The sequence below is a fragment of the Rothia sp. HMSC069C04 genome (assembly GCF_001812895.1).
Lineage (GTDB): Bacteria > Actinomycetota > Actinomycetes > Actinomycetales > Micrococcaceae > Rothia.
The window spans coordinates 1-101,476 of record NZ_KV810707.1 but is presented as its reverse complement, the minus strand read 5'-3'; the positions used below and the strand labels follow the sequence as shown (position 1 = coordinate 101,476).

Sequence of the window (101,476 nt, the reverse complement as noted above, 5' to 3'; positions counted from 1 at the left end):
GCCCTGCAGGAGGCCGTATAGGGGTTACTATTTAATGCGTCCAAGTTTCGGGGCGCAGTTCATACAGGTGCCTTCCGGGGGCTTTTCCATGCCAGGTGCACACGCGGTGCACATGACCAGGCGGGGCGTGTGCCGTATGCTGGAAAGAGCGCCCACACACGTGGCACCAAAGCGTTCAGAGGAGAAAAACGATGTCCTATATCACCGGAGCTATCTACCCGAGCTCGGACCGCCCTCAGCTGGGTGCCACCGAGGAAGAAACCCTCCGCGCCTACGCGGACGAGAACACCGCCGTAGCCCTCGGATACGCCAACCCCGACATCCACGAACTACACGCCCTGCAAAAAACCTTCAACCTGCACGAACTCGCCATCGAAGACGCCGGACGAGGCCACCAGCGCGCCAAACTAGAACGATACGGCGACTCCCTCTTCACCGTCATCCGCCCCGCCATCTACCTCGACAAAGAAGAAGAAGTGCGCCTCAGCGAACTGCACCTCTTCACCGGCCCCCGCTACACCCTCGCACTCGTTCGCGACGAACAGCGCATCAACGACAAGTTCAACCTGCTCTACGCCACCCCCGATGCATCCCCCGCCCGACTGCTGCACCGCATCCTCGACAGCACCGTCGACAGGTACGCCCCCGTGCTCGAGGGACTCGAGAACGACAACGACGAGATTGAAGACATCCTGTTCTCCGCGCACGACCGCCAAGACGCCAACTCCCTGGCGCAGCGCATATACGAGCTACTCAACCAGGTGATTGACTTTCAGCGAGCCTGCCGACCCCTCGAACCGATGATGGGTCGCATCATTGAAGGCCTACGCACCGGCGCGCTCGACCCGTCCCCCTACCCGGGCGCGAGCCAGGGCGAGGTTGAAGACGAGGCCGTGGAACTTGCCCGCCAGTTCCGTAATGTGCTCGACCACGTGGTGCACACGAAGGAACGCCTTGAGGATCTTCGTAGCTCCCTCGAAAACGCCCTGCGCGTGCACGACACCCTGCTCGGTCAGCAACAGAACGACGACACCAAGAAAATTTCCGCCTATGCGGCGCTACTCATGGTGCCCACCATTGTTGGCTCGGTGTACGGCATGAACTTTGAGGTCATGCCCGAGCTCAAGTGGGAGTTCGGCTACCCGGCGGCCCTGCTGCTGATGCTGGTCTCCTGTCTGCTCCTCTACTGGTTCTTCAAGAAGAATAAGTGGCTCTAACAGTCTACAAAACGCCACTGGCTAGGCCTTTAAACGCGTATGCCGCGTAGGGCATACACACATGCCTTACGCGGCGCGGTCGTACTGTGCGCGCATTGCGCGGTGGCAATCGCGACGCTCACGCTTGAACTTCTTACATACAGCCTCCGAATCAGCAAACATGTAGAAGTCCTCCGGCTCAGCCGACAGACCCAAAGTCGACAAGTGAACCAGCGACAGCATCGCGTAGAACATCTCGCGGCGCAGCTCAAAATTGCAGGCACCCGGAGCGGACTCCACCGCAAACACGCCGCCGGTGCACTCCAGCGCGCGCATCGCCCAGTGCTGAGTCCACAGGTCACCATTGACCGGGCTCACGCCCAGGCGAGTCAACGCCAGGCCGGTACCCTGCACACGCTCAAAGCGCAGGCACATCTCCAGGTCCTTCTCCAGGGGGAACACGAACAGCAGAGCGTTCTGCGCCGCCGCACGCAGCTCAGCCAGGTTCGCCTCGTAACCGGAAGCACCCTGAGTCAGGTGACGCATCACGCGGCCCATGGTCGAGGACGCTGGCGCGGTGCGGAAGCACGCACCGTCAGCCACCAGCTGCTCCAGAACGCCGCGGAGCTCCTCCACGTTGAAGCGCTCCATGCGGACGATGGTGCCCGCCTGCATCAGCAGGTTGAACTCTGCATCACGGCACAGCTGCTCATCGGCGGTGCAGGAAATCTCTGCGTTTGCGTACTGGCTCTCGTGAGTGGTGTTGTCCATGACCGTTCCTTCCGTAGATGCTGAATCAACCTAGCGGCAACACCGCAGGAGACGGCGTGCCCGGTCGGAAGGATCGTCCCTTCCAACACCTACACTCTATGAGCGACCCCTGACACGATAAGCAGTTTTTAATCTACCCCGGGGTAAAACTGGGAAAATTCCGAAAAATTCTGAAACCACCCGTGAAACCCGGTGAAACCGCCCGTGAAACCTAGCGAACCCCAGTGAACTCCGTGAAACACAGAAAACCGGGTGCCCCCACAGTCGGGAACACCCGGTCACTCATACGGAATAGACGGCGCAACTAGCGCTGACGGTACAGCAACCACAGCATATACACGCCACCCAACGCGCCCGTCACCAGGCCCACCGGAATCTGGAACGGCGCCAACGCACGAGCCGACACAAAATCAGCCAGCACCAAAATTACCGAACCCAGCAACGCCGAATGCCACATCGCCATACCCGGAGTGTTCCACAGGCGGCGCGCAATCTGCGGGGCAACCAGCGCCAAGAAACCAATCGGGCCGGCAACAGAAATCGCCACAGCCACCAGGAGCACGGCAGCCGCCACCAGCATGTTTACGGTCCTCTTCACCGGCAAACCCAAACCTGCCGCCAAATCGTCGCCGAGCTCCAAGACGCGCAGGCGATGCGTCAGCATCAGCACCAGCGGAATCGCCACCAGCAGCAGCACCGCCTGCACCGACATCTGGTTCCACGAGAGGGCATTTAGCGAACCGTGTTGCCAGGTCTTTGCCGCCTCCGCCTTCTCCAAATCACCGCGCGTAATCAGGTAATCATTCACGGAACTGAGCATCGCACTCACCGCAATACCAATCAGCACCATTTTCTGACCCATCGTTGCACCACCGCGCACACCCGCCAGAAGCATCACCACAGCCGCCGTCGCAAAACCGCCAATAATAGCGCCCAGGCCCATACCCACGCCGGTAGAACTCAACGACCCAATCAGCACCACAGACAGGGCACCGGTCGCCGAACCGACCGTGAAACCGATAATATCCGGCGAACCCAGAGCATTACGCGAAACTGACTGAAAAATAGCGCCCGACAAGCCCAAAGCCGCACCCACCACCACTGCGGCAAGCATACGCGGCAGACGCTGATTCAACACCAGCTGACGCTCAATCTCCGTGCCCTCACCCTGAAAAATCAGGCGAAACACCTGATCAGGGCTCATCTGATAACTACCAAACACCAGGGAGGCGACCGCCGCCACCACAAGCACCGCCACCACCAGCAGGGTACGCGGAATAGGGGTGCGGTAACGCCCAGGGATACGCACAGACCCGGCAACAGCAGACCCGGCTACAGAACGAGACACAACGCTCACAATAAAACCTCTCAGAAACCGGGGCCTACAAACCAGATACGCCAGATGAGCTAGACGAACCAGTCGAACCAGACGAACCACCCACAACAGGGCGCTGAGCACGATGCGGACCGTGCTCCGACACGTGAGCCGGACCCGACTCATCGTGCGCCTGCGCCTTCGAACCCATGCGGCCCTTCTTCGCACCGCGCGCACCGGTGCTCAAACGCAGCACCAGAACCATCAGCACCGGGGCACCAATAAAGGCGGTCACAATACCCACCTCAAGCTCACTCGGCATCACCAGAACGCGACCCAGAATATCGGAGGCAAGTACCAACACCGGGCCGTACACCAGCGACAGCGGCAGCACGCGCGCAATGTCGGAACCCACCAGCAGACGCACCACATGCGGCACGACCAGACCCACAAAACCAATCGGGCCCGCAACCGCAGTCGCTGCACCGCACAGCGCCATAATCGCAATAATCGTCGCGCCACGCACCATCGTCACCGGCACGCCCAAGCCGGCTGCCGCATCCTCACCGAGTGCCAGGGCACGCAGAGGACCGATCAGCATGAACGACAGCACCAAACCCAACGCAACAAAGGGCAGCGCAGACAGCACCTGCTCAAAGGTGCGGTTCTCCAGCGAACCCACCACCCAGAAACGGTGCGAATCAAAAGCCTTCGAATTAAACATTGTGATAATGCCGGTAATCGTGCCCAGGCAGGCGTTCACCGCCACACCCGTCAGCACCAGACGCGCCGTCGAATCCAGGTTCGGTTTAGAATCCACCAGGCCCATGACGAACACCAGCGCCGCCGCCAGACCCGAACCGGCCAGCGCCAGCCAGAGCTGAACGAACGGGGACGACACCCCAAAAACGCCCACACCGACCACCACGGAGGCGGCAGCACCCGAGTTCACACCCAGCAGACCCGGCTCAGCCAGCGGGTTACGGCTCAACGCCTGCATGAGCACACCCGACACCGCCAACGCGGCACCCACCAGCAACGCCGCGGCGGTACGCGGGGCACGCTTCGCCCAAATCAGCTTCGACTCGATGGTGTTCGCCTCCGGGTGGAGGAAACCGTCAATCGAGCGGTCCAGGGTGAACAGGCGCGAACCCACCGTAAACGACAGGGCGCAAAGCAGCACTAGCAGAACGCCGCCGATAATGAGCGCAACCGCCAGACGCGAGATAGACTTGCCACCCTGACCGCCAGAGGAGGCGCCAGATACGGCGTCCGAAGAAGCGGAGAGGGCACGAATTTTCGCCAGGGAAGCAGCGCTAACGGCGGGTCCGGAAGAGGGGGAGGTCTGTGGTGTCATAGGCTTTGGAGGTGGTGGGGGAGCGGTGTGCTTCCGTGCGGACGGAGGATGCTTAACGTATCAATAGATAAGTATTAAGTATCGCATATGCATATATGAGGTTATCCTAATAATATGGCAAATATGACGAACAAGATCACCCGCCGCTCCTTCGGCGCACTCGCACTCGGTTCTTTCGGCGCCCTCGCCCTGGCGGCATGCGGCTCCTCCAACACTTCCGGCTCTTCCTCCTCCGCGTCTGCTTCTGCGACCGGTAAGAAGGTGGCACCCTCCGCCCTGCCCTCCGGCATGGGCACCACCACCGTTGACGGCGAATTCCCCCGCACCGTCAAGCACTTCCGCGGTGAAACCACCATCAAATCCGCACCCTCCAAGGTCGTGATTCTCTCCACCGGTCAGCTCGACGGTGTGCTCTCCCTGGGCGTCGTGCCGGTCGGCGCGGCAACCGCAGGCGACGCCGACCTGGTCCCCACCTACCTGAAGACCAAGTTCTCCAATAAGTCCGCAGAGCTCGACAAGATTGCCAAGGTCGGCAAGCGCACCGACCCGGACGTTGAGGCCATCGCAAACCTCAAGCCCGACCTGATCCTCATCAACAACACCAACAAGAAGGACGAGCTGTACGAGTCCCTCGCCAAGATCGCGCCGACCGTGGTCACCGAGGGCACCGGCATCAACTGGAAGCAGGACTTCCTGCTGATTGCCGCCGCGCTGGGCACCACCGAGAAGGCTGAGAAGCTCATGGAGGAGTACAACACCAAGGCGAAGTCGGTCGGTCAGAAGGCTGGCAGCGAGAAGACCTTCTCCTTCCTGTACACTTCCGCTGACCGCACCCGCATCTTCGCGAAGTCCTCGTTCGTGGGCTCCATCTGCGTGGATGCATCCCTGGCACGCCCCGCGGCTGCGCAGGTTGAGAAGACCTCCGTGGACCTGAGCGCCGAGCAGCTCGACCAGGCTGACGCAGACTACCTGTTCTACGGCGTGCAGGGTGGCGACGAGTCCAAGCTGACCAAGGAAGCCCTGTGGAGCACCCTCAAGGCTGTCACCGAGAAGCACGCACACAGCGTGGATCCCGACATGTTCTTCCTGAACGCTGGCCCGGCTGCTGCGCTCGGTGTTCTGGAGACCATCGAGAAGGCGCTCTAAGCCTTTCTCGTCTCGTGTAGAGATTCGTTTTCGCTGGAAGCCCCGCATCTGTATCTTTCACGTCCTGCGCGTGAGGGTGAGGAGGCGGGGCTTTCTGCACGCTCGGCACCTGCTTTCGCACCTGCTTGCTGCCGCCGGATGCACTCGTGACCAGAATTGGTGCCCGCCCGCCCGAAATAGGGTCTAATGGGGGTAGAAGGCGCAGCGGTACCGTTGCCCGCGCCTGACACACCGAACCTTACACACCGATTAATTCACCGACGAAACGAGCACACAATGCCGAAGAACAAGCCCTCCGAAGAGACCCTGGCGCAGGCACGCCGCGTCATCGACGCACTCAACGAGCGTGGCGCCCGCAAGCAGGCAATCCGCCTGAAGGTAACCCTCCCCGACGCCCCGCTGCCGCAGACCGCATCCAAGTTTGGTGGCCGACCGTACCTGCCCGCTGGCGAGTCCGCGCCGACCAATGAGAAGGGTGAGCCGCTGGACATGATTGCGCAGATTAACTGCGCCGACCTGCCCGAAAAAGACATTTACCCGGCGACCGGTATGTTGCAGTTCTGGATCAACCCCAACGATGAAGAGTGCATGTGGGGTTACGACTACGAGAACCCGCTCTCGCAGAAGAATCACCGCGTCGTCTACTACGAGACGCTGGATGAACCGAACCCGGATGCCCCGTTCCCGACCGTGAACTGGGATGACTATGGTTGGCCCTTTGGTCGTGACGGCAAGGGTACCGCTGAGGAGGTTGTTGAGTACGCACTTGCCTTCGAGCCCTGGGAGCAGGGATTCCTGGATGGCGGCTTCGAAATCTACGACCAGTTCGCTGACGCCTGGGATGAAATGTACCCGGACCAGAAGCTGCCCGAGGAACCGAACGCACGCGGTGACGCCTCCTACAACCTGCTGGAGCCCTTCGAATCGGAGGAGAGGGATTACTCACATATTGGCGGCTACCCCTCGTTCGTGCAGGAGGACCCGCGCGATGAGTTCGAGGAGCTGCGCGGCCACACGGTGAACCTGCTGACCATCGAATCGGAGTGGGGTGAGGACGCCGAGGAGGGCGTGTACGTGATGTGGGGTGATGCCGGTGCGGCGAACTGGCTGATTACCCCGGAGGCGCTTGCCGCCCGCGACTTCTCGCAGGTCGTCTTTGAGTGGGCCTGCGGCTAAACGTGGTTTTGGCTGAATAGTCGAAGGGGGAGGGAAATAGAGAATAACCGCTCTATTTCCCTCCCCTTTTTGTGTACCTTTTATCGGGTACGTCTAAGCAGCGCGATACTTACGGTTCTTACTACGCGGCGGAGCCGTAGGAACAATCAGCTTCGCCTCCACAAGACGGCGCAGATCATTCGTGATGGAGGTACGTGAAGCACCCCGACCCCAATGCTCTTGGATATATGTCGTGGAAACAGCCTCGCCCTGTGCACGCAGGCCACGCACAATACCAGCCTGGCGTTCGCTGAGGCCGTCAAGCGACGCATCGGCGCCCGCCGGTTCGACGGCGTCGGCTGAATGTTTGCTCGTGGAATGGGTTGCTTGCTGAGTCTTATCCTCAGGCGCGGTCTTCTGTTCCGTAGAAGACGCACCCTGCGGGGGCTGCATCAGAGTGACCTGCACATAGAGTAGACGGTCAGCAAACTGGGGAGCGGGCAGACCCGCCTCCTTCAGCGCGCGCAGAACCGTGGGAATACCGGAAGCCCTATTCTCTGCAATCAAACGCCCCGTACCCGGGTCGGGCAGATCAGTCAGAATGCTTGCCAAGTAGCTGTTGCGGGTTGAAGAAACACCGGGCTGACCGAAATCTCGGATAGTCACAGCACCGTAGATACCGCCCGGGCTACGCACCACCAGGCGGTTGGTGTAGAGCTCAACCTGCACCTGCGAGCCGCGCGCACCCGGCGAGTAGTCGCGGTGCATGAGGGCGTTAACCAAGAGCTCGCGGATAGCCTCCAGCGGATACTCGTAGCGCTCAACCCGCCCGATACCGCTACTGTTGAGGCCCTCCATCGTGGACGTTTTGCGCATATTGCGAACCAAAACGCCCATAGCTTCATCCAACATGGAGGGGATAGGCCCGGTACAGCTGTGATTGTCCAGAAAACGTCGACCGTCCTCAGTGACCTCACCAAGCTCTTCACCGGGAAGAACAACAACGCTCATCATCAGCTGCGGGAAGAACGCCTGCGGGTAGGATCCCATGGCGAGAAGCGCCCCAAGAGTGGGCACTTCTCGGCCCTCAGAATCGATGCGTAGAATGCGTGCCTGCAGAAGAACCTCACGGTCAGAAAGCGCCGCAAAAACGCGAGGTTGCTCCTCGCGCAGGCGAGCGACATAGGCACTCACAAGGGTGGGAGAGAGGTCCTTGAAGCTTGCCTCGCTGACCAGCTCCTCGTCGTAGCGGGGCTGACTGCGGTTCTCTAGGAAGCGGTCAATCTCGTACTTGGTGAGGCGAATATCGGCCTCGCCGACGCGCTGGTAGGAGCCGTTATACATGCCGTGTGCTTCGATGTAGTAGGGCTTCTGCGTCGGGTCGCCGGGGAGCACATCGATGCGCACGATACGGTGCTGCTCGTCTGTCGCCTCAATCTGAATATCTACCGGGGGTCGAGGCGTGATCTTGGAACGGATTGCCTCAACGGATGCGTCGTGGACTGCCTGTGCGTTGAAACCTTCAACTGGCTGTAGACCTTCTGCCGGGTCGGTGAGGCCAAGAAGAATGGTGCCACCGTCTCCATTGGCGAAGGCACTAACGGTTTCAAGAACGGACTTGGGGAACCCGCCAGCTGCAGCTTTGACTTCTACTCGCCCGTTTTCAGCCTGGCTACGGCGTAGGTTTTCGATGAGTTCGGTGGTGTTTGTTTCCATGCATGCTCCCGATGGCTACTTCTTGGTGAACGTCATAGCAACGTCATAACAGCATCATAACAATTTCTGCGATGATGTTGTTATGATCCTGCGATGATGTTGATATGATTCGCTGTCTTCATCATTCTTAGAATCTTAAAAACCCCGAAATTGCAGGCTAAAACTGGGCATTCCTGTCGGTCTCATTGACCGCGCATCATATCAGCCGTCATAACAACTTCTGTTATGACGGCTGATATGATGCCCCGCTAAGACCCGTACGGCAGTCCCCGCTCGCCAAAAATAGCCCGTCATAATCCGCAATAAACGACATATAGGTACCCGCACTTGGTGCACCCCGCCGCCGGTGGCACAGTATAAAGTCGAGCCACTATCGACTCCCCGCACACAGGCGGGCAGATACACCAGGAGCAAACCAATGGCTGAACACACTTTCGGCTTCCGCACCCGCGCACTACACGCGGGCGGCACCCCCGACGCTGAACACGGTGCCCGCGCGGTCCCTATCTACCAGACTTCCTCCTTCGTCTTCAAAGACGCTGACGACGCCGCGAACCTCTTCTCCCTGCAGAAGTACGGCAATATCTACTCGCGCCTGTCCAACCCGACCGTCGCCGCGCTGGAGGAGCGCATCGCCTCCCTCGAAGGCGGCATCGGTGCGGTAGCGACCGCCTCCGGCATGGCTGCCGAGTTCATTACCTTCGCGGCTCTGTGCCAGCAGGGCGACCACATTGTGGCATCTTCCCAGCTGTACGGCGGCACCGTCACCCAGCTGGACGTGTCCCTGCGCCGCTTCGGCATTGAGACCACCTTCGTGCCCGGCACCGACCCCGCCGACTACAAGGCGGCACTGACCGAGAACACCAAGGCAATCTACACCGAGATCGTGGCGAACCCCTCCGGTGAGGTTGCCGACCTGGAAGGCCTCGCAGAGGTCGCACACGAGGCGGGTATCCCCCTGGTCGTGGACGCAACCCTGTCCACCCCCTACCTGATCCGCCCCATCGAGCACGGCGCGGACATCGTCATTCACTCGGTCACCAAGTTCCTGGGCGGTCACGGCACCACCCTCGGCGGTATCGTCGTCGAGTCCGGTCGTTTCAACTGGGGTAACGGCAACTTCCCGTCCATGACCGAGCCGGTTCCCTCCTACAACGGCGTGTCCTGGTGGGGTAACTTTGGTGAGTTCGGTTTCCTGACTAAGCTGCGTTCTGAGCAGCTGCGTGACTTCGGTCCGTCGCTGAGCCCGCAGGCTGCGTTCAACCTGCTGCAGGGCGTTGAGACCCTGCCGCAGCGTATGGACGCGCACCTGGCGAACGCTAAGCAGGTTGTCTCCTGGCTGGTTGAGGATCAGCGTATCGCCTACGTGAACTACGCCGGCCTGGAAGACCACCCGCACCACGAGCGTGCGAAGAAGCTGCTGCCGCTGGGTGTCGGTTCCGTGTTCTCCTTCGGTGTCAAGGGCACCGAGAAGGCATCCGGCCGCCTGGTCGGCGGCGAGTTCATCGGTGCCTTGCAGCTGGCAAGCCACCTGGCGAACATTGGTGACGCCCGCACCTTGGTGCTGCACCCGGGTTCGACCACACACCAGCAGCTGACCGCTGAGCAGCTGGCTGCTGGCGGTGTCGGTGAGGACCTGATCCGCATTTCCGTGGGTCTGGAAGACGTTGAAGATATCATTTGGGACCTGGATCAGGCGCTGACCTACGCGACCGGCCTGAACCACGCCGGTGAGCGTGTGGGCGAGTCCAGCGCTGACAAGGTTGTGGAGGCTGAGGAGGCGGTTGCCGCCGCTAAGGCCGCCGAGGACGCTGCCGCCGCTGAGGCTGCTGCTGGCGCATCCTGCTCCCTGCCTACTACCACTCAGGAGGAAAAGTAATGACTGAGAAGCGTACCTGGGTGGGTCCTTCCGCCCCTGAGCGTCTGAACATTCTGCGTAATACCCGCACGATTGCGATTGTGGGTATGAGCGATAAGATTTCGCGTGCCTCGTACTTTGTGGCAACGTACCTGCAGTCGGCGTCGCCGTACAAGCTGTATTTTGTGAACCCGATTCTGGCTGCGAAGGGCAAACTTGTGCTGGGTCAGCCGGTGTACCCGTCGCTGCAGGACCTGCCGGAGGTCCCGGATCTGGTGGAGATTTTCCGCCGTAATGAGGACCTGCCGGGTGTGGTTCAGGAGGCTGTGGATCTGGGCGCGAAGACCGTGTGGATGCAGCTGGGCTCCTGGAGTGAGGAGGCTGCCGCGATTGGTGAGGCTGCCGGCCTGAACGTGGTGATGGATAAGTGCGTGAAGATTGAGCATGCGCGTTTCCACGGTGGCCTGCACTTGGCCGGTTTCAACACGGGCGTGATTTCTTCGAAGCGTCAGGTGCTGTCGAAGTAAGTTGTGCTGTATAAGCCGCGGCTACCGTAGCTTGTAATTACAAAAATCAGGCGCTTGTCAGCGTTTGAATGGAGGGGCGTACCCGGGGCGATTCCCGGGTGCGCCCCTCCTTCATTAAGGACGATGTAGCGATATAAGCAACCAGAAGATAACCAGGGAAAACGCCCAGATTCCTTGAGAGCGTGTAGCTTCAATGTTATGGTTGTACTAACAGTCCCCCCTCCGCCTCTGATTCAAGCGCATCTCGAGGGGGTCCTTTTTTATGTTCGGTTCTACGGCGAACCGAGTAAGGAGAGCAGTGGTTTTGCCCAAGGAATCGTGCGTATTTCTGCCTTCAATAGAGGACCAGAAGGAATACCTTGTTGCTAAGAGGTATTTTCCTCAGGGAACGACCCTGAGCGATGATGACCGAGACATGCTTGCATGCTCTAATTTCCACTACCTTCTGGGATACTTTCGTAATTACAACAAATACAAGAGCGAGGGATTTCTGCCTGAGAAGCCAGACATCTCAGATATTTTAGATATTGTGCGTATGGATGTGGAGGTCTCTTCCCTCCTGTACGGATACATGAGGCAGAGCGAACAGGCGATTCGAGCTGCATGGGTGGAAGCATTCTGTACTTATCGTAGTCCCCATGAGTACCTCAACCCGGATGTATATATCTGCATAAATCAGGACAGGCCAGTAGATGCGCTTATCAAAGATATGATGCGGCATATCCTGCGATACCGTGAACCGTATGTTCGTGAGCGTATTGAGGAGTGGTGGAAATCTTGCGCTAAAAGTTCCTCTAAAAATCCCTCTGAAAGCTTGGAAGACTGGGAAGATGTTGAGGCGCTTCGAGAGATGATGCAAAAAGAGCTTCCCCTGTGGTCTATTGTTGATTCGTTTTCTTTGGGACTTCTCTCCCACGCAGTGGTCCAAAGTTATGCTTCAGAAACCTCCACTGAGTCTGGAGGTTCTGAAAAGTTGCTGCTCTACAAAAAGACCGCAGGGTATATGGGGGTGAACCATAAGCACTTTGAGGGCCGTCTTAAGTCTCTGACCACTCTGAGAAACCGTGTAGCTCATGGTTCTCGCCTCTGGATGATGCCAACGACTGATACCTCTGCAAAGCCTAAAATTTTTGCTAAGGACCTCCGCGAAGCGGACCCGAAAGGTATGTTGGTCAGCTTCGCCAATGTTGCTCTTTTGCAGGGAAACACCTGTCGTCAGAGGGAGGCCTGGAAAGCGATAAAAGCTTTAGTGAAGCAGAATGAGAGCTACTACATTGGCGTAGGTTCGCAGAAAATCTTCTGAAAACAGCGACAGTCCCGCAGGCACCTCGCATTATGACGCTGGCGTTCTCATTGGACTAAGAGAGGGGGCGTACCCGGGGTGATTCCCGGGGCGCCCCTAATCTGTGCCCGGTGGAGCATTCGGCGCGTTGTGGGCGAGATTGAGGGCGTAGCATCGCCCCTTGTCGAGAGCAGTTCAGCTTTAAGGTAAACCTGACCCCTATGTTCTGGGGTGCTAAGCCGGTATCCTAGTGTGGAGCCCGGCGGCCGGTACACAGCACACACGCGTACCGACCGCCGGGTTTTCCTCTCTCACAGATTGTGACGGAATATTACGTTGAATTCTCTCGGGTCTGGAATAACTGTAGGATAGCCAGCGTTGCACCCGCAGAGAGGGGCACACCGCACGATGCCCCCGGGTTACCGCAGGGTGACAACCCGCAACTACAAGAGCATCAACCACCACACGAAAGAAGAACACTATGTCCGCAATGATTAACCGCCGTACCGTCCTCGCAGGCTCCGCATTCACCGGCCTGGCTGCACTGCTCGCAGCGTGCGGCTCCAACGGCAGCAGCACCGCATCCAGCACCAACAAGCTGGAGGCTATCAAGTCTGCCGGCAAGATTCGTGTGGGCCTGGAGGGCACCTACCGCCCCTTCTCCTTCCACGACTCGAACGGCGCCCTGGTCGGTTTCGAGAAGGAAATCATCGACCTGGTCGCTAAGGACCTGGGCGTGACTGCAGAGTTCACCGAAACCCCCTGGGATTCGCTGATCGCCGGCGTGGACGCTGACCGCTACGACATCGTCATCAACAACGTTTCTGCAACCGACGAGCGTAAGCAGAAGTACGACTTCTCCGTACCCTACCTGTACTCCGAGCCGAAGGTCGCCGTGAAGAAGGATTCTTCCCTGCAGAACGTGAGCGAGATTTCCGGTCACTCCTCGGCGCAGTCTGAGACCTCGAACTTCCGCAAGATGGTGGAGGCGAAGGGCGCCTCGATCGTGGTTGTTTCCGGTTTCGACGAGGCTATCGAGCAGGTCCTCTCGGGCCGTGCAGAGATGACCGCGAACGACTCCGTGTCCTTCGCCGAGTACTTGAAGGAGCACCCGGACGCTAACCTGCGCCTGCTCTCCGGTGACCTGGGCACCGGCAGCAACTCCTCCATCCTGCTGCCTAAGGGCCAGGATGCTCTGCGTAACGCTATCGACGAGTCGCTGAAGAAGCACCTGGGCAACGGTGACATCAAGGCGATTTACGAGAAGTACGTGGGCGAAGACCTCTCCCCGAAGAACTAACACTCTCATAAGGAGCTGAGTTCCGCGCATGGAACGCTACCTCAACCTCTGGGCAGAATCACTGCCGCAGCTGCTGGGCTCGACCCTGGCAGTGACCATTCCGCTATCGCTCATCTCCTTCGCGCTGGCGCTGCTGGTGGGCATCATCTCCGCCGGCGCGCGCACGAGCCGCTTCGCCCCGGTGAACTGGCTGGCCTGGCTGTATATCTGGGTTTTCCGCGGCACCCCGCTGCTGGTGCAGCTGTTCATCGTCTTTTACGGCCTGCCGAAGGTCGGTATTGCCCTGGACGTGTGGAGTGCCGCGATCATCACGATGAGCCTGCACACCGGCGCGTACGTGGCGGAGACGTTCCGTTCCGCGGTGGCGGCTATTCCGCGCGGCCAGTTTGAGGCGGCGGCAACCCTGAACTTCACCCGCATGCAGACCCTGCGCCACGTGGTCATTCCGCAGGCGGTGCGTATTGCTCTGCCGAACCTGGGCAACAACTTTATCGACCTGATTAAGGGCACTTCGCTGGTGTCGGTTATTTCGATGGTTGACCTGTTCCAGACCGGTAAGCAGATCGCGTCGCGTACTTTCGAGCCGCTGGCAATGTACTCCGAGGTCGCCATCATTTACCTGGTGATTTTCACTCTGCTGACCGCCGCGCAGTCGGCCCTGGAGAAGTACAGTAACCGTTACGTAAGGAGCAACAATGCTTAGCGTTGATTCCCTGTCGAAGAGCTTTGGCGACACGCAGGTGCTCAAGAACATCAGCCTGGACATCCCCGACGGTGAGACCACGGTGATTCTGGGCCCGTCTGGTAGCGGCAAGTCGACTCTGTTGCGTTGCCTGAACCTGCTGGAAACCCCGCAGTCCGGCACGCTCACCATTGACGACGCGCAGGTGGACTACAGTCAGAAGCTCACCGACGCGCAGGTGCGTGATATTCGTTCCCGTTCGGCGATGGTGTTCCAGCAGTTTAACCTGTTCCCGAACTACACGGCGTTGAAGAACGTGGCGCTCGCCCCGACCCTCAACGGCACCCTGAATGCTCAGCAGGCGCAGGAGCGTGCCCGTGAGCTGCTGGCTAAGGTGGGTCTTGCCGACAAGGTTGATTCCTACCCGGACGCTCTCTCTGGTGGCCAGCAGCAGCGTGTGGCGATTGCCCGCGCCTTGGCGTTGGAACCCTCCTACCTGCTCTTTGATGAGCCGACGAGTGCGCTGGATCCCGAGCTGGAGGCGGAGGTGATCCGCGTGCTGATGCAGCTGGCGAAGGAGGGGCGCTCCCTGGTCATCGTGACGCACAATATGGCGTTTGCGAAGAAGGTTGCGGATCGTATCGTGTTCCTGGAGAACGGTACCCTGCGCTATAACGGTGAGCCGACCGGTTTCTTTGCTTCGGATGATGAGCGTATCCGTAAGTTCTTGACGGTGTACGACAGCACCGAGTACACGATTTAGCCGTACTGCACATAGTAAATATGGGCTGGTTTCTGCCGGTCAGATAATCATCTGACGAGCGGAAACCATCCCATATTCTATATTCAGCATATATTGGTTTTTACTCTGAAAGACCCTTAGAGCGGCGGTACTCCTCCAGTTGCTCAGCATTAATCACCTCAAGCTGTTCAGTGAGCGGAGCACCAGGGGCCCAGCCCTCATTAGCAACGGCACGGTCCTCCTGCTTACCAAAAGTGAAGAGACGCGGGCGAGGCACACGCAGCTCAGCCGGGGTAGTCGGCAGCTGCCAATTCTTCATATGGGAGAGCACACCAAACACCAGGCACAGGAGAATAGACAGACCCATCGCCAGGTTCGGGCGGTGGAAGAAACCAGACACAATCGCCGTCTCGGTCGCACCCACAAACGCGACCGTCGCGTACAGCGAGTTACCGCCAAAAATCGCCGGAATGCGGTTGACCATAATGTCACGGATAACGCCGCCACCAACCGCGGTGGTCACACCCAGTGCAATAGCGGGCAGCCAGTGCAGGCCCAAGTTCAGGGACTTAATGGTGCCGGTTGCCGCCCACGCACCCATACCGATGAAGTCAATGATGAGCATGGTTCGGGTCGCCCAGCGGGCACTCAAGTCGATGCTGTACGCCAGAATCGAGGAGCCGATAGCACCCACCCAGTAGCCGCCGTCAGTGAGTGCCACGGGCAGTCCGGAGTTCAGTAGGATGTCACGGATCATACCGCCGCCCATGCCGCAGGCGACCGCGAGCAGCAGGAAGCCCACAATGTCGAATCGGAAGGCGCGCGCCACAGCACCGCCGAGCAGGCCGTTAGCGACAACGGCGGCAATGTCGACGATGCGGAATACCTGATCTGGGTCAAAGAGCTCGTGCATGGGCGTTCTCCTGCGTACGTGATGCGTGTGCCGGTAGGGGAAGTGCGCGCAACGGGGGGTCGGGTGACGACGTTATCACCGCATCCGGCTCTGTTTGCCTGTGCGCGTACCTGAATTGGCACCGATTTATTGTAGACCCGCCGCCGCCTCTGCTCCTAGTTGAAAGGTGCTCATGACGAGCTCTGAGACGTAACGGAGAAGCTTGTGGGCGCGCTAAAAGATGGGCGTAGAATGAGTGAATCTCCACCCCCAATGCTCTGTCATGATTGTTTTTGTGCTGGGGTCCTTCCAGGACGGTAGTGGCATCATTTCTTCGCTACTGTTGGCATTGAGCCCCCTGAATGCGGTGGAGTCTATGGCGATCATGATGTTTGCCGGTGCGGCGCTGTCGGCGCTCATGGTGTGGCTACCCTCCCGTAAGCGGAGCGCTCGCTAAGCTGGGTCTAGACGAATACTGAAGGCATGTGGCCCGGTCGTTTGATAGACCGGGCCACATCGCAAATCGTTATCTGCGTAAGGTGAAAGGAGCCGCCGTGACGGTATCGCGTGACGAAGTTTTCGAAATCCTGCGGGGCGTGGTGCCCCGCCTGGAGGAGGCGCTTCCCGGCTGGTCGGTGCGTCCCAACATCACGGGTACCGGCGCGGTGGGGCTCTATCTGGACGGCCCCGCAATCTACCGGGACGGCGAGCCCCTGACCGGCGTGAACGCCGAAGGTGAGCCGGTCGTTCGGCACCTGTGCGGCACGATTCAGACCGCTGACCGCGGCCTGCCGCAGGAGCTCGGGCAGGTGCGCTACCAGTACATCCTGGGCGTGAGCGTGGCGGAGCACGAGAGCGAGTATCCCGAACTGGCCGACCTGGCGAGCGTGGGGGAGCCGAGCTGGGTTCCTGCGCTGAGGGCCCTGGAGGCGCTGGTGGAGTTCGAGGGCCGCGAGACGCTGTTCATCAGCCGCGGCGGGTACGTGCCCGGTCGCCGCGCCCTGGGTAAGCGCCGCGTGGCGCTGCGGCGCGAGTTCTTCCCCGGTAAGCCCTGGCTGGGTTTGGGCACGATTGACTGGTGTGCGGGCGTGCGCTCGACCCCGGTGTACGCCGAGGATCTGGTGGCTCTGGTGGCCGCGGCGACGCGCCTGGCGAGTAGCTGGGATGCAGCCCTGCGCATTGGCGCTGCGGACAGCCAAAAGTAGTTAAAACAAAGCGGCGCATCCGACCCGTGATGGGGTGGATGCGCCGCTTCTGTGTAAGCTCTGACGCTTAGTGGGTTTAGCCCAGCGTCTCAGCCAGCTTGAACGAGTCAATCCGTATCAAGCCGCATGCGATATTGCCTTATCGATAGTATGCAAGGGTGATGCATCCTGCCGCCTCTACGGGGGCGTAACCGTAGCGTTTGTAGAGCGCAATGGCGTGTTCACTCGCAACGTCGGTGGTAATGAGTCGCTGTCGAATGTCTTCTCGGTCAAAGTCATCAATGACACGCTTTAGAAGCGCAGAACCAACGCCCTGACGCTGGGCGTGCGGATGCACTAGGAGGTCCTGAATGTAGGCGATAGAGTGACCGTCCCCGACGGCGCGTACTAGCCCGACGAGTCGTCCTGTTTCTTCTGCGGTCGCCTCTCGTGCGGTGTAGAGATACCGCGACCCTTCCAACATCGGGAGGAGGCGTTCGGGCGTTTTGGTATAGGCGCTCCAGCCGACAGAATCGTAAAGCTCAGTAAGTTCTTCCACGCTGGGATAGGGGCTGGTGGAGTCCAAAATACAGTACCGCATACAGGCATTGTATAGCGCCAAATCGGGGGAATTTAGAAACTGCTACCCAACACGTTGCTGGGCTTGAGGACATAAAGGAAGCGGCGCATCCGACCCGTAAAGGGGTGGATGCGCCGCTTCTGTGTAAGCTCTAACGCTTAGTGGGTTTAGCCCAGTGCCTCAGCCAGCTGAATGCCCTGTGCCACGCCACCGAGGGTTGCAGCAATACGGATCAGGTCGTTGACCTGCTCCTTGGTTGCGCCCTCTTCACGCAGGGTGTGCTCGTGAGCCTCAACGCAGTGGGAGCAGCCGTTGACTGCGGACACTGCCAGAGCGAACATCTCGAAGTCCAGCTTCTCAATGCCACCGTTCTTACCGATAATCTGCATGCGCAGGTTTGCACGCTGGTCATCGTATGCACCGTGCAGGAAGCCACGGGTGCGGTAGAAGATGTTGTTCATGCCCATGATGGTCGCAGCACCCAGAGCAGCCTCGTAAGCGGTGTCGCTCAGGTGCTCCTTAGCCTCTGCAGCAATCTCAACAACAACAGAGTCAACCTTGGTTGCTGCTGCGGTTGCGAGGATTGCGCCCCAAAGCTGCTGCTCGGTGAGAGAGCTAATGCGGGGCAGGGAGGACAGGTTGAGGTTCATGTCCTTCGCGTAGGAAGGCAGAGCCGAACGCAGGTTATCGATGCTCATGGATTACTTCATCTCCTTGAATGCGTCGATGGTTGCTGCACCCTTCTTCCAGTTGCATGCGCACAGCTCGTCGGACTGCAGCGCGTCCAGCTGGCGGAGTACCTCGTCGGTGTTACGGCCGACGGAGTCAGCGGTAATGGAGACCGACTGGATGGTGTTGTGGGGGTCGATGATGAAGGTTGCGCGGTCTGCAACGCCGTCTTTGTTCAGGATGCCCAGTGCGCTGACCAGCTCACGCTTGAGGTCGGATGCCATGACGATGGGCAGGTCCAGGAGCTCTTCGTGGGAGCGGCGCCATGCGTAGTGGGTGTACTCGTTGTCAACGGAAACACCAATCACCTGGGTGTCGCGTGCCTCGAACTCGTCAGCGAGCTTGCCGAATGCTGCAATCTCGGTGGGGCAAACGAAGGTGAAGTCCTTCGGCCAGAAGAAGACGACGCGCCAGGTGTCTTCGTCCAGACCCTCGGAGGAGACGGTGGTGAAGTAGTCTTCGGGCTTGGTTGCTTCGATGTCAGCCAGCTTACCGGGGACAACGCCGGTGAGCTCGTATGCGGGGAACTGGTCGCCGATGGTCAGAACTGCCATAGTGTTCTTCTTTCTGCTTTGTGCCGCGCGGATTCGTTGCGCGGCGCTTATTCTTACTGCCCAGTGGGCGGGCTCGATAACTATTTTATTATGAATAATTCATAATAATCAAGTGATGTTGGATTAAAACCCGAAGGTTTAACTATGATTTGCATCACCGAGTATCCTGGGATGCTCACAAAAGCTTTTCCGGCGTACAAACCTGAGGGTTTAAGCTCGAATCATGACCCCCGAACACAGTAACTTCTCAGAACACAGCGAATATGTAGAGCCCAACCAGCCCGAACTCATTACCGAGCGCCTCACCCTCCGCCACCTGTGCGAGGCGGACATCCCCGACATCGTGGAATCCTGCCGCGACGAAGAAACCCTCCGCTACACCCGCCTCCCGTTGAACTACACGCGCGCCGACGCCGAAGACTACCTGCTCACCACCGCCCGCCAGATTGCCGCCGGGCAGATTCAACGCTGGGCGATTGACGCCTCCGGCGTGTTTGCCGGGACCATTGAACTGCGCCTGCCCGAGGGCACCCCCGAAAGCCCCGGAACCCGCGCCGAACTGGGCTATTATGCCGCCCCGAAAGTGCGCGGCAAGGGCTACATGACCGAGGCGCTGCGTGCCGTCCTCGGCTACGCTTTCGACCCGCTTGGCTTGGGTCTTGAGAGTGTGCGCTGGACCGCCCTGGCGGGTAACGAGCCCTCGGAACGGGTGGCGGTTAAGGCGGGTTTCACCGGCATCTACGACGATATTGACCCGAGCTCCGGCCGCCCCGACGAGAACGGCCACCCGGTGCAGCATCGGGTGCGCCGCGCCGATATGACCCGCGCCCAGTTCGCGGCGCTCTGGTCTGACTAGCTCTGGGCTAGCTAAACCGCGCTACTTTAGTCCGCGCTACCTGATGCCGAAGCCGCGGAACGAGCCGGACGGCTCCTCCCACTCGACGAGCACCTCATCCACGCGGCCCGCGGTGTCGCCGCCGCGCAGAATATCTACCAGGCGAGCGCAGGAGACGGCGGTACCTTCCGCAACGACTTTCACGCGCCCGTCGTCGAGGTTTTCGGCGTAGCCGGTCAGCCCCATGGGCTTGGCGGTTCCGGCGCACCACCAGCGGAAGCCCACGCCCTGCACTTTGCCGCTGACGAAAGCGACGAGGCGGATTTCGGCGGGCTCTGCCGGGGTGCGGTCGGTGAAGAAATCAAAGAAACCCATGGGTCCTCCCGTGGTCGTCTCGTTGAGGGTGGTTTGATGGGGGTGAGCGCCGGTGGTGGCGCTCTGATAGCTTCTATAGCTTCAGTCTAGAGGGTGCGGGGGTGCATCCGCCTGGTTGCCGCGCGCACGTGCCGTGAAGAGCTGAATAAGGGTAGAGCAACCGGAGCCGCGCCCACAAGGGGAGTAAGATGGGGTGATATTTATCAGCGGCAACGCTGAACACACAGACTGTACCCGCAACACTCATCCGCTGGAGGATCATTGAGTTCACGCCCTAAGAAAGCGCCCCTCGTCGGTAACCCGGCGAAGGCACCGTACAAGCCCTGGCCTGCTCTCTGGTCCCTGGTTGTTGGCTTCTTCATGATCCTGGTGGACGGCAATATTGTCACCATCGCCCTACCGCACATGCTGCAGGATCTGGAGGCGTCCCTGTCGGCGGGCATGTGGGTGACGAGCGCCTACCTGCTTGCGTATGCGGTGCCGCTGCTCATTACCGGTCGTATGGGTGATCGCTTCGGTCAGAAGAACCTGTACATGATCGGTATGGGTATTTTTACGCTCGCCTCCCTGTGGTGTGGTCTGGCGCCGAATGTTGAGTCGCTGATTACTGCCCGCGTGGTGCAGGGTTTGGGCGCGTCGCTGATGACCCCGCAGACCATGTCTCTGATTACGCTGATGTTCCCGCCGAATGCGCGCGGTGTTGCCATGAGCATTTGGGGTGCGACTGCGGGTGTCGCCTCGCTGGTCGGCCCGATTCTGGGCGGCGTGCTGGTGGATACTCTCGGCTGGGGCTGGATTTTCTTCATCAACATTCCGGTTGGCCTGGTCGGCCTGTTCTTGGCGTGGCGTAATGTGCCGGTGTTCGAGCAGAAGAAGCACAGCTTCGACTGGTTGGGTGTGGTGCTTTCGGCGGTCGGTCTGTTCCTGCTGGTTTTCGGTATTCAGGAAGGTGCCACCTACGACTGGGGCATCATGACCGATTCGTTCCTGGGTACCGGTATTGCGGTGAGCGTGTGGGGCCTGATTATTGCCGGCATTCTGGTGCTGGGCCTGTTTATTGGTTGGCAGGCGGTGAACCGCAAGGAGCCGCTGGTGCCGTTGAGCCTGTTCAGCGACCGTAACTTCTCGGTGTCGAATGTGGCCATCGCGGCAATGGGTGTGGTCGCTATCAGCATGGCATTCCCGCTGACCCTGTACCTGCAGCAGGTGGAGGGCCTGGACCCGACCCAGGCTGCGCTGATGACCGCCCCGATGGCGTTGTTCTCGGGCGCGTTGGCGCCGGTGGTGGGTGCGCGTCTGAACCGTAACGACCCGAAGTGGATTGCCGTGATTGGCTTTACGTTGCTGGTTATTGGTTTTGCTCTGCTCCGCCCGACGATGGTTGCGGACGGCAACCTGTGGCTGATGGTTGGTCCGATGATTATTCTGGGTGCGGCGAACGCCTGCATTTGGGGTCCGCTGTCGGTGTCTGCGACCCGTAACCTGCCGCCGCAGCGTGCCGGTGCGGGTTCGGGCGTGTACAACGAGACCCGCCAGATGGCGTCGGTGCTGGGTTCGGCTGCGATTACGACGATTATGGCTTCTGCGATTACCTCGCACCTGTCCGCGTTGGGTCCGGCTGCCGCAGCGGGCGGTAGCTCTCACGGCAGCGCTGCTGGAGGCGTGCTTCCGCAGGTCCTGCGTGAACCCTACGCGGCGGCAATGGCTGATTCCATGATGCTGCCCCTGGTTGCCGCGGCGGTGGGCGCGGTCGTGTGCCTGTTCTATGCCTCCAAGAAGACCTCCGAGGCAAAAGCCGCCGCACAGAACGCTGAGGCAGAGCCTGAGTCAGAAAACACTAAATAGAAGGCTTATCAGAGCGCTTTTACGGCATAAGCGGTGCATAACCTGAGATGCGGTGCTATACCGGAGAAAATCTATATGCACTCTGTGTATGATGAAGCGGGTTATTGTTGCCCTGAGGTGTTGAAACCTCGTGAGAGCGCAATAACCCGCTGTAGAAGGACATCTTCGTGGAGATGGATTACATGGCAGGCCTGCTCGCCAGCGAAGAAGAGCTCGACCGCATCACCGAATCCTTCGCCCAGCTTCCCCTCCGCAACCCCAACGGCACCACCGGCATCAACATCCACCTGGAGAAAGAGAGATGGCTAAAATCCCCACCTTGAGTTTGGTATTTTTGCCATTGTCTTCCTTGATTTGTTCAAGATCTTGAGCCAAAATCCTCACTTCCTCTTTCTAAAATCTAGTTTTTAAAAAAATAGGCTATCTACCAGAAGTAGATAGCCTATTTTTTATGAGATGCTTGGGTGCTTACGCTTCCAATTTGTCAAACTTTGCTTTGACATTCGCCTTGAATTCTTCACGCTTAGCCTTGCGTTCGGCTTTACGTTCAGCCTTCATCTGTGCACGCGCCTGGTTGTAGAGGTCTTCTTGGACTTGCAGAGCTGCTTCGATTTCGGCTACGACGGTTGCTACATCCCAACGCATGATTTGGGTGTCGTACTTGGTGAAGTAAGCATCGATGACTGCTTCGTTGTCTTCTTGCACCAAGGCAACAACGGCTGTTTCACCGTTAGTCAATTTCTGAGAAACAACGTCAATCAGGCCAGCTTCTGCCGTATCAACGGTAGCACCAGCAGCCAAACCATAGAGGCTACCCATACCATAACCAAACAAGACGCCGATAGGACCACCCAAAAGCCCGATAACTGCACCGAGCAAGCCACCTTTTAGGGTTGCATCCGTCGTTGAATCTTCAAAATCATAGCGTTCTTTTTCAACGATATGACCGTTTTCATTTTTGACCAGGGCGATTTGAGCAACCTTGGTCGTCTGAGTTTGGCGGAAAGCCTTCAAATCCGCAAAGGACTGATAAGCTTCGCTTTCGGTGTTAAAGACTGAAATTACTAGGTTTTCCATAGTTGGTACCTCGTTCCTAAAGACTATATATACATTGTAATACAGTTCTCTTTTTTTGGGAACTACTTTTTGCGACAATTTACCTCGGCGGCAGCCGGTAGGCTGAGTCCTAAAGCAGAGGGGCCCGGCATCCAGTATGGATGCCGGGCCCCTCTCTGCTTGCTGTGGCGTTAGCGGCTGATGGTTGCCGAAGCGCGCAAACCAGCCAGGTCCTGGAAGGTGTACTCGCCACCCTCGGTCAGCTGCATTGCGACGCTACCGCTGGTGATCTGAGCGGTGGTGGTCAGGGTGTAGCTGGAGGTCACCTTGGTAAAGTACACCGGAACCAGCGAAGCCAGCACCTGCGCGTAGCTCACGCCGTCCTTCGCGGTGGCTTCCAGGTAGTCGGAGGTGCGGATATCCAGCACGCCGGTCCAGACGTTGTCCTCGATGACCGGCTCGTAGAACTTCGCAGTGTATGCGATGCCGTTGAACGCCGCCACGGCGGGGTTGTTGGTCTTTGCGCCGCCCTCGCTCTTGGCGAGTGCCGGGATTTCAACGTCGTTATCGACGTCCCACAGCAGCGGGTCGGTGACATCCTCGGCGGTGGGGAAAGTGAACTCGAAGGTCACCTGCAGATGCGCCTGAGGGTACAGCCAGGAGCTGCCCTGGAACTCGCCCTTGGAGTTGATGGGTGCGGAAATCCACAGACCCGCGCCACCGTACAGGCCGGCACCGACGCTACCTCCGGGGGTGAAGGTGCCGCCGCCGCGGCTCTGCGGGGTGGTGGAGGTTGCGGTGATGTTGGGAACCTGCACGGTGTAGGAGTCCAGACCGTAGCGGGTATCAAAGTCGTTGGAGGGGTTCGAGTTGAACGCCTGGGTGAAGACACCGAACTTCAGGGTCGGGGTTTCCTGCGCGTCGGTGGATGCCGCGTAGGCGGGTACCGCTGCGGCGGTTGCGATGACGGGGGTGCTCCATGCGGCACCCTTGATGAGTGCGCGGCGGTTCAGACCGTTAGTGGTGTTCGAGGAAGAAGTCATGGGATCTCTCTTGTTGTGAAAAATGTGGTGATGCATGTGATTTGAATTACTGATACTCTAATGTAATTCAGCTCATCTTCAAAATTATCTCAACTTTTACTTCAATGTATGAACATTGCGGCACCCAGCTCACCTAATACGTGAAACGGGAGCATCATGGAAACCGTGGAGAACGCCCTCCCGGAAAACTCCACAGAAACACCACCGGTCACCACACACTGAAGGAACACAACATGGCATTTATGAAGAGCGCACGCGTCACGCTTGCCTCCCTCGCAGTGCTCTGCCTGGGCACTATCGCAGCCCCCGCAGCAAACGCCTACAGCCCCGATATTGACGGCGACGGCATCCCCAACACCTGGGAAATGAAGGGCTACGACGCTGACGGCGACGGCAAAATCGACGTCGACTTCCCCGCAATGGGCGCAGACCCCAACCACAAGGACATCTTCGTTGAGATGGACTACATGGCAGGTCTGCTGCCCAGCGAAGACGAACTGGACCGCATCACCAAGATTTATGCCGACCTGCCCCTGCGCAACCCCGACGGCACTACCGGCGTGAACATCCACCTGGACGCCGGTAGCGCCCGCAGCGCCAAGTACAACCTGGGCGGCGGCAACGAAATCAGCTACCAGGCACTCGACAGCGAATTCAAGGCGCTCCACCGAATCAAGGCAACCGAAGGTAAGTTCAACCCCGCCCGCGAAGGCACCTTCCACTACATGATCTGGGGCGACTACTACGACAACAGCTACTCCTCCGGTATCGCTAACTTTGGCGGTCGTAACTTTATGGTCACCGTCGGCCCGACCTTCTGGGGCGAGGCAAGCAGCAACATCCGCGTGGCAGTGTTCGTGCACGAGCTCGGCCACAACCTCGCGCTGAGCCACGGCGGCTGGGACGAAATCAACTACAAGCCCAACTACTACAGCGTCATGAACTACCAGTACACCCTCACCGGTGTGCCCATGGCTGACGGTAGCCGCTACTTCGGCTACTCCACCGCCGAGTACCGCATGCTCAACGAGGCGAAGCTGTACGAGGCGCGCGGCTTCGGCCCCCGCGCGGCTGGCTTCCTGTACAAGGGTAAGCCCGCCAACCAGCCGATTGACTTCAACGGCAACGGCAAGATTGACACCGAGCCGGTGTCCGTGGACCTCAACGGTGACGGCATGATCACGAACCTGGGCGCGGCAAGCGATGTGAAGATGATCCGCTTCCAGGCGACCGAGCACCCCGAGAAGGACAAGGGCCCCGAGCACATTGAACCGAGCGGTATTACTGCTGAACACGCTCGTTCGCTGGGCCTGATTTAAGCGGCGCAACGCCAACAAAGAGCCCTGTCAGCTCAGTAAAATGGCATAGCAAAAGGTGCGGATACCGAATCATCATTCGGTATCCGCACCTTTACTCTATACAGCTTTTAGCTTAGCGCAGCGTGCAGCTCGGCACAGTGCTCAGCTCAGCAGCAGAGCCTAGACAGCCTCGCTCACGCGGCCGGTATCCACCAGCACCTGCGCAATGTGGCCCAGCGCCTCCTCATTCTGCAGCGAAGAAACATCGCCCAGCGAACGGCCCTGGTACAGCTCACCGAGCAGACGGCGAGTAATCTTACCCGAACGGGTCTTCGGGATATCGGCAACCGCCACAACGTCCTTCGGCTTAGCAATCGGGCCAATGTGCTCACGCACGTGCGCGGTCAGCGCCGCCTTCAGCTCATCCTCAGTCAGGTCCTTACCCTCATCGGTGAGCGTCACGTAGGCGACCGCCTGGTGACCGGTCAGCTCATCCTCCACGGGGCAGACACCAGCCTCAACCACAGCCGGGTGAGTCACCAGAGCCGACTCAATCTCAATCGTGGACAGGCGGTGACCCGAAATGTTAATCACGTCATCAATACGGCCGAGGATGTACACGTTACCCTCTTCGTCTTCCTTCGCGCCGTCGCCAGCGAGGAACCAGCCGCGCTCGCCGTAGTGACGCCAATAGGAATCCAGGAAACGCTGCGGGTTCTGCCACACGGTACGAGCCATCGAGGGGCCAATCTTATCGACCACGATGAAGCCCTGCTTGCCGGGTTCGACCGGGTCGCCGTGCTCATCCACCACGCGGGTGGACACGCCGGGAACGGCGCGGGTAGCGCAACCGGGCAGGGGAGTGCAGTGCGGGGTGCCCTCCGGGTAGGTGCCCTCGGGCGCGAATGCCGGGTCGTGCGGGCGCGGGGAGCATACGGTCGAACCGGTCTCGGACTGCCACCAGGTGTCGATGAACGCCGCGGTGCCGCCGCCCACGTGCTGACGCAGCCAACGCCACGCCTCCGGGTTAATGGATTCACCCACCGAACCGAGCAGACGCACGGTCGAGAAGTCGTACTTGCCGGGCTCCGGGCCATTCGGGAACGCACCCATGAGCGAACGAATCAGGGTCGGGGCGGTGTAGTAGTTGGTCACACCGTAGCGTTCAATAACCTCAAAGTGGCGGCCGTAATGCGGAGTGTTCGGGGTACCCTCGTAGATCACTTCGGACACGCCGTTAACCAGCGGGCCGTAAATTTCGTAGGTGTGTGCGGTCACCCACGCCAGGTCGGCGGTGCACCAGTGAACGGTGGACTCAACCTTCTGCGGGTCGTTGACCGCGGACAGCTCGTCGGGGCGCAACACGCCGTTCTCGTCCACGTAATCCGGCAGCAGATCGTAGAGCAGCGCGTGAGTGTACGCGGTCTGCACCAGGTAGCCGCCCATCGTGTGCACCAGGCCCTTGGGCTTACCGGTCGTGCCGGAGGTGTAAATAATGAACAGCGGATCTTCTGCGTCGTGCAGTTCGTAGGCGTGAGTATCCGGCTGGTCGTCCACCAGATCGTGGTACCAGACGTCGCGGCCCTCAGTCCACGGCACAGCGGCGTGCGCTACCGGGTCGGAGGCGCTGGTGCGGTCCACCACGATAACGTGCTCGATATTGTTCTCACCGGAGCATGCCTCGTCGGCGTTGACCTTCACGGGAACGACCTTGCCGCGGCGGTTCTGGCCGTCGGTGGTGATGAGAACCTTCGCGCCGGTGTCTTCCACACGGAACTTCAGCGCCTCGGCGGAGAAACCACCGAAAACGAGGGAGTGGATCGCGCCAATACGCGCGCAGGCGAGGGTGAAAATAATGGTTTCGGGGATGACAGGCAGATAGATGACCACACGGTCACCCTTGCGCACGCCCAGAGACAGCAGGCCGTTTGCTGCCTTCGCAATACGACGCTGCAGTTCGGAGTAGGTGATGGCCTCACGGTCGCCGGGCTCACCCTCGAAGTAGAGGGCTACCTTGTCGCCGCGGCCTGCCTCCACGTGGCGGTCCACGCAGTTGTAGGCGACGTTGAGCTTACCGCCCTCGAACCACTTAATTTTGGGGATGCTGAACTGTTCGATGCCGTCCTCGTCGAAGCCGAGGGACTTCGGTTTCTCGAAACGGTGCGCGGTGTGCCAGGGCTCAGCCCAGGTGAGTCGCTGCGCCTGCTTCTCCCAGAACGCAACGCGCGCCTCGTCAGATTCGAGGGCGGGGTTCGGGGTGGGGTTTAGCGGGTCGGTGAACGAGTAGGGGGTGGGCAGTCCCATTATTCTCCCATCGGTTGCTGGCATTAGCACCCTTGCTTGCCGTGCCGCTGTCTGTGTGACCGTGGGGTCTGTGTGTGCGTTGGCGAGGGGGTTGCTGCGACGTCACGGAGCCAGGTCTCTCGGTCGCTCTGGATGGTTTGCCTTCTTAGTAAAGCGCGCCGGAGGGGGTGGACGCAAAGGGGACCGTCATATTCGGTGTGCTGTGTATCGGTTCGTAATATAACGACATATTTAAAGACCCCGCCCCGCGCTCACTGCTGTGGGGCGCGGGGCGGGGCACATCATCATCATTCAGTAGGCGACAGGTTTCCCCGCCGACTTCTTTCTCCGGCGCGTAGCGATGATTAGCTCACCTTCGGGGAGCAGCCACGCGGCGGACATCTCTCCTAAAACTCAGCGCGTGCTGAGCGTTGCGTTTAGCTGTGGTGCTAATTGCTGGTGGCGTTAGTTGCTGGGGTACTTCGCCTTCACCCGGCGCTCGAAAACACCCACCAGGGCGTCGGTAATCTTACCGAGCACCGCCAGCGCCACAATAGCCAGCAGCAGGCGGTCGGTGCGGCCGTTGTTCTGCGAGTCGGTCAGCAGGTAACCCAGACCCATGGATGCACCCAGCAGCTCAGCGGCGACCAGGAACAGCCACGCCTGAGCCAGCGCCAGACGCAGACCCGAAACAACCGACGGCAGAACCGCGGGAAGCTGAACCGTGGTGAACAGGCGCAGACCCTTCAGGCCGAAGGCGCGTGCCGCCTCCACAAGCTTGGGGTCAACGTGCGCCAGAGCCGCAGAAACCGTGGTGTATACCGGGAAGAACGCACCAATAGCAACCAGGGTCACCTTGGAATTCTCGCCGATACCGATCCACAGCAGAAGCAGCGGAACCCACGCCAGGGACGGCACGGCACGCAGCGCACCAATGGTCGGTGCGGCAATCAGACGCACCGGCGCAGACAGGCCAATCAGCGCACCCAGCACCAGGCCGAGCACGGCACCAATACCGAAACCAATCAGCACACGCTGAGTAGAAATCGCCACGTGGCGGCCCAACTCGCCGCGCTGCGCCAGCTCAACACCGGCGCTGACCACACGGTCGGGGGAGGGCAGCTGAACCTGGGTGAACACGCCGTTCGTGCTCAGAATGTACCAGAGGGCAATCAGCGCCAGGGGAAGAATCAGGCCCAGGTACTGCTTACCGGCGAACGGGTTCGACGGCAGCTTCACGGAAGAGACACGCTTCTCGGCACGCTCAGCGCGAGCGCTGGAGGCGGCGGTGATCGTTGCGGCGGTCATTACTTCTCAACCACCTTTGCGATCTTCTCAACGGCTGCGCTGTCAGCCTTCTTTGCGAACTGGTCGTCCACAATGCTGTTTAGTGCCTTGTCCACGTCGGACTGGGAGGGAACGTCGCCGGACTCGACCAGAATCGGGCCGACACCCTTGAGAACCTCAACCTGCTTAGCGCCCGGAACCGGGTCGATATCCAGGTGGGTGCGCTCCATGACGACCTGAGCAGTCTCGTGCTTAATGCCGGACTCCTCCTCGACAATCTTCACTGCCTCTTCGGGGTTCTTCTTAGCCCAGGCGCGAGCGTACTCGTACACGTCCACGATGGTCTGTGCGGCGGTCGGGTTGGACTGAATGAACTTCTCGGTCGCGTTCAGGAAGCCGTAGGTGTTGAAGTTCAGGTTGCGGTAGAAGAGCACGTCGCCGCTTTCCACCTCGGCGGCAGCCATAATCGGGTCCAGGCCGCTCCACGCGTTGACCTGACCGTTATCCAGGGCGGTGCGGCCGTCGGCGTGCTGCAGGTTCTGAATGGTCAGATCCGAAGCGGAAATACCCTCCTGCTTGAGTGCCTGCAGCAGCAGGAAGTACGGGTCGGTACCCTTGGTCACGGCAACAGTCTTACCCTTCAGGTCCGCAACCTTGGTGATGCCCGAATCCTTGCGGGTCACCAGTGCCGACCATTCCGGCTGCGAGTAGAGGCTAATGACCTTGATGGGGGAGCCATTAGCGCGTGCCAGCAGCGCCGCCGAACCGGCGGTCGAGCCAACATCAATATTGCCGCTACGCAGCGCCTCATTCGCCTTGTTCGAACCGGCCGACTTGACCCACTCAACCTTCTTACCCTCGGCGGCGAGGGCGGTCTCAAGCCAACCCTTCTTGCGGATAATCAGGGACAGCGGGTTGTAGGTCGCGTAGTCAATGGTCACGGTGTTCTGATTGCCACCACCGGCAGCACCGGAGGCGTTAGCGGAACCGGAACCTTCACCGGCGCAGGCGCTGAGCAGAGTAGCAAAAGCGGCGGCTGCGGCAAGGGACTTGAGGGCGGTACGACGAGACGGGGAGTAAGTCATGATGAAATCTTTTCGCTTCTGAAGATGATGATGTGATGTGTAAGAAATGTGTTGCGTGGCGGCTTTAGGCGTTATCTTCCACGCCGAGCTCAGCCAACAGTTCGCTACGCAGCGCCGTGATCTCAGCATCGGCGCGGTCACGCGGGTGAGAACGGTCAACGGTCACAATGCGCTGGATGGTGGCGGGCGCCTCCGGGGTGTCCTTACCGAGGACAATCACCCGGTCAGAGAGGTACAGCGCCTCTTCCACATCGTGGGTGACCAGCAGAATCGTGGTCGGGTCTTGACGGTGCACGTCCAACAGCAAATCCTGCATGTTGATGCGGGTCAGCGCATCCAGAGCACCGAAGGGCTCGTCGAGCAGCAGCACGCCGGGGTTGCGTGCGAGCGCTCGTGCCAGGGACACGCGCTGAGCCATACCGCCTGAAATTTCCTTGGGACGGTGGGTTGCGTATTCGCCCAGGCCGACCAGGTCGAGCAGGCTCGCTACGGATGCTGCGCCTTCAGATTTTTTGGTGCCCTGCGGCAGTCCGAGCGCCACGTTGTCGGCGACGGTGCGCCAGGGGAGCAGGCGCGGTTCCTGAAAGCCGATAGCTACGCGGGGGTCGAGGCCGGTCACTGCCTTCTCGCCGATACGCACGGTACCTGCGGTGATGCGGTTCAGGCCTGCCGCTGCACGCAGGAGGGTGGATTTGCCGCATCCGGAGGAGCCGATGACGGAGATAATCTCGCCGGGGGCTGCGGTGAAGGAGACTCCGCGAAGAACTTCGTGGGTTCCGCCGGGCACGGGGAAAGATTGTCCGACGCCTTCAAAGCTCAAGGGGACGGCGGCGGTGGATACGGCACGGCGGCCGTTCTTTTCACTGGTGGGTACGTCAGTTACTGCACTGTTGAGTGTCATGTCACTTCCATCGTTCCTGGCGTTAGCACCGGGGGCGGAAGAATCCGTGCCGGTTGCTGCGACGTCGTGGAGCCAGGTCTCTCAGTCGCTCTGGATGGTTTGCTTCTCCCACCCTATGGGCTGTGGCGTGCCTCAATCAACCCGGCGGGCGCGTATGAATTTCTATGACCGTATATTTCGCATTTATCACGAAATATTTCGGTTCCACGTCACAAAAAGATTTTTTCGTCACAAACGTGACCTCCCTCCCGTGCGCCCCGTACACTCAAACCACGAGATCATGAGTCCCGGCGCTAAGCTCTGGCTAGCCGGGCGGCAACCCTCTCCCGTAGCGGGGTGCCCCAGATGATGATCTGGCCTCAACGTTACGAGGCAAGTACGGCGCGAACGCGCCACCTGCACGAAGGCCACCACCGAACGCAGAAGGCAAGAAGGAGGCGGCGCGCGGGGTGCAGGGCACTAACCCGATCGTCCCCGATCATTCGCGAAAGGAAAATCGATGGCTGAGCAGAAGAAGCGCATCGTAGTTAACGCATTCGAAATGACCTGCATTGGTCACCAGAGCTTCGACCTCTGGCGTCACCCGCGCTCCCGCGCAACCGAGTACAACACCATCAAGTACTGGACTGACCTGGCTAAGACCCTTGAGCGCGGCCTGTTTGACGCCGTGTTCATCGCTGACGTGGTCGGCATCTACGACGTGTACAAGAACTCTGCCGCTCCCGCCATTGAGGGTGCCGCTCAGGTTCCCGTGAATGACCCCGCAACCCAGATTTCTGCAATGGCTGCAGTGACCGAGCACCTCGGCTTCGGCGTGACTGCTGCCGCTACTTTCGAGCAGCCCTACACCCTGGCTCGCCGCTACGCCTCCCTCGACCACCTCACTGAGGGCCGCGTCGGCTTCAACGTTGTGACCTCTTACCTGCCTTCGGCTGCTGAGAACCAGGGCCTGCCCACCCAGATCCCGCACGACGAGCGCTACGAAATCGCCGACGAGTTCCTGGACGTCTGCTACAAGCTGTGGGAAGGCTCCTGGGAAGACGGCGCAGTCATCAAGGACCGCGAGCGCGGCATCTACGCTGACCCCTCCAAGGTCCACCCGATTGGCCACAAGGGCAAGTACTTCTCCGTGCCCGGCATCTCCCTGACCGAGCCGAGCCCGCAGCGCACCCCCGTGATCTTCCAGGCTGGCGCATCCAGCCGCGGTCAGAAGTTCTCCGGTAAGCACGCTGAGGCTGTGTTCATCAGCGCCCTGCGCCCGGACCTGACCCGCGTTGTGACCGACCGTATTCGCGCCGCTGCCGAGGAGCAGGGCCGTAGCCGCGACGACGTCAAGATCCTCGCAATGCTCTCCGTCATCGTGGATGAGACCGAGGAGAAGGCAAAGGCAAAGTACGAGGAGTACAAGAAGTACGTGAACCTCGACTCTGCACAGGCTATTGTCGGCGGATGGTCCGGTGTTGACCTGTCCCAGTTCGACGAGGATGAGGTCCTGAACTACGTGCAGACCGAGTCGATTCAGTCCTTCCTGACCCCCTTCACCCTGCAGGCGAAGGACAAGAAGTGGACCCGCAAGGCCATCGCTGAGCACACCACCCTCGGCGGCATGGGCGAGGTCATTGTTGGTGACCCGGTTCAGGTTGCTGACGAGCTTGAGCGCTGGATTGACGAGGGTGGCCTGGACGGCATCAACCTGGCGTACCACGTCTCCCCGGGCTCCTTCGAGGACTTCATCGAGTACGTTGTTCCCGAGCTGCAGAAGCGCGGCCGCTACCGCACCGAGTACGAGGGCAACACCCTGCGTGAGAACATCTTCGGTAAGGGCCACACCAAGGTTGCTGACTCCCACCCGGCTGCTAAGTACCGCGGCGCATACGTGGGTAAGCCTTCGGCTGCTGACACCCCGGCTCGCGCGATCGCTGAATAAGCGTTGCCGCTGAAGCGTGCCGTGTAGGTTCGCTCAAACTTAACGATTGAAAACAAGAACGCCCGTTCTGCTGGAGGATTTGTATCCCCGGCAGGGCGGGCGTTTCTTTGCGCTGTGCCGCCGTCGCTTTCTTGATACAGGGCACCTTCTTGACGCGGCGCTTTCTTTATACTGGTTGGCATGATTGAACTTAACCATGATGACCGCTGCCCCTGCTCGAGCGGCGAGGTGTACGGCACCTGCTGCGGCAGGTTCCTGGGCGAGTTTGCCGCCTCCGGCACGCTGACTGCTCCCGCGCCGGAGCAGCTGATGCGCTCGCGTTTTACCGCGTTTGCGACCGGGGATGCGGCGTACCTGCTGGCGAGCTGGCATCCGAGTACTCGCCCGGCTACCTTGGAGTTGGAGGATGATATCCGCTGGTATCGCCTGGATATTCTGGGTGCTTCGGGTGGCCCGTTTGATGCGTCCGGTACGGTGGAGTTCGTTGCGTATTACCGTTCGGTGCCGGGTGTCCCTGCGGAGGAGCGGGTGAAGGGCAGCATGCATGAGCTGTCGCGCTTTGAGAAGGTGGGCGGCACCTGGCTCTATGTGGATGGAGACGTCCGCTAAATCTCGTAACTTTCCCTGCCTCTCATACGTGCAGAGTGTGGGCATAGAAGAAATGGCAGAATCATTCCGAAACCGGAACGATTCTGCCATTCTTTGTTGACGCCTCTCAACGAGGCTAACTATCGGGACTGTTGGACTTAGCTAGTCCAGCCGTTAATGATGCCCATACCGAAGTAAATCACGAACACCGCGGACACCAGGTACATCAGCCAGTGCACGTCCTTGCCGCGGCCCTGCACCAGGCGAATGAAGGTGTAGGACACGAAACCGGCGCCAATACCGTTCGCAATCGAGTACGACAGCGGCATGAAAATAATGGTCAGGAACGCCGGGATGCCCAGACCCCAGTCAGTCCAGTCAATATTCACAGCCTGGCGGATCATCAGGAAGCCGACCACAACCAGTGCGGGGGCAACCGCCTCGAAGGGAACGATGGTGACCAGGGGCGAGATGAAAATCGCCAGCAGGAACAGCACACCGGTCACAATGTTCGCGAAACCGGTGCGTGCGCCCGCACCAATACCGGTAGCGGACTCCACGAAAATCTGGTTCGCCGAACCGGACGCGCCACCACCAACAACGGAACCGAACGCATCCACGAGCAGGACCTTGTCGATGTCCTCAACCTTGCCGTCCTTCATGGTGCCAGCCTCGGCGGCAAGACCGACCGAAACGCCCATCGCGTCGAAGAACACAGACAGCAGAATGGTGAACACCAGCAGCGACGCAGCCAGCGGGCCGATGTGGGTGAATGCGCCGAACAGGTCAGCGGAACCGATGAGGGAGAAGTTCGGGGTGGTGAACTTCATGTCCGCCAGGGAAGGCACGTTCAGGGACCAGCCGGTCGCCGCCTCCTTCACAGAACCGGAGGGGACAACCGCCTCCAGAATCAGGGACAGCGCGGTGGAGGCGAGCACGCCCCACAGGATCGCACCCTTCACGTTACGGATGAACAGGGCGATGGTGAAGAACAAGCCGAAGAGGAAGACGAGGGTGGGCCAGCCGAGCAGGTGACCGCCCGCGCCGAGGCTCACCGGAACGGTGGTGCCGGCTGCGTCAGGCATGCGGCGGATAATGCCGGAGTCGACCAGACCGATAAAGGAAATGAAGAAGCCGATACCGACCACAATCGCGGTCTTGAGCGACTCAGGGACCGCCTCAAACACCGCGGTACGGAAGCCGGTGAGCACCAGAACGGTCATGATTAGACCGGCAAGAACGACCAGGCCCATGATGTCTGCCCAGGTCAGGTTCGGGGTGGTGGCAATGGTGGAGGCGAGCAGCGCGTTCACGCCCAGGCCAGCCGCCATGGCGAAGGGCTGCTTGGCGATAACGCCCATGAGGATGGTCATCACGCCAGCAACCAGCGCGGTCACAGCCGCGACGGGTGCGATACCGAGAGTGCGTTCGGAGGCGTCAGCACCGGTACCGATGACGAGGGGGTTCAGCACCACGATGTAGCTCATGGCGAAGAATGCGGCGAGGCCGCCGCGGAATTCTGCGGCGATGGAGGAGCCGCGTTCGGAAATCTTGAAGTAGCGGTCGAGTGCGCTGGTGGGCGCTGCCGCCTTCTGGGGTTCAGACATGTGAGGATCCGTTGATGTTGTTCGGTGTGTACTGTTGCGCCGCCGGTTTCGAGGGTAAAGCTCGCGGGTAAGTCCCGGGTTGGGCGCCACAATGGTTCAACTATTGTAGGCGCCGCCGCTTAGCTTGTGCCGTTGAAACGCGTTGTGTGCGGCGGTTCAGTCGGTGATGTGGTGTTTCCCCGACCCCTGCAACCCAGAATTGGGTAGTTGGGGTAGAGGGAAGAATAGCGCAGGGCGGGGTACCGGCAACCCGAAGGTGCCGATACCCCGCCCTGATGGTGCCCGCGTCTCCACGTGTGGAGGGTGAGACACCTGATGTATTTAGTGCATCCAGCCGGTAATCAGGCCGTTAGCGAAGAAGATGAGGAACACTGCGGAAACCACGTACATGAGCCAGTGAACTTCCTTGCCGCGACCCTGCACCAGGCGGATGAAGACGTAGGACAGGAAGCCTGCGCCGATACCGTCCGCGATGGAGTATGCCAGCGGCATGAAGATGATGGTCATGAACGCGGGGATACCCAGACCCCAGTCGTTCCAGTCGATGTTCACTGCCTGGCGGATCATCAGGAAGCCAACGAACACCATTGCGGGTGCAACAGCTTCGAAGGGCACGATGGTGACCAGCGGGGACAGGAAGATCGCGACGAGGAACAGTGCGCCGGTGACGACGTTCGCGAAGCCGGTGCGTGCGCCCGCGCCGATACCGGTTGCGGACTCCACGAAGATCTGGCTTGCGGAGGAGGAGGTGCCACCGCCGGCTACGGAGCCGAGAGCGTCCACGAGCAGGACCTTGTCGACGTTCTCGATCTGGCCGTCCTTGATGGTGCCTGCTTCGGTTGCGAGACCGACGGAGGTGCCCATTGCGTCGAAGAACGCGGAGATGAGGATGGTGAAGATCAGCAGAACTGCAGCCATGCCGCCGAGGGTGCCGAAGGCGCCAAACAGGTCAGCGGAGCCGAACAGGGAGAAGTCGGGCAGCTTGCTGGTGTTGGAGTCCCAGACGGGGACGTTCAGAGACCAGCCGGTGGGGGACTGAAGCGAGCTGCCGGAGGGCACGACCTTCTCCAGGATGATGGAGAGGGCGGTGGAGGCGAGCACACCGTAGAGGATTGCACCCTTCACATTACGGATGAACAGCGCAATGGTGAGGAACAGGCCGAACAGGAAGACCAGGGTGGGCCAGCCGAGCAGGTGGCCGCTCACGCCGAAGGAGACGGGCACGGTGGTGCCTGCTGCGTCGGGCATGCGGCGGATGATACCTGCGTTGACGAGGCCGATGAAGGCGATGAAGAAGCCGATACCGACGACGATTGCAACCTTGAGCGATTCGGGAACCGCGTTGAACACTGCGGTGCGGAAGCCGGTCAGCACGAGGATGGTCATCAGCACACCAGCCCAGACGACGAGGCCCATGATGGCGGGCCAGGTCAGGTTGGGGGTGGAGGCGATGGTGGTTGCCAGCAGCGCGTTCACGCCGAGGCCTGCCGCCATGGCGAAGGGCTGCTTGGCGACGACGCCCATGAGGATGGTCATGACGCCTGCGACCAGTGCGGTCATTGCTGCGACCTGCGGTACGCCGAGGGCGTTGCCGGATGCGTCCTTGCCGAGGCCGATGATGAGGGGGTTCAGCACGACGATGTAGCTCATCGCGAAGAAGGTGGCGAGGCCGCCGCGGAATTCTGCGGCGATGGTGGAGCCTCGCTCAGTGATCTTGAAGTAACGGTCCAGTGCGCCCTTGGCTTCTGCCTTGGGGCTCTGGGGAGCCGCGGTGTTCTCAGAAGACATTCGTGAAAATCCGTAGATACTCATAGTCGGGGCGGGGTTCGGGGTTCCGATCCCGCATAAAAAAGTGCCACTTCCCGGTGTGTTGGGGAGGTGACACTGTTGTACCGAAATATTCTACGGTTAAAGTTTCTCTAAGCGTTAATCCAGGAAATTCCCAGCTTTCGTTCAGAGATTTTTTGGGGGCGTAATAGCGGTAACTATCTCTCGCCTCTGCGCGAACAATGATAGTTTGTTAGGTTAGTAGACCCTAAGTTTCTGCTATATTCGAGGTGAAACATGCGTCGCCGGATGCCAGGTTCCGTGTGGTGAGCCTTTTCCGGCATAGATGAGAAGGAATCCACCGTGACTGAAACTCCCCAGGAAAACACCGCTGAGAACTACCCCGCCGCGGAATCCCTGCCGGTACGCCAGCGCGCCGTCGTAGCAACCGACCGCCCCGCCCGATACATCAAGCAGCTCGGCTCGCACATGGGCCGCAAGCTCGGCACCGCAGAACTGCCCGACGGTCTGCGCCTCACCTTCAACCGCGACGGTATTTTCCGCGGCTACGGTGACCTGCGCGAAATCGACGGTGCCCTCATCATGGAGGTGCGCGCCGAAAGTGACGAGTTGGCTGCTGGTCTGGCGGATGTGCTGGACCGCCACCTGGTCCGCTTCGGTGAGCGTGACGAACTGGTCGTGACCTTTGAGGCGGTACCCGCCTCCTAGTCCCTGCTTTCTAGTCTTCGTTACCCTGCCCCGCCCTCCTGCACCTCGGAGGGCGGGGCAGTTTTTACGCCCGCCGCGTGCGCAGGGTTCCGGAACCGACCGTGCCGCACCTCCCCGGATTAGGTGACCCCGCCCGGATTAGGTGACAGAAAATTGTCCTATTTAGTGGGCGACGACATATAAGCCCCCGAACACCCGTCAATCCCCGGTAAAATAGGCAGGAAGTGAACACTAAGCTCACCGCCTGTTCGCGCCGCACCGGGCGCCGGACGGTGAACTTCGAAAGGAAGATTTTCGTGTCTGAAGCAGCACGCCCCCTGCGCGTCGCCGTTATTGGTGCAGGTCCCGCCGGTATTTACACCGCCGACATCCTCACCAAGTCTGAAGAGGTCCGCACCGGCGCCGTCGAGGTCGCCATCGACATCTTCGACCGCTACCCCGCCCCCTTCGGCCTGATCCGCTACGGTGTGGCACCGGATCACCCCCGTATCAAGGGCATCATCACCGCGCTGCACAAGGTCTTGGACCGCGGCGACATCCGTTTCTTCGGCAACGTCGAATACGGCAAGGACCTGACCCTCGCCGACCTGCGCGAACACTACGACGCCATCATCTTCGCAACCGGCGCGATTTTTGATGCACCCCTGAACATTAAGGGCATCGACCTGGACGGCTCCTACGGCGCAGCAGACTTCGTCTCCTGGTACGACGGCCACCCCGACTACCCCCGCACCTGGCCGCTCGAAGCTGAGCAGGTTGCAGTGCTCGGTAACGGCAACGTCGCCCTGGACGTCTCCCGCATCCTCTCCAAGCATGCTGACGACCTGCTCGTCACCGAAATCCCCGACAACGTCTACCAGGGCCTGAAGGCTTCTCCCGTGACCGACGTGCACGTCTTCGGTCGCCGCGGCCCCGCACAGATGAAGTTCACCCCGCTCGAGCTGCGCGAACTCGCACACTCCCGCGACGTGGACATCGTCCTGTATGAAGAGGACTTCCAGTTCGACGCTGCTTCCGAAGAAGCAATGGAGAAGAACGCGCAGACCAAGGTCATGATGAAGACCCTGCGCGGCTGGCTGGAAGACCAGAAGACCAATGAGCAGACCGCATCCCGCCGCCTGCACCTGCACTTCCTGCAGTCCCCGCACGAGATCCTCGGCGAAGACGGCAAGGTCGTGGGCCTGCGCATTGAACGCAACAAGCTCGACGGCAACGGCGGTATCATCGGCACCGGCGAGTACGTGGACTACCCCGTACAGGCTGTCTACCGCGCGATCGGCTACTTTGGTTCCGAACTGCCCGAAATCGGTTACGACGACAAGCGCGGCGTCATCACCAACGTTGAGGGTCGCGTCGTGGACGAGAACGGCGAGGTCGTTCCCGGCCTGTACGCATCCGGTTGGATTAAGCGCGGCCCCGTCGGCCTGATCGGCTCCACCAAGTCTGATGCACTCGAGACCATCACCCACCTGCTCGAGGACCGCGAGAACCTCTACACCGCACCCGAGCCGGAGGCAGAGGCATTCAGCGCCTACCTGGACTCCAAGGGCATCAAGTACACCACCTGGGAAGGCTGGCACCGTCTGGACGACCACGAGAAGGCACTGGGCGCCGCATCCAAGGATGCAGCCGGTGAGCCTCGCGCCCGTGTGAAGGTTGTGGACCGCGACGAGATGATTAACGTCTCCCGCGGCGAGTAATCCTTACGTTGAGTACGTAGAGTATAGAAATCGACCCGTACCGTGAACCGGTGCGGGGTCGATTTTTGTCTATATATAAGGAGGTAATAAGAAGTAGGGGAGTAGCGGGGGAGGAAGCTCAAGAAGCGCTCGCCCGGAAGAGCCGTCGAAAGAGCGGTTAAAGAAACCCACCCCGCACCATGAGGTCATGCGGGGTGGGCTGGGTAGGCGCCGAAGACACTCGAGGACATACCCTCCGGCTACCCGGACGCGCAGCGAGCCCATGCAGTGACTCCACGTGCGGCGCATCCCTTAACGGGGTCTAGAAAGCTAAAGAAACACCAAGATTAGCTCTCTAAACAAGCGCATAGCCGTACGGTGTGTAGACTATGCACACTTTTTGAGGACGTCTTCAATGCCCAAAATGGCCTTGAGTACGGTTTCAGTTTCAGTACCCAGCTTCTTGCGGGCTTCACCAGAAATGACGGCCTTCACGATGTTCTTGAAGGTCTTCCACTGCTTGAAGGCGTTAACGAGTGCCTTAATAAGCTTGTAAATGGCGATGCCCAGCTGAATGACAAACTTTGCAATACTGACAACGCAGGCAATAACACCAACGGGGGAGAGAGCTGCGTGGGCGCGTCCATCAGACTTACGAACAGCGGCCTTAGCGCTTGCAATCTGACGGCCTGCGTCAGTGCCCTGGACGGTGGTCAGGTTGCCCAGTGCGCTCTCAATGCCGCTATTAACGCGGTTGGAGGATCCAGGCTTCGCATACTTCAAACGGGCAGGTACCTGCTCTAGGCGGCGCAGGATCAGCTTGAGCTGCTGGTCGGCAGTCATTGCCTTCTGCGGGTGCGCCATCTGCTGTGCCTGCGCTGCGGGTGCAGCTACACAGCCGAGAGCGATGGTTGCGGTGCCTACGCCGAGTGCACGGAATGCCATGCGGCGATTCATCGTTGCGGACACTGGATCCCCCTTTGGATCTCTATGCGGTTTATCGGTGCTGTAATGTGCGGTGACTTTACGTCTGGGGCTCCGGAAGTGGCCCCGTGCAAGGTCCGGAAGTGACCTCACGCCCTCTATAGTACGGTGCTCAAAGAGGGGGCTTCAAGCTATTTCAGGGGGTATTTTCAGCCAGCTTTCATCTCTCCTTGTCAATCGCTAGAGGTTTATCAAATCTTTATATTTCTGCGTCGTCATAATTGCGTAGATATCTGCACTGAGAGAAAAATAAGCGTCTGACAAGCTGGTTTATTGTATTCCCAAGAGTGAATATTTGCATCTATGTGCATTCTGGCCTGTAGTTGCTTTGCGCGGCACATTTTTGAGGGCTCCGGGGAGGCTGGGGTGAACCCCCCTAAAGAGGTGTTGCCGTGCACTCTCTTGCAGATATTTGCACCCAGGGTAGCGTCTTGCCTGCATGTCCTATATAAGCGTGTAGAAAGTTGTCGAAAATTTTTTGGAGATATTGTGGAGTTTTTTGGCCGCTGCGATGCGCATAAGAGGGGTGTATAAGAGATGTGAAGGTGGGTTTTCGGAATTCTTGCGGGACTGATGCCGGCATCTTCAAAACAAAATTTCGGAGGAGTTTCGGAGGAGTTTGTAGAAAATCTGTAGAAATGGAGGTGGCGAAAAAGTCTTTCTCTGGGCTCCTGTAGGTACCCAAACGTGTCTAAAAACCTTCCAAAAGCCCCTGATTTGGGGTGTTGTGAAGAAATTTTAAAATTTTTTGAAGTTTCTCTGAATCCTCATTGACAAGCTTAAACACATATGTGCCAGGCTATAAATGGTCGAAAATGGGGGTCAAAATCGGGCAAAATCGAACAAAACGGTTTGCGTGCCTCCGCAAACCTGTCATAGACTAGTGGAGGTTCGAACGACGGGATGAAGAAAACGGAACCTGTTCGATCGACTAGGCCCCCATCGTCTAGCGGCCTAGGACGCCGCCCTTTCACGGCGGTAGCACGGGTTCAAATCCCGTTGGGGGTACTTGCAAATCTCACGATTTGCAAAGCCAAGTTAGATGATATAGAGTTTACTTCTGTTGATTCCAACAAGGCCCCGTAGCGCAGTTGGTTAGCGCGCCGCCCTGTCACGGCGGAGGTCGCGGGTTCAAGTCCCGTCGGGGTCGCTCTGGCCGCGTAAGTTCAGATGATTATTCATCCGAAGACGCGGTCATTGCGTATCTAAAAGTAAATACGCAAGGCTCTGTAGCTCAGTTGGTAGAGCGTACGACTGAAAATCGTAAGGTCACCGGATCGACGCCGGTCGGAGCCACGAAATCCGCCTCCAGGCTTCTACAGTGGGGCGGGTTTTGTTTTTAAAAAACTTTGCGGTTGCAGATACTGCAAAACCGTCGAAAAGGCGGCATCTTGGGAATAAAACCCTGAGATGCCGCCTTTTCGTATATAGAATTGTATACAGATTGTATACAGAGGCACCTGCCCTATAGCCACTGCAGAAAGCACCAACGCACCCATGACCGCCCAAAATTCAGCCGCACAAAATTCAACTCACCCGCACCAAGAGGACTCACCTCAGATTCCCTGGGCAAAAAATGCTGCCACTGGTAGCACGCAGGCGGGCGGAATCCGCTTCGAAAACATCACCAAAAGCTACCCGAGCCGAACCGGCGAACCCACCACGGTGCTCCAGAACCTGAACCTGCACATCCCCGCGGGGCAGATTACCGTGTTCGTCGGCCCCTCCGGCTGCGGTAAAACCACTAGTCTGCGCATGATTAACCGCATGGTCGAGCCCAATAGCGGCACCATCACCATTGACGGCGTGAACGTGCACGAAAAGAACCCCTACGAGCTACGCCGCGGTATTGGCTACGTCATGCAGCAGGGCGGGCTCATGCCGCACCGCACCGTCGCGCAGAATATTGCCACCGTACCGCGCCTGCTCGGCGCCTCCCGCAAGGAGGCGCAGGCTCGCGCGCTCGAACTGCTTGAAGTGGTCGGCCTGGATTCTTCGTATGCTAAGCGCTACCCCGCCCAGCTCTCGGGTGGCCAGGTGCAGCGCGTTGGTGTGGCGCGTGCTCTCGCCGCCGATGCGCCCATCCTGCTGATGGACGAACCCTTCTCCGCGGTGGATCCGGTGGTGCGTACCGACCTGCAGCGCGAGCTGCTGCGCCTGCAGGCTCGACTCGCCAAGACGATCGTGTTCGTCACCCACGACATTGATGAGGCGCTCCTGCTGGGAGATCGTATCGCCGTCTTCGCGGAGGGCGGTCGCCTCGCCCAGTTCGGCACTCCCGAAGAGATTCTCTACAGCCCCGCCGATGATTTTGTGCGCTCCTTCGTGAGCCGCTCCGTTGCCGGCCTGCTGGATGAGCAGACGGTGCGCCAGGCGCGTGAACGCCGACTTGCCGCCTCCCGAGAAGCACAGAATGGTGCGGTAGAAGGCGAGAAAAGCGAATGAGTCTTCTAGAAAATAGTGTGATCGCGGCACCACCTCTCACCGCGCATCCCCTAGTGGCATCACCCCTCGCCGCAAGCGACATGCACTGGGAATGGGTCGCCACCAATAGTCAGCGCATCCTCGAGCTGACCCTCAGCCACCTCTACCAGGGCGTCGTGCCCGTCGCGATTGGCGCTCTCGTCGCGCTGCCGGTCGCCTACTACGCGAGCCGTCGCCGTGACCGCGGTTCTGAACGCCGCATCGGTGCGCGAACCCTCATGCACCTCTCCTCGCTGCTGTACACCATCCCCTCGATCGCGCTTTTCGTGCTGATGCCGCTCATTCTGGGCACCTCCATTATTTCCCCGCTGAACGTGCTCGTCGCCCTGAGCGTCTATTCCTTCTCGCTCATGGTGCGCTCCGGTGTGGATGCCTTCGACTCCGTACCCGATAGCGTGCACGAATCTGCACGCGCCCTCGGATACACGCCCCGACAGGCGCTGATGGAGCTCTACCTGCCCCTCGCTACACCTGTCATTATGGCGGGAATCCGCGTGGCAACCGTGGCAAATATTGCGATGGTGTCCGTGGGTGCCCTCATCGGTGTACCCTCGCTCGGCACGCTCTTCACCGACGGACTCGCGCGCAATATCCCTTCGGAAATCCTGGCTGGCGTAATCCTTAGCCTGCTGCTGGCACTGGTCCTCGACCTGCTTCTTATCCTTCTGACAAGGGCACTTACGCCCTGGCAGGCGGCTACGGTTGCGAACCACCGCAGCCCCGAAAGGAAGGCATAACCCGTGAACGTCATAGAACGAACCTTCGCCTACTTCATGGACGGCGCCAACTGGCAGGGAAACGGCGGAATCCTCGTGCGCCTGCTCGAACATCTGAGCGTCACCGCCCTCGCCACCGCCTGCGCGGCACTCATCGTCGTGCCCCTCGGCCTCTGGGCTGGGCACCACCGCCCGGGTTACGGCACCAACCGCGGCCGTAGCAACCTGCTCATGAGCACCGTTGCTGCCACCCGTGCGCTGCCCGCACTCGGTCTGCTCACTATCCTGGCACTCTGGCTGGGCGTCTCGACCCTGCCCTCCCTCATCGTGCTCATTATTATTGCGGCGGCGCCCCTGCTCGCCGGAGTTCTTGAAGGCCTCGCCGCCGTGCCGGAAGACCTCGTGGACGCAGCCCGCGCCCAAGGCCTGACCGAATGGCAGATTCTGACCCGCCTCGAAATCCCGCTCGCCGCAAACATGATGCTCGGCGGGCTCCGCTCCGCACTCGTGCAGGTCATCGCAACCGCGACCATCGTCGCCTACCTGAGCGGCGGAACCCTCGGCAGGTACCTCTTCGACGGGCTCGCCGTGCGCGACTACCCGCGCATGCTCGTCGCAACCCTGCTCGTGGCGCTTCTCGCCTTCGCCGTGGACGCGCTCATGGGCCTCGTGCAGCGTACGCTCACCCCCGCGGGGCTCACCATCAACCGGAAGAAGGCATGAACCCGATGATTCAGGCACCTAAAACCTTCTCTCGTCGCACTGCCCTAGCCGCCGCCGGAGCGCTCGGCATGGCGGGTATTCTCAGCGCCTGCGGGCTCAGCGGCGACAAAGTCTTCAGCGGCGAACATGAAGGAATCATTGTCGGCTCAGCGGCCTTCGCTGAATCCCAAATCCTTGCCGAAATCTACGCCGGAGCCCTCGCCCGGGCGGGATTCAACGCCCGTACCCAGCTGAGCATCGGCGCCCGCGAGGCGTACCTGGGGGCACTCGCCTCCGGTGCGGTGGACGTTATCCCGGACTACTCCGGCAACCTGCTGCTTTACCTCGACCCGAAGGCTACAGCTAGCACTGCGCAGGAGATTCTGCAGGCGCTACCCGCCGCCCTCGGCACCCTCACCACGGGTGGCTCCGGGGCTGAAATCCGCGCCCTGAACGCCTCCGAGGCGGAGGATAAGGACTCGCTTGTCGTTACCGCGCAGACCGCCCAGAAATACGGTCTGCGAAGCCTTGAAGACCTCGCCTCCCGCTGCACGAATCTGAAGCTCGGCGCCGCCCCGGAGTTCGCCGAGCGCGCCTACGGCATCCCGGGTCTGAAAGAGAAGTACGGATGCGCCCCCGCCGAGTTTGTGCCCCTCTCGGATGGTGGTGGCGCGCTGACCGTCAAGGCCCTGCTGGATGACACCGTGCAGGTGGTTGACCTCTACTCGACCACCCCCGCAATTGAGCAGAATCAGCTGGTGGTGCTGGAGGATCCGAAGAACATGATTCTGGCTCAGCAGGTGCTGCCCATTATCAATACCTCGCGAGTTCCCGACTCTGCGGCGGAGGTTCTGAACCGTGTCTCGGCGAAGCTCACCACCGCTGATTTGCGCACTCTCAATGACCGTGTTTCGGGTACCTCTAAGCAGGAGCCCGCGCAGGCGGCGGGTACCTGGCTGAACGAGCACGGCTTCTAAGATTCTGCCTGATATTCCACATAAATTCCTCTACAGGAATGGTTTAAGCAGAACCGACCTGGGAATATTCTAGAAATAGAATATTGCCAGGTCGGTTTATAGTCGTCCTTCTCCCACACGTCTCCCCACAGGTCAGGGGAGGGGCATACAGTAGCTTTTTAGCCCTCAATCAGTAGCGCCAGAGCCTCGTAGGGGCGCAGGCTCAGTGTCACCGTCTCAGCTGAATCAGATACGGCAGAATCCGCCGCAGCGGAATCGACCGCAGAATTCTTGTAATTACACACCAGCACGCGACCGGAACGAACGAATTCAGCCGGAACCTCAACCTCGGTCGGCTCACCGTAGAAGTTCGTCAGCACTAGCAGACACTGCGCCGGGCGGGTACCATCAGCAGGCAGCTCACGCAGGTACGCAAACACCCGCTCGTGATCCAGCGCGTAGGGCGCGTACGAACTCGCAGAGATGACCGGGTACTGCTTACGTAGGGCAATCAGGTTGCGGTAGTAGGGCAGAATCACGCCGTCGCGTTCCTCATCCTCCACCGAAATACCGGCACCGGTCGCCGCGTCACGCACCGGGGCGGGAGTCAGCCACGGCGACGTGGAACCAAAACCGGCAGTCGCCGGATCCGCGGCCCATTGCATCGGCACACGCGAATTATCGCGAGCCTTCGAGGCTACAATCTCCAGTGCCTGCTGCTCGCTCAGACCGCGCTCACGCAGCATCGCATAGGCGTTGTGCGCCTCCACATCCACATACTGCTCAATCGAGGAGTAGACCGGGTCAATCATGCCGATTTCCTCGCCCTGGTACACGTACGGGGTGCCGCGTAGCAGGTGAATCACGGTCGCCAGCATGGTTGCCGATTCGGCACGGTAACGCTCAACGTCACCAAAACGGTTCAGCGCGCGCGGCTGATCGTGGTTATTCCAGAACAGCGCGTTCCAGCCGCCGCCGGCCTGCATACCCAGTGCCCAATCGTTCAGGATCTGCTTCAACTTGGCAAAACGGAACGGCACCTTCGACCACTTCTCGCCGTTCTCGTAGTCCACCTTCAGGTGGTGGAAGCTGAACACCATGTCCAGCTCGTGGTTTGCCGGGTTGGAGTAGCCCACGCAGTTTTCGATGCTGGTCGAGGACATTTCGCCCACGGTCACGGTGTCATCATACTGACCGAAGGATGCGCGGTTCAGCTGCTGAATGCGGGTGTGCACAATCGGGGTGTCGGTGTATTGTGCCTTGTCCACGGTGCCTTCGGGGGCGTCGAGTAGCTCTTCACCCTTACCGATGACGTTAATGACGTCAAAGCGGAAACCGCGTACACCTTTCTCGTACCAGAAGTTCACGACCTTAAACAGTTCGTCGCGCACAGTCGGGTTGTACCAGTTCACGTCCGCCTGGGTGCGGTCGTACAGGTGCATATAGAACAGGGGCGTGCCGTGTTCATCCGTGTACTCGCCAAAGCGGGACCAGCAGGGGCCGCCGAACTTCGATTCCCAGTTGGTCGGTTCGCGCAGCTGACCATCCTCGGTGTATTTGCCGGGGCGAATGTAGAAGTAATCCCAGTACTCGCGCTCACCGGCGAGCGCACGCTGGAACCACTCGTGCTCGGTCGAAACATGATTGAGCACCATATCGAACATGACGCCCACACCGTGCTTGGCGAGGGCAGCAATCATCTCTTCGACGTCCTCCATGGTGCCCAGGTCGGGGTTGATGGCGTAGTAGTCGGAGATGTCGTAGCCGTTGTCGTTCTGCGGGGAGGCGAAGAACGGGTTGAACCACACCATGTCCACGCCCAGGGAAGCAATGTAGGGCACCTTCTCGATGACGCCGCGCAGGTCGCCGTAGGCGCCACCCGCCGAGGAGTAGAAGGACTTGGGGTACACCTGGTAGATGACGGAGGACGCGAAATCCTTGCCACCTGCCGGGGTGGTTGCAGGGCTGGTTGCCGGGGTGAGGGTGAGCGATGCGGTGGGTGCCTGTGTCATGGAAACCTTCTGAAATGTAAGCAGGGTTCAGCGTGTATAAATCAGTGTGTTGGAAACGAACCGCGCCGGTGCTGCGTGTGCTGCTACGTATGCACAGCGAGGCCCGTACGCGGCAGGCACAGCGGCCCGCCGCCTCCCGGTGCGTTCGCCGACTGAATATCGCCGCCCGGAACCTGGGCTCATTCCAGATTAGGGGGCATAATGGGGTGATGTCCCCCGTCTACCCCAAAGGGGGCAATTCTGCCGCAGATCCGGCACAACCCCCGTGGCCTCAACCCTCCCACCGATAGGCGGTTGCAGGCTCGTGCGCGTTTCGATGCATGAAACCAAAGTGACCCTGAGCTGAAGAGCGTTGGACGCCGCGCGTAAAATCAGTACTTGCATCACTACGGAAGGTAAAACAATGCCAGAACTGCGTTCACGTACTTCAACTCACGGCCGTAACATGGCTGGTGCCCGCGCCCTGTGGCGTGCCACCGGCATGGGCGATGACGACTTCGGCAAGCCCATTATTGCTATTGCGAACTCCTTCACCCAGTTCGTGCCCGGCCACGTGCACCTGAAGGACATGGGTGAGCTGGTCGCCGGCGCGATTCGTGAGGCTGGCGGCGTCGCCAAGGAATTTAACACCATCGCTGTTGATGACGGTATTGCGATGGGTCACGACGGTATGCTCTACTCGTTGCCTTCCCGCGACCTGATTGCTGACTCGGTCGAGTACATGGTCAACGCGCACCGTGCTGACGCGCTGGTCTGCATCTCTAACTGTGACAAGATCACCCCCGGTATGCTTCTGGCGGCTATGCGCCTGAACATCCCCACCATCTTTGTCTCTGGCGGCCCCATGGAGTCCGGTGAGGGCATTGAGGGTATTGTTGAGCACCGCCTCGACCTCATTGATGCCATGGTGATGGCTGTTGATGACAGCGTCAGCGATGAGGCGCTCGCTCAGGTTGAGAAGAATGCGTGCCCGACCTGCGGTTCGTGCGCGGGTATGTTTACCGCGAACTCCATGAACTGCCTGAATGAGGCGATTGGTCTGGCGCTGCCCGGTAACGGCACCACCCTGGCTACTCAGGTTGCTCGTAAGGAGCTGTTCCTGGATGCTGGCCGCCGCATCGTTGAGCTGGCTAAGCGCTACTACGAGCAGGATGACGAGTCGGTTCTGCCTCGCTCCATTGCGACCAAGGAGGCGTTCGAGAACGCTATGGCGCTGGATGTGGCGATGGGCGGTTCGACCAACACTGTGCTGCACACCCTGGCGATTGCTCATGAGGCGGGCGCTGACTTCACTCTGAAGGATATTGACCGTATTTCGCGTCAGGTTCCCTGCCTGGCGAAGGTTGCCCCGAACTCCACTAAGTACCACATTGAGCATGTGCACCGTGCCGGCGGTATTCCTGCCCTGCTGGGTGAGTTGAACCGTGCCGGCCTGCTGCACAAGAACGTTCATTCTGTTCACGCTGACTCGCTGGACGAGTGGCTGGACGAGTGGGATATCCGCAGCGGCAAGGCGAGCGAGAAGGCGAAGGAACTGTTCCTCGCTGCTCCCGGCGGCGTGCGCACCACTCAGGCGTTCTCCACCGCGAACAAGTACGAATCCCACGAGACCGACGCCGAGAACGGTTGCATCCGCGCCGTGGAGCACGCGTACACCAAGGACGGCGGTCTGGCGGTCCTGTACGGCAACATTGCCCAGAACGGCGCGATCATCAAGTCTGCTGGTATTGATGAGGAGCTGTTCCACTTCAAGGGCCGCGCCTTCGTGGTCGAGTCGCAGGACGAGGCTGTGCACGAGATTCTGTCGAAGAACGTGAAGGAAGGCGACATTGTTGTCATCCAGTACGAGGGTCCGAAGGGTGGCCCCGGCATGCAGGAAATGCTGTACCCGACCTCCTACCTGAAGGGTCTGGGCCTTGGCAAGAAGTGTGCGCTGATTACTGACGGTCGTTTCTCCGGTGGTACCTCGGGTATTTCTATCGGTCACGTCTCCCCGGAGGCGGCTGCTGGCGGCGCGATCGGCCTGGTGCAGACCGGTGACGAGATTGAGATTGACGTGAACAACCGCATCCTGCGTGTGAACGTTTCGGATGAGGAGCTTGCTGCTCGCCGCGAGGCGAAGGGCGCTGCACCGTGGCGTCCGACCAAGCCGCGTGAGCGTCAGGTATCGAACGCCCTGAAGGTGTACGGCATGCTGGCTGCTTCGGCTGATAAGGGCGGCGTGCGCATCCTGCCCGAGGACGCATAAGCCCCTCACGTATCGTGTGAGAATTTAATATCTTGCCCTGATGGGCTGGCGCCCCGTTCCGCGGTTTTTCTGCGGGCGGGGCGCTGTTCTTTGTTCGCGTATTTGTTTACCGTCGTGGGATACCCGGTGCGGCGTATTGCCTTGTCAGTTGCGGTGCAGTAGGGTGTAAGAAGGTATTTAGGTACCCGATTCACCGACTCAGCACAACCACTCAAACACAACGCAATTCGCAACCCTCACAAGGACGTATTCATGGTTACCCTGCCCGCACGCGCACAGCGTGCTTTTACTCGTCGTGCCCTGACGGCTCTTGCCTGTATCGGTGCGCTCGCTTTGAGCTCTTGCTCTGCTCAGCCGCAGGCTGATGATTCTGAAACCGCCCCGATGATGGTGGCGACTTCTTCTGCGCCCGTTGATGCAAAGACCCTGTTCACCGCGGCGGATGGCTCCTGGAAGCCGAATACTGTGCAGATCTCTGCCGGCCTGGATTCCCCGGTAACGTACGACTCGGTAGCGACCCCCACGGATGAGCCGAGCACGGACGCCGAGTACGAGGCGGCATACGCCTCGGCGAGTGGCTCTGCGAACACTATTGATGCGGGCACCCGCTGCGGTGTGACAAGCCTGCTGGGTGGTTCCGCCGGTATTTACGTGTATGACGGTTCGGATTGTGCGAAGGCTCAGGAGGCGGTGCGTCTCTTCAACAGCCGCAAGAACCAGGACGGCGCGGCGAGTGTTGAGTGGTACCAGTGCGCTACGAAGGTGCAGGGCCGCGACTACATTACGGGTGCCTGCTTCACGCAGGGTGGTAGCGTTGAGAAGCCTCGTCTGGCGCTGATTCCGGCACAGACCCGCATGCTGTCGGGTACGCTGACTTTCGCTGAAGCGTACGGTGGCGGCACTTTCGGTCAGGGCGATTCGGCGAAGACTGTTGAGGCGCTGCGTTTCACCAGCCCGGACTCTAAGGTCGCGTGCTCGGTGACCCCGTCGGGTGTGGATTGCCAGGCGCTGGTGGGTGTGACCCTGGAGGGTTGGGATGCCGCCTCCGGTGCCGCGCAGCAGCGCGTGCACATGGTGCAGGGTCAGGCTCCTGAGGTGAGCCTGGTCGGTCAGACTGCCACCCCGGAGCCGGTGAATACCGAGGGTATTACTGCACTGCCGACCGGTCAGGTGGTGACCGCGTATGGTTACACCTGCAAGTCGGTGAATAGCGGTAAGGTGCATTGCGTGAGCGCGACGAATGGTTTCACGCTTGATTCGGTGGAGGTCGGTTTGGAACGCCGCTAGACCGAGCATAAAGGCGCGCCGCGAGTAGCTGCGCTCGTCTCCAAGGGTGATATACGAAGGTGCCCGGCGCCCCTCACAGAGGGGGTGCCGGGCACCTTCGGTATTTAACGTCGCTTAGCGGAAGTTGACGATGCGAACGTCCAGCTCGGAGGAGAGCAGCGGCTCCCATGCGGCAACAGCCTTCTGGAAGTGCTCGGCGCCCATGTGCTTTTCGAGTAGTTCCTGGGATTCCCATCGCTCGATGAATGCGAAGTCGGTGTCGGAGACGGCACCGAAGTCGTAGCTGACGTTGCCTTCGTCCTGGCGGCTTGCGGTCACGAGCGGTTCGATGGTCTTGAGGAATTCTTCGACGTGCTCGGGCTTGACGGATACTCCGGCGTAAACACCAATCATGGGGCTCTCCTTATGGGGTGGGCGGCGTGAGGCCGCGTTGTATATGACTCTTTTACCGTACACCTTCACCCCCGGTTCGGGGAGGCAATGGTCGTGGTTTTCTTGCGCTGTGGCGGCGGGTGAGAGGATTTTCGGCTGGCCCATTCGCTAACTGTAAAAAAGGTGTTTTATATTTGCGTGCCCCTTTCTTTTCGACCTATAAAAGAACGAGGACGATACACCGCATGAATGGAAGGAGAAGCGGTATGGCACACATGGGGGGTGACACTCATGGGATTTTCACCGGCGCATATCAAACGATGCACCCTGACTTGGGAGGCGCCCGACTATAGCGCCTCGTACCCTGCCGGGTACACGGATCAGGGTGTTGCTGTGATTGCTGTGGCTCAGGAGCATCGTACAGCGCAGGGTTTTTGTTATTCGGCCTTGTCGACGGTGGTTTTTATTTCTAAGCAGGACGGTACCCGCACTGTGGTGAATGAGGAGCCGATGCTTTTCACTCACGTTCATTCCCTTATGGAGTGCTGCGATGAGGTGCATCCGCGTCTGCTGGGTCGTGCCGTGCTTTCTGCGTGGGATGTGGTTCCTGAGCAGTACCGTCAGAACCTGGTGACGATTGCTGCTGACCGTAAGAATTTGAAGCATCTTTTCCGTGATTGCGACCAGTTGAAGGGGATCATGGAGTACCGCGCCTTTGAGAAGGTGCTGGACCCGTACGATAACCATTCTTTGGGTGAAGTGCATGTGAAGCTTGCTGGCACGCCCGCGTATGAGCGGATGCAGGCTGAGGTGTGCGCGGCACGTACCGCTGTGGATGAGATGGTGGAGGAGGCGCTGACTCCTCGTCCGCTGGATCAGCTGCAGGACTATAGCGTTTTCACGGATTGTTCGTTCCGTTCGACTCACAATAAGAAGTATCAGCGTGGCGGCCGTATGGGTATCGCCGGCGTGAGTGAGGACGGCTTCTATTTTCATGCCCACTATGATGGCGTGAATATTATGACCGGTGAGCTGTCTGCGATGTTGGCGGCTTATACGGTGTTCCATAGTGGTTCGCGCCGCCTGATTATTCATACGGATTCTTTGGGTGCGTTGACGTTTGTGTTGCGTTTGGCGCATAGCCGTTGGGCTTTTGAAGCATGGGTTTCTGAGGGTATTCAGGATGAGCGTGTTGTGGCTCAGATGCGTGCTTTGACGGAGGCGATCCGCGAGAAGCGTGTGCTGGTGAAGCATGTTCCGGGCCATACGGGCCACGGTTTGCAGGAGAGTAGCGACTCTGTGTCGAAGATGCATCGCCATTTTCCGGGGCAGATTGTGGATAAGCGTCATCAGAGCGAGTTTAATCAGCGGTGCGAGTCGATTATTACTGCTTTGTCGGGTTGTGCGAAGGCTGTTCGCCTGCTTGCGCCGGAGTGGTTGCAGATTAAACCTTCTTCAATCCACACGGGAAACCGTTTATGGCGCTAAACTAGTCCAGGGTAGAAATGAACGCGCGATGCATTCGCCGCATACGAGGGTATGCGATGTCGGAGGTGTCGCGTGTTTCTTTTTGCCCTTTTGCCTTTTCTGCATGCGCTTGTGTGCGGCGGGCCTGCAGCGATAGATGTACAGCGGTGGGGATAGAATTGTGTGAAGAATTTTTTTGATTCTCCCGATTTTCAGCGGGCGCACACTTTACTTATTCTTTGGGATCCAATTTATGCAGTTTCTTCCTCCTCCCGGTTCTTCTCTATATATCCCGCTGGTGGTGCTGTACGCGCTGACGGCGCTTTCGCCGGTGCTTTTTATCTGCCTCTACCTGCGGGAACGCCGTAGCGTGTTTGTCGGCTGGCTACTGATTGTGACCGTGGGGTTGCTGGGTACGAGCCTGGGCGCAATGGCGGTTGTGTCAGAGAACCAGATTTTGCTGGTGCTGGCGCTCCTCATTGTTATCATTCCGGTGATTCTTTCGCTTTTTACGCCTCTGGGTTTGACCGGTCTGTTCCTTTATAGCGGTGTGCGCCTTATTGCTCGTGAGGGTTTTTCGCTCACTAATTCTTTGGCATTGGCTGCCGGTGTCGCTCTTATTGTGGGGCCGTTCTTTGTTCCCGGTTCGGTGGAGAATGTTCCGTTTGGCGGCGTGTGGGGCACTATTTATTTCTATTTTTCGCTGGTGCTGACCTATTTCACTATCTACGCGGTGGGCTTTACTGTGGCGGCAGCGTTGAACCTGGTAAATTTCCGCCAGCAGGCTGACTATGTGGTGGTGCTTGGTTCGGGTCTTATTGGTGACCAGGTGACTCCGCTGTTGGCGGGTCGTATCGATCGCGGCATTGAAATTTACCGTAAGAACCCCGGCTCGAAGCTGATTATGTCTGGCGGTCAGGGCGCGGATGAGGAGGTGCCCGAGGGCGTGGCGATGACTCGCTACGCTGTATCCCGCGGCATTCCCGAGGCGGACATTATTGTGGAGGACCGCGCGGTGAACACCCGCGAGAACCTGCTCTTCTCTTACGCCTTGATGCCGGAGGTTGCCGAGGGTAAAACCCCGAAAGTTGCTGTGGTAACAACCAGCTACCACCTGTTCCGTGCGTTGCTGTTGGCACGTTCGCTGGGTCTGGAATGCTGGGGTGCGGGGGCTCGTACGAAGCTGTATTTTGCGGTGAATGCTTTTATCCGTGAGTTTATTGGGTATTTGAGTATTACTCGCCGTCGCCACATCATCACTTTGAGCCTGTGCACGGTTCTCTACATTGCAGTGGCGCTCTTCGTGTGGTATTTGTACTCCGCCGATTTGAAGGGCCCGGGCGAACCGATGTAGCATCCAGCTGCGGCTCTAGCCGGTAGCCCCGTCCTAATGTATAGCGCTGCTCTAGCATGTGGCCCGGCGCATCCCAGCGATGGTGCATACAAAAGCTCCCCTGATCTCGGTTAATCTGAGCTTCAGGGGAGCTTTGAGGTTATTTACCAGCGTGAGTGAACATAATCTTCACAATCGCGAGAACAATAACGGCGAAGGTGAGCCACACAGCGCTTCGGAAGGTACGCCAGCAGAGCGGTTCGCCGCGGTAGCGAGCAATCGCGAAGTTGAGGCTAAAAATACGCCACACCACGGTCACAAGACAGAGAATAATAGTGCAGTCAAAAATGATGTCGTAGGTGCCGCCGGGCGGTAGGAATGTCGCCAGAATCAGGAGCGCCACGGGGTACACGGTCGTACCCAGAATAGGGCTCGCGTTGCCCAGCGCGTGCTTGACGAAATCTCGCGGCGGGGTGCCGCCGTGCAGCACCCGGTACTCCTGCATTTCTGAGATGACGTGGGCAATGTAGGTGGTCAGACCGGTACCCGTAATGTAGAGGATTGCGGTGCCGTCAAAGATCGCGTTCGCGTCGTGAATGCTCAGCAGAGCCGCCAGCACCAAGAAATTACCGTAGGTGTACGCAGAGATACGGTGAGCAACGTCGTGCGCATCGAGTTCAGCGATTTTACGGCGTGCTTTACGGAATAGAAGGGGCATTCGATAGTCCTTTGGCGGGTGCGGGGATGAAAACTCAGACCCTGCGAGTGTGCGAAAAATAGCTTAGAGGAGCGATGACCACAGTCGGCAGAGGTTCTCCACCATCTTGATGCGGCGCGGGCGCTCCGCCCACTGGGTGTACAGCAGCTCGGTGCAGACCTGCTCGTATTCGGCGCATACTTCATCCAGCATCGCGACCATGCCGCGGTCAATGACGAACGTTGACACTTCCATGTTCAGTGAGAAGGAACGCGGGTCCATATTGGACGAGCCAATGAACGTAATTTCGTCGTCGACCATCATGAACTTGGAGTGCAACACGGTCGGGCTGGGGTACTGCAGAATACGCACACCCGCCTGCAGCAGCTGCTCGTAGTAGGAACGCTGCGCCATGTTCGGCAGGAACTGGTCGCCCTTCTCGCACACAATCACGGTGGTTTCAATACCGGAGTAGGCGGCGTTCGTGAGTGCCTGCAGTAGGGTCTCTTCGGGCACGAAGTAGGGCGAGCAGATGGTAATACGCCGCTCGGCGTTGTAGATCAGGTAGTTAATGAGGCGCAGGTTGTTTTCGGTTTCAAAACCGGGGCCGGAGGGCACAACCTGGGCGCGCATCCCATCCTTGTAGTAGGGGATATTGGTGTTAATTTCTGCCAGGATCAGCTGGTTCGTTTCGGAGTACCAGTCGGAGACGAAAACGGCGTTGAGCTCTTCAACGATGGGGCCGGTGCAGGAGAAGGTCAGGTCCTTCCACTCCAAGCCCTTCTTAATGTTTTCGGGCATGTCGTAGGAGCGGTGAATAGCGTTCTGCGAACCGGAGAACGCGACGCGTCCGTCCACGACGAGGACCTTGCGGTGGTTACGCAGGTCGGGTCGCTGCCACTTGAGTTTCCACGGTTTGAGCGGCAGCATGAGGCGCCACTGCATACCCGAGTCGTTGAGCATTTTCACGAGTTTCTTATAGGACGGGTATTTGCAGGAGCCGATGTGGTCGAGGAGTACGCGCACCTGTACACCGCGTTCGTGGGCTGCGAAGAGGGCGTCCCAGAGGACTGCGCTCGCCTCGTCGTAGGCGGTGATGTAGAACTCGAAGTGCACGTATTTGGTGGCGCGGTCGACTTCTTCCGCCATGGCGACCATTGCCTCGTGGTTGTCGGTGTGGAGGGTGAATTGGTTGCCGCCGACCAGGGGGAGTGAGCCCAGGGTGTAGTTGAGCTGGCTGGCTGCCTTTGCGGGGTCGGAGAGGTCGTCGGTGCGGGTGAGGAAGGGCTTGTTCTCGCTGACTTCGCGGATCAAGTCGTTCATGGCGTGTTGGCGTGCGCGGCGGTAGGCGGGCAGGCGCGAGGAGCCGAAGACGAGGAATGCGATGAACCCTACGAAGGGGATGAAGAAGATGGCCATGAGCCAGCCCAGGGCAACCACGGGTTTGCGGTTGTAGGGGAGCCAACAGAGGGCTGCGAGTCGGATGAGGATATCGGCTATGCCGAGTGCGAGGCGTAGCCAGTCGGGCAGGAAGTCGAGGTAGGCGGGGGCAAACAAGTTCATCCCTCTATTATGCCGGTATTTCGTGTGGGGCGGGGGGGGGGAGTGGGTTTGCCGCTTCGTATGTGATGTGTCGGTATTGTGTGCGGGTGTTGTGTGCCAGTGGCGGGGCCGGAGTTTAGCCGGCTATGCTGTGAGCCTTAACGCTAAAAATGCACTTGAGCATTGTGTGCAGTGGTGAAATAATTGCAGTTATGCAGAAAAAGGAACAGAGCCTTCGCGAACGCCGCCGCGAACAAACCTGGACGGCAATCCACGAAGCAGCCCTCAAACGCGTCCGCGAACACGGGATGCGCGGAACCACCGTTGAAGAAATCGCCCAGGAGGCGGGCGTCTCCCCGCGTACCTTCTTCAACTACTTCCCCTCCAAAGAGGACGCCGTTCTGGGTCTGCGTGAACCGGTGGTCAGCGAGGAAATCCTCGAAACAGACCGCGCCCACGAGGATGACAACACCATCATTCGTGTAACCCACCTTCTCTGGGAGGTCATTTTCCAGAGCTTCCACTACGCCAATGGCAAGGACCCCCGAGCTCCCTTTCAGGAGTTCCCCGAGTCCGCGAAACGAATGAAAATGCACTACATGAAGTGCGAACAGGTGCTCACCGATTACCTGAACACTATTGACTGGGTGGCTTTTGACGCGGCCGGTCGCCGCGGCCCCTTCCCGCGCCGAACCCCCGCTGACCCGCTGACCGATCACTTCCGGGAGCGATCACGCGCAAAGGTCCAGCTTGCCTCCGCGGTGCTTCGTCAGCTGGAGTTCGCCCGCGACCTGGAAGATAAAGAGGATATTGCCCGCCATATCCGCCAGACGGTGAAGACCTTCCAGTTCCTGCTTTTTGAGCAGAACCGACCGGCAATCTAGCGGCGGTTCACTGCTACAAACTACAAAAGCCCGCCGGAAACCGAATCCGAGGCCCCGAATCGAGGCAACCGAATCCAGAGCCCGGCGGACACTCACAACAGACATATAGAACGTAACTAAGGATTAAACGATGAGTACAGAGGAAAAGAATCTACCTCAGCCGCCAGCCGGTGAGGCTAAGCAGGAAAGTAAAAACCGCATCCGCGCCATGTTCCTGGGCCTGGTCATTGTGATGCTCATGTCCTCGCTGAACCAGACGATTCTGGCGCCGTCGCTGCCCACGATTGTGGGTGAGCTTCACGGCGTGGAGCACATGAGCTGGGTGATTACCATTTTCATCCTGCTTTCGACGATTACGATGCCGGTCTACGGCAAGCTTTCTGACCAGTTCGGACGCAAGCCCTTCCTGATTTTTGCGATTGTCGCTTTCATGGCGGGTTCGATTGTTGGTGCGCTCGCGCAGAGCATGAACTGGCTGATTTTTGCTCGTGGCCTGCAGGGTCTGGGCGGCGGCGGTCTGATGATTCTTTCTCAGGCTGTGATTGCTGATGTGATTCCTCCCCGCGACCGTGGCCGCTACATGGGTATTATCGGTGGCGTTTTTGCTTTCTCGTCGGTGGCTGGTCCGCTGATTGGTGGCTGGATTACTGAGGGTCCGGGTTGGCGTTGGGCGTTCTGGCTGAATCTGCCGTTGGCTATCCTGTCGATTCTTGCGGTGATTTTCTTGCTGCCGCACCGCCCGTTCCGTGAGCGTGAGAAGCACAGCATCGACTACCTTGGTTCGCTGATTCTGATGGCGGGTACGAGTGCGCTGGTGCTTGCCACGATTTGGGGTGGCAACCAGTACGAGTGGACTTCGCCCGAGATTATTGGTCTGCTGGTCTTCTCTGTGGTTGCTGCGCTGGTGTTTATCCCGGTGGAGAACCGTGCGGCTGAGCCGGTCATGCCCATGTACCTGTTCAAGAATCGTAACTTCCTGCTGACTCTGGGCGCTTCGCTGGCGCTGGGTGTGGCAATGTTCGGTGCGGTGGAGTACATCCCGACTTATCTGCAGATGGCGCTGGGTGTGAGCGCTACGGTGGCTGGTCTGCTGATGATCCCGATGATGGGCGTCATGCTGGTGGTGTCAATTGTGACGGGCCGCGTGGTGTCGAAGACCGGTCGCTATAAGCGTTATGTGACGAGCGGTACCGCGATTGTGGCGCTGGGCCTGTTCCTGCTGTCGACCGTGACTATTGAGACTCCGACCTGGCTGTTCTGTATATACCTTGCGGTGATGGGTGCCGGTCTGGGTATGTCTATGCAGTTCTTGACTCTGATTGTTCAGAATGCGTTCCCGGTGAGCGTGGTTGGTACCGCGACGGCGTCGAATAACTTCTTCCGTCAGGTGGGTGCTACTGTGGGTGCCTCGCTGGTGGGTGGTCTGTTTACTTCGCGTCTGACCTCGCTGATTTCTGAGCGTATGCCTCAGCAGGCGCTGCAGTCTTCGGGTAGCCATGCGTCTTCGTCTCTGACTCCTGAGTTGGTGGCGTCTTTGCCGGAGCCGGTGCACGGTATCATTGTGAATGCGTATAACGATGCGCTGATTCCGCTGTTCCTGTACTTGGTGCCGCTGGGTCTGGTGTCTACGCTGCTTCTGTTCTTCATTCGTGAGGATGCGTTGGCGACGACCCTGGAGACCGAGCCGGCTGTTGATATTGCTCGCGCGGCGACCGGTGCGATTCCGGTGATTACTCCGGAGATGGCTGCTAAGGACGCGCAGGATCTGAAGAGCATGCGGGGTCCTACCCGTAGGATGATTGCCGAGTCGTTGAGCTCGGAGGCTTCGCCTGATTCGGAGCCTAACGCTAAGAGCTAGGGTCTTAGCACTAAACGCGGAGGCGTTGCCTTCCTATATAAGTGGCGCCCCGGTGCGAGTCGTGTGCTCGTGTCGGGGCGCTGTTTTTGGCTGAGTTGCCTTAAATAGCGCGCTTAAGAGGTGTGCCTTAGTGCTTGGTTTAGGGGTTGGAAGTGTTGGTTTAGTCCCCTAAATGGTGGGTTTACGTGGTGTTTTACCCCGTTAAAGCGCTTATCGAAAAGGTTATTACGTCCCTATGTCGAGAGAATTGTTTCGGATGTAAAATTTTCGTAAAAATTGTTAATCCGCCCCTTTTCCCCGGTATTCCGGGGCATTTTTTTACCCAGCTCCCTTTTAGCTTGCATACAGGCTGTTCTAAGGGGTGAAAGTGCCCAATGTGGGTTTGGTGGAAGTGTTACAGGCTATATAAGATAAAGTACATATGCTCCTAGTGACAGTCATCACGAAGCAGTGCGCTAGGACAGCATGACACACATGCCTTAACACCGACATCTACACAAGGAGGGGAACCGTCCCATGTTTAGGTACATCCTCCAGCGATCGCTGACGTACCTCGTCATGGTCTTTATTACGACCACGATGGGTTACTTTGCAGCGGTTACTGCCCTGAAGCCTGCCCTCTTGGAGCAGGAAAAGGTTCCGAAGCCTAGCCCCGAGCAGGTGAACCGTAACTTCGCATCCCTGGGTCTCGATCCCGAAATGAACCCCTGGGACCGCTACGTTCAGTGGCTGACCAATGTGGTCACCAAGTTCGATTGGGGCCGTAGCCCCAACGGCGCGTACATTAACCAGGAATTTGGCCAGCGCGTGTGGGTTTCTACCCGCCTGCTGCTGGTGGCTACCATTCTCTCGATTGTGATTGGTATCGCCCTGGGTGTGTACTCGGCAGCTCGCCAGTACAAGTTCTCTGACCGTGTTATCACCGGTTACTCCTACCTGGTCTACATCATCCCCGCTCCCGTTGCTTACTTCGTGGTGCAGCAGGGCGCGACCACTATCAACAACATCGCCGTTGCTAATGGTGGAGAGAAGATTTTCTATGTGACCGGTATTTCGACTCCGGGTCTGACCGGATTCTGGGAAATCACCATGGATATGGCGGCGCACTACGTCGTGCCGACCTTCTGTATGACCATCTTCGGTTGGGCTGGTTACCAGATTGCACAGCGTCAGTACCTGCTCGATAACGTGAACGCTGACTTCGTGCGTACCGCTCGTGCTAAGGGCTTGACCCGTAACCAGGCGATTACTCGCCACGCACTGCGCGTCTCCTTCATCCCCGTGGCACAGTCCATCGCGTACCAGATTCCGATGATTTTTGCGGGTGCATTCTTCGCCGAGACCGTCTTTGCATGGCCCGGTATCGGTAAGTGGTCGATTGACTCCATTTCCGCGCAGGACGTGAACGCTGCGACCGTGACCCTCGCGTACGGTTCTGCACTGTTCGCTGTCGGTGCGATCATCGCTGATATCGCTACCACCATCGTCGACCCCCGAGTGAGGATCTCATGAGTCAGGTAACTGCAACTTCCTCCGTACCGGTGGTACAGGAGAACGGTGACTTCAAGGTCATCAACAAGAGCGTTATTATTCTGCGCCGCTTCCTGCGTAACAAGGCTGCAGTCTTCGGTCTGTGCGTGTTCATCGGCATGGGTCTGTTCGGTCTGTTCGGTAAGTACCTGACCAAGTACAAGCCCAACGACATTGACTACATGGCGCTGGGTGAAGGCCCCTCGGCCGAGCACTGGTTCGGTACCACCATCGCGGGTAATGACGTGTTCGCCATGATGTCTGAGGCCGTCTGGACCTCTCTCCAGATTGGTGTGGTCGTCGGTTTGGCCACTGTGTTCATCTCCGCAGTTTACGGTTGTGTGATGGCGTACTTCGGTGGCTGGATTGACAAGATTATGCTGTTCATCCTCGAGACCCTGATCATGGTTCCCTCGCTGCTGATTCTGGCAATTCTGATTAACGGTCAGGTTGGTAAGCAGATTCAGAAGAGCGTCCCCACCTGGGTTCTGCTCTCTGCAGTGCTGATTGCCTTCGGCTGGATGGGTAGCGCCCGTGTTATTCGTGCAATGGCGCAGTCCCTCATCAACCGCGACTTCGTGAAGGCTGCACGCTACATGGGTGTGCACCCCTTCAAGATTGTGATGCGCCACCTGGTTCCGAACATTGGCTCCCTGCTGGTTCTGAACTTCACCAGCGGCATCATGGGCGCTGTGCTCTCTGAGGTCGCTTACTCCTTCATCGGCATCGGTATTAAGTACCCCAACTACTCGCTGGGCTCGCTGATTTCGGATGCTTCGCAGCAGATTAACACCCTGCCGCACATGTTCTGGTTCCCGGTTCTGTTCTTCTTCCTGCTGGTTGGTCCGCTGGCCCTCATGAACGACGGTCTGCGTGACGCATTCGACCCGACTTCGATGTCGGTCGGTAAGATCAAGAAGTCCAAGAAGAACGAGAAGGCAGAGGCACCCGCTGCCGCTGCAAAGGAGGCGAAGAACTAATGAGTACCTCTCCCGTTCTGAGCGTTAAGGACCTCAACGTCCGCTTCAACACTGAGAATGGCGTCGTGCACGCTGTTCGCGGTGTGAACTTTGACCTGTACCCCGGTAAGACCCTGGGTATTGTGGGTGAGTCCGGTTCCGGTAAGTCCGTTGCTTCCATGGCGATCATGGGCCTGCACCCGACCACCGCTGACATCACCGGTTCGGTTAAGTACAACGGCACCGAGCTGCTGGGTCTGAGCGATAAGGAAATGTGCGCATACCGCGGCAAGGAAATCTCTATGATTTTCCAGGATCCGCTGTCCTCGCTGACCCCCGTGTACACCATTGGTGACCAGATTGCTGAGGTGCTCAAGGTCCACAACAAGGGCATGAGCAAGCAGGCTATCAAGGACCGTTCCATCGAACTGATGCGTATGGTGGGTATTCCTTCGCCGGCTGACCGCCTGCGTTCCTTCCCGCACGAGTTCTCCGGTGGTATGCGTCAGCGCATCATGATCGCTATGGCGATTGCGAATGACCCCCGCGTGCTCATCGCCGATGAGCCCACCACCGCACTGGATGTGACCATTCAGGCGCAGGTGTTGGAGGTTATGCAGAAGGCTCAGGAAGAGACCGGCGCAGCGACCATCATGATTACCCACGACCTCGGTGTTGTGGCTGGTATGGCTGACGACATTCTGGTGATGTACGCCGGTAAGCCGGTGGAGATTGCTAAGGCAGAAGACCTGTACAAGCATCCCTCCCACCCGTACACCATCGGTCTGCTGGGTGCGGTCCCGCGTGTGGACCGTTCCGAGAAGGTCTCCCTGGTACCCATCGAGGGTACCCCTCCGAACCTGATTAACCCGGTGACCGCGTGCTCCTTCCGCCCGCGTTGCCCCATCGCTAAAAGCGGTGGCCAGTGCTGCCAGGACTCCAACGGCGAGCCCGATCTGCAGCTGCTGGAAGGCGTTGGCGAGGGCCACTACTCCTCCTGCACCATCTCTCAGGAGCTGGTCGGTAAGACCGCAGACGAGCTGTACCCGGTTCCGGAACCCCCGGTATCGAAGTACGACGGCATCCCGCGTGAGGAGCGTGCCCCCGTCCTGGAGGTCCGCAACGTCAAGAAGCACTTCCCGCTCATGAAGGGTGCGCTGATTAAGCGCCGCGTGGGCACTGTGAAGGCTGTGAACGGCCTGTCCTTCGATATTCGTGAGGGCGAGTGCTTCTCCATCGTGGGTGAGTCCGGTTGTGGTAAGACCACCACCCTGCTGGAAATCATGGAGTTCAATAAGAACACCGACGGTGAGATTCTGATCAACGGAACCTCCACCAAGGACGGCAAGTCCGCAGGTGAGATTCTTGAGCTGCGTAAGAACCAGCAGATGGTGTTCCAGGACCCCACCGGTGCTCTGGATCCGCGCTTCACCGTTTACGAGGTGCTTGCTGAGCCCCTGGAAAACCAGGGCATGAACAAGGCAGACATCAAGAAGCGCGTCATCGAGCTGATGCACATTGTGGGTCTGCAACCCGACCACGTGAACCGCTTCCCGAACCAGTTCTCTGGCGGTCAGCGTCAGCGTATCGGTATTGCTCGTGCGCTTGCCGTTAACCCTAAGCTCGTGGTTCTGGATGAGCCGGTGTCCGCACTGGACGTGTCCGTCCAGGCTGGTGTGATCAACCTGCTGGAGGAGTTGCGTGCAAACCTGGGCCTGAGCTACCTGATGGTTGCTCACGACCTCGCGGTGATTCGCCACGCATCCGACCGCGTTGCAGTGATGTACCTGGGTCGTATTGTTGAGATCGGTGACGTCGACCAGGTGTTCGACAACCCGATCCACCCGTACACCCGTGCACTGCTCTCGGCGATTCCGGTTCCGGATCCCGAGGTTGAGGCAAAGCGCCACCGCATTATGCTTGAGGGCGACCTGCCCACTCCGGTGAACGCGCCTAAGGGTTGTGGCTTCTCGAGCCGTTGCCCGGTCTTCAAGCTGCTGCCTGAGGACAAGAAGCGTCGTTGCCTGGAGGAGATGCCGGAACTGACCCCCGTTGAGGGCCAGGATCACGGTTATGCTTGCTACTACCCTGAGGCTGAGGCCGCTACGGTGTAGCTCTAGAGTCGGCTGAATAAGTCGCATGTGTGCCGAGGGGCGAATATTCGTTGAATATTCGCCCCTCGGGTTTTTTAATGCCCGGTACTGGTGAGGCGCGTGCAGCTTGAGATTGTCACCTGGTGAGACGGCGGGAGCCTCAGAATGTGGCGCTTGGCACTGAAACCAGCAAGAAAACAGGAAAAACTGCACTGACTAGGCGTAACCTTTCTCACCATTCAAGATATGAATATTTATAGGCGAGCTTCTATACCGCGGGTAAGCCATAATTAAGCCTGTGGGTGCGCCGCTAGGGGCGTGCCTCAAGGAACACATTCATAGACCGGCACTAATTCATCGCTCACCGCACCCTAATTGCGGCGCATGAGCAGGGAATCCTTGACGCTTTCCTGCGGGATTATTGAGGGTCAAACGTATAAGAGGACACTCTCATGGAGAAGAATTTCATCCTGAACCGTCGTACCGTTCTCGGTGGCGCTGCAGCACTGGGTACCGTGGGCGTACTGGCTGCGTGCGGCTCGTCCAAGGACTCCAAGGCAACCACCCAGGGTGCAACCGTGGGCACCGATGCCAAGGAGCTTTATGACCTTGCTGAGGCAGCTGTATCTGAGCTGAAGGATGGCGGCACTCTGCGCCTGGCTATTCCCGGTATTGGTCCGGACTTCAACCTTTTCAGCGCGGACGGCAACTCCCTGTACACCCAGACTGCTATGAGCCCCGTGGCTTACGCAGGCCTGTGGCAGGGTGACCCCATGGGTAAGCGCACTCTGGCTCCCGATTTCGCGAAGAGCTTCGATGTTTCCGAAGAAAACGGTCTGCCCGTTGTCTCCATTGAGCTGAACCCCCAGGCTAAGTTCAACGACGGTACCCCCATCGACTACAAGGCTCTGCAGGCTACCTGGGAGGTCCTCAAGAGCACCGATGGCGGCTACAAGATTGGTACCAGCGGCATCTACAGCAGCATTGCTTCCGTGGAGCGCGACGGTGATGACTTCAAGGTGAAGGTAACTTTCTCCGCACCTTACTACCCGCTGGATACCCTCTTCGCTGGCATTATGCACCCGGCTCTGCTGGACAAGGAACTCTTCAACACTGGTTTCGTTGACAAGCCGCACCCCGAGTACTGGGTTGGCCCCTTCACCATTGCTGAAGGTGGCTGGAACTCCACCGAGAAGACCCTGACCCTGACCCGCAATGAGAAGTGGTGGGGCGAGAAGCCCGTTCTGGAGCGCATCGTCTTCCGTCAGATGGATACCGCTGCTGAGCGCGCGGCATTCAAGAACGATGAGCTTGACGCGATTGGCGCTACCACCGCTTCTGCATACAAGGAGCTCAAGGAAGTTGCTAACACCGAGATTCGTCGCGGTGCTCGCCTCTTCGCCGGCGGTCTGACCATGAACCCCGCCCGCATGCAGGATGTTGCTCTGCGTCGCGCTGTGGTTGTTGGTCTGAACCGTGAGGCTCTCGCTAAGGTTCGTTTCCAGGGTCTGGATTACGAAGAGAAGCTCCCCAACTCGGTTATTCATATGCCCTTCACCGAGTACTACCAGGACGACTACCCGACCCCGAACAACGATGCTACTGCAGCATCCAAGATTCTGGAAGAGGCAGGCTACACCAAGAACGGTGAGTTCTACGAGAAGGACGGCAAGCAGGCTGCCTTCAAGTTCTCCATCTTCGGTGAGGACCCCACTGCCAAGGCTGTCGGTCAGACCCTGGTTCAGCAGCTGAAGTCCGTAGGTATTAATGCTGAGCTCGACTCCCGTGCTGTGAGCGAGTTCAACAAGACCATGGCATCCAAGGATTACGACGCAACCTCCTCCGGTTTTGCTCCGACCTCCCCGGATGCTACCGAGGCTACCGAGCAGTTCTACATGCGTCGTAAGCCCGAGGAAGCCGGTTCCGATGAGATCAATGAGATGATTGCAAAGATGAAGCTCATTGCTGACGACAAGGAACGCAACCGGGCTTGCAGCGAGATCGAGAAGAAGCACCTGGCTGAGTTCGCAGTGCTGATTCCGCTCATCAACGGCCCCGAGTACAAGTTCGTGAAGAAGGGTCTGCGCAACTACGGCGTGTCCCTCTTCCAGGGCACCGGTATTCACTGGCAGAAGGTTGGTTGGGCTAAGTAAGTCCTTATCCCTTCACCTAATAGGTGAATAGTCTAGAGCTACTGAAAGTGTCCACCCGGATTATCCGGGTGGACACTTTTTGCATATCTGGAGGAATTGCTTTGGGCATTTTGTGTACCGGTGCAGGGGAGCGGTGGCATAGCTATCCGGCAAAATCCGAAAAATTCGCACAAAAACAGCGTATTCATGGTATGAATATTCAAAAAACACGATAAATATTAAGAAATATTGTAAAAATGCTTGGTTTTTGCTCCCGAGGCGCGCTACAGTGGAGTTATACAAAATTATGCAGTGCTCTGCATAAATAATCATTACTTCGGGGATACGGGATACACCCGCCCACACAAGACAGAAGGAAACCACTCCCATGACCGCCAACACCGCATACACCGCGAGTAGCCACGAAGCGACCAAGAACAGCTTCAGCCGCCGCGCCCTCATTGGCGGCACTGCGGCTCTGGGAGCTGTAGGTCTGCTCAGCGCCTGCGGCAACGGCAGTGCAAGCTCTGAAAAGACCAAGGCTGCCGGTGCCGGTGCCAATATCGAAGACCTCTACAATATCAACGCTCAGGACGTGAACAGCCTGAAGAAGGGCGGCATCCTACGCCTGCCCGCCGGATCTATCGGTCCGAACTTCAACTTCTACACCCAGAGCGGTAACACCAGCGATAACGTCAACGTTATGAGCACCATCAGTCAGGCTGGCATGTGGAACCTCGACTTTGATGGCACCTACAAGCTGAACACTGACTTCGCTGTCTCCTTCGAACACAGCAAGAAGGGCGACAAGATTCAGGTTGCCGTCAAGCTCAACCCCAAGGCTGTCTTCAATGATGGCACCCCCATCACCTACAAGGCGCTCCAGTCCACCTGGAATATCTTCAAGAGCCTGGACAACGGCTACAACATTGTCTCCAGCGGCATCTACGAATTCGTTGAATCCGTAGAAAAGGGCGAAGACGACTACAGTGCAACCGTCACCTTCTCCAAGCCCTTCTACCCGCTGCAGAGCCTCTTCTCTGAGATTCTGCACCCCGCCCTGGAGGATGTTGAGCTCTTCAATAACGGCTTCGTGGATGCGCCCCACCCCGAGTACTGGGCTGGCCCCTTCACTCTGGCGGATAAGGGCTGGGACTCCACTGCGAAGACCTTCAGTGTTGTACCCAACGACAAGTGGTGGGGCACCAAGCCCCTGCTGGACAAGATCGTCTTTACCCAGATGGAGTCCAGCGCTGCACGTGCCGCGTTCAAGAACGACGAAATTGACGCTATCGGTGCAAGCACCTCCTCCACCTACACCGAGGTGAAGAACGTGGCAGGTACCGAACTGCGTAAGGGTACCCGCCTCTACGCCGGTGGTCTGGATATCAACCCCCGCCGCGTCAAGGATGCTGCCCTGCGTAAGGCAATCTTCGCCGGCACCAACCGTGAAGCACTCGCGAAGATTCAGTACCAGGGCCTGCCCTACGAGGAAACCATCCCCGGTTCGATGATTCACATGCCCTTCTCACCCTACTACCAGGATTCCTACCCGACCCCGAATAACAGCGTTTCGGAGGCGCAGAAGATTCTGGAGGCCGCCGGTTACACCAAGAACGGCGACTACTACGAGAAGGACGGCACGAAGGCTGGCTGTGCAGTGGTGGTCTTCGGTGACGATCCGACCAACAAGGGTAAGGCTCAGACCTTCACTCAGCAGATGAAGGATGTCGGCATTGAGATCCGGATCGATCAGCACGCCGATAGTGAGTTCGCCACCATTCTGGGCAACTGGGACTACGATATTTCCTTCAGCGGCTACTCGGTCTCTGCTGACGCAACCGAGGGTACCAAGCAGTTCTACTACTCCGAGAACAACGAAGGTATCGGCAGCAAGGAAATCGATGCCCTCATCGACGCCATGACCCTCATTGAGGATGACAAGGAACGTAACCTTGCCTGTAACGAGATTGAGAAGAAGCACATGGCTGAGTTCGCCTTCCTGGGTACCATTACGAACGGCCCTGACTTTGTGATGGTCAAGAAGACCCTGGCTAACTATGGTCCGCACCTGTACAAGTCGATGGACTGGACTGCTGTGGGCTGGATGAACTCCTAGGGGTTCCTACCCTATGAGCGGGTCGAATGCGTATATGCGCGTTCGGCCCGCTTTGCTGTGCCCGCTGACTATTTCTGGAGGCGGGGGAGGGAGTGTCACTCGAAGGGTGGTGGGGTTGTGCCGACATGGATTTAGGCCCGCTGCCTTAGGGCCGGGCGTAATAATTAAGAAATATTTATCGTGTTGCGCACTTGTAGTGATGTGTGTGGTGTACACTACTAAAAATATTAAATGTGGCTTATAACATAGCTTTAGGTCACATTATTTTGCATGGCTTGACCTGCCCGCCCATCACCGCAGATGGCAGGCGCTCCTGCAGACGGAAACCCCGCCTCCAGAGCACGCGAGCCACCCACTTTACACTGCAAACACTGCATCAGTGCAGTCCACACCCCCAAGGAGCCCGTCATGAGCCCCCACCCCATCCCCTCCCTCTCCGGATTCAACCCGATCATGAGCCGCCGCGTACTGTTCGGCGGCGCAACCGCCGTCGCTGCTGTCGGCGTACTGAGCGCTTGTGGCTCCTCGTCCTCCAAGACCGAGCACAAGGCAAGCGAAACCCCGTTCTATGAAATCAACGAGCAGGATACCTCGAAGCTCAAGCAGGGCGGTACCCTGAACCTGAGCACCTACTCCCTGGGCCCGGACTTCAACCGCTTCTCCCAGAACGGCTCGAGCACCTCCGTCTCCGAAACCATGGGCGTTATCGCCGGTGCCGGCATCTGGCGCAGCACCTACAAGGGCGAAGACGAGCTCGACCCCAACTACTGCCTCGGCTTCGAAGCTAAGGAAGTAGACGGCAAGATCACCGCAGAGGTTCGCCTGAACCCCAAGGCAGTCTTCAACGACGGCACCCCCATCGACATCGACGCCCTCAAGGCAACCTGGCAGATCCAGCGTGACCCCGACGGTGAATACAAGATTGCCGCAGCGGGTATCTACGAATTCATCGAAAGCGTTGAAGCTATCGATGGCGACCGCTACCACGCACGCGTTGTTTTCAAGACTGCGCACAACCCCGTCAAGGGTCTGCTCTTTGGTGGAATCCTGCACCCGGCGATGCTCGACGTAAACCTCTTCAACGAAGGCTTCGTCGACAACCCCCACCCCGAGCTCGGTTGCGGCCCCTTCACCCTGGCACCCAACGGCTGGAACTCCTCCGAGAAGACCTTCACCGCAGTCCCCAACGACAAGTGGTGGGGTGAGAAGCCCAAGCTGGACCGCATCGTCGTGCGTGAAATGGCAGACGCTGCAGCTCGCGCCGCCTACAAGAACGGCGAGCTGGACGTCGTGGAATCACGTACCCTCAGCGCCTACAACGAGATGAAGGACGTTGCAAACTCTGAAATCCGCCGCGGTCGCCGCCTCTTCGCCGGCGGCATGAACCTGAACGCAGAGCACATCACTGATGTTGCTGTCCGTAAGGCAATCTTCCTGGGTATCGACCGTGGTGCTCTGGCAAAGATTCGCTTCCAGGGTCTGCCCTACGAAGAAGAAGTTCCCGGCTCGATGCTTCTGTTGGGTTCCTCCCAGTACTACCGCGACAACTACCCGGCACGTAACCCGGAGGAAGCACGCAAGGTCCTGGAGAAGGCAGGCTACACCAAGTCCGGCGACTTCTACGCGAAGGACGGCAAGACCATCACCTTGAAGCTGACCACCTTCGGTGATGACGCCACCACCAAGGGCCAGGCACAGACCTTCATCCAGAGCATGAAGGAAATCGGCATTAACTTCGAGCTCGATTCGCGTGCACAGTCTGAATTCTCGAAGGTTGTTGGTAACCGCGAGTACGACGTAAGCATTTCGGGCTTCGGCGTGACCTCCGAGCCGACCAGTGCAGCCGAGTACTTCTACCACTCCAAGAACTGGAACGGCGTCGGCACCCCCGAAATCGACGCTATGGTCGACGAGATGGTCACCATCCTCGATGACGCTAAGCGCGCCGAGAAGTGCAACGAAATTGAGAAGAAGCACATGAGCGAGGTTTGCCTCTTCATCCCCTTCCTCAATGGCCCGGACTTCAAGGCATGCCGCCCGAAGCTCGCTAACTACGGTGCGTTCCTCTTCAAGACCACCGACTGGTCTACCGTCGGCTGGATGGCATAAGCCGCAGTTTTAAGCTCCCTGCCCCCTATACGTTTTCGCAGTGTCGTATAGGGGTGGGGAGCTTTTTCTTGTGGAGGGTTCAGCGCGCTTTAGTTGCCCCGACGCTGTGCTTGTAACTTGTAACGACTCTCAAAGTACCGGGTGTGACGCGCTCGCGCGCCAATGCTACATAATATTTCATTTTTTAGTTTTCGCACGCGGCTTCCGCATGATGATGCGGTTTCAGGCGCTGAACCCGTGATTTTTAGACGGTGTATAGTTCTTCCACGGATTGGACTGTGGTCTGCGTCGCTTCTTTTGGGGGTATACTGTGTTTCAACCACAAACAATGTGGGGGCTCTCACAAAGGTGATGGGCGGGAGCTTCGGCGCTCCCGAAAAATCAGCGCACAACACGGTGCGCTTATCGAATAGCACCCGAGCCCTCCGGCATGAGGAGAATACATGACTCATCTACGTATTAATCGCCGTACCCTGCTGACCGGCACCGTTGCCCTGGGTACCGTCGGCCTGCTCGCTGCATGCGGCGGCGGCTCTGACAAGAAGATCAGCGGTAAGGCTGCATCAAGCACCGAGGAAATCGTCAAGAACCTCGAAATCAACAAGCAGGACCGCTCCTCCCTCAAGCAGGGTGGCGAGTTCCGCGGTAGCGTCTCCGCAGTCGGCCCGAACTTCAACATTCTGACTCAGAGCGGCTACACCACCGAGAACCTCACCGCATTCGGTGGCGCCTGCAACATCCCCTCCGCTATCGGCTTCACCTCCCTAAGCCCTGCTGGCGAATACAGCCTCAACGACGACTATGTCAGCGACTACAAGGCAGAGACCGTTGGCGGCGTGCAGACCATCACCTTCAAGCTCAACTCTAAGGCTGTCTTCAATGACGGCACCCCCGTTGACGTTGAGGCAATCCGCGCCGCGTGGACCGTCTACCGCAACCCTGATGACGGCTACAACGTTATCGCCGCTCCCTTCTGGCAGCAGGTAGCATCCATCGACCCCGTGGATGGCGACAAGACCCGCGTCAAGATCGTCATGTCCAAGCCCCTGTACCCCGCTGAGACCCTCGGCCTGCTCGGTCTGCACCCCGCACTGACCGACAAGGAGCTCTTCAATAACGGCTTCGTGAACAAGCCCATGGATCAGTACTGGTCCGGCCCCTTCAAGATTGGCGAGTGGAACTCTTCGGCTAAGACCCTCACCCTCGTGCCCAACGACAAGTGGTGGGGTGAGAAGCCGCTGCTGGACCGCATTATCTGGCGTGAAATGGGCGACGAAGCAGAGCGCGCAGCGTTCAAGAACGGCGAGCTGGACAGCATCGGCTTTGCTGGCCTGGCAACCTACAACGCCGTCAAGGGTCAGCCCGGTGTCCAGATTCGCTCCGGCCAGAGCGTCGGCGTGATCAACCTGCAGTTCAACCCGACCCGCGTGACCGACACCGCCCTGCGCCGTGCAGTCTTCGCCGCGGTTGACCGCTCTCAGCTGGCTAAGGTCAAGTTCGGCCAGATCAACTGGGAAGAGCCCCTGACCGGCTCCATGATTGCTATGCCCTTCCAGAAGGGCTACCAGGACGCTATGCCTTCTAACCCCGGCCCCGAGGCTGCGGCAAAGATCCTGGAAGCAGCAGGCTACTCCAAGAATGGCGACTACTACGCCAAGGACGGTAAGACTGCAGGCTTCTCCATCACCTACTTCGGTTCGGATGCAACCTCCCTGGCTCAGTTCCAGAACCTCGAGCAGCAGCTCAAGGCAGCAGGTATTAAGCTCGAGCAGGACAACCAGCCGCAGTCCCAGTTCAACTCCGTGATGGGCTCTAAGCAGTACGACTGCGCCTTCTCCGGCTGGGGTATTGGTGCTGACCCCGCAGACAGTGTTCAGTACTTCTACACCAGCGAAATCAACGAAGGTGTGGGCGATCCCGAGCTGGATAAGTTCATCGCGTCCATTTACGAGAAGGAATCCCACGAGGAGCAGTTGAAGATGGCTGCTGAGGCTGAGAAGCAGCACATGGAGAAGGTCGCTATTTACTTCCCCTACGCTAACGGCCCCAGCTACGCAGCTGTGAAGGAGAAGCTGGCTAACTACGGTCCTTCCCTCTTCGCAACCAGTTACACCGACCCCAAGCGCTGGACCAATGTGGGTTGGCAGAACTAAAGCCACATGTTAATTTTCTGGATTCCTATTCGGTAGTTGCTGAATTTTCGGAGGCGCCGGTATAAGGCTCTGGAGGGTAAAGTCCCGCGGTATTCCGCCTAATGGGCGGGGTGCCGCGGGACTCTTTTGTTTCTCGGGGGGAGGGTCGGCTGAAATTGAGGGAAGAAAAGTTTCTGCTGAAATATTTCCCGTAAAAGGTGAGGCGGGTCATGCCGTATGGGTTTTGTGTGTATACTAATCCCAATGCAAACGTGCGTTCCATCATAGATGTGCATCACGAGTATGCGGGGTGGGTTGTGTTCCCCCACCCTCAGATTGTCGAGATGGCGCCACGTTTCAACACTCATCCCGGGCCGGGAGCGCATGGTACCTCACGTGCGCATCCCGGTCCTCAGACAAGGACAGATCATGACCACTTTCACCCTCAACCGCCGCGCCCTGCTCACCGGCACCGTCGCCCTGGGCACCGTAGGCCTGCTCGCAGCCTGCGGCGGCAACTCCTCCAAGACCGAAACCAGCGCTCTCTCCGCGGGCGACGACCTCTCAAAGGCAGTCTCCTACAACGAGAAGGACCGCTCCGCCCTCAAGGACGGCGGCGAACTGCGCCTGAGCGCTGACGGCATCGGCCCGAACTTCAACATCCTCAACACCAACGGCTACACCGCCGGCAACCTGAACATTCAGGCAGCCATCAACTCCGCCTTCACCGGCGGCTTCTACGCCGACTTCCGCGGCGAGTCGCACATGAACGAGGACTACGTCACTGAGTACAAGGCGCAGACCGTTGACGGCGTGCAGACCGTGACCTTCAAGATCAACCCCAAGGCAGCCTTCAACGACGGCACCCCCATCGACGTGAACGCCGTCAAGAGCTACCAGACCATCTACACCGCCGCGGCATCCGGTTCGGACTACCAGATCACCCCCTCGCCCATCTGGGAGCAGGTGGCCAGCGTCGAGGCTGTGGACGGCGATACCCGCCACGTGAAGGTCACGATGTCCAAGCCCTGGTACCCCATCGAAGGCAGCTTTACCTCGTTCCTGCACCCGGCATTCGCCGACCCCAAATTCTTCAACGACGGCCTGAACGACAAGCCCCTCGACCAGTACTGGGCAGGCCCCTTCAAGGTCGGCGAGTGGAACTCCTCCTCCAAGGTGCTCACCGTCGTCCGCAACGACAAGTGGTGGGGCCAGAAGCCCGCCCTCGAGCGCATCACCTGGCGTGAAATGAGCTCCCAGGCAGAGCAGGCAGCCTACAAGAACAACGAAATCGACTACGTGGACGCCAGCACCCTCAGCTCCTACAACGAGCTCTCCGGCGTGGCAAACACCGACATCCGCAAGGGTAGCGCTCTCAGCGTGGGCAACTACGAAATCAACCCCGAAAAGGTGCCCCTGCCCGTCCGCCGCGCCTTCGTTGCAGCCCTCAACCGTGAGCAGCTGCAGAAGCTGCGCTACGAGAAGCTCGGCTGGAAGGAAACCCTGCCCGGCTCCATGTGCATGCTGCCCATGCAGGAAGGCTACCAGGACAACTACCCGACCAAGCTCGGCAAGGACGTCGCCACCAAGATCCTTGAGGATGCGGGCTACACCAAGTCCGGTGACTACTACACCAAGGACGGCGCTAAGGTCTCCTACCCGGTTATCACCTTCGGTAGCGACCCGGTTGTCAGCTCCACCGCCCAGTTCCTGGTGCAGCAGATGAAGGAGGTCGGCATCGAGCTGACCATCGAGAATCACGGTGCCTCCGAAATGTCGAGCATCATCTCCTCCAAGAACTTCGCGATTAAGACTGGCGGCTACGGCATCACCACCTCCCCGGTGGATGCGGCGAACTACTTCTATATCTCCGAGACCAACAACGGTCACGGTAAGGATCTGGACTCGCTGGCAGCAACCATGATGTCCACCGAGGACCCGAAGGAACAGCTCAAGATCATGAACGAGCTGGAGAAGCGCCACCTGGACGAGGTCGCCATCTACGTGCCCACCCACAACGGCCCGAACTTCAAGGCGTGCCGTAAGGGCCTGGCGAACTACGGCCCCATGCTCTTCGGTCTGCCCTACTACAACCCGAACGTATGGATCAACGTCGGTTGGGAGAAGTAAAAATCTAAGCGTTGAGCACCGCTCACACACTCCATAAGGGGTAAAAGCGCTACAGCGGCGTGTTACAGAAGGATTAAAACCTTCTGGAGCACGCCGCTTTCCCGTTCCTCAGAGATTTGCACGGATATACTTAAAACAAATGCGGGCATTCTGCCTGCGACCCCGGCAGAGACTGTCCTCCCGCCGGGTTGGAGTGTTAGTTGCGCACCGTTCGCGCGCCGCCTCCACAACACTGCGAATACTCTAGGAGAAATTCCATGAAGAGCATGTCTGTCTCTCGCCGTACCCTCCTGACCGGCACCGTTGCCCTCGGCACCGTTGGTCTACTGGCTGCCTGCGGCAGCTCGAAGGAAAAGGTTGGCGGTAGTGCCGCTAACAACGCTGAAGATATTCTGAAGAACCTTCAGGTCAACAAGCAGGACCGTTCCTCCCTCAAGCAGGGCGGCACCCTGACTCTCGCGGCTACCGCCCTGGGCCCGAACTTCAACCTGCAGACCCAGAGCGGCTACACCTCCAGCAACCTGGACGCACTGGCACCCTGCAACATTCCCGCCGTGATGGGCTTCTACACCATGAGCCCCGACGGCGAAGGTACCCTCAACCCCGAGTTCTGCACCGAGCACAAGACCGAGACCGTCGATGGCGTGCAGACCGCGACCTTCAAGATCAACCCCAAGGCTGCCTTCAATGACGGCACCCCCATGGACGTGAACGCTGTTCGCGCCGTGTGGAAGGTCTACCGCGCAACCACCGACAACCCCTACCACATCACCGACAACACCATGTGGCAGCAGGTTGAGAGCATCGAGGCTGTGGACGGCGACAACTTCCACGTCAAGGTCACCATGAAGGCTCCGTATTACCCCTCCGAGGGTCTGTGCGCCTTCGCAATCCACCCCGCACTGGAAGACGTCAACCTCTTCAACGAAGGCTTCGTTGACAAGCCCCTCGACCAGTACTGGGCTGGCCCCTTCAAGGTTGGCGAGTGGAACTCCTCCCAGAAGGTGCTCACCCTGGTCAAGAACGACAAGTGGTGGGGCGAGAAGCCGATCCTGGACCGCATCATCTGGCGTCAGATGGACTCCGAAGCAATCCGTGCAAGCTTCAAGAACGGCGAACTGGACGCCTTCACCTTCGTGGGTGCAACCAGCTACAACGCTGTGAAGGGCCAGGCTGGCACCGAGATTCGCCAGAGCCAGAACACCAACGTCAACATCATTCAGCTGAACCCCAAGCGCATCGAGGATCTGGCACTGCGCCGCGCAATCCTTGCTTCTGTGGACCGCGAGCAGATCGCTAAGGCATACTTCTCGCAGCTCGGCTGGACCGAGCCGCTGCCCGGCTCCATCATCGCAATGCCGTTCCAGAAGGGTTACCAGAACAACTACGCTGGTGACACCGGTGCACAGGCAGCCGCTAAGATCCTGGAGGCCGCAGGCTACTCCAAGTCCGGCGACTACTACGCTAAGAACGGCAAGGTTGCTGGCTTCGCTCTGACCTCCTTCGGTTCCGAGGCTGTCTACCAGGCGGTCTACCAGATTCTGGAGCAGCAGCTGAAGTCCGCAGGTATCCGCCTGAGCGCTGACAACCAGCCGCAGTCGAACTCCAACTCCGTGCTCGGCCAAAAGAGCTACGAAGCAATCTTCACCGGTTGGGGCGTTCTGCCCGACCTGGCTTCCTCGGCACCCTACTTCTTCACCACCGAGGTGTTCGGAGTCGGTGACCCCGAAGTTGATAAGCTCATCGAGAAGCTGCAGAACACCGAGAAGGAAGACGAGCGCATCAAGATCGCTAACGAGGCGGAGAAGCTCTACTACGAGAAGGTCGCAGTGTACCTGCCCTACGCAAACGGCCCGATGTACGCCGCTGTCAAGGCTAAGGTTGCGAACTACGGTCCGTCCCTGTTCAAGCAGAGCTACACCAGCGCTGACTACTGGGTCAACGTTGGCTGGCAGGAGTAGTACCGCTTGCGGTAACGCTCTAGTCGTCCTGTAGGACTCGAAATCCCGGGTACTCTCACGAGAGAGTGCCCGGGATTTTTCTGTCCCGCTTGTTCTGCGTCCTTTAGCTGGATACATTAGCGGGATATGTAATTACAAAAACTAGGGGAGCGCCACTCTAACTGGCTGCTACCACTCGCCCAGGTACAGGGCACGCTCCTGCAGGTACCTCAGCATCTTCGGGTTCTGCCGCAGATAGAAGATACGGTAAATGCCGCCTCCAGCAACGATGAAAGCCAGCGGGAAACCCAAAATCACGAGCACACGGCTCATATTAGCGGACAGATCAAACGGATCACCGCTGGTTGCCACCAGCACAATCCAGAGAGAATAGCCAACGCAGGCGAGCAGAGTGCCCCACATGCCGCGCACGAGCCAACTCACCAGCGTCACCGCAATAACCCACGCCAGCGCCAACGTGAACTGGTGCCGCTCCGCCTGAGCCCAAGGGAGCGCCCCCACGTAAATAATTGCGGGGATGCCCAGGTACCCGGGGATATTCAGCGAGGCAAGAATGTTCACACAAAAATAGCCCAAGAAAATAGCGCTCAACGACGAGGACAGGAACAGGTGCAGGGGAATCATGCCGTCGCCGCTATAGACGGCGGTCGGGCCAGCGTACACGGTTTCAAACATGAGGGTCAGCGGAGTCATCATGTACTCAATCCAGACGACCAGTGCAAAAGCACCGAAAATGCCCAGAGCCTGCATCAGCGCAATCAACCGTGAACGCGCATCGTGAGGAATGGTGAAGCTCTGCCCCTTCGCCTTGACGCCACAGACATGAACGACAGCCACCATTGCCGCGATGCACAGCACCCAGCGCACGAGGACGCCCGGCAGCTCAGGAAGACCCCCATAAGCCCCCGTAGCGGGGTCACCCCAGGCTCCGGGGAGCAGTGTAATAGCGTGAGTACCCTCGGGGAGACTGGTGGAGGAAGCAAGCCGGTGCGGCTCGTAGATAACCCACCACAGAAGGCACGCTGGAATCAGCACGGAGAGCTTACGCAGCAGAACCGGGAACGGCGCGGACTCATAGACGAGCGCCTCAAGATTGAGCCGGCGCATCAGCCGCCGAACAGGAGAAAGAGCGCGTAGCTCTTTTTGCTGCTCTTCCCACACCTCGGTATCCCATATCCTAGTATCAGAAGACATCGTCGTACTCCCTATCACGTGAGAACTTCCTTGTTGAGCTTATTATCACACTAGCAGAAATACCCCCGGCTAGTGGGTAACCCCAGGCTAAGCCCTACCCGAATATCAGGGCATAAGGAAAGGGGGCCCCACCGTAATGGTGGGGCCCCCTTTAGAGCCATAGTTAGAGCCTTAGAAAGCGAACTACTTAGTGGTCACCTTCAGGACAGTGCTCAGGTTCTGGTGAGCAACGCCCGGCAGACCCTTCACCTCAGCGAACTTGCGGGTGTTGGTCACAATCACCGGGGTAATCAGCGGGTAACCCGCCTCCTTGATAACCTCAGGATCGAACTCAATCAGAGCGTCGCCAGCAGCAACAACATCGCCCTTAGCAACCTTCACGCTGAAGCCCTTACCGTCCAGGTTCACGGTATCCAGACCAACGTGAATCAGCAGCTCAATGCCGTTCTCCAGCTTCAGACCCACAGCGTGGCCCGAGGGGTAGGTTGCAGCAACCTTACCGGCTGCGGGAGCAACAACAGTGGTACCGGTCGGCTCAATCGCCACACCCTCGCCCAGCTTGCCTGCAGCGAAAATCGGGTCCGGAACATCAGACAGAGCAACAGCAGTACCCTCAATCGGAGCGTGCAGCTCAATGACCTCACCAGCGGAAGCAGCGGGTGCAGCAGCGGCGGTCGCAGTAGCGGCAGCAGCCGGAGCAGCCTTAGCGGCAACAGCCTCAGCCTTAGGAGCGGCCTCAGCATCCTCAGCCTTACGCTCCGCAGCGTGCCTTACAGCGTCAGCCTTCGACTCGTAACCGAACAGCAGAACACCGGTCATAGCGCCGAAGAACGCAATAGCCAGACCAATCACGTACAGGTACGAGGGCTGCATAGCCGGAATCGACAGCAGCGAAGTGAACGCGAACGCGTAGGACTTAACGCCCAGGAAGGAAATGGTAGCGCCACCAATAACAGCGGGAACCAGAATAATCGGGATCACGCGCTTGTAGCGGAGCACAACACCGTACAGGGACGGCTCAGAAATACCACCGAGCAGACCGGACATCGACGCACCAACAGCGGTCTGGCGCAGCTCGCGGTCGTGCTTAGCCTTAATAGCCACACCGGTGACCAGGCCGAACACAGCGAAGTTGTAAGCACCCATGGGGGACTGAATGAAGTCAGTACCCATGGTCTGCAGGTTGTTAATCATGACAGCGTTCAGCGGCCAGTGCAGACCCAGCGGAACCATGAACAGGTACAGGCCAGCAATCAGAGCACCAACCAGAGCCGGAGCCTGGTCGTTAACCATCTTCAGGAAGTCAGAGATACCCATAGCCACACCAATACCGATGGGGCCAACCAGGAACGCGGTCACCGGAACCAGAATGATGACCGAAATCATCGGCACGAACACCATCTGCAGCATCGAAGGAATAACCTTCTTCAGGAAGCGCTCAAGCGGAGCCAGCAGAGCAACAGCCAGCAGCGGGGGGAAGACCTGGCCGGTGTAGCTGAATGCGTACAGCGGCAGATCCAGACCGAAGAACGGAACGTTCAGAACCTTGGTGGCGGGGTCAGCAAGAGCAGTCAGATCGGTGAAGGTACCGGTCATCAGTGCAGCGGGGATAGCTGCACCAACCCACATGTTCGCGCCCAGACGCTTAGCAGCGGTAGCACCCAGCATGATGGGCATGAAGTTCAGAACAGACAGCGAAGCAGCCTTCAGGATGTACCAGAAAGCAAACTGCTGCATCCACTGGGTGTTCAGAGCCTTAGCTTCCTCCGGGTCAGCCACACGAGCACCGTTAATGATGTCAATGTTCACGCTCTGACCGGTCAAGTCAGTGTACTGGCCGAAGAAGCCCAGCTGCTGCAGGAACACAATCAGGGTCAGAATCATCGAGGTACCCAGAAGTGCCCACAGCAGAGGACGGAAGGAGTCAGACAGAACGTCGAAGACGTTGGTAAGCCAGCCGGACTTCTTGCCTTCAGCCTCAACCTTGGTGTCACCCTCAGCGTGGCCGGACATAGAAGGCAGAGCGTTGATCTCGTTGTACACAGCCTCAACGCGCTCGCCCAGAACAACCTGAGTCTGGCCGGACTGCTCAATCACAGAGAGAACGCCGGGCAGGCTCTCAATCTTCTTGTTCTGCACTGCATCGTTAGACACAGGAGTGACACGAAGGCGGGTTGCACAGTGAGTAATGTGCGCGATGTTCTCGGGGCCACCCAGGCCGTCAAGAATCTTCTCGCCAAGTTCGCGGTTATTCACGATACTTCCTTAGATATGCGGTCAATGTCTATACGGTTGTTGCCGGAGGCTGTGCCTACCTGACGTTGCGGTGGCCGAAAAAGCCCCGGAAAACACGGCCAGAAAACACAAAAGACCCGAGTCTCTCGACCACCGGAAGCACTACACTCGTGCCCACTATGGAGCTTCGGTACAGCAAATAGAGGGGATTCTCGGCAGATATATGCTGCCGTCCCATACGGTGTTGAGTAACTCAGGTCTTGCCTGCCAAACCAGTAACAACCCTGAAGAAGGTTTCCCTTCTCAAATAGTTCCCTGTAACTCTAAGGGTTTTCCCAGGTTAAGAGCAAGGTGAGAGGCAAAAGCTATCAGAAGCTGTTAAATGTTTCACCCAAGTGATAGCTGAGACACACCCTCGGTGCTGCTAGTAGGAGTACTCCGGCTGATTCCGGAACACTACGGAGGGGATGCTTGCGAAGACACGAAAGGGCCCCGCATCCACAGGATACGGGGCCCACACGCTACCGAAGCAGCTACCTTTCCGACTAGCTACTTAGTCGGGAAGAAATTCAGCGGAGCAACCTCCAACTCAGGGTAATTACGCTTCTGCCAACGGCGGTTACGATGCGCATTCACCTCAATCAGCGCGGCGCCCAGAGCACCGGCGCCCAGAGCCGTCCACAGCAGATGCGGAAGCACAGTAACGAACTGGTGGTACTCCACCAGAATCGGCACGAACAGCGCCGCGAAGAACACCGCAAGCAACGCGCCAAACAGCAGGACACGAGCACGGTTGAACGGGCGAGCCACCGCAGCCAAGTTCCACAGACCCATCATCACCAGGGTGATGAACGAAGCCGTCTGAATCTGACGGATATCCTCAACACCCATGCCACGAGCCGTGAATGTCACCGCCAACAGCATCGCAACCACAATAATCGAGTTCGGAACCGTGTAATTCAGCACGCGGCGCAAGAAGCCCGGCACGTAACGGCGCGAATTCGGCAACAGAGTCAACGCGAAGGACGACGCACCCACAATCAAGAAGTCCGCAGTCGAGTACTGACGCGGCAAGAACGGGAAAGTCAAACCGAAGAGGCTGAACAGAACGCCCAGAAGAATCGCGAAACCAGTCTTCGTCAAGAACAGGTTCGCCACCATCTCAATGTTCGTAATGACCTGACGGCCCTGCTCCAGCGCAGCCGGCAGAGACGAGAACTTACCGTCCAGCAGAACCAGGCGAGAAACAGCCTTCGTCGCCGGAGCAGCGTTACCCATCGCAATACCCAAGCTTGCATGCTTAAGCGCCAGAGCATCGTTAATGCCGTCACCGGTCATCGCCACCACATGGCCGCGCTCCTTCAGAGCAATCACCATGTTCTTCTTCTGCTCGGGCGACACACGACCGAAAATATTGTGAGTAGCCGCAGCCTCAGCAAGCTCCGGACCGTCCTCAGGCAGAGTCGAAGCATCAACCGCACCCGCAGACGTATCCATGCCCGCAGTCTTCGCAGCCGCAGCCACAGTGAACGGGTTATCACCCGAGAAGACCTTCAGAGTCACACCCTGACGGTGGAAATACTCCACAATTTCAGGCGCATCCGCTCGCACATTCTCACGGAAAATCACGAACAGAACCGGGGCAGCATCCGACGGGATCTTCTGGATCGGCTCATCCTTCTCGTTGCGAACCACCGCAGAGGCATGCGCCAAAACCATCGTGCGCAGACCCAGTGCCGCCAGCTCAGCGGCACGCTCACGCTCAGCGCTACCCTTGGCGAGAAGCGCCTCCGGAGCGCCCAGAAGCCACGCACCCGAATCCTTAAACTCAATCGCGCTAAAACGCAGAGCCGACGAGAACGGCACAATACCGCTTACCGACGCCGAGGAAGCATCCGGGAAGCCACCGGTCAGAGCCGCAGCGGTCGGGTTCGCGTTCTCATCGTGACCAAACCATGCCAGCGCCTCATTCCAGCCGGCAGGCAGAGAAGCACGCCAAGAAGTGTGCTCGGCAGAGTCAGCAGCCGGGCCCTCAGCCTCAGCAACGGTGTCCAGCGGGCGCACCGAATCAAAAATCACGCCACCCTCAGTCAGGGTGCCGGTCTTATCGAAGCAGACCACATCCACACGAGCCAGAACCTCAACCGCAGGCTGCTCCTGCACCAGGATGTTGTGCTTACGGCCCAGCGCCACAGCCGCCGCCGCAAACGCCAGAGTAGTCATCAGCGCCAGACCCTGCGGAATCATCGAAGCAACCGAGGACACCACAGCAATAGAAACCTGCTCCCACAGGTGGTTCTGCTGCACGGTCTCCAGGCCACCAGCAGCCTGAATCTGACCCCACGACACCACAGGAATAATGACCGCAAGACCCACCGTAATCCAGCGGACCACACGGTTCAGCGCATCACGCAGCTCAGACTGAATACGCGAGAACTGGCGCGCCTCATCAGAAATCTTACTTGCACGAGAATTCGCACCCACGTGAGAGAGTAGGACGCGGCCGGTACCACCCAGCACACTCGACGCCGACAGCACCATATCGCCGGGGCGCTTAGCAATCGGGTCGTTCTCACCGGTCAGCAGGGACTCGTCCAGCTCCAAAGAATCGGAGGTGAGCACAACAGCATCCGCCGGAACCTGATCGCCGCGCTTGAGGATGACAACGTCACCCTCAACCAGCTGCTCCATCGGAACCTCAACGCTCTTACCGTCACGCACGGCAGTAGCGGGGGAGCGGTCCAGCAGGGAGATGCGGTCCAGCTCAAGCTTCGCCTTGTACTCCTGCACAAAACCAATCACCACGTTAGCGATAACAGCCCCCAGGAAGAGCAGATCAGCCCAACGCTGGTACATGATCACCACGGCACCACAGGCACCCAACACAAAGTTGAAGACCGTGAACAGGTGCGCACGCATAATGCTCCACAGCGTGCGAGAAGACTTATTATTCTGGGTATTGACCCTACCTTCAGCAGTCAGGCGAGCAACATCATCGCTGCTCAAACCGTGCTGGGCAATATCGAAAGATCCGCTATGCGGTGTTTCAGAATATTCGGGAATGTAGCCGGCAACGGCAGGCGCTGCCGTTTTCTGCTGAGGATCCATGCGGGGGTCTCTTTCTCGAATGGATGGAATGCTGAACTGAATAGAGTTCAGTATTGCGGACACTACCTTTCAGTGTATCCGTGCAGGAGGGGATAAAGATAATCTCCGCCCTGTAATGAACTGATATTTACAGTCATTCCAGAACGGAGATTTAATATATGCGAATACTGGCATATTTTGAGGTGGAAAGTGTTTGCGGGATGGTTCGCTAACGCCCTATAAAATCAGTGCGCCAGCAGAATCAGCGTTCTGGCAGAATCAACAAACGATTCGTCACCGGATGCCTCAACACCTCAATCGGATGCTGATACACCTCAGACAACAACTCCGCCGAACACACCTGCTCAGGGGCACCCGAAGCAACCACCTCACCACCACGCAACAACACCATACGGTCAGAATACGCAGCCGCTACATCCAAGTCATGAAGCACCGTCAACACCGCAGCACCCTCAGCAGCCAACTCGCGGCTCACCCGCAACGTCTGCTCCTGGTGCGTAATATCCAACGCCGCAGTCGGTTCATCCAAAAGAATCAGCGGAGTCTGCTGAGCAAACACACGCGCCAAATGCGCACGGCCACTCTCACCACCGGACAGAGTCGTAATATCGCGATCCGACAAGTGAGTCACCGACGTACGCTCCATCATCGAAGCAACCACGGCGTCATCCTCTTCAGCGCGCTCCGTGCCCTTCCACGGGGTGCGGCCCATCTGAACCACCTCATGCACCGTGTACGAAAACGCCACATTCAACTTCTGCAACAGCATTGCACGCTGACGCGCCATCTGACGGGCAGGAATCGAATCCAGCGGGGTGCCATCCAACAGAATCTCACCGCTACTGGGCGCAATATCACCAGCAATCACACCCAACAGAGTCGACTTACCGGCACCATTAGGACCAATCAGCGACACAACCTCGCCCGCAGCAACAGACAGAGACACATCATTCAAAATCTGGCGCCCACCAGCGTTAAAACACACACCGGACAGGCTCAACAACTGACTCACGAAGCACCTCCGCCCTGACCCAGGGAACGACGCAACAACACGAAGAACGTCGGGCCGCCCACCAAAGCCGTAAAAATACCAATCGGCAAATCAGCAAAAGGCACCAGCGTACGCGCACCCAAATCAGACAGCGCAATCAACAGCGCGCCACCCAATGCCGAAGCCGGCAACAGCACACGATTCGACGGACCCAAAATCATGCGCAACAGGTGCGGAATAATCAGGCCAATAAATGCAATAATGCCCGCATACGCCACCGCAGCACCGGTCAACAGAGCCGTCGCCGCAATAGACACCGCGCGTAGGCGCTCCACGTTCACACCCGAATGCTGCGCCGCACGCTCACCCAACGCCAGAACATCCAGCGAAGAAGCCATCACGAAACACGCCACCAAACCGATGAGAATAACCGGCCACACGCTCGCAACAGCCTTCCACGTGGCGCCGTTCAGCGAACCCATCTGCCAGAACACAATCTGATCGCGGCTCGTCGTATCAGCAATGAACATGAGGAACGCAATAATCGCATTCGCCACCGCGGTCACCGCAATACCCGTCAAAATCATCGACAGGACCTTCGCACGACCCGAAGAACGCGACAGGAAATACACCAGCGCAGTAGCCGCCAACGCACCCACAAACGCGAATGCAGGAGTCGTGAAAATACCGAAGAACTGCAGGTTCAACACAATCGACAAACACGCGCCAACCGCCGCACCCGAGGAAACACCAATCACGCCCGGCTCAGCCAACGGGTTACCAAACACCGACTGCATCACCGCACCGGAAGTACCCAAAGCGGCACCCACCAGCACGCCCAACAGCACACGCGGGAAACGGATATTCCACAGAGTGCTATCCGCCAGCTGCATCGCCGGGTTCTCCGGCGCAAGACCCAGGCGGCGGCCCACAGAAGCAACCACCTGATCAGTCGGGATATTGTACTGACCCAAACCCGCAGACAGCACCATCACAACGCACAGTGCCACCGCCAAAAACGTAAACGTCAGACCGGCACGACGCCGACGCGACGCACGATAATCCCGTGCACCCGCCGCACTCTTCACGGCAGCCACTACTGGGCCCCCGCAGGAGTGGAGTACGCAGCCTTAGCCAGCGAGAGCAACACCGCCGGAGTATTCGGGCCATAGGACAGAATCTGGCCGTCACCCATATCGATAATGCGCTTATTCTTACCGGCAGTCGTCTCACCCACACCCGGGCGAGCCAAGAAACCATCCAAACCGCCGGTGGACTTAATGCCGCCGCTCATGGTCAGAATGACATCCGGGTTCAGCTTCACCAGCGCCTCACTGGTCGCCGGAATAATATTCGTCGCGTTCTGCTCAGACGCCACATCCTTGCCGCCAATAGCCTGAATCAAATCGTCAGCGCCCGAACCCTTACCGAGCACGAAGAACACGCCAGCGGTACCGCGCACGTACAAGAATGCGAACGACACCTGCTGTGCACCCTTCGGGGCGACGTCCTTGAGCACCTGCAGAGCGTAATCCAGGTCCTTCTGCACGCGGGCAGCAACCTGCTCGCCCGCCTCCGGAACACCCAGCGCCTGCGCAACAGCCTTGAGCTGCGGAATGATCTTATCCATACGACGCTCATGATCGAAGACCACCACGGTCACGCCCGCTGCGCGTAGCTGATCCACAATCTCAATCGGGCCGTTGCTCTTATCCCACAGCACCAGGTCCGGGGAGGTCGCCAGAATCGCCTCAGCGTTCAGGTCGTGACCGTTCTGGGTCACCAGCGGCAGGTGAGCCAGCGACTGCTCAGTCGAGGAGGTGACACGACCGACCAGGCGACCGCCCAGGCCCAGCGCAATCATCTGCTGAGCCAGAGTGCCGTACAGGTCCAGCGCCAGCACACGGTCAGCGGATTTAACGGTCACCTCGGTGCCGTTGAAGTCCTTGAACGTCACGGGGAAAGCCGGAGTGGGGGTATCGACCATCGGCTGAATTTCGGGGGTATCTGCGGCGCTATTGGGGCCGCGCAGAGCCTTCTGATCAGGGGCAATAGAAGAACGCAGCTGATCGGCAAGGTTCTCCAAAACGGTGCGGGTGCTCTGCTCATCCACCACAGCCTGCGAAGTGCTTGAAGAAGCGGCCGGGTTCTGAGTACCCACACCGCAAGAGCTCAGCAGAAACGCGGAAGTGATGGAGAACGCCGCATACTTCACTGCATCGCGGCGGTTCAGGGCAGAAGAAGAAAGGGAAGAAAACATCGTCGTCTCACAGAAAAAAGGGAGTTAAGAAAAACTGGGGTAGGCGTCGGGGTAAAACCTGGCACCTGAAGCGGGGGTGCAGTGAAAATCTGCACCCCCGCACGGGCCGTGTCGGCTCACCGGTGAGTCTCAGGGTCGAGTCTCAGCGGCGAGCCGACGGTGTGGGCGTCCTTAGAAAAGAAGCCGTTATGCCTTCTTGCGGCGGCGAGTGTACACGACGGTACCCGCACCGGCTGCAACAGCGATGAAGCCTGCAACCAGAGTGCCCTCAACACCGGAGGCACCGGTGGAAGCCAGAGGCTTGCCGGTGACCGGGTCGCAACCCTCACCCTCGTAGACGGTCTCGGACACGGTCTTGGTGGTGGTCTTCGCGCCGTTAATCGCCGCGGAGAAGCTCAGCGGAGCCATGTCCTTACCGGCGTCGTAGAAGCCAGCGAACGCCTTCGCGCCCTCAACGGTCAGGGTGGTTGCCGCACCGTTGACGCTCACAGCGTCAGAGGAGCTCTGCAGACCCGAAAGATCCACCTTCAGCAGCGCCACCTCACCGTAGTTAGTTGCCTTGCCGGAGGGGTCATTGCTGTTCATGGTCGCGTAGAGAGTACCGGAATTACCGTTAATCTCAAGGCGCGGGTTCGCAATGGTGGTGTCCAGAATGCCGTGGTGACCGGTGAAACGAACCGAACCGCTGAAGGAGATGGAACCCTTACCGCCCTTGAAGGTGCCGGTGCCGTTAGACCAGTTGAACGCATCCGAAGAGTAGGAGGTGCCGTTCAGCTCCCAGCTACCGTTCGCGATGCCGCCGCGCACGTAGTTGCGGAAGGAATCACGCACGCCCCAGCCAAGGTTTGCGCTCTTAATGGTGCCGTCGGATGCGCCCTGCTCCTGCACCTCGCGGGTGCGGGTGACGGGTACGCAGACAGGCTGTGCCGGGTTGTTGCTGACAGAACCGTTCGAGGAGGAACCGCCGTTAGAGACGCTGCCGGAGGTGCCTGCCGAACCATTAGAACCGGAGCCGTTAGCGCCGGAGTTACCGGAGGAGTTCGAGGAGCCGTTGTCGGAAGAGTTGTTCTCAGAACCCTTGTTCTCGGAGGAGCTGCTATCGGAGGACTTGCTCTCAGAGACGCGGGGAACCTCAACGGTGTTCTCCGCGGTCTGCTCGCTGAGCTTTACGGAGAAGCTCAGCGGTGCCATGGCGTTGTCGGCACCGCGGTACTGGCCCGCGAAGAGCACCTCGGAGCCTTCATCGGTGAGTGCGACTGCCGCGTTCTGTGCGGAGAAGACGCCGTCCTTTACGCTCGCGCCGGAGAGGTCCACCTCGGCGATAGCCAGGCCGGTCTTAGAAACGGACTTACCGTCGCGGGTCAGTGCGTCAACGTCAGCGACCAGGGTGCCCTTACCGTTGACGACGACCAGGCGCATGTTCTTGATGGTGCTCTTGAGCTGACCGTTGTGGCCGGTGAACTCTGCGGTGCCCGCAAAGTTAATCTGACCGGTCTTGGTCTCGGGGTTGTACACGCCGGATGCCTGAGTGTACTTCAGGCCGCCTGCCGCGGTCTTCTCCAGACCGTCAACGTTCACGGAGCCGTGGGCGAAGCTGGTCAGGTACTTCAGGAACGACTCACGAATATCCCAGCTGAGGGTGCCGGACTCGACGACGTTGCCGGTGACCTTCTCTTCACGCTTGGGTTCGGTGGTTGCGGCGGGGGAGGAGGGTGCCGCGGAGGAAGACTCAGCAGGCTTGGGAGCCTCAGACGTGGGGGCTGCGCTCGGTGCTGCAGAAGTGGGCTCTGCGGGCTTGGGGTCGGCGGGCTTGGGTGCCTCAGTGGTCGGTGCGGAGGAAGGCTCTGCGGTCGGCGCTGCAGTCGGCTTGGCGCTGGGCTCAGTGCTGGGCTCAGGGCTCGGCGCGGGTGCTTCCTTGGTCACGATGGTTGCGGAGAAGCTGAGCGCATCCAGCTCCTGACCTGCCTTGTAGAAGCCCGCGAAGGCGCCGGTTGCCTCTTCGGAAAGCTTGACGCGGGTGCCGTTTTCCTCGTCAACGCTGGGCAGGGTGATGGTGTTACCCTCAACCTTCAGACCGGAGGCGTTGAAAGTGCCGAGGGTCATGTTCTTGGTTTCGACCAGGTCATTCGGGGTGGTGTTGCCGTTGTAGGGGCGCGACTGAATATTGGCGCGCACGGTGCCCACGCCGTCCTTAATGGTGACGGAGAGGTCGGAGATGATGACTTCCAGCAGACCGTGGTGTGCGGTGTAGTGAATCGAGGAGCCGGTGAAGGTGACCGAGTATTCGCCGTTGGCTACGGTGCCTTCGGCGGCGGTGAAGTGGTAGGAGCCGTCTTCGTTGGTGGTGACGCCGGTCAGCTTCTGGGAGCCCTGGGAGAAGGGGCCGTTGATGTAGGAGCGGAAGGACTTCTTCAGGCCCCAGTTGACGGTGACGTCCTGCAGGCTCTGCTCTGAGGCTGCGGCAACCTCACCGGCGCTGATGTGGGAGTTGGTTTCAGCTGCGAAGGCTGCGGGTACGCCGGCGACGCCGCTGAGGCCGATGGTTGCCGAAGCCAAGAACGCCCAGGTGCGCTTGGTGAGAGAGGGGGTAGACATTCGGTGTCTCCTTGAATTTTGTGATTGTGGTGTTCGTATCAAGTCTAGACCTATTAGCCTATGTTTGTGTAACTTAATGCCTAGGGTGACTTGTGCATAAGGTTTACCTTAGCAAAAGTTTTTTGAAAACTATTGCCAAAACCGGTTTTTGGTGACAATATGTCATTATCAGGTTTTGGTGACATTGTGTCACTAAAACATTTATTGTTCACCCACAAGTCACTTTAGGAACTCACAATGACCGTGATCGCCCCCGAAACCACCCAGGAACGCTTCTCCGCACACCTGAAGGAAAGCACCAAGCACGTCCACGACAACGCCGAACATTCCACCTTCATGGAAGACCTCATGGGCGGCTCCCTCAACACCGAGGCATACCTGCGCCTCATCAACCAGTACGTGCACATCTACGAAGCACTCGAAGCAGTCTCCGAACACTACCGCGCAGAACCCAACCCCATCACCGACCCCTTCACCCACCCCGGCCTCGACCGCGCAGAATACATCCGCGCAGATATCCGCGCACTCGGTCAGGACGGCGACATCGACGCGCCCCTGCCCGCAACCGCAGAATACGTAGAGCGTATCCGCGCCACCATCAACTCCCCCGAACGCTACCTGGCCCACCACTACCTGCGCTATCTCGGCGACCTCTCCGGCGGCCAGGCAGTCGCAGCGCTGGTCACCCGCCACTACGGCATCCCCGCAGAAGCGCTGAGCATGTACCGCTTCACCGAACTGCCCAAGCCCAAGGTCTTCAAGGACGGCTACCGCGAACTGCTCGACAACGCACCCCTGACCGACGAGCAGCGTGAAGCCCTCATCGAAGAGTGCATCGAAGGCTTCCGCATCAACGCCTCCCTGTTCGCGCAGCTGGGCCGCAAGGTCGCCGAGGCATAAACCCAGAACGCGCATCAACAGAACGCCTCAACGCACAACCTCTCACCGCTCAATGCACAAGCCCGCGGGCATAACAAAAGGGGCGGATGCTTTCACAAGCATCCGCCCCTTTCGGCATTAGTCTCAAACTAGCCGAAGACTAGCCCTTCGCAACCTCACCGAAGTGAGCTGCAAGAGTACCCTCGTGAGCTGCACGCAGCTCATCCAGGTCAATGGAAACCTCATCCTGGAAGTCCAGAGCGTTCGACTCAGCATCCACCACACCAATACGTGCGAAGGGGAACTGGCGAGCGGTGCACATATCCTTGAAGCGCACCTCCTCAGAACGCGGAACCGAAACCACAACGCGGCCCAGGGACTCCGAGAACAGCAGGGTGAACAGGTCCAGACCGTCACGCTCAGCAACCTCACCCAGACCAATGCGGGCACCGGTGTTGAAACGCAGGCAAGCCTCCGACAAAGCAGCAGCCAGACCACCAGCAGACACGTCGTGAGCGGCATCAATCATGCCGTCACGAGACATGTTCACCAGCATGTCACCCAGCTGACGCTCCAGAGCCAGATCAACCTTCGGCGGCTGACCGCCCAAGTGACCCTTGAAACGAGCCCACTCGGAGCCGTCCAGCTCATCGCGGGTGGTGCCCAGCAGGTAAATAGCCTGACCGTCATGCTCAGAAGCCCAACCCGAAGGGGTGCGGCGGGTGACGTCATCCATAACGCCCATCATCGCCACCACGGGGGTCGGGTTAATAGCCTTACCACCGGTCTGGTTGTACAGGGACACGTTACCGCCGGTCACCGGAACACCCAGCTCCATGCAGCCATCAGCCAGGCCGCGAACAGCCTCAGCGAACTGCCACATGACGTCCGGGTCCTCGGGAGAACCGAAGTTCAGGCAGTCAGACACAGCCACGGGGCGTGCACCAACGGTCGCAACGTTACGGTACGCCTCAGCCAAGGACGCGCGAGCACCCTCGTACGGATCCAGGTAGGTGAAACGCGGGGAGGCGTCGGTCGCCAGGGCAACACCGAGGTTGGTGTTCTCGTCCACGCGCACCACACCGCCGTCGTCCGGCATGGACAGGGCGGTGTTGCCCTGAACGTAGCGGTCGTACTGGTTGGTGATCCAGGACTTGGAGCACATGTTCGGGGACGCCATGAACGCCTTGATTGCCTCACCCAGCTCCTCACCACGCGGGCGGGAGTCGTCAGCAGCCGAACCGGTGAAGTGGTTAGCCTGGACGTCGTCCTGCCACTCGGGGCGTGCGTAGGGACGCTCGTAGGTGGGGCCGTCGTGTGCGACGGTGCGGGGGTCAACATCCACGATGACCTCGCCGTCCCACTCGATGACCAGGCGGCCGGAGTCGGTCACCTCACCGAGGAAGGAGTACTCCACACCCCACTTGTTCATGATCGCTTCGAAACGCTCCACGTTCTCGGGGGAGACAACAGCCATCATGCGTTCCTGAGACTCGGACATCAGAATCTCGCCCGGGGTCAGGGTGGGGTCACGTAGCAGAACCTTGGTCAGGTCGACGTGCATGCCGCCCTCACCGTTAGAAGCCAGCTCGCTGGTTGCGCAGGAAATACCCGCAGCGCCCAGGTCCTGAATACCCTCAACCACGGAGCCCTTGAACAGCTCCAGGCAGCACTCAATCAGAACCTTCTCAGCGAAGGGGTCGCCCACCTGAACGGCGGGACGCTTCGAGGGCTTGGTGTCATCGAAGGACTCCGAAGCCAGCACCGACGCACCGCCGATGCCGTCGCCACCGGTGCGCGCACCAAAGAGGACAACCTTGTTGCCCACACCCGATGCGTTCGCCAGGCGGATGTCCTCGTGACGCATAATGCCCACAGCCAACGCGTTGACCAGCGGGTTTGCCTGGTAGCAGGCATCGAACTCAACCTCGCCGCCGATGTTCGGCAGGCCCAGGGAGTTACCGTAGCCACCGATACCGGCAACCACGCCGCCAACCACGCGAGCGGTGTCGGGGTGATCAATCGCGCCGAAACGCAACGGATCCATCACCGCAATCGGGCGGGCACCCATCGAAATAATGTCACGCACAATACCGCCCACACCGGTAGCGGCACCCTGGTAGGGCTCCACGTACGAGGGGTGGTTGTGGGACTCAATCTTGAAGGTCACGGCCCAGCCGTCACCAATGTCGGTCACACCGGCGTTCTCACCGATACCGACCATCAGGTCCTTCTTCATCTCATCGGTGACCTTCGCACCGAACTGCTTCAGATGAACCTTAGAAGACTTGTAGGAGCAGTGCTCGGACCACATGACCGAGTACATTGCCAGCTCAGCCGCGGTGGGGCGGCGGCCCAGAATCTCCTTAATGTCCTCGAACTCGTTCTCCTTCAGGCCCAGCTCGGCCCAGGGGAGTTCGGTGTCCGGGGTTGCCGCCGCGTGCTCGACGGTGTCGAGGTTAAACTGCTTTTCGCTCATAACTTCTTAGAATCCTTGTCGTGCGTTAGCGGGCGTTAATCAGGTTGGAAAGAACCGAGGTGAACACGCCGAGACCATCGGCGCCACCGCGCAGGGACACCGAACCGAAACCGGAGGACGAAGGACCGAAGCCCGGCTCCACAGCGTGCTCCGGGTGCGGCATCAGGCCGACTACGTTACCGCGCTCGTTGGTAATACCGGCAATATCGTTACGGGAACCGTTCGGGTTGAAGCCAACGTAGCGGAACACCACGCGACCCTCAGCCTCCAGGGCCTCCAGGGTCTTAGCATCCGCAACGTACTGGCCGTCCTGGTTCTTCAGCGGAACAACAATCTCCTGGCCGGCAGCGTAGTTGCTGGTCCAGGAGGTGGTGTTGTTCTCAATACGCAGAACCTGGTCACGGCAAATGAACTTGCGGTGATCGTTCTTAATCATCGAACCGGGCAGCAGGTGAGACTCGGTCAGAATCTGAAAACCATTGCAAATACCCAGAACAGGCAGGGGCGAAGAACCGGAGGTACCGGCAGCGTTAGCGGCATCAATCACCGAACGCATCACGGGAGCCTTCGCGGCAATAGCGCCGGCACGCAGGTAGTCACCGTAGGAGAAACCACCGGGAATAATGACGGCATCAACATTCTTCAGATCAGCGTCGTCGTGCCACAGCTCGACGACGGTACCGCCAGCCAGACGGACAGCACGCGCAGCGTCACGGTCATCCAGGGTGCCGGGGAAAGTCACCACGCCAACGCGTGCATCAGCGAAGGCGGGGTTCGGGGCGGAAGTAGAAAAGTCGCCAACCAGGGGGACTTCAGTAGGTGCGAGAGACTCTGCCATAGGTACTAGTCCTCCAGAACCGAAACGTTCACGACGTCTTCAATCACGGGGTTGGACAGCAGCTCCTCAGCAGCCTTGCGGGCAGCTGCGAGGTGCTCCTCAGTAGCCTCACCCTCGACGGTCAGCTCGAAGCGCTTGCCCTGGCGAACATCCACGAAGGAATCAACACCGATACGGGGCAGCTCGTGAGAAATAGCCTTACCCTGCGGGTCAAGAATTTCGGGCTTGAGCATAACATCAACAACAATACGGGCCATGTGTGGGCACTCCTTGGGTGCGTGGGTTCTGTATGAGCCGTATCTCATCTTACCGTACTAACGACCGTAACGGGGGTATGCGTCCGGTCGGTGGATACCCTAAGAGGCTCGAATCACGTCTTTTACGCCTCGAGGGGCGGAAGATAGCGTGCGCACACCTCCAGCAGGCGCTCGCGCAGACCAATCGAACGCTCGGACAGCTCACGCTGAATACGCACGTACTCTGCCTTACCCTCGGCCGTCTCCACGGGAATTGGCTCGTAGCCCCACGCACGAATCTCGTAGGGGGCCGCGCGCATGTCCAGCTCACGCGCATCCCAGGCTAGATCGAAGCAATCCATGACCAGGGTTGAATCAACCAGCGGCAGCAGCTTGTACGCCCACTTGTACACGTCCATATTCGCGTGCAGGCACGCGGGCTGCTCCAGGACGCGCTGCGTCTCGCGGGTCGGCTGCAGCTCGTTCAACGGTGCCGCCTGCGGCATGAAGAAACGGAACGCATCAAAGTGCGAGCAGCGGATGCGGTGCTCCTCCACCACGCGGTCCGTGCCCTCCGCACCCAGGCGCAGCTGTAGGTAGTCGTGGCGGATATTGTTCTCCACCGACTTGTACGCCATCGCCCACTCGTGCATGCCGAAGCAACCGAACTGGCCCTTCTTTGCGGCCGTGTTACGCAGGATCTCGTGGGTGAAGGCGAGGGCGGTGGCGCGGCGCTCCACGAAGTCGGTGACGTCCACGGTGACGGCGGAGGCGGCATCCGCCTGGGCGCGCGCAACCTGCAGGGTGCAGCCAGCGTCAAGGAGCTCCTGCTCGGTGGCGGGTCGGTAAAAACGCCAGGAGGCGCGCTCGGGCGCATCCAGCAGGATGATGCCGGCGCCGGGGTGCCAGCGCTTAAACTGGCCGGGCTTGAGCGTGTAGTAGGTGAAGAGGAAGTCCTCCACGGGGTGCACTTCGTGGCGGGCGCGACGCTGCGCAAACGGGTCGGCGTAGCGGCCGGCACGCGCCTCATGGGCGGCAGCGGCGGCACGCCATTCGCGGGCATCCATCACCTGGGAAAACACAACACTACTCATGCTTCTAGCCTAAACGATGCTGTGACAAGGTAGTGGACGTAGCAATGTCTATCTAGTTACTAGAAGACCGGGCTTTAAACTCACGTTCATAATCGTCAAACTGTGGGCTATTAATCACTGCAGTCCGAAGATAACGGGCAAATTGACCCGCTCCTGCTCGTTCAAGTGCGCGAGGAATATCAGTCTCCGTGAATCCCTTAGAGTGAGCATAAGATTCCTGGGAAAGATAGACCTCGGCAAATAAGGAGGGATGAGCGTATTCGGTGAATTGCATCAGAAAATCATCCGCGCTGAGTGTCTCATAATTTTGAATATTCTGAGCTTCTTCCGTGGAAGCATAATCGAGCAGTTTGCGGTCATCGGTGACTAATGCGTGCATGCCGCCGTGTTGGGCGGCAGCATGCACATGAAGATCGTTTATATCGGGAAAGCCAGCAACTGGTTCAACAGGGAAACCTGCGATTAGGGACTTGCAGGATGTCAGGATTTGTTGTTTCCATTTCTCAATTTTTGCATCATGAATCATTGGGTCCTTTCGGCGTGTGTGGTATCCAAACTCATCCATGATTCCGGTGGATACGTATGGAGCGAAAAATCTGTAGTCACTCTCCTTTGTCAAAAGGAGAATCCAATCGCGAAGAGTCTTAGACATCAGAATGTTCGTATCCAGTAGGACAGATTCAGCATCTGATAATGTGCTCTCTTTTACCACGCAGGTCCTCCGATAATGTCGTTGAGATTGTTCTCTTCCTCAAATTTCCAAAGATCTTTGAGAGCTTGTTCCTTCTGCGCGATGGTCTTCTCCAAAAGGGTCTTGCGGAAAACTTCTGCGTCCCCGGTGCGGATGCGGAAATGGCTTCCTACTTTGAACGCGGGGAGCTCGCCGGAACGAATAGCCTTCATAAGGGTCGGGCGTGAGATGCCAATGCGACGAGCTGCCATAGTAGTGGTCAAGTACTGTGGGCTGGTCTGAATCTCGATGCGCTGGCCCTGTGCTAAAGCATGCAAAACCTGTTGAATAACTTGGCTAAGCGCATCACCGATTTCCTGGCTTTCATTCCCTGAAACGGTCAGAGTAACGGCAGTTTCGTTTGAGTCCCCGAGTAGCTTTTTTGCTTCGGTTTGGGCTTGATTAAGGGTTTCCTCCTGCAGGAGTTGGGTGTTGGGCATCTTTGTTCCTTCCTTGTATTACTGGATTGCATTTGGTGCTTAGCTCAAGTAAGTTAGAACCTCGCAAAATGTAGTCCAGTAGCTATAACTCTACCTTGTATCTGAAATAACTGTAAAGTGTTTCAGTTATTTCATTTGTAAACAGAAAAGGGGAGGGGCGGTGCTGAGAAAACCCAGCACCGCCCCTCCCGAAGCGTACAGCCCACAAACGAGCTAAACCCTAGCGGCCAGTACCACCGTAAACAGTAGCCTCGCCCTCAGCATCCAGACCGAACGCAGTGTGCACCGCGCGAACAGCCTCATCCAGCTTGCTCAGCTCAGTAATCACCGAAATACGAATCTCAGAAGTCGAAATCATGTCAATGTTCACGCCAGCGTTAGACAGGGCCTCAAAGAAAGTGAACGAAACGCCGGGGTTGGTCTTCATGCCCGCGCCAACCAGCGACAGCTTGCCGACCGACTCGTTGTAGATAACCTCCTGGAAGCCCAGCTCGGCCTTGGCATCCTCCAGCGCCTTCAGCGCGGTGGGGCCCTGATCCTGATCCAGGGTGAAGGAAATATCGGTCACGCCGGGGCGGTCAGTCGGCACGTTCTGAACGATCATGTCCAGGTTCACCTTCGCCTCATTAATCAGACCGAACACCTTAGCGGCCGAACCGGGAACATCCGGAACACCAACAACAGTAATCTTTGCGCGGGTGCGATCATGCGCGACACCAGAAATCAGGGGCTGCTCCAAGGGAATCTCCTTCAGATGGGTGGGGGTCAGTTCCGCGGACTCCTCCGGAACCACAATAGTGCCTTCAAGGTTAGAGAACGAAGAACGCACGTGAAGCTTCAAATTAAAACGACGAGCATACTCAACACTGCGCAGGTGCAGAATCTTCGCACCGTTCGCCGCCATCTCCAGCATCTCTTCACTGGTGATGGTATCCAGCTTGTGCGCGGTCGGCACGATGCGCGGGTCGGCAGTGAAAACGCCGTCCACATCCGAGTAAATCTCGCACACATCAGCGTTCAGAGCAGCAGCCAGAGCAACAGCAGTCGTATCAGAACCGCCGCGGCCCAGAGTCGTAATATCGCCGCTCTGACGGTTCATACCCTGGAAACCGGCCACAATCGCAATATTTCCGGCCTCAATCGACTCACGGATACGCTCCGGGTTGACCTCCACCAGACGTGCAGAACCGTGCACGCCGTCGGTAATCATGCCAGCCTGAGAACCAGTGAAAGACTGGGCCTTAGCACCCAGGTCGTTAATAGCCATCGACAGGATGGCAGTTGAAATGCGTTCACCGGCGGTCAGCAGCATGTCCAGCTCACGGGAAGGAGTGACATTGCTGGTGACCTCTGCGGCAAGGTCGAGCAGCTCATCGGTGGTGTCACCCATAGCGGACACCACGACGACCACATCGTTACCTGCCTTCTGAGTGTCCACGACGCGGCGGGCAACGCGCTTTACGCCCTCCGCATCAGCTACGGAGGAACCGCCGAACTTTTGGACGATCAGGCTCATTGATATCTCCAGGTCAGTTACTTGTGTGCTACCGGCAGACGCCGGCTCCTCATTTATAGTAGACGGCGTTCAGCGCAAGCGGCGAACTGTGCACCCGTATGTATTGCCCCGTGAAATATTACGTAGTGTTACACGGCGGTGACGCGGGATGCGGAGGCGGGTGCGGCTCTCACTCGGGAGCAGGTACCAAGAGCCTGCGGAGGTGAGTTTTTAGGTCCACGGGTTCACGTACGTGACACCCGGCAGCGGCGGAACATCCGGCTTCGGGGTGCGCAACGGGGCGTTCTGAATCGAGCGGATCTTCTCCTCATAATCGGGGGTGCGGAACACTTCCGGAGCATCTTCCGACTGCTCGGCTACGGGTGCTTCAACCGGTTCGGAGGCGGGTTCGGAGGCGGCGCTCGCCAGAGCCTCCTCGCCGGAGTCTTCGCCCAGGTCAGGGGCGGATTCTGTGGCTTCAGACGTAGAGACCGCACCAGAATTGGCAGGGGAGCCCTCAGGGCGGGATTCCTCGTCACCGGATTCTTCCTCGCCGGATTCCTTGTTGCCGGATTCCTCAGCTTCCTGCAGAACCTGCTCAATCAGCTGCTCATCCACGGTGCCCTGCACGCCGGCGGGCGCCTCCGGGGCAGAAACGGCAGAATCCAGGTCATCAAACATGCTCGAATTCCAGCGGCGACGACTCTGCTTCGCCTCCTGAGCCTGAACCTGAGCCGCCTGCTCACGCTCCTGCTCCTCCTCACGGTTCACGCGCTCAAAATCCTCGGCGGCAGTATGAGCCACCGCCGTGCCCTCGCTAATGACGCGGCGGCCCTCCAGCGCGCGGCCCAGGGTAATCTCGTCCGCGTACTCCAGGTCGCCACCGACCGGTAGACCCGACGCGAGACGCGACAGACGCACACCCAGTGGCACGAGCATGCGCGAGAGGTAGGTTGCGGTCGCCTCACCCTCAAGATTCGGGTCCATCGCCAGAATAATCTCTTGGATACGCTCATCCGCCAGGCGGGACACTAGCTCACGAATACGCAGCTGCTCCGGGCCCACACCCGCCAGCGGGTTAATAGCGCCGCCGAGCACATGGTAGCGGCCGGTAAAGGAACGGGTGCGCTCAATCGCCACCACGTCCTTCGATTCTTCGACCACACACAGCACGGACGGGTCGCGGCGCTCATCACGACAGATTGTGCACAGCTTCGTCTCGGAGACGTTACCGCACTCCTCACAGAAGCTGACGCTGGTCTTCACCGTGGAAATGGCGTTGGCTAGGCGCGCCATATCGGCAGCATCCGCATTCAGAATGTGAAAAGCGATGCGCTGAGCCGACTTGGGGCCCACGCCCGGCAGGCGGCCGAGCTCGTCAATGAGGTTTTGAACTGCTCCCTCGTACATGGCTTCTCCTTCAGGTGCGGTGTGTTGTGCTGGTGCGTTGGTGCGCTGTTCTTGGGCGACGTTATGAGTATGCACCCAAACCCTGACAGTTTAGGGGCGTTTCGCGTAGCGAGTATGCGGCTGGAATGAGTGCGCCCGCCATCGGTGCGATGGCGGGCGCGGCACCTACAACCCTGGATTAGGGCTGGTGCAGGGGGCGTTCGTCGATGACGGTGCCACCAATAATTTTTTCGATAGCGCGCAGACCGATGAAGGTGCTGTTTTCGACCTTCTCGTCATCCTCAGAGACGTAGTCCTCATCGGACGCGGCGCGTGCCGGGTGAGCCGGTGCCGCCGGTGCGCTAGGAATCGGCGCGCTAGGAATCGGTGTGGCAGGTGCGTTAGAAGCCTGTGCTGCGGGCTTCTCATCGCTTGCCGGAGCAGTATCAGCCGGTGCCGCCTGCGGTGCCTCTGCCAACGGACCAGCAGGCTCAACCGGAGTAGCGAGCGGACCAGCAGGCTCAACCGGAGTAGCAAGTGGGCCTGCCGGTGCTACAGGCTGAGCAGGCATTGCGGGCGCGGTGGGTGCCTCAACCGGTTCAGCGTAGGCAGGCTCATCCTCAAAAGGGGGCTCCTCCTCATACGGAGGTTCCTCCATGTGAGGGGGCTCCTGCGAGAACGGGGGCTCTTGTACATGCTGGGGTTCAGTAGCGCTCTCCTGCTGCGGAACTCCACTACCGGAGGCCGCAAAGGAATCACGCTCACCAAAACCGCCCGCCGGAGCAACCGGAACCTGCTGAGCTGCCGGAACTTGTTGACCAGCCGGAACCTGCTGGGCTGCCGGGGGCTCAGGCGCAAGCGGACCAGCCGGTGCCTGCGGCGTAGCCGGTACAGCCGGGGCAGCCTGCTGAGGTGCTTCCTCGGGGGCGCTCTGCGGAATCGGGGCAACCTCCCACGCGCCCAGAGGCGCATCCACGCTCGTAGACTCGGGGGTGTTTGCGCCGGTCAGCGGCTGACCGTGGCGACGCCACGCATCCTCACCGCCGCGCGGACCATCAGCCAGCGGCGCCGGCTGCTGAGGCGCCTGCGGGGCAACAGTCGCGGGAACTGCAGGCTGCGCTGTGAGCGCACTGGGCGCTGCGGGCTGAGCAGCAGGCTGAGCTGCGGGCTTGACCTGCTCACCGGGCTTCGCCACCTGAGCGTGAATGGTCACCTGACGGCGCAGGAACTCACTCACGCGGGCGGTCAGCTCGGGCACAAAGCCCTTGACCGCGCGCAAAGTCGCAATGTCGGCGCTCACGTACAGGGTTGCGCCGTCCATGCGGGCGGGGCGAACCTTCATCAGCTGATCCGCCGCACCGGGAACGCTCATTCGGTTAAGGATGGCGCGCCAATTACCCTGAACCGCCGCCAGGGGATCGTTCGGGTCAAGCTTCAGAGGCGCGGAGGGGGCACCCGCCGCAGCGGCATCAGCTACAGAAGAAGCGGGGGTATCCGGTGTCGCCGGGGCGTTACCCGCTAGGGGAGCACCAGCCGCAGGTGCGGACTCCTGCGCGGTCGGTGCCAGAGGTGCAGCACTAAGGGGCGCACCTGCCAGCGGGGGAGCACCCGCGCTAGCCTGCTGAGAGCCGCCCCGCTGAGGGGCTACCTGCTGCGCGGGCTGAGCCGCCTCCTGAACCGGGGCGCTAGGAGCCTGCGCGTTAGGCGCCTGAGTCTTAGGGGTCAGGCCTGCCGCAGCCATGCCCGCCGCACGCGCGGCCGACATACCTGCCGGGGCCTGAGAACCAGCCTGAGAACCGGTCTGCACGCTTGCCGGGGCGGAACCACCGGCGGCCACGCGACGCTCCAACACCTGCAGGCGCGAGGCCAGCGCCGCAACCTCCGCGCCGTTCGCCGAGCCCTCCTCCACCGGCAGAGGCAGGCGGGCGCACAGCAACTCCAGCTGAAGCTGCGGGTTAGCGGTGCCCGTCATACCGTTCAGTGCATCGTTGACGGTTCCCGCCGCCAGGGTCAGTTCGCGCTCGGTCAGCGCCTGAGCCTGAGCGGCCAGGCGCTCCAGCTGATCCTGCGGAACACCCTGCAAAATCTGGCCGGCAGCCTGCGGAACAGCCTTCACCACAATCAAATCACGCAGACGCTCCAGCAGATCCTCCACAAAACGGCGAGGATCCTGACCGGTAGCCACCACACGAGACACCGCACCAAAGAGAGTCGGCGCATCCTTCGCACCCAACGCCTCAATGACCTCATCCAGAAGCTGCGCGTGGGTATAACCCAGTAGCGCCACCGCACGGTCATACTCAATACCGTTCTGCGACGATGCACCAGCCATCAGCTGATCAAGAATCGACAGCGAATCACGCACCGAACCGCCGCCAGCACGAATCACCAGCTGCAGCACGCCAGGCTCAACGGCCACCTGCTCCTGATCGCACAGACCCTGCAGGAACGGCAGAAGAACCTCCGGCGGAACCAGACGGAACGGGTAATGGTGAGTACGCGAACGAATCGTACCCAACACCTTATTCGGCTCAGTCGTCGCGAAGATAAACTTCACGTGCTCCGGCGGCTCCTCCACAATCTTCAGCAGCGCATTGAAACCCTCACGGGTCACCATATGCGCCTCATCAATAATGAAGATCTTGTAACGGTCACGCACCGGCGCCAAAGTAGCGCGCTCACGCAAATCACGGGCATGATCCACACCGCCGTGGCTCGCCGCGTCCATCTCAATCACGTCAAGGGAACCGCCACCATCACGCGAGAGCTCACGGCACGAATCGCACACACCACACGGAGTAGGAGTCGGACCCTGCGCACAGTTCAAACAACGCGCCAAAATACGCGCCGACGTGGTCTTACCGCAACCACGCGGACCCGAAAACAGGTACGCGTGATTCACACGGTTCTTCTCCAAAGCGACCATAAGAGGTTCGGTCACGTGCTCCTGCCCGATAACCTCAGCAAAGGTCTCGGGGCGATAACGACGATAAAGGGCAGTGCTCACGGCAACCTCTTCAACTCGGGGGTGCGGATAGGACAATCCCTACCATTTTAGACGCTTTACCCCTCAGCCCGAGTGGCCGACAGTCACCGGCGAACACGTCACCGCACCACCGCCACCGTGACACCTACTATGGACGCTTACCCGGGTAGCAAGTACGCTCACAGAAATACCGCGGACGCACCGAATTCCCAAGAACCCAAAAATCCGGTACACTGGTTCTTGCCTCTTACGTGGCGTTATCTTGGAAAACTCCCCCAGGACCGGAAGGTAGCAAGGGTATTCGAGCTATGACGGGTGCGTAGGAGGTCTTTTTTTTACCCAAAAACGGGTACCTGGGTAGCTCGCACCCGTCATATGCACTACGTGCCCGCTCCGCCTGCGCCTCGTCCAAAAGCGAGGACACAAGCAACCACAAATGTGCTTTCTGTTACTTTTCCCATCCAGGGCTTGCACGTTTCGCAAAAGCGTAGTAAAGTTTTATTTGTTGCCTACGCAATGCGTAGAAAAC

The 101,476-nt window shown here is 59.0% G+C and carries 76 protein-coding genes, 3 tRNA genes, 1 other RNA gene, 1 pseudogene and 2 riboswitches; of the genes and pseudogenes, 43 read left to right on the top strand and 38 right to left on the bottom strand.

Annotated features, from left to right (window positions below; genetic code table 11):
* The first annotated feature begins 191 nt into the window (after positions 1-191).
* Positions 192-1,217, top strand: a complete 1,026-nt coding sequence (locus tag HMPREF2879_RS00650) for a magnesium and cobalt transport protein CorA (RefSeq protein WP_049357905.1) — start codon at positions 192-194, stop codon at positions 1,215-1,217.
* 66 nt (positions 1,218-1,283) lie between these two features.
* Here the strand turns inward: HMPREF2879_RS00650 and HMPREF2879_RS00645 are convergent, their stop codons facing one another.
* The 3 genes from HMPREF2879_RS00645 to HMPREF2879_RS00635 all read right to left on the bottom strand — a co-directional run bounded on the left by HMPREF2879_RS00645 (position 1,284) and on the right by HMPREF2879_RS00635 (position 4,639).
* A complete protein-coding gene (locus tag HMPREF2879_RS00645) occupies positions 1,284-1,967 on the bottom strand; it encodes an integrase (protein ID WP_070634578.1) in 684 nt (227 codons plus the stop codon).
* A 304-nt stretch (positions 1,968-2,271) separates the two neighbouring features.
* Positions 2,272-3,324 carry a FecCD family ABC transporter permease gene (locus HMPREF2879_RS00640; protein ID WP_070599210.1) on the bottom strand — a complete coding sequence of 351 codons (1,053 nt, stop codon included), beginning with the start codon at positions 3,322-3,324 and terminating at the stop codon, positions 2,272-2,274.
* Between the two features lie 25 nt (positions 3,325-3,349).
* The gene (locus HMPREF2879_RS00635; protein ID WP_070634577.1) at positions 3,350-4,639 is read right to left on the bottom strand and encodes a FecCD family ABC transporter permease; all 1,290 of its coding nucleotides are present in this window, start codon (positions 4,637-4,639) and stop codon (positions 3,350-3,352) included.
* Positions 4,640-4,762: 123 nt separating this feature from the next.
* Between HMPREF2879_RS00635 and HMPREF2879_RS00630 the strand changes: the two genes are divergently transcribed.
* Positions 4,763-5,785 carry an ABC transporter substrate-binding protein gene (locus tag HMPREF2879_RS00630; RefSeq protein WP_070634580.1) on the top strand — a complete coding sequence of 341 codons (1,023 nt, stop codon included), beginning with the start codon at positions 4,763-4,765 and terminating at the stop codon, positions 5,783-5,785.
* Between the two features lie 276 nt (positions 5,786-6,061).
* Positions 6,062-6,961 (top strand): YwqG family protein, encoded by a 900-nt coding sequence (locus HMPREF2879_RS00625; RefSeq protein ID WP_070634576.1) that lies wholly within the window; start codon positions 6,062-6,064, stop codon positions 6,959-6,961.
* 93 nt (positions 6,962-7,054) lie between these two features.
* On the opposite strand, the gene HMPREF2879_RS00620 is transcribed toward HMPREF2879_RS00625, so the two are convergent.
* Positions 7,055-8,656 carry an ATP-binding protein gene (locus HMPREF2879_RS00620; protein WP_070634575.1) on the bottom strand — a complete coding sequence of 534 codons (1,602 nt, stop codon included), beginning with the start codon at positions 8,654-8,656 and terminating at the stop codon, positions 7,055-7,057.
* A 418-nt stretch (positions 8,657-9,074) separates the two neighbouring features.
* Between HMPREF2879_RS00620 and HMPREF2879_RS00615 the strand changes: the two genes are divergently transcribed.
* From HMPREF2879_RS00615 to HMPREF2879_RS00590, 6 genes are all read left to right on the top strand, one after another.
* Positions 9,075-10,535, top strand: coding sequence for an O-acetylhomoserine aminocarboxypropyltransferase/cysteine synthase family protein (locus HMPREF2879_RS00615; protein ID WP_049358864.1), 1,461 nt, complete (start codon positions 9,075-9,077; stop codon positions 10,533-10,535).
* Positions 10,535-11,041: a CoA-binding protein gene (locus tag HMPREF2879_RS00610; RefSeq protein WP_005509183.1), complete on the top strand. Its 507-nt coding sequence runs from the start codon at positions 10,535-10,537 to the stop codon at positions 11,039-11,041. The genes HMPREF2879_RS00615 and HMPREF2879_RS00610 overlap by 1 nt, the downstream gene beginning before the upstream one ends.
* 298 nt (positions 11,042-11,339) lie before the next feature.
* On the top strand, positions 11,340-12,344 hold the full coding sequence (locus HMPREF2879_RS00605; protein ID WP_049361881.1) for an Abi family protein: 1,005 nt from the start codon (positions 11,340-11,342) through the stop codon (positions 12,342-12,344).
* 460 nt (positions 12,345-12,804) lie between these two features.
* On the top strand, positions 12,805-13,623 hold the full coding sequence (locus tag HMPREF2879_RS00600; RefSeq protein ID WP_070634574.1) for a transporter substrate-binding domain-containing protein: 819 nt from the start codon (positions 12,805-12,807) through the stop codon (positions 13,621-13,623).
* Between the two features lie 28 nt (positions 13,624-13,651).
* Positions 13,652-14,326: an amino acid ABC transporter permease gene (locus HMPREF2879_RS00595; protein WP_070541738.1), complete on the top strand. Its 675-nt coding sequence runs from the start codon at positions 13,652-13,654 to the stop codon at positions 14,324-14,326.
* Positions 14,319-15,068, top strand: coding sequence for an amino acid ABC transporter ATP-binding protein (locus HMPREF2879_RS00590; protein WP_005507268.1), 750 nt, complete (start codon positions 14,319-14,321; stop codon positions 15,066-15,068). The genes HMPREF2879_RS00595 and HMPREF2879_RS00590 overlap by 8 nt, the downstream gene beginning before the upstream one ends.
* A gap of 100 nt (positions 15,069-15,168) precedes the next feature.
* Here the strand turns inward: HMPREF2879_RS00590 and HMPREF2879_RS00585 are convergent, their stop codons facing one another.
* Entirely contained in the window at positions 15,169-15,960 is a 792-nt protein-coding gene (locus tag HMPREF2879_RS00585; protein WP_070634573.1) for a trimeric intracellular cation channel family protein, read from the bottom strand.
* Positions 15,961-16,222: 262 nt separating this feature from the next.
* Here HMPREF2879_RS00585 and HMPREF2879_RS09395 point away from each other — a divergent pair, with 262 nt between their 5' ends.
* Positions 16,223-16,396, top strand: a complete 174-nt coding sequence (locus HMPREF2879_RS09395; RefSeq protein WP_168165092.1) for a hypothetical protein — start codon at positions 16,223-16,225, stop codon at positions 16,394-16,396.
* A gap of 97 nt (positions 16,397-16,493) precedes the next feature.
* Complete coding sequence (locus HMPREF2879_RS00580; protein ID WP_049346558.1) at positions 16,494-17,144, top strand: hypothetical protein; 651 nt, start codon at positions 16,494-16,496, stop codon at positions 17,142-17,144.
* A gap of 139 nt (positions 17,145-17,283) precedes the next feature.
* Here HMPREF2879_RS00580 and HMPREF2879_RS00575 read toward each other — a convergent pair whose 3' ends face one another.
* The 3 genes from HMPREF2879_RS00575 to HMPREF2879_RS00565 all read right to left on the bottom strand — a co-directional run bounded on the left by HMPREF2879_RS00575 (position 17,284) and on the right by HMPREF2879_RS00565 (position 18,986).
* Complete coding sequence (locus HMPREF2879_RS00575) at positions 17,284-17,607, bottom strand: GNAT family N-acetyltransferase (protein ID WP_246822878.1); 324 nt, start codon at positions 17,605-17,607, stop codon at positions 17,284-17,286.
* Positions 17,608-17,870: 263 nt separating this feature from the next.
* Positions 17,871-18,401: an alkylhydroperoxidase, AhpD family gene (locus HMPREF2879_RS00570; RefSeq protein WP_070634571.1), complete on the bottom strand. Its 531-nt coding sequence runs from the start codon at positions 18,399-18,401 to the stop codon at positions 17,871-17,873.
* A 3-nt stretch (positions 18,402-18,404) separates the two neighbouring features.
* On the bottom strand, positions 18,405-18,986 hold the full coding sequence (locus HMPREF2879_RS00565) for a peroxiredoxin (protein ID WP_070605115.1): 582 nt from the start codon (positions 18,984-18,986) through the stop codon (positions 18,405-18,407).
* 223 nt (positions 18,987-19,209) lie between these two features.
* Here HMPREF2879_RS00565 and HMPREF2879_RS00560 point away from each other — a divergent pair, with 223 nt between their 5' ends.
* Positions 19,210-19,842, top strand: coding sequence for a GNAT family N-acetyltransferase (locus HMPREF2879_RS00560; RefSeq protein ID WP_070634570.1), 633 nt, complete (start codon positions 19,210-19,212; stop codon positions 19,840-19,842).
* Positions 19,843-19,878: 36 nt separating this feature from the next.
* Here the strand turns inward: HMPREF2879_RS00560 and HMPREF2879_RS00555 are convergent, their stop codons facing one another.
* Positions 19,879-20,196: an acylphosphatase gene (locus tag HMPREF2879_RS00555; RefSeq protein ID WP_049334014.1), complete on the bottom strand. Its 318-nt coding sequence runs from the start codon at positions 20,194-20,196 to the stop codon at positions 19,879-19,881.
* A gap of 261 nt (positions 20,197-20,457) precedes the next feature.
* Here HMPREF2879_RS00555 and HMPREF2879_RS00550 point away from each other — a divergent pair, with 261 nt between their 5' ends.
* A complete protein-coding gene (locus HMPREF2879_RS00550) occupies positions 20,458-22,041 on the top strand; it encodes a DHA2 family efflux MFS transporter permease subunit (protein ID WP_070634569.1) in 1,584 nt (527 codons plus the stop codon).
* Positions 22,042-22,196: 155 nt separating this feature from the next.
* Positions 22,197-22,334 (top strand): annotated as a pseudogene (locus HMPREF2879_RS00545) (C4-dicarboxylate ABC transporter substrate-binding protein); the annotation flags it as partial.
* A gap of 175 nt (positions 22,335-22,509) precedes the next feature.
* On the opposite strand, the gene HMPREF2879_RS00540 reads toward HMPREF2879_RS00545, so the two are convergent.
* Positions 22,510-23,118 (bottom strand): DUF1269 domain-containing protein, encoded by a 609-nt coding sequence (locus HMPREF2879_RS00540; protein ID WP_049350464.1) that lies wholly within the window; start codon positions 23,116-23,118, stop codon positions 22,510-22,512.
* A gap of 170 nt (positions 23,119-23,288) precedes the next feature.
* A complete protein-coding gene (locus HMPREF2879_RS00535; RefSeq protein WP_070634568.1) occupies positions 23,289-24,140 on the bottom strand; it encodes a transcriptional initiation protein Tat in 852 nt (283 codons plus the stop codon).
* A gap of 233 nt (positions 24,141-24,373) precedes the next feature.
* Here HMPREF2879_RS00535 and HMPREF2879_RS00530 point away from each other — a divergent pair, with 233 nt between their 5' ends.
* Positions 24,374-25,459 carry a C4-dicarboxylate ABC transporter substrate-binding protein gene (locus HMPREF2879_RS00530; protein WP_070505803.1) on the top strand — a complete coding sequence of 362 codons (1,086 nt, stop codon included), beginning with the start codon at positions 24,374-24,376 and terminating at the stop codon, positions 25,457-25,459.
* A 159-nt stretch (positions 25,460-25,618) separates the two neighbouring features.
* Here HMPREF2879_RS00530 and HMPREF2879_RS00525 read toward each other — a convergent pair whose 3' ends face one another.
* The 4 genes from HMPREF2879_RS00525 to HMPREF2879_RS00510 all read right to left on the bottom strand — a co-directional run bounded on the left by HMPREF2879_RS00525 (position 25,619) and on the right by HMPREF2879_RS00510 (position 30,994).
* A complete protein-coding gene (locus tag HMPREF2879_RS00525; protein WP_070634567.1) occupies positions 25,619-27,742 on the bottom strand; it encodes an AMP-binding protein in 2,124 nt (707 codons plus the stop codon).
* Positions 27,743-28,186: 444 nt separating this feature from the next.
* On the bottom strand, positions 28,187-29,029 hold the full coding sequence (locus tag HMPREF2879_RS00520) for an ABC transporter permease (protein ID WP_070634566.1): 843 nt from the start codon (positions 29,027-29,029) through the stop codon (positions 28,187-28,189).
* Positions 29,029-30,093: an aliphatic sulfonate ABC transporter substrate-binding protein gene (locus tag HMPREF2879_RS00515; RefSeq protein WP_044150835.1), complete on the bottom strand. Its 1,065-nt coding sequence runs from the start codon at positions 30,091-30,093 to the stop codon at positions 29,029-29,031. The genes HMPREF2879_RS00520 and HMPREF2879_RS00515 overlap by 1 nt, the downstream gene beginning before the upstream one ends.
* A 64-nt stretch (positions 30,094-30,157) precedes the next feature.
* The gene (locus tag HMPREF2879_RS00510; RefSeq protein ID WP_070505809.1) at positions 30,158-30,994 is read right to left on the bottom strand and encodes an ABC transporter ATP-binding protein; all 837 of its coding nucleotides are present in this window, start codon (positions 30,992-30,994) and stop codon (positions 30,158-30,160) included.
* Between the two features lie 4 nt (positions 30,995-30,998).
* Positions 30,999-31,095, bottom strand: a riboswitch (SAM riboswitch).
* Positions 31,096-31,270: 175 nt separating this feature from the next.
* Positions 31,271-31,379: riboswitch (SAM riboswitch) on the top strand.
* 114 nt (positions 31,380-31,493) lie between these two features.
* Here HMPREF2879_RS00510 and HMPREF2879_RS00505 point away from each other — a divergent pair.
* The gene (locus tag HMPREF2879_RS00505; RefSeq protein WP_070634565.1) at positions 31,494-32,921 is read left to right on the top strand and encodes an LLM class flavin-dependent oxidoreductase; all 1,428 of its coding nucleotides are present in this window, start codon (positions 31,494-31,496) and stop codon (positions 32,919-32,921) included.
* 180 nt (positions 32,922-33,101) lie between these two features.
* The gene (locus tag HMPREF2879_RS00500) at positions 33,102-33,530 is read left to right on the top strand and encodes a YchJ family protein (RefSeq protein WP_070505814.1); all 429 of its coding nucleotides are present in this window, start codon (positions 33,102-33,104) and stop codon (positions 33,528-33,530) included.
* A gap of 137 nt (positions 33,531-33,667) precedes the next feature.
* Here HMPREF2879_RS00500 and HMPREF2879_RS00495 read toward each other — a convergent pair whose 3' ends face one another.
* Both HMPREF2879_RS00495 and HMPREF2879_RS00490 read right to left on the bottom strand, forming a co-directional pair.
* Positions 33,668-35,116, bottom strand: coding sequence for an NCS2 family permease (locus tag HMPREF2879_RS00495; RefSeq protein ID WP_070505816.1), 1,449 nt, complete (start codon positions 35,114-35,116; stop codon positions 33,668-33,670).
* A gap of 321 nt (positions 35,117-35,437) precedes the next feature.
* Entirely contained in the window at positions 35,438-36,904 is a 1,467-nt protein-coding gene (locus HMPREF2879_RS00490; protein WP_049353437.1) for an NCS2 family permease, read from the bottom strand.
* A gap of 342 nt (positions 36,905-37,246) precedes the next feature.
* Here HMPREF2879_RS00490 and HMPREF2879_RS00485 point away from each other — a divergent pair, with 342 nt between their 5' ends.
* Together HMPREF2879_RS00485 and HMPREF2879_RS00480 are read left to right on the top strand one after the other, a co-directional pair.
* Positions 37,247-37,612 carry a DUF2218 domain-containing protein gene (locus HMPREF2879_RS00485; protein WP_049340230.1) on the top strand — a complete coding sequence of 122 codons (366 nt, stop codon included), beginning with the start codon at positions 37,247-37,249 and terminating at the stop codon, positions 37,610-37,612.
* 296 nt (positions 37,613-37,908) lie between these two features.
* Positions 37,909-39,312 carry an FAD-dependent oxidoreductase gene (locus tag HMPREF2879_RS00480; RefSeq protein ID WP_049340232.1) on the top strand — a complete coding sequence of 468 codons (1,404 nt, stop codon included), beginning with the start codon at positions 37,909-37,911 and terminating at the stop codon, positions 39,310-39,312.
* Between the two features lie 366 nt (positions 39,313-39,678).
* Here the strand turns inward: HMPREF2879_RS00480 and HMPREF2879_RS00475 are convergent, their stop codons facing one another.
* Complete coding sequence (locus HMPREF2879_RS00475) at positions 39,679-40,260, bottom strand: hypothetical protein (protein ID WP_049358906.1); 582 nt, start codon at positions 40,258-40,260, stop codon at positions 39,679-39,681.
* Between the two features lie 950 nt (positions 40,261-41,210).
* Here HMPREF2879_RS00475 and HMPREF2879_RS00470 point away from each other — a divergent pair.
* The 7 genes from HMPREF2879_RS00470 to HMPREF2879_RS00440 all read left to right on the top strand — a co-directional run bounded on the left by HMPREF2879_RS00470 (position 41,211) and on the right by HMPREF2879_RS00440 (position 45,154).
* Positions 41,211-41,283 (top strand) — tRNA-Glu (locus HMPREF2879_RS00470).
* Positions 41,284-41,351: 68 nt separating this feature from the next.
* A tRNA-Asp gene (locus tag HMPREF2879_RS00465) sits at positions 41,352-41,425 on the top strand.
* A 73-nt stretch (positions 41,426-41,498) separates the two neighbouring features.
* Positions 41,499-41,571, top strand: a tRNA-Phe gene (locus HMPREF2879_RS00460).
* Positions 41,572-41,772: 201 nt separating this feature from the next.
* Complete coding sequence (locus tag HMPREF2879_RS00455; protein ID WP_070634564.1) at positions 41,773-42,720, top strand: ABC transporter ATP-binding protein; 948 nt, start codon at positions 41,773-41,775, stop codon at positions 42,718-42,720.
* Complete coding sequence (locus HMPREF2879_RS00450) at positions 42,717-43,496, top strand: ABC transporter permease (RefSeq protein ID WP_070634563.1); 780 nt, start codon at positions 42,717-42,719, stop codon at positions 43,494-43,496. The genes HMPREF2879_RS00455 and HMPREF2879_RS00450 overlap by 4 nt, the downstream gene beginning before the upstream one ends.
* Positions 43,497-43,499: 3 nt before the next feature.
* Complete coding sequence (locus HMPREF2879_RS00445) at positions 43,500-44,198, top strand: ABC transporter permease (protein ID WP_070634562.1); 699 nt, start codon at positions 43,500-43,502, stop codon at positions 44,196-44,198.
* Positions 44,199-44,203: 5 nt separating this feature from the next.
* Entirely contained in the window at positions 44,204-45,154 is a 951-nt protein-coding gene (locus HMPREF2879_RS00440) for an ABC transporter substrate-binding protein (protein ID WP_070634579.1), read from the top strand.
* A gap of 158 nt (positions 45,155-45,312) precedes the next feature.
* On the opposite strand, the gene HMPREF2879_RS00435 is transcribed toward HMPREF2879_RS00440, so the two are convergent.
* Positions 45,313-47,145: an alpha,alpha-phosphotrehalase gene (locus HMPREF2879_RS00435; protein WP_070634561.1), complete on the bottom strand. Its 1,833-nt coding sequence runs from the start codon at positions 47,143-47,145 to the stop codon at positions 45,313-45,315.
* Positions 47,146-47,548: 403 nt separating this feature from the next.
* On the opposite strand from HMPREF2879_RS00435, the gene ilvD reads away from it, so the two are divergent.
* Positions 47,549-49,393 (top strand): dihydroxy-acid dehydratase, encoded by a 1,845-nt coding sequence (gene ilvD, locus HMPREF2879_RS00430; protein WP_070634560.1) that lies wholly within the window; start codon positions 47,549-47,551, stop codon positions 49,391-49,393.
* Between the two features lie 252 nt (positions 49,394-49,645).
* Positions 49,646-50,680 (top strand): 2-oxoglutarate dehydrogenase, encoded by a 1,035-nt coding sequence (locus tag HMPREF2879_RS00425; RefSeq protein WP_070634559.1) that lies wholly within the window; start codon positions 49,646-49,648, stop codon positions 50,678-50,680.
* 114 nt (positions 50,681-50,794) lie between these two features.
* Here the strand turns inward: HMPREF2879_RS00425 and HMPREF2879_RS00420 are convergent, their stop codons facing one another.
* Positions 50,795-51,073 carry a putative quinol monooxygenase gene (locus HMPREF2879_RS00420; RefSeq protein WP_049338252.1) on the bottom strand — a complete coding sequence of 93 codons (279 nt, stop codon included), beginning with the start codon at positions 51,071-51,073 and terminating at the stop codon, positions 50,795-50,797.
* Positions 51,074-51,343: 270 nt separating this feature from the next.
* On the opposite strand from HMPREF2879_RS00420, the gene HMPREF2879_RS00415 reads away from it, so the two are divergent.
* Both HMPREF2879_RS00415 and HMPREF2879_RS00410 read left to right on the top strand, forming a co-directional pair.
* Entirely contained in the window at positions 51,344-52,540 is a 1,197-nt protein-coding gene (locus HMPREF2879_RS00415; RefSeq protein WP_070634558.1) for an RNase H family protein, read from the top strand.
* Positions 52,541-52,772: 232 nt separating this feature from the next.
* Positions 52,773-53,873, top strand: coding sequence for a YdcF family protein (locus tag HMPREF2879_RS00410; RefSeq protein ID WP_239661596.1), 1,101 nt, complete (start codon positions 52,773-52,775; stop codon positions 53,871-53,873).
* 139 nt (positions 53,874-54,012) lie between these two features.
* Here HMPREF2879_RS00410 and HMPREF2879_RS00405 read toward each other — a convergent pair whose 3' ends face one another.
* Positions 54,013-54,570 (bottom strand): hypothetical protein, encoded by a 558-nt coding sequence (locus HMPREF2879_RS00405; RefSeq protein WP_070634557.1) that lies wholly within the window; start codon positions 54,568-54,570, stop codon positions 54,013-54,015.
* 63 nt (positions 54,571-54,633) lie between these two features.
* Complete coding sequence (gene cls / locus HMPREF2879_RS00400; protein ID WP_070634556.1) at positions 54,634-56,112, bottom strand: cardiolipin synthase; 1,479 nt, start codon at positions 56,110-56,112, stop codon at positions 54,634-54,636.
* Between the two features lie 191 nt (positions 56,113-56,303).
* Here cls and HMPREF2879_RS00395 point away from each other — a divergent pair, with 191 nt between their 5' ends.
* From HMPREF2879_RS00395 to HMPREF2879_RS00345, 11 genes are all read left to right on the top strand, one after another.
* Positions 56,304-56,975, top strand: coding sequence for a TetR/AcrR family transcriptional regulator (locus tag HMPREF2879_RS00395; RefSeq protein WP_239669157.1), 672 nt, complete (start codon positions 56,304-56,306; stop codon positions 56,973-56,975).
* 130 nt (positions 56,976-57,105) lie between these two features.
* Entirely contained in the window at positions 57,106-58,833 is a 1,728-nt protein-coding gene (locus tag HMPREF2879_RS00390) for an MDR family MFS transporter (protein WP_070634555.1), read from the top strand.
* Positions 58,834-59,349: 516 nt separating this feature from the next.
* Positions 59,350-60,345 carry an ABC transporter permease gene (locus tag HMPREF2879_RS00385; protein WP_005507218.1) on the top strand — a complete coding sequence of 332 codons (996 nt, stop codon included), beginning with the start codon at positions 59,350-59,352 and terminating at the stop codon, positions 60,343-60,345.
* Positions 60,342-61,343, top strand: coding sequence for an ABC transporter permease (locus HMPREF2879_RS00380; RefSeq protein WP_005507216.1), 1,002 nt, complete (start codon positions 60,342-60,344; stop codon positions 61,341-61,343). Before HMPREF2879_RS00385 ends, HMPREF2879_RS00380 begins: the two co-directional genes overlap by 4 nt.
* On the top strand, positions 61,343-63,436 hold the full coding sequence (locus HMPREF2879_RS00375; RefSeq protein ID WP_049359635.1) for an ABC transporter ATP-binding protein: 2,094 nt from the start codon (positions 61,343-61,345) through the stop codon (positions 63,434-63,436). Before HMPREF2879_RS00380 ends, HMPREF2879_RS00375 begins: the two co-directional genes overlap by 1 nt.
* 431 nt (positions 63,437-63,867) lie before the next feature.
* Positions 63,868-65,568: an ABC transporter family substrate-binding protein gene (locus tag HMPREF2879_RS00370; RefSeq protein WP_049353427.1), complete on the top strand. Its 1,701-nt coding sequence runs from the start codon at positions 63,868-63,870 to the stop codon at positions 65,566-65,568.
* 367 nt (positions 65,569-65,935) lie between these two features.
* Complete coding sequence (locus tag HMPREF2879_RS00365) at positions 65,936-67,666, top strand: ABC transporter family substrate-binding protein (RefSeq protein ID WP_070634554.1); 1,731 nt, start codon at positions 65,936-65,938, stop codon at positions 67,664-67,666.
* Positions 67,667-68,074: 408 nt separating this feature from the next.
* Positions 68,075-69,775: an ABC transporter family substrate-binding protein gene (locus HMPREF2879_RS00360; protein ID WP_049357820.1), complete on the top strand. Its 1,701-nt coding sequence runs from the start codon at positions 68,075-68,077 to the stop codon at positions 69,773-69,775.
* Between the two features lie 443 nt (positions 69,776-70,218).
* A complete protein-coding gene (locus tag HMPREF2879_RS00355) occupies positions 70,219-71,928 on the top strand; it encodes an ABC transporter family substrate-binding protein (RefSeq protein ID WP_049353424.1) in 1,710 nt (569 codons plus the stop codon).
* A gap of 408 nt (positions 71,929-72,336) precedes the next feature.
* Positions 72,337-74,037 (top strand): ABC transporter family substrate-binding protein, encoded by a 1,701-nt coding sequence (locus HMPREF2879_RS00350; protein ID WP_049342725.1) that lies wholly within the window; start codon positions 72,337-72,339, stop codon positions 74,035-74,037.
* A gap of 257 nt (positions 74,038-74,294) precedes the next feature.
* Positions 74,295-75,998: an ABC transporter family substrate-binding protein gene (locus HMPREF2879_RS00345; protein WP_070634553.1), complete on the top strand. Its 1,704-nt coding sequence runs from the start codon at positions 74,295-74,297 to the stop codon at positions 75,996-75,998.
* A 168-nt stretch (positions 75,999-76,166) separates the two neighbouring features.
* Here HMPREF2879_RS00345 and HMPREF2879_RS00340 read toward each other — a convergent pair whose 3' ends face one another.
* The 7 genes from HMPREF2879_RS00340 to HMPREF2879_RS00310 form a co-directional block, all read right to left on the bottom strand.
* On the bottom strand, positions 76,167-77,192 hold the full coding sequence (locus HMPREF2879_RS00340; protein ID WP_070634552.1) for a dihydrodipicolinate synthase: 1,026 nt from the start codon (positions 77,190-77,192) through the stop codon (positions 76,167-76,169).
* A 183-nt stretch (positions 77,193-77,375) separates the two neighbouring features.
* Complete coding sequence (locus HMPREF2879_RS00335) at positions 77,376-79,448, bottom strand: glucose PTS transporter subunit IIA (protein WP_070634551.1); 2,073 nt, start codon at positions 79,446-79,448, stop codon at positions 77,376-77,378.
* A gap of 528 nt (positions 79,449-79,976) precedes the next feature.
* On the bottom strand, positions 79,977-82,535 hold the full coding sequence (locus HMPREF2879_RS00330) for an HAD-IC family P-type ATPase (RefSeq protein WP_070634550.1): 2,559 nt from the start codon (positions 82,533-82,535) through the stop codon (positions 79,977-79,979).
* Positions 82,536-82,776: 241 nt separating this feature from the next.
* A complete protein-coding gene (locus tag HMPREF2879_RS00325) occupies positions 82,777-83,547 on the bottom strand; it encodes a heme ABC transporter ATP-binding protein (RefSeq protein ID WP_049353419.1) in 771 nt (256 codons plus the stop codon).
* A complete protein-coding gene (locus HMPREF2879_RS00320; protein WP_049340275.1) occupies positions 83,544-84,623 on the bottom strand; it encodes a FecCD family ABC transporter permease in 1,080 nt (359 codons plus the stop codon). Before HMPREF2879_RS00320 ends, HMPREF2879_RS00325 begins: the two co-directional genes overlap by 4 nt.
* Complete coding sequence (locus HMPREF2879_RS00315) at positions 84,623-85,786, bottom strand: heme/hemin ABC transporter substrate-binding protein (RefSeq protein ID WP_070634549.1); 1,164 nt, start codon at positions 85,784-85,786, stop codon at positions 84,623-84,625. Before HMPREF2879_RS00315 ends, HMPREF2879_RS00320 begins: the two co-directional genes overlap by 1 nt.
* A 186-nt stretch (positions 85,787-85,972) precedes the next feature.
* On the bottom strand, positions 85,973-88,381 hold the full coding sequence (locus tag HMPREF2879_RS00310) for an HtaA domain-containing protein (protein ID WP_070634548.1): 2,409 nt from the start codon (positions 88,379-88,381) through the stop codon (positions 85,973-85,975).
* 237 nt (positions 88,382-88,618) lie between these two features.
* On the opposite strand from HMPREF2879_RS00310, the gene HMPREF2879_RS00305 reads away from it, so the two are divergent.
* On the top strand, positions 88,619-89,281 hold the full coding sequence (locus tag HMPREF2879_RS00305) for a biliverdin-producing heme oxygenase (protein WP_070541844.1): 663 nt from the start codon (positions 88,619-88,621) through the stop codon (positions 89,279-89,281).
* Between the two features lie 139 nt (positions 89,282-89,420).
* Here the strand turns inward: HMPREF2879_RS00305 and purL are convergent, their stop codons facing one another.
* The 9 genes from purL to HMPREF2879_RS00260 all read right to left on the bottom strand — a co-directional run bounded on the left by purL (position 89,421) and on the right by HMPREF2879_RS00260 (position 100,968).
* Positions 89,421-91,739 (bottom strand): phosphoribosylformylglycinamidine synthase subunit PurL, encoded by a 2,319-nt coding sequence (purL, locus tag HMPREF2879_RS00300; RefSeq protein ID WP_049342718.1) that lies wholly within the window; start codon positions 91,737-91,739, stop codon positions 89,421-89,423.
* 25 nt (positions 91,740-91,764) lie between these two features.
* A complete protein-coding gene (gene purQ / locus HMPREF2879_RS00295) occupies positions 91,765-92,577 on the bottom strand; it encodes a phosphoribosylformylglycinamidine synthase subunit PurQ (protein WP_049333966.1) in 813 nt (270 codons plus the stop codon).
* A 5-nt stretch (positions 92,578-92,582) separates the two neighbouring features.
* Positions 92,583-92,834: a phosphoribosylformylglycinamidine synthase subunit PurS gene (gene purS, locus HMPREF2879_RS00290; protein WP_005507194.1), complete on the bottom strand. Its 252-nt coding sequence runs from the start codon at positions 92,832-92,834 to the stop codon at positions 92,583-92,585.
* A 122-nt stretch (positions 92,835-92,956) separates the two neighbouring features.
* Positions 92,957-93,907: a 3-methyladenine DNA glycosylase gene (locus HMPREF2879_RS00285; protein WP_070634547.1), complete on the bottom strand. Its 951-nt coding sequence runs from the start codon at positions 93,905-93,907 to the stop codon at positions 92,957-92,959.
* 52 nt (positions 93,908-93,959) lie between these two features.
* Positions 93,960-94,619, bottom strand: coding sequence for a PIN domain-containing protein (locus tag HMPREF2879_RS00280; RefSeq protein ID WP_005507191.1), 660 nt, complete (start codon positions 94,617-94,619; stop codon positions 93,960-93,962).
* The gene (locus HMPREF2879_RS00275; RefSeq protein WP_005507190.1) at positions 94,613-95,077 is read right to left on the bottom strand and encodes an excisionase family DNA-binding protein; all 465 of its coding nucleotides are present in this window, start codon (positions 95,075-95,077) and stop codon (positions 94,613-94,615) included. Before HMPREF2879_RS00275 ends, HMPREF2879_RS00280 begins: the two co-directional genes overlap by 7 nt.
* A 220-nt stretch (positions 95,078-95,297) precedes the next feature.
* Complete coding sequence (locus HMPREF2879_RS00270; protein WP_049346639.1) at positions 95,298-96,593, bottom strand: aspartate kinase; 1,296 nt, start codon at positions 96,591-96,593, stop codon at positions 95,298-95,300.
* Between the two features lie 210 nt (positions 96,594-96,803).
* Positions 96,804-97,982 carry a recombination mediator RecR gene (recR, locus tag HMPREF2879_RS00265; RefSeq protein ID WP_049346641.1) on the bottom strand — a complete coding sequence of 393 codons (1,179 nt, stop codon included), beginning with the start codon at positions 97,980-97,982 and terminating at the stop codon, positions 96,804-96,806.
* Between the two features lie 178 nt (positions 97,983-98,160).
* Entirely contained in the window at positions 98,161-100,968 is a 2,808-nt protein-coding gene (locus HMPREF2879_RS00260) for a DNA polymerase III subunit gamma and tau (protein ID WP_070634546.1), read from the bottom strand.
* Positions 100,969-101,185: 217 nt separating this feature from the next.
* On the opposite strand from HMPREF2879_RS00260, the gene ffs reads away from it, so the two are divergent.
* Positions 101,186-101,282, top strand: an RNA gene (gene ffs / locus HMPREF2879_RS00255) — signal recognition particle sRNA small type.
* Positions 101,283-101,476: the final 194 nt, after the last annotated feature.

Excerpts from the sequence above, each read along its gene's own strand:
- HMPREF2879_RS00525 (WP_070634567.1), bottom strand. The coding sequence starts at position 27,742 with ATGGGACTGCCCACCCCCTACTCGTTCACCGACCCGCTAAACCCCACC.
- HMPREF2879_RS00310 (WP_070634548.1), bottom strand. The coding sequence starts at position 88,381 with ATGTCTACCCCCTCTCTCACCAAGCGCACCTGGGCGTTCTTGGCTTCG.
- HMPREF2879_RS00370 (WP_049353427.1), top strand. The coding sequence starts at position 63,868 with ATGGAGAAGAATTTCATCCTGAACCGTCGTACCGTTCTCGGTGGCGCT.
- HMPREF2879_RS00330 (WP_070634550.1), bottom strand. The coding sequence starts at position 82,535 with ATGGATCCTCAGCAGAAAACGGCAGCGCCTGCCGTTGCCGGCTACATT.
- HMPREF2879_RS00450 (WP_070634563.1), top strand. The coding sequence starts at position 42,717 with ATGAGTCTTCTAGAAAATAGTGTGATCGCGGCACCACCTCTCACCGCG.
- HMPREF2879_RS00315 (WP_070634549.1), bottom strand. The coding sequence starts at position 85,786 with ATGTTTTCTTCCCTTTCTTCTTCTGCCCTGAACCGCCGCGATGCAGTG.
- HMPREF2879_RS00390 (WP_070634555.1), top strand. The coding sequence starts at position 57,106 with ATGAGTACAGAGGAAAAGAATCTACCTCAGCCGCCAGCCGGTGAGGCT.
- HMPREF2879_RS00305 (WP_070541844.1), top strand. The coding sequence starts at position 88,619 with ATGACCGTGATCGCCCCCGAAACCACCCAGGAACGCTTCTCCGCACAC.
- HMPREF2879_RS00645 (WP_070634578.1), bottom strand. The coding sequence starts at position 1,967 with ATGGACAACACCACTCACGAGAGCCAGTACGCAAACGCAGAGATTTCC.
- HMPREF2879_RS00530 (WP_070505803.1), top strand. The coding sequence starts at position 24,374 with ATGGCATTTATGAAGAGCGCACGCGTCACGCTTGCCTCCCTCGCAGTG.
- HMPREF2879_RS00455 (WP_070634564.1), top strand. The coding sequence starts at position 41,773 with ATGACCGCCCAAAATTCAGCCGCACAAAATTCAACTCACCCGCACCAA.
- HMPREF2879_RS00490 (WP_049353437.1), bottom strand. The coding sequence starts at position 36,904 with ATGTCTTCTGAGAACACCGCGGCTCCCCAGAGCCCCAAGGCAGAAGCC.
- HMPREF2879_RS00365 (WP_070634554.1), top strand. The coding sequence starts at position 65,936 with ATGACCGCCAACACCGCATACACCGCGAGTAGCCACGAAGCGACCAAG.
- HMPREF2879_RS00535 (WP_070634568.1), bottom strand. The coding sequence starts at position 24,140 with ATGACTTCTTCCTCGAACACCACTAACGGTCTGAACCGCCGCGCACTC.
- HMPREF2879_RS00585 (WP_070634573.1), bottom strand. The coding sequence starts at position 15,960 with ATGCACGAGCTCTTTGACCCAGATCAGGTATTCCGCATCGTCGACATT.
- HMPREF2879_RS00435 (WP_070634561.1), bottom strand. The coding sequence starts at position 47,145 with ATGACACAGGCACCCACCGCATCGCTCACCCTCACCCCGGCAACCAGC.
- HMPREF2879_RS00500 (WP_070505814.1), top strand. The coding sequence starts at position 33,102 with ATGATTGAACTTAACCATGATGACCGCTGCCCCTGCTCGAGCGGCGAG.
- HMPREF2879_RS00420 (WP_049338252.1), bottom strand. The coding sequence starts at position 51,073 with ATGATTGGTGTTTACGCCGGAGTATCCGTCAAGCCCGAGCACGTCGAA.
- purS (WP_005507194.1), bottom strand. The coding sequence starts at position 92,834 with ATGGCCCGTATTGTTGTTGATGTTATGCTCAAGCCCGAAATTCTTGAC.
- HMPREF2879_RS00540 (WP_049350464.1), bottom strand. The coding sequence starts at position 23,118 with ATGGAAAACCTAGTAATTTCAGTCTTTAACACCGAAAGCGAAGCTTAT.
- HMPREF2879_RS00570 (WP_070634571.1), bottom strand. The coding sequence starts at position 18,401 with ATGAGCATCGATAACCTGCGTTCGGCTCTGCCTTCCTACGCGAAGGAC.
- HMPREF2879_RS00340 (WP_070634552.1), bottom strand. The coding sequence starts at position 77,192 with ATGTCTTCTGATACTAGGATATGGGATACCGAGGTGTGGGAAGAGCAG.
- HMPREF2879_RS00600 (WP_070634574.1), top strand. The coding sequence starts at position 12,805 with ATGTCCGCAATGATTAACCGCCGTACCGTCCTCGCAGGCTCCGCATTC.
- HMPREF2879_RS00635 (WP_070634577.1), bottom strand. The coding sequence starts at position 4,639 with ATGACACCACAGACCTCCCCCTCTTCCGGACCCGCCGTTAGCGCTGCT.
- cls (WP_070634556.1), bottom strand. The coding sequence starts at position 56,112 with ATGAACTTGTTTGCCCCCGCCTACCTCGACTTCCTGCCCGACTGGCTA.
- HMPREF2879_RS00285 (WP_070634547.1), bottom strand. The coding sequence starts at position 93,907 with ATGAGTAGTGTTGTGTTTTCCCAGGTGATGGATGCCCGCGAATGGCGT.
- HMPREF2879_RS00395 (WP_239669157.1), top strand. The coding sequence starts at position 56,304 with ATGCAGAAAAAGGAACAGAGCCTTCGCGAACGCCGCCGCGAACAAACC.
- HMPREF2879_RS00495 (WP_070505816.1), bottom strand. The coding sequence starts at position 35,116 with ATGTCTGAACCCCAGAAGGCGGCAGCGCCCACCAGCGCACTCGACCGC.
- HMPREF2879_RS00385 (WP_005507218.1), top strand. The coding sequence starts at position 59,350 with ATGTTTAGGTACATCCTCCAGCGATCGCTGACGTACCTCGTCATGGTC.
- HMPREF2879_RS00595 (WP_070541738.1), top strand. The coding sequence starts at position 13,652 with ATGGAACGCTACCTCAACCTCTGGGCAGAATCACTGCCGCAGCTGCTG.
- HMPREF2879_RS00575 (WP_246822878.1), bottom strand. The coding sequence starts at position 17,607 with ATGTTGGAAGGGTCGCGGTATCTCTACACCGCACGAGAGGCGACCGCA.
- HMPREF2879_RS00270 (WP_049346639.1), bottom strand. The coding sequence starts at position 96,593 with ATGAGCCTGATCGTCCAAAAGTTCGGCGGTTCCTCCGTAGCTGATGCG.
- HMPREF2879_RS00275 (WP_005507190.1), bottom strand. The coding sequence starts at position 95,077 with ATGCCCAACACCCAACTCCTGCAGGAGGAAACCCTTAATCAAGCCCAA.
- HMPREF2879_RS00380 (WP_005507216.1), top strand. The coding sequence starts at position 60,342 with ATGAGTCAGGTAACTGCAACTTCCTCCGTACCGGTGGTACAGGAGAAC.
- HMPREF2879_RS00405 (WP_070634557.1), bottom strand. The coding sequence starts at position 54,570 with ATGCCCCTTCTATTCCGTAAAGCACGCCGTAAAATCGCTGAACTCGAT.
- HMPREF2879_RS00625 (WP_070634576.1), top strand. The coding sequence starts at position 6,062 with ATGCCGAAGAACAAGCCCTCCGAAGAGACCCTGGCGCAGGCACGCCGC.
- purL (WP_049342718.1), bottom strand. The coding sequence starts at position 91,739 with ATGAGCGAAAAGCAGTTTAACCTCGACACCGTCGAGCACGCGGCGGCA.
- HMPREF2879_RS00520 (WP_070634566.1), bottom strand. The coding sequence starts at position 29,029 with ATGACCGCCGCAACGATCACCGCCGCCTCCAGCGCTCGCGCTGAGCGT.
- HMPREF2879_RS00425 (WP_070634559.1), top strand. The coding sequence starts at position 49,646 with ATGGTTACCCTGCCCGCACGCGCACAGCGTGCTTTTACTCGTCGTGCC.
- HMPREF2879_RS00360 (WP_049357820.1), top strand. The coding sequence starts at position 68,075 with ATGAGCCCCCACCCCATCCCCTCCCTCTCCGGATTCAACCCGATCATG.
- HMPREF2879_RS00510 (WP_070505809.1), bottom strand. The coding sequence starts at position 30,994 with ATGACACTCAACAGTGCAGTAACTGACGTACCCACCAGTGAAAAGAAC.
- HMPREF2879_RS00650 (WP_049357905.1), top strand. The coding sequence starts at position 192 with ATGTCCTATATCACCGGAGCTATCTACCCGAGCTCGGACCGCCCTCAG.
- HMPREF2879_RS00560 (WP_070634570.1), top strand. The coding sequence starts at position 19,210 with ATGACCCCCGAACACAGTAACTTCTCAGAACACAGCGAATATGTAGAG.
- HMPREF2879_RS00505 (WP_070634565.1), top strand. The coding sequence starts at position 31,494 with ATGGCTGAGCAGAAGAAGCGCATCGTAGTTAACGCATTCGAAATGACC.
- HMPREF2879_RS00555 (WP_049334014.1), bottom strand. The coding sequence starts at position 20,196 with ATGGGTTTCTTTGATTTCTTCACCGACCGCACCCCGGCAGAGCCCGCC.
- HMPREF2879_RS00620 (WP_070634575.1), bottom strand. The coding sequence starts at position 8,656 with ATGGAAACAAACACCACCGAACTCATCGAAAACCTACGCCGTAGCCAG.
- HMPREF2879_RS00590 (WP_005507268.1), top strand. The coding sequence starts at position 14,319 with ATGCTTAGCGTTGATTCCCTGTCGAAGAGCTTTGGCGACACGCAGGTG.
- HMPREF2879_RS00630 (WP_070634580.1), top strand. The coding sequence starts at position 4,763 with ATGACGAACAAGATCACCCGCCGCTCCTTCGGCGCACTCGCACTCGGT.
- HMPREF2879_RS00355 (WP_049353424.1), top strand. The coding sequence starts at position 70,219 with ATGACTCATCTACGTATTAATCGCCGTACCCTGCTGACCGGCACCGTT.
- HMPREF2879_RS00410 (WP_239661596.1), top strand. The coding sequence starts at position 52,773 with ATGCAGTTTCTTCCTCCTCCCGGTTCTTCTCTATATATCCCGCTGGTG.
- ilvD (WP_070634560.1), top strand. The coding sequence starts at position 47,549 with ATGCCAGAACTGCGTTCACGTACTTCAACTCACGGCCGTAACATGGCT.
- purQ (WP_049333966.1), bottom strand. The coding sequence starts at position 92,577 with ATGGCAGAGTCTCTCGCACCTACTGAAGTCCCCCTGGTTGGCGACTTT.
- HMPREF2879_RS00345 (WP_070634553.1), top strand. The coding sequence starts at position 74,295 with ATGAAGAGCATGTCTGTCTCTCGCCGTACCCTCCTGACCGGCACCGTT.
- HMPREF2879_RS09395 (WP_168165092.1), top strand. The coding sequence starts at position 16,223 with ATGATTGTTTTTGTGCTGGGGTCCTTCCAGGACGGTAGTGGCATCATT.
- HMPREF2879_RS00415 (WP_070634558.1), top strand. The coding sequence starts at position 51,344 with ATGGGATTTTCACCGGCGCATATCAAACGATGCACCCTGACTTGGGAG.
- HMPREF2879_RS00350 (WP_049342725.1), top strand. The coding sequence starts at position 72,337 with ATGACCACTTTCACCCTCAACCGCCGCGCCCTGCTCACCGGCACCGTC.
- HMPREF2879_RS00565 (WP_070605115.1), bottom strand. The coding sequence starts at position 18,986 with ATGGCAGTTCTGACCATCGGCGACCAGTTCCCCGCATACGAGCTCACC.
- HMPREF2879_RS00375 (WP_049359635.1), top strand. The coding sequence starts at position 61,343 with ATGAGTACCTCTCCCGTTCTGAGCGTTAAGGACCTCAACGTCCGCTTC.
- recR (WP_049346641.1), bottom strand. The coding sequence starts at position 97,982 with ATGTACGAGGGAGCAGTTCAAAACCTCATTGACGAGCTCGGCCGCCTG.
- HMPREF2879_RS00515 (WP_044150835.1), bottom strand. The coding sequence starts at position 30,093 with ATGACTTACTCCCCGTCTCGTCGTACCGCCCTCAAGTCCCTTGCCGCA.
- HMPREF2879_RS00610 (WP_005509183.1), top strand. The coding sequence starts at position 10,535 with ATGACTGAGAAGCGTACCTGGGTGGGTCCTTCCGCCCCTGAGCGTCTG.
- HMPREF2879_RS00440 (WP_070634579.1), top strand. The coding sequence starts at position 44,204 with ATGATTCAGGCACCTAAAACCTTCTCTCGTCGCACTGCCCTAGCCGCC.
- HMPREF2879_RS00615 (WP_049358864.1), top strand. The coding sequence starts at position 9,075 with ATGGCTGAACACACTTTCGGCTTCCGCACCCGCGCACTACACGCGGGC.